The organism is Pedococcus bigeumensis, assembly GCF_006438965.1.
Classification (GTDB): domain Bacteria; phylum Actinomycetota; class Actinomycetes; order Actinomycetales; family Dermatophilaceae; genus Pedococcus; species Pedococcus bigeumensis_A.
The window spans coordinates 340753-455493 of sequence record NZ_RCZM01000005.1 but is presented as its reverse complement, the minus strand read 5'-3'; the positions used below and the strand labels follow the sequence as shown (position 1 = coordinate 455493).

Here is a 114741-nt window from a genome sequence, read left to right as displayed (position 1 = left end):
GGATGCTGCCGAGCAGGACGCCGAGCAGCGTGGTCTTGCCCGACCCGTTCGCGCCGGTGACGACGATCCGGTCGGCCCAGTCCACCTGCACGTCCACCGGGCCCAGGGTGAAGTCACCCCGCCGCACCACCGCGGCCGCCGCCGAAGCCACCACAGAACCGGAACGAGGAGCTGCGGCGATCGTCATCCGCAGGTCCCACTCCTTGCGCGGCTCCTCGACGACCTCGAGGCGTTCGATCATCCGCTCGGTCTGGCGGGCCTTGGCGGCCTGCTTCTCCGACGAGTCCACGCGGAAGGCGGTGACGAACTTGTCGTTGTCGGTCTTCTTGCGTCTGGCGTTCTTGACGCCGACGGTCGCCCAGTTGCGCTGGGTGACGGCCCGCTGCTCAAGGCGTTCCTTGGTGTCGGCGAACTCCTCGTAGTCCTCGCGCGCGTGCCGGCGGGCGACCTCGCGCTCGGCGAGGTAGCTGTCGTAGCCGCCCTCGTAGACCGAGACCTGCTGCTGGGCGAGGTCGAGCTCGACGACCCGGGTGACGGTGCGCGCCAGGAACTCGCGGTCGTGGCTGATGATCACCGCCGGGCTGCGCAGGCCCGCGACGAACTGCTCCAGGCGCTCGAGGCCGTCGAGGTCGAGGTCGTTCGTGGGTTCGTCGAGCAGGAGGACGTCGTAACGCGACAGCAGCAAGGCCGCCAGCCCCGCGCGCGCCGCCTGCCCACCGGACAGCGCGGTCATCGGCATGTCGAGGTCGACGCCCAGGCCCAGCGAGGCGACCGTCGTGGCGGCGCGCTGCTCGAGGTCCGCCCCACCCAGCGCCAGCCACGTCTCGAGCGACGCGGCATACCGGTCGTCGGCTCCGGGGGCTGGGTCGGCGAGAGCTTCGGCGGCGTCGTTCATCACCTGCTCGGCGTCGCTCACGCCGGTGCGGCGCGCGAGGAACGCGGCCACCGTCTCACCCTCGCGGCGCTCGGGTTCCTGGGGGAGGTGCCCGACCGTGGCGCTCGCCGGCGTCAGGGTCACTGAGCCCTCCTCGGGCTCGACCTCGCCCGCGAGCAGCCGCAGCAGCGTCGACTTGCCCGCGCCGTTGGCGCCGACGAGGCCGATGACGTCGCCGGATCCGATGACGAGGTCGAGCCCCGCGAAGAGGGCTCGGGCGCCGTGGCCGGCGGCGAGGTGGGTGGCCTTGAGGGTTGCAGTCATGTCGGTAGGGACGCTACCTGCAGGCGACCGTTCGCCGACAACGGGTTTGCGGTGGCCGAACCCGTTCCCGCGAGGGGTTGTCGCCGGCCGCGTTGAGGGGTGGGATGGCAACCATGACAACGCTGTCGCACACCGCGGGTGAGACCGACGTCCCGCTCCTCGAGCAGACCATCCCCGACAACCTCGACGCCACCGTGGCCCGGTTCGGGGACCGCGACGCCCTGGTCGACGTGGCGCAGGGGATCCGCTGGACGTATGCCGAGTTCGCGGCCGAGGTGGACCGGCTCGCCCGAGCGTTGCTCGCCACCGGACTGGTCAAGGGGGAGCGGGTCGGGATCTGGGCGCCGAACTGCGCCCAGTGGACGGTGGTCCAGTACGCGACGGCCAAGCTCGGCGCGATCCTGGTCAACATCAACCCGAGCTACCGGACGCACGAGCTGGAGTTCGTGCTGAACCAGGCCGGCATCTCTGCGGTCTTCCTGGCTGAGTCGTTCAAGTCCAGCGACTACGTGGCGATGCTGGCGGAGGTGCGGGCGAGCTGCCCCGACGTCCGGGACTCGTTCGTGTTCGGGCAGGACTCGTGGGAGGCGCTGCTGGCTCGCGCGGACGAGGTCACGTCGGAGCAGGTCGCGCAGGTGCAGGCGATCCTCGACCCGCACGACGCGATCAACATCCAGTACACGTCGGGCACCACCGGTTTCCCCAAGGGCGCGACCCTGAGCCACCGCAACATCCTCAACAACGGCTTCTTCGTCGGCGAGCTGTGCCGCTACACCGAGGCCGACCGGGTCTGCATCCCGGTGCCGTTCTACCACTGCTTCGGGATGGTGATGGGCAACCTCGCGTGCACCACCCACGGTGCCGCGATGGTGATCCCGGCGCCCGGGTTCGACCCGGCGGCGACGCTCAAGGCGACGGCCGACGAGAAGTGCACGTCGCTCTACGGGGTGCCCACGATGTTCATCGCGGAGTGGTCGCTCCCGGACTTCGCGGCATACGACCTGTCCTCGGTTCGGACCGGCATCATGGCTGGATCACCTTGTCCCGCAACGATGATGACCAAGCTCATCGACAGCGGGATCACTGAGGTGACGATCGCCTACGGGATGACCGAGACCTCGCCGGTGTCCACCCAGAACCGCACCGACGACACCTTCGAGCAGAAGGTCGGCACCGTGGGCCGGGTCGGTCCCCACCTCGAGATCAAGGTGGTCGACCCCGTCTCGGGGGAGACCCTGCCGCGTGGCGAGGCCGGTGAGTTCTGCACCAAGGGCTACTCGGTGATGCTCGGCTACTGGGAGCAGCCCGACAAGACCAACGAGGTGCTGGTCGACGGGTGGATGCACACCGGCGACATCGCCGTGATGGACGAGACGGGCTACGTGCAGATCACGGGTCGGATCAAGGACATGGTGATCAGGGGTGGGGAGAACGTCTACCCGCGCGAGATCGAGGAGTTCCTCTACACCCACCCGGACATCCTCGACGCCCAGGTGATCGGGGTGCCCGACCCCAAGTACGGCGAGGAGCTGTGCGCCTGGATCCGGATGCGTGAGGGCGCGCAGCCGCTGGACGCCGCCGCGGTCCGGGCCTTCGCGACGGGCAAGCTCGCGCACTACAAGATCCCGCGCTACGTCACCATCGTCGACGAGTTCCCCATGACCGTGACCGGCAAGGTCCGCAAGGTCGAGATGCGCGAGAAGACCGTCGCCGATCTCGGGCTCAGCACCTAATCGCGGAGTCGCGTACCGGGTCTGACCTGCGTAAACGTCCGCGTCGACGGTAGACGTGGGCGCCTGCCTGCCCTAGGTTGCTTGGGCCGGGATCTCGTTCCGGCCCAAACCAGGAGGGCCTATGAAACCCATCGTCTGGATCATCCTCATCGTCGTGGTGCTGGCCGTCATCGGCCTGCTCGTCATGATGAGCAGGCGCCGACAGCTCGAGACGCGCCGTGCGGAGGCCGCCGAGCTGCGGGCTGAGGCCGAGCAGCACGACCGCGACCATCGCGAGCGCGAAGCCTCGGCTGCAGAGGCTCAGGCGCAGGCCGAGAAGGCAAGGGCAGAGGCCGAGGAGCAACGCGCGCGCGCCGTGCAGCTCGAGGCTGAGGCCGAGCGACGCGCCGAGCACGCCACGGCCGCCGGTGACGAGCGGGATGAACACCTCCGCCAGGCGGACGAGCGCGACCCGGACGTCGACGTGTCCGACCGCGATGACGTTGACCGTGATGGTGACGCCACGGACGGTGACGCCACGGACGGCGACCGGCTCGGCACCGGCGGCACCGGCGGCACCGCAGGCGTCGCCGCCGTCGACGCCCGGGACGCCCGGGACGCCACGGACGCCACGGACGCTGGGGACTCCACCGGGCGCTCCGAGTGGTCAGAGCGCGACGACTCCGTCACCTCCGGCGCTCGCCACGACGCAGATCAGCTGGCCGGCCATGACCATGCCGACCTGAACGGTGCCGACGGTTCGGACGGGGCCGGCGGGCAGCGACCTGCCGAGGCCGACGTCACCGCCGAACGGCGCGACGCAGACGGCGTGCAGCCCGTGCGTTCAGACGCAGACGGCGTGGAGCCTGAGGATCGGCAGCGCCAGCTCTGAGCGCCACCTGAGCGACGCGGGAGCGACACGAGGCCCGGCCTGCAGGCACGTTCTGCGGCCGGGCTTCGTCGTCGGGAATGGGTTGACGGGCTGGCGGGTTCTAGGAGATAGTTGAATATCGAACTAGATGTGGAGTAACTCATGCCTGCTGTCTCCGTCGCCGACCTCACCGTCCTCCCGCGCGTCCTGCCGCCTGCCGCGACGGCCGAACAGCGCCGCGTCCGCTCCGTGACCAGCGCACCGAGCGGGTTCGAGGGGGAGGGGTTCCCGGTCAAGCGCGCCTTCGCGGGCGTCGACCTGCGCGACCTCGACCCGTTCATCCACATGGACGAGATGGGCGCCGTCGAGTACGCGCCGGGCGAGCCCAAGGGCACCCCGTGGCACCCGCACCGCGGCTTCGAGACGGTCACCTACATCATCGACGGCATCTTCGACCACCAGGACTCGTTCGGGGGCGGCGGCACGATCACGGACGGCGACACCCAGTGGATGACCGCCGGGTCCGGGATCCTGCACATCGAGGCCCCGCCGGAGCGCCTGGTCGTCAGCGGCGGCCTGTTTCACGGCTTCCAGCTCTGGGTCAACCTGCCGAAGGTCGACAAACTGAAGGCACCGGCATACCAGGACCTGCGCTCCAGCGAGGTCGGCCTGCTGACCTCCGCCGACGGTGGTTCGCTGCTGCGTGTCATCGCCGGAGAGGTGGGCGGCGTCGCCGGCCCCGGCTCGACGCACACCCCGATGGCGATGGTGCACGCGACCGTGGCGCCGGGCGGCGAGCTGTCCCTGCCGTGGCGGCGCGACTTCAACGCCCTCGTCTACGTCATGAGCGGCGACGGCTTCGTGGGCCCGGACCAGACCCCGGTCGGTCCCGGACAGCTCGCCGTGTTCGGACCGGGTGACGCCATCCAGCTGTCCTCGGCCCGCACCCAGCAGGAGCGGTATGCCGCGGGGCTGGACGTCGTGGTCCTCGGCGGCCTCCCGATCCGTGAGCCCGTCGCCTGGGCCGGCCCGTTCGTGATGAACACCGAGGCCGAGGTTCGCAAGGCGTTCGAGGACTACCAGGCCGGCCGGCTCGGCCAGCCGGTCCCGCACGGCGATGTGGGTGGCGGCACCGCCTGACGCGCGTCTTTGCAGGATCTGACGGACCAGAGTGCGTCAGATCCTGCAAAGCTCCCACCTCCGCGTTGCGTGGTCCCGCATAGATACGATACGGTACGTAGCGTATTGAACGGAGGCGAGTGAACATGACCCGATCAATGACTCGCAGCAGGACCCGGAGCAGTGGTGCGCACCGCGCCGAGCGTCCGACCCAGTACCCGCACGACTACCTGCACAACGACCGCCCGTACGACCAGACCCAGTCCGACATCGGCGGCAGCCTGTTCCTCGGCGCCATCACCCTCATCGCCCTGATGACCCTGATCGTGATCGGCCTCGTCTGAGCAGGCCCACCAGGCAGCAACGTCGCGCCCGTCGTCCACCCGTTGGACGGCGGGCGCGACTGTCGTCACGTTGCCGCGCCATTGCCGCGGCGCACCGAATAGGTTTGGCGACGTCACCAGACGTCACGGGACGTCCGAGGGCCTTCCAGCGACGGGAGCAGTAGTGCGGATCGGTGTTCCAGCAGAGTCCAAGCCGGGTGAGACCCGGGTCGCCGCCACGCCCAAGACCGTGGGCCAGCTGGTCGGCCTCGGGTACGACCTGGCCGTCGAGGCGGGCGCCGGCGCCCGCTCCTCCTTCTCCGATGACGCGTATGCCGCGGCCGGGGCTTCGGTCGTCCAGGGCACCGATGCCTGGACGAGTGATGTCGTGCTCAAGATCAACGGGCCCACCGACGAGGAGATCGGACTCCTCCGCGCCGGATCGCTGTTCGCCTCGCTCATCTCTCCTGCCCTCAACCCGGATCTCGTGGACAAGCTGACGGCCGCGGGGGTGACGGCGCTCGCGATGGACGCGGTGCCGCGCATCTCTCGTGCCCAGTCGCTCGACGTGCTGTCCTCGATGGCCAACATCGGCGGCTACCGAGCGGTCATCGAGGCGGCCCACGAGTTCGGCTCGCTGTTCACCGGCCAGGTCACGGCGGCCGGCAAGGTGCCACCCGCGAAGGTCCTGGTCGTGGGTGCCGGCGTCGCCGGGCTCGCCGCGATCGGCACGGCGAGCAGCCTGGGCGCGATCGTCCGCGCCTTCGACGCGAGGTCCGAGGTCGGCGAGCAGGTCGAGTCGATGGGTGCCGAGTTCCTGCGGATCGCCGTCGACGACGAAGGGCCGTCGGCCACCGGCTACGCCAAGGAGATGGGCGAGGACTTCAACCGCAAGGCCGCCGAGCTCTACGCCGAGCAGGCCAAGGACGTCGACATCGTCATCACCACCGCGCTCATCCCCGGCAGGCCGGCCCCGCGCCTCATCACCGAGGAGATGGTCGCGACGATGAAGCCCGGCTCGGTCGTGGTCGACATGGCCGCCTCCAACGGCGGCAACGTCGCCGGCACCGTGGCCGACCAGATCGTCACCAGCGCCAACGGCGTCAAGCTGATCGGCTACACCGACCTGCCCGGCCGGCTGCCCACCCAGGCCAGCCAGCTGTTCGGCACCAACCTCGTCAACCTACTCAAGCTGCTCACGCCCGGCAAGGACGGGCGCGTCGTGCTCGACCTCGACGACGTGGTCCAGCGCGGCATGACCGTATGCCGTGACGGCCAGACCCTGTGGCCCCCACCTGCCGTGCAGGTGAGCGCCGCCCCGGCCGCGGCCGCCCCGGTGGTCGCCGTCCCGAAGCCCGAACCCAAGCCGCGCGACCCGCGCCGCAAGTACGTGGCGATGGCGCTCGGCGCCGTGCTGTTCGGCCTCGTCGCTGCCAACTCGCCGTCGGTCTTCCTGGGCCACTTCACGGTGTTCGCGCTCGCGGTCATCGTCGGGTTCTACGTGATCTCCAACGTCGCCCACGCCCTGCACACCCCGCTGATGGCCGAGACCAACGCGATCAGCGGCATCATCCTCGTCGGCGGTGTGCTCCAGCTCGGCAGCTCCAACGCACTGATCCAGGTGCTCGCCTTCGCCGCCACCCTGGTGGCCAGCATCAACATCTTCGGAGGCTTCGCCGTGACCGGCCGGATGCTCCAGATGTTCAGGAAGGACTGAACCGGTATGAGCGGCAACGTCACCACCAACCTCGTCCAGGCGGCATACATCGTCGCGGCCGTGCTCTTCGTGCTCTCGCTCGCGGGACTCTCGAAGCACGAGAAGGCCAAGGAGGGCAACGCTTTCGGCGTCGCCGGCATGGCCCTCGCGCTCGTCGCCACCATCTGGCTGTCGGTCGACCGGGCCGAGCACCCCGTCCTCACGTTCGCGCTCATCGCGGCGGCCATGGCGGTCGGTGCCGCGATCGGGCTGTGGCGAGCCCGGGTCGTCGAGATGACCCAGATGCCCGAGCTCGTCGCGATGCTGCACAGCTTCGTCGGCCTGGCTGCGGTGCTCGTGGGCTACAGCTCCTTCCTCGAGTCCCGGGACGCAGGCACCGACGACAAGCTGCACCTCGTCGAGGTGTTCCTCGGGGTCTTCATCGGTGCGGTGACGTTCACCGGGTCGATCGTGGCGTTCCTGAAGCTGAGTGCCCGGATCAAGTCCTCGCCACTGATGCTGCCCGCGCGGCACTGGCTCAACCTCGCGGCCCTGGTCGTGTCGGCAGCCCTGCTCTTCTGGTTCGTCCAGTCCCACTCGGTGATCCCGTTGCTGCTCATGACCGTGGTCGCGCTGGCGTTCGGCTGGCACCTCGTCGCCTCCATCGGCGGTGGCGACATGCCCGTCGTCGTGTCGATGCTCAACAGCTACAGCGGATGGGCCGCTGCGGCGGCTGGCTTCATGCTCGGCAACGACCTTCTCATCGTCACCGGCGCGCTCGTCGGGTCCTCCGGTGCGATCCTGTCCTACATCATGTGCAAGGCCATGAACCGGTCCTTCTTCTCAGTGATTGCAGGCGGATTCGGCCAGGAGGTGTCGGTCGGCGACGACAAGGACTATGGCGAGCACCGCGAGACCATCGCGGCCGACGTCGCCGAGCTGTTGCGCGACGCCTCGACCGTCGTCATCACGCCCGGCTACGGCATGGCCGTGGCGCAGGCGCAGTACCCCGTGGCCGAGCTGACCAGCCAGCTGCGGAAGAAGGGCGTCAACGTCCGGTTCGGGATCCACCCCGTCGCCGGGCGCCTGCCCGGACACATGAACGTGCTGCTCGCCGAGGCCAAGGTCCCCTACGACATCGTGCTCGAGATGGACGAGATCAACGGCGACCTGGCCGACACCGACGTCGTCCTCGTCATCGGTGCCAACGACACGGTGAACCCGTCCGCCGCCGAGGACCCCACCAGCCCGATCGCCGGCATGCCGGTGCTCGAGGTCTGGAAGGCACGCAACGTCGTCGTCTTCAAGCGGTCGATGGCCACGGGCTACGCCGGCGTGCAGAACCCGCTCTTCTTCAAGGACAACAGCCAGATGCTGTTCGGTGACGCCAAGGAGCGCGTCGAGGACATCATCAAGGCCCTCTGACGCCCTGCCTGCTCGGCGACTCTGAAGGATCCTCCGGATCCTGACGCGGCAGATCCTTCAAAGTCGGGCCGTCGGGGGTCCGCGCCCAGTTCAGGACGTCGTCGCGGCCGGCGGTGGGTGGCCCTGGTCGGCGACCACGCAGAACTCGTTGCCCTCCGGGTCGGCCATCACCTGCCACCAGCTGTCGATCGCCTCGAGCAGGTCGGTCACCGGCTCCCCGACCCGTCGACCGCCCAGCGCCTCGAGACGCTCGACCAGGCCTGGGACGCCGAGCTCGAGCGGTGGGTGGACGTCTACGTGCATCCGGTTCTTGCCGGCCTTGTCCTCCGGCACCCGCTGGAGGATGAACACCGGTCCCGACGGTTCACCTTCGCGGGGCCGCAGCACCTCAAACTCCGGCAGGGAGAACACCGCGTCGTAGCCGAGTGCCGTCGTCCAGAACGGCACGAGCACGGACAGGTCGCGTCCGTCGAGGACCACCGAGAGCTTCATGGCGCGAGTATGCCGCGTGCGCGCCGCTCGCGGCCGGCTCCGTCCCGACCGGCTTCAGACCGCCGACCCGCGGTCGCGGTAGGCGCCGGGGGTGGTGCCGACGAGGGCAGTGAAGTCGCGGGCGAACTGGTTCTGGTCGTACCAGCCGGCGGTGGCGGCCAGGTCGGCCAGCGACCCGTCGTAGTTCTCGTCGAGCGTCGCCACGGCGTCGTGCAGCCGGCGACGCGCGACCATCCACTTCGGTCCGACCCCGACGTACTGGCGGAGCAGGCGCTGAAGGCCGCGGACCGACAGCCCGCACCGCTCGGCCAGGTCGTCCACTCGGGTGACCGTCGGGTCCTGCAGGTGCTGCACCACCACAGCCACCAGCGCGTAGCCCGGGTCCGGCTCACGGTTCCGGGCCAGGTCCTCGACCAGGGCGCACAAGGACGGACCAGCAACCCGCGCGTCCAGCGGCAGGTCGGCCAGGGTTGCCCAACCCGGGACCAGCCCGTCCGCGGGCCGGCTGCGGCCGGTGAGGTCGGCCGCCGCGATGCCGGTGAGGGCACTGAACCCGCCCGCGTGGAACTTGACGCCTACCACCCCGCCGCGCCCGCGGCATACGGCGTCGAAGCGTCGGGTGCTGACCCCGGTGACCCACACGCCGGGCCCGTGCGCCCCGTCGCGGTCGACCTCGCCGCGCTCGACGGTGAGGCTCACCGAGGGGTGCGGCACGATCGAGTTGACGTGCTCGACGCCCTCGGGCATGTCCCAGGTCACGGACCACACGCGCTCGACCCACGGAGCGGCGCCTGGCGTGGGGTCGGTCTCGTCGAAGCTGACGTGGCGGGCCATCTCCTCCGGCCGCAGCACGCCCTTCGACGACGGGATCCACCCTGTCGTGTTTGTGCTAGTCGCCACGGCCCGAGTCTAGGAAGGTCGGGGGCAGGAAGACCACCGACGACAGCAGGAGGACCCATGACCCCCAGCACCTCGAGCACTGCCCCCGCGGCCCTGGCCATGACGACGATCGACTGCGCCGACCCAGAGCGCGAGGCAAAGTTCTGGGCAGCGGCACTCGGCTGGGACATCGCCCACGCCGACGGCGACTACGGCATGGTCACCAGTGGCAGCCAGCGCCTCGGATTCGGGCGGGTCGAGGGCTGGAAGGCCCCGGGCTGGCCGAACACGTCCGGCACCAAGCAGTTCCACTTCGACCTCGCGGTGGACGACATGGCGCAGGCGGAGGCGGCCATGACCGACCTCGGCGCGACCAAGCCGGAGCCGCAGCCGTCGACCGACTGGGTCGTGCTGCGCGACCCCGACGGCCACCTGTTCTGCCTGACGAAGGCCGCCAACTGGGGCTGACCGCGCGCCGGTGGCAACCATCGGCGCCGGGTCGCTGGTCAGGTGCTGGTGAGGCTGGGCACCTCGCCCTCCTTGGGATTGCCCGACAGCCGGCTGTTGCGCACGCTGTAGGCGAAGTAGATGACGAATCCCAGCGCCATCCAGATGAGGAAGCGGATCCAGGTCTCGATGGACAGGTTGAGCATGAGGTAGACCGAGGCGGCTGCCGCGACGAGGGGCAGGAACGGCGACCACGGGACGGTGAACGCGCGCTTCAGGTCGGGCCGCTTGTGGCGCAGGATCGGCACGGCCACGGACACCAGGCTGAACGCCGCCAGGGTGCCGATGTTGACCATCTCCTCGAGGTCGATGTGGTTGCCGAGGTAGGAGCCGATGAAGGCCACGACGAGCCCGACGCCGATCGTGATCCGCACCGGGGTGCCGGTCTTCGGGTTCGTCCTGCCGAACGAAGGGGGCAGCAGCCAGTCGCGGCACATCGCGAACAGGACCCGGGTGGCACCGATGATCAACGTCATGACCACGGTTGTCAGGCCTGCCACGGCACCACAGGCGATGATCGTCGCGTAGCCCGCCTTGCCGACGTCCTTGAAGGCAGTGGCCAGCGCCGCGTCGGGATCGATCTTGTCGTACTTGACCATGCCGGTGATGACGAAGGCGACTGCGACGTAGAGGATCGTGCAGATGATGAGTGAGGCGATGATGCCGATCGGGAGGTCGCGCTGTGGGTTCTTGGCCTCTTCCGCGGTGGTGGCCACCACGTCGAACCCGATGTAGGCGAAGAAGACGATCGAGGCGCCCGCGACGATGCCGCCGATGCCGTAGGTCGTCGGCGTGAAACCGAGCAGCGCCTGGATGAGCGGTTGCTTGACACCTTCGCTCGCATCCCCGGCCTGGGCGGGCGGGATGAAGGGGCTGTAGTTGGCGCTCTTGATGTACGCGATCCCGGCGATGATCACGAACAGCACGACGAACAGCTTGATGCCGACCAGGACCAGGTTGACCCGCATCGACTCCTTGATCCCCCAAGCCACCAGCGCCGTCAGCGCGATGATCAGGATGAAGGCCAGCAGGTTGAACTGGCCGGCAGGGTTGTCGTCGGTGCGCGGTGCCAGGGCATCGGGGAGGTTGATCCCCATGTCGGTCAGCAGCAGGTTGGCGTAAGACGACCAGCCCTGCGACACCACCCCGGCGCCGAGCGCGAGCTCGAGCAGCAGGTCCCAGCCGATGATCCACGCGACCAGCTCGCCCAGTGAGGCGTACGAGAACGTGTAGGCCGATCCGGAGACCGGCACCGTCGAGGCGAACTCGGCGTAGCAGAGGGCGGCCAGACCACACACGACGGCAGCGATCCCGAACGAGATGACGATGGACGGCCCGGCGTAGGCCTGGGCCGCCTTGCCCGTGAACGTGAAGATACCGGCGCCGATGATGACGCCGATGCCGAAGACCGTGAGGTCCAGCCAGGACAGGCTCTTCTTGAGCGCGGTGTCCGGCTCGTCGGTCTCGCGGATCGACTGCTCGATCGACTTGGTCCTCATGACCGACATGCGCAACGCCTCCGGGGGACAGGTGTGCCGCTCGCGCGGCTGGGTCCGAGACACGCTAGCGGCGTCCTGACCAGCGCGCCTTTCGGAATCCGGCCCTCCACAGTCGCCCTTCTCAGGGGCGTCTGCCGTCCGTGCCTAGTCGTCGCCCCGGTCGCGGCGCGGCCTGATGGGAATGGGGCCGGTGTCAGCAGCGCGGTCCCGCGCCCGGAGGTCAGGACTGCGGTAGAGCGAGCCCGGCGGCGCGCCCGAGCCCGCGCTGGGGGTGGCCGAGGGCGCCTGCGGCGAGTGCGGCGGGTCGTCCCAGCCGGCATACGGATCGGGTATGCCGGGCGGTGGCGGCTGGTGGTCGTCCCACCCGCCGTCCCACCGGTCGTCATGGCCGTCGTCGTCGGGGAGCACCCGCCCGTGGTCGGCGACGCCGAAGATCTCGGCGCAGATGGCGCGGTAGTGGCCGTCCGGTTCGGGGACCCAGTTGACCTCACGCAGCGCCTGGTCCTGGCCGGCCGACTCCATGACGAACCGGCCGTAGCCCAGGATGCGTCCGGGCACCGACCGCTCGTAGGACATGTCGGTGACCTTCATGAGCGGCATCATCGACACCTTGCGGGTGATGAAGCCGTAGAACAGCAGCAGCCGCTTGTCGGTGGCGACGAACCAGTCGTGCCGCCACTCAGCCAGCTTCCAGGCCATCCGCGCGACGACGGCGAACCAGGCCCACCACACGATCGTGCTCACCAGGCCGAAGGCAGGGTCGATCTTGGCGTCCACCCAGAAGGCGAAGATGCAGCCCGCAACCGCCGAACCCACCGGTTCGGCGACCTTGCCCCAGTGCTGGTGGACAGCCGTGACGAGCCGCTCGCCGTCCAGCAGGTAGCGGTCGAGCTCCTCGTGGCGCCGGGCTGAGGCAGCCATCAGGCCCCGGGTCCGCTACCGGCCGAGCAGTGCGTCGAAGAAGTTGCCGATGTTCTTCGCGCCGTCACCCAGCATCGAGCCCGACGTCTTGACGATGTCGGCAGCCTGGTCGGGGGAGGTGAAGATCGCGTAGGCGGCGAACGCGACGAGGACCCACAGCAGGATCTTCTTCACGCGTTGCATGTCGTCTCCTTGATCGGTCGTCGTGGGGGTTCGGTCGTCGGTGTGCACGTCGGACGGGCACACCTCGCCCACCATGGTGCCCGAAACGGTGCGGCCACCGGGTCAGGCGCGCCGCCGATCCGCCGGCCACGCGGCATACCTCGCGGTGGGCACTGGGCACCGGCTCTGGGGTGCGGAGCGTGCCCACTCAGGCAGGCGGCTGGGTCAGACGACGCCGTAGAGGCGGTCGCCCGCGTCGCCGAGGCCGGGCACGATGTAGCCCTTCTCGTTGAGCCGCTCGTCCATCGCGCCGGTGACGATCGTGATCGGGATGGTGAGGTCGGCGAGGGCCTCCTCCACGTGCTTGACGCCCTCCGGCGCGGCCAGCAGGGTGACCGCCGTGATGTCGTCGGCGCCGCGGTCGGCGAGGTAGCGGATGGCGTCGACGAGGGTGCCACCGGTGGCGAGCATCGGGTCGATGACATAGCACTGGCGACCCTTGAGGTCGTCCGGGAGACGGTTGGCGTAGGTGATCGCCTCGAGCGTCTCCTCGTTGCGCTGCATGCCCAGGAAGCCCACCTCGGCGCTCGGCAGCAGGCGCACCATCCCCTCGAGCATCCCGAGACCGGCCCGCAGGATGGGGACGATCAGCGGCTTGGGGTTGGACAGCTTGATGCCCGTCGTCGGGGCCACCGGCGTCTCGATGTCGAACGGCTCCACCCGCACGTCCCGGGTCGCCTCGTAGGCCAGCAGCGTCACCAGCTCCTCGGCCAGCCGACGGAAGGTCGGGCTGTCCGTGCGCTTGTCGCGCAGGTAGGTCAGCTTGTGGGTGATGAGCGGGTGGTCGGCAACGTGGACGCGCATAGGCGAAACTTAGCGCGTGACTCCCAGCGGCGGACCAGCAGTCGACGAGCGGTATGCCGCGTGGATGGGCCTGGCGCTCGACCTCGCCGCCCAGGCTGCCCGGGACGGCGACGTGCCCGTGGGGGCGGTCGTCATCTCGCCGGCGGGCGAGGTGATCGGTGAAGGCCGCAACCTGCGCGAGGTCGAGGGAGACCCGACTGCACACGCCGAGGTGGTCGCGCTGCGCGCTGCGGCTCGGTCGTTGGGTCAGTGGCGGCTCGAGGACTGCACGCTGGTCGTGACCCTCGAACCGTGCCCGATGTGCGCGGGAGCGCTGATGCTGTCGCGGATCTCGCGCTTGGTGCTCGGCGCGTGGGACCCCAAGCTCGGCGCGACGGGCTCGGTCTGGGACCTGGTCCGCGACCGCCGCGCGACCCATCGCGTCGAGGTGATCGGCGGGGTGCGGGCTTCAGAGTGCTCTCAGGTGCTGCTGACATTCTTCGATGAGCAACGGGCTGCGGGTGGGTCCACGGCTCTCGGGACGGCCCTTGGGACCGCTGCTGAGACCGCGCAGGGCGACGGACGGGTGGCAGGGGCGTGAGCGGGATCATCAACGACCTGGTCAACCAGGTGCTCGGGGCGCCACCGTGGCTGGTCTACCTGATCGTCGCGCTGGTGGTGTTCGCCGAGGACGCGCTGTTCGTGGGGTTCGTGCTGCCGGGCGAGACCCTGGCCGTCATCGGCGGGGTGACGGCGAGCCTTGGGCACACGTCGCTGGCCTGGGTCCTCGTGGTGGTCATCCTCTCGGCCATCATCGGGGACTCGGTGGGCTACGAGATCGGACGGCTGTTCGGGCCCCGCGTGATGGGGCTGAAGATCCTCGAACGGCGACGGGAGCGCTTGGAGTCCGCGCAGGACTTCCTGCGGCGTCGAGGTGGCTCGGCGGTGTTCCTGGGCCGGTGGACGGCGTTCTTCCGAGCCGTCATGCCCGCGCTCGCCGGCCTGTCCGGGATGAAGTACCGGGTCTTCCTGCCGTGGAACGCGGTCGGCGGAATTGCCTGGGGCGCAACGGCGGTCACCGCGGGCTACCTCGCTGGCGAGTCCTACCACCGGGTCGAGAAGTGGCTCGGCCGCGGGGCTGCCGGGATCGTTGGTCTGATCGTGGTCGTGGCGATCGTGGTGTGGGCCGTGCGCCGCCACCGCGCCCAGCCCGCGGACTGACGCACGAGTTCACCTGCTGGTCGCCTGATCCGCGGGTTGCTGTTCACCTTGTGGCGAGAGAACTCTCCTGTCCCCTCTGACAGGAGCCCCCATGCGTCGCCCACTCACCATCGCGGCCGTCTGCGCCACCGCCCTAGTCTCGTTCGCCATGGTCGCTCCGGCGGCGCAGGCCGTCGACGGCCAGCAGAAGCCCGGGCACTACACCTTCGCCGTGATCGGCGACGTGCCCTACGGCGCGGACCAGGTGGCCAAGTTCCCCGGGTGGATCGACCAGATCAACGCCGACCCCGACGTCGCGCTGACCTTCCACGTGGGGGACATCAAGAACGGCTCCACCAGGTGCGACGACGCCTACTACCGGATGATCCGGGCCCAGTTCGACCGGTTCGCCGACCCGCTCGTCTACACGCCGGGCGACAACGAGTGGACCGACTGCCACCGGGTCAACAACGGCGGCTACCAGCCCCTCGAGCGCCTCGCCTTCGACCGTTCGGTGTTCTTCGACCAACCGGGCACGACGCTGGGCGCACCCGCGAAGGTCTCGGTGCCCGACGCGGCATACCCCGAGAACGTGATGCTGCGCCGTGCGGGCGTGGACTTCGCCATGCTGCACGTCGTCGGGTCGAACAACGACCTGCAGCCGTGGACGGGCATCGGCAACTCCACCGCCACCTCGGCGCAGGTGGCCGAGGAGCGCGCGCGGATGACCTCGTCGATCGCCTTGCTGCGCAAGACGTTCGCCGATGCCAAGCAGCGCCAGGACCGAGCCGTGGTCGTGCTCCAGCAGGCCGACATGTTCGACCCCACCTACACCCCGGCCCCCACGGACATCTCCGCGTTCCAGCCCCTGGTGCAGGCCCTGGTCGACGAGACGAACGCGTTCGACGGCGACGTCTACCTCGTCAACGGCGACTCGCACATCTACAACTCGGACCGGCCGCTCGCGCCGGGCTCGGTGTGGTTGTCCCGCTACGGGGTCACCGGGTCGGCGGCCGGTCTCGAGCGGATCACCGTGGACGGGTCGGACAACAACAAGGACTGGCTCAAGGTGACCGTGAACCGTCCCGGCGCCGGGACCAGCCTCAGCTGGACCCGGGTCTCCTACGCCGGCTAGCTGTTCGCCCGTCCGTTTGCTGACAACTCGCCGGTGATCCCCGGCGAGTTGTCAGCAAACGAGGGCTAGCGCGCGGGGTCGGGCGAGGTGTCGGCGGTGGCCTTGGGCATCAGGACTGCGGCGACGATCGTCACGACGGCCGCCACGAGGACGCCGATGAAGACCGCGGTGCCGGCATCGGCCGCTGTGGCCGGGTCGGTCTCGGGGCGTCCGGAGCGGGCGATGACGCCGTTGGCGACGGCGCCCAGCACGGCGGCACCGACCGCGCTGCCGATCGAGCGGGCGAACATGTTGGTGCCGGTCGCGACACCTCGCTCGTGCCATTCCACGCTGGCCTGGGCCGCGATGAGCGACGGGCTGGCCACCAGTCCCAGGCCGAGGCCAGTGACGAAGCACGACAGCGCGACGACCACGACCGAAGGGTGCTGCGACGTCCACGCGAGCGTGCCGGTGCCAATGACGACGAGCGCCATACCCACGAGGATCGCCGGCCGGAAGCCGAACCGGAGGTAGAGCAGCCGGCCCGACAGCGTCGCGGAGATCGGCCAGCCGATGGTCAGCGCCGCGAGGGCGAGCCCGCCGATGAGGGGGTCGATGCCGAGGGAGTTCTCGAGGTAGGTGGGGACGAACGAGGTGAGGCCGATGAGGATGACCCCGACCCCCAGGGCCAGCATCGTGGTCGTGGCGAGCAGCCGGCGACTCAGCACCCAGAGGGGGAGCACGGGCTCGGCGGCGCGGCGTTCGACGAGGAGGAAGGCGGCGAGCAGCAGCGAGCCGCCGCCGAGGACCCCGAGGCTGGTGGGCGACGACCACGACCAGGCCTGGCCACCCTCGAGGATGCCGAGGATGAGCAGCGACATGGCCGCCGTGAGGAGTGCGGCACCGGCGTAGTCGATGCGGTGCTTCTGGCGTTCCACGCTCTCGTGGAAGTTGCGGGCGATGAGGGTGCCGGCGAGCAGGCAGAGCGGCACGTTGACGAAGAAGATCCAGCGCCAGATGCCGAGCTGGGAGAAGATCCCGCCCAGCGTCGGACCGACGACCGACGAGACCGCCCAGACGCTGGCGATGTAGCCCTGGGCCTTGGCCCGCTCCGCCACGGTGTAGATGTCGCCCGCGATCGTGATGGCTATCGGTTGCACCGCGCCGGCGCCGAGGCCCTGGAGGGCGCGGAAGACGATGAGCGAGGTCATGCTCCACGCGAAACCGCACAGCACCGACCCGGCGAGGAACAGCCCGATCCCGAAGAGCATGAGCGGCTTGCGGCCCACGATGTCGGCGAGCTTGGCGTAGATGGGCACCGACACTGCTTGGGCGAGCAGGTAGACCGAGAACAACCACGGGAACTGCGAGAAGCCGCCGAGGTCGCGCACGACCGACGGGACCGCCGTGGCCAGGATGGTCGCGTCCATGGCGATCAGGCCGGTCGAGACCATCAGCGCCAGCAGGATGGGGCCGCGGTCCGAACGGAGCCCGACTCCGGCGGTGTTCGTGGTGGTGGAAGTCATCTCCGATGACAAGTGCTCGGGCTGCCCGTGCATTCCCCCGACGCCGAGGTATGCCGTGTCGGCGCCTTCGCGCGGCGGCTCGGCAGGCGGTCCCGAGGCGATTTCGTCGCCGTCGACCGCTCTAGTAACCTGCTCCGCGGTGGCGTGTCCGAGCGGCCTAAGGAGCACGCCTCGAAAGCGTGTGTGGGTGAAAGCCCACCGTGGGTTCAAATCCCACCGCCACCGCCACATCGAGAAGGACCCGACACGCTTTGTGTCGGGTCCTTCATCGTTATCGAGCGCCCCCGCAGTGGTGGCCCCTCGCTACTCGGCGGTCGCGGCCAGGGTGGCAGCGCTCGCTCGTGGCGACCGGTGCAGCTGCGAGACAACCAGCACCGTCAGGAGGACGAAACCCGCAGCCACGGTCAGGGCCGAGTGCGCGCCGACGACGAACACGTGGTGCGCCTGCTCGACGGCGGTCCGGCCGAGCGTGGGTTCTGCGGCTGCGTGGCGAGACGCGGTGCCGAAGACGGTGACCAGCAGGGCCAGGCCCAGGGACCCGCCGACCTGCTGGGTCACGTTGACCAGACCGGAGGCGGCGCCTGCGTGCTGCGGCTCGACCTCGTGCAGAGACGCACCCGTGAGCGGGACGAAGGCCGTGCCGTTGCCGAGCCCCAGCAGGACCAGCGGCAGGAGGATCGACCAGTAGCTGCTCGTCTCCGACACCCGGCTGAGCAGGGCGAGGGCGATGGTGGACAGCAGCGTTCCCGCGACCATCACGCGCCGGGGCCCGAACTGCTCGACGAACCGCCGCGCACTGAGCTGGGAGGCAAGGAAGAGCGCGGCCGTGAGGGGCAGGAACCCGAGCCCGGTCTGCAGGGGCGTGTAGCCGAGGATGTCCTGCAGGAACAGGGTCGTGAAGAAGAAGGTCCCCATGATGCCGGCCACGAGAAGCAACCGACCGGCATACGAACCCACGCGGGTGGGGTTGGCGAACAGCTCCAGCGGCGTGATCGGGTGCGGCGCACGCCGCTCGATGACGACGAAGGCGGCGAGCAGTCCGACCGCGGCGACGAACGACGCGATCGTCTCGGCGTTGCCCCATCCGGCCTCGGCCGCGTGGACGAAACCGTAGACGAGCGCGGTCATGCCGAGGGTCGAGGTGAGCGCGCCGGCCACGTCTATCTTGCCGCTCGCGCGAGCCGTTTCCGGCACGACGACCAGGGCGGCTGCGACCACGGCGAGGCCGATCGGCACGTTGACGAACATCACCCAGCGCCACGAGAACCACTCGGTGAGCAGTCCGCCCGCGATGAGGCCGATGGCGGCGCCGCCGATGGAGACACCGGTGAAGAGGCCGAGCGCACGGGTGCGTTCGCGGGGGTCGGTGAAGGTGGACATGAGCAGGGCCAGCACGGCCGGCGCTGCGAGGGCTGCGCCGACGCCCTGGGCGGCGCGCGAGGCGACGAGCCAGGTGGCGGTGGTCGCGAAACCGCCGACGAACGACGACGTGGCGAACAGCGCCATTCCGGCGACGAAGACGCGGCGGCGGCCGAACAGGTCACCAGCGCGCGCGCCGAAGAGGAGCAGCCCACCGAACGCGAGCGTGTAGGCGCTGAGCACCCACGACAGTCCGGTGGGGGTGAAGTCCAGAGCCGTCTGGATCTTGGGGAGGGCGACGTTCACGATGGTGGCGTCCAGGACGACCATCAGCTGGGCGATGAGGATGACACCGAGGACGACGCCGGGTGAGACCTGTCGACGCGGGCCCCGCACGGAGGCGGGAGCAGCAGGCGCCGCGGGAGCGGTTGAGATCTGGGCAGACACGAGGTCTTGCTCCTTCGGGTACAGTAGGTGGATAAGTGGAAGGTCCCTCCGGATGAACAATACGGAGGCAGCCTCCGTTTTGCAAGTAGTGTGTGCCAATGACCTGTGCACGTGCCGTGCCAGCGTTCAACCAAGGAGGTATGCCGGGTGGTCCCGACGAGTGCGACCGGCTCGCTCACTGACGAGCGGCCGATGCGTGCCGACGCACAGCGCAACTACGAGCGTCTCGTGCTCGCAGCCCGCGAGGTGCTGCGTGAGTCAGGCACCGAGTCCTCCCTGGAAGAGATCGCACGTCGCGCCGGCGTGGGGATCGGCACTTTGTACCGCCGCTTCCCGACCCGTCTGTCGTTGCTGGAAGCCGTCTACCGCGAGGACGTCGACGCCCTCGCCGTGAGCACCACTCGGCTCGTCGAGCAGGAGCAGCCCTGGGAAGCCCTCGAGGCCTGGGTCTGGGTGCTGCTGGACTACGCCGCGACGAAGCGGGCGCTCTTCCAGGAGCTCGTCGATGCCGCCGGGCGCGACTCCGAGCTGTTGACCCACTCCCGCGAGACCGTCATCGGCGCGGCTGGGCTGGTGCTGCGCAACGCCCAGGAAGCGGGCGTGGCCAGGGCCGAGGTCGAGCCGTCCGACCTGTTGCGCCTCGTCGGCGGGTGCACGATGATGGGCGAGCTCGAGTCGGAGCAACAGAAGCGAGTCGTCGCCATCGTGCTCGGCGGCATCCGCGCGGCTGCCTGACGCCGCAGCTGGCTCACGGGTCAGTCCGGGTGGGTGGTGGGCGAGGTCGTTGCCGGGAAGGCGCTCCGGAGAATGGCCTCACCGGCGGGTGGCTCGGCGTGGCCCGCCGCCGCGAGACCACGCGAGCGGGCAAGGTGGTCCAGGCCTTGCACGGCGGCACCCAGGACGGGTGGGGCGTGCAGGACGTGGGGCGCGCATCGGGGAGAGACCTCCAGGAGCCCTACGCGGACTGCCTCGATCAGCAGCGGTTGGTCAGCGGCGAGCACTCCTCCGCCGAGGACGACCGGGATCGTGTCGCGAGCAAAGGTGAGTCGCTCGACGCACACCCTGACCATGGTCACGATCTCGTCGGCCTGTCGGCTGATGATGTCCATCGCCACCTCGTCCCCCGCCTCTGCGACGTCGAACAGCATGGGCACCAGCTCGTGCATCTGCTCGTCGCGGAGCGCGCCGGAGTGGAAGGCAAGGGCACACTCGGTTGCCGTCCCGAACCCCAGGTTGGCAGCCGCTGCGGCGGCGAGAGCGCTGGCCGGTCCGCGACCGTCCTCAGACCGCACGGACCACCACATCACCTGTTGGGCCAACCCCTGGCCGCCGCCCCAGTCGCCGGTCAAGGGCCCCAGCGCGGGGAACCGGACCACCCCGTCGGAGTCGTCCACACCGATGGCGTTGATCCCGGCTCCGCACACGACGGCGACACCGATCCCGTCGGCTGTGCCGGCGCGCAGGACCGCGAGGGTGTCGTTGACCACGGTCGCAGAAACGGCCCACCCTCGCTCGACGATGGCGGCTTCGAAAGCCCGTTCCTCCTCGGGGCGGTCGGCATTGGCCAAGCTGGCCGCGGCGTGGGTGGCACGGGACAGACCGGCACGCTCGAGCAGCTCGTGCACCTGCGGTTCCAGGGCGGCCAGGGCTCCGGCATCTCCGGCGAGGTACGGCCGGAACGGCGCAGACCTCGCCGAACCGAGGATCTGCCCGTCGGCCCGGACCAACAGGATGTCCGTCTTGGAGTTCCCGCCGTCGAAGGCGAGAACCGTTGGCAGTTCGCGGGTTTCGACTGCCGTGGAGTCCGAGCCGGAGGCATCGGTGGCGAGCCCCGGATCCCGCGACCAGGCGGTGGTCTCGCTCATCCTCGCACCCACGACAGGTGGTCCCGGTTTGCCAGCAGCAACCGGTCAGCCAGTCGGCGGGCCTGGTCCAGCTGACCGACCAACGGGTGGGCGAGCAGCGCCCGCTCGACCCGGTCGCGCCCGCCGTGCAGCGCCGCCTCCAGAGCCAGCTGCTCGTAGGCGAACACGTGCGAGATCAGGCCGGCAGCGATGGGTGGCACGGGCTCGAGCGCACGGGGTCTCGCGCCGCCCCGGTCGACGTCCGCCGGCACCTCGATGACGGCATCGTCCGGCAGGAAGGGCAACGTGCCCTGGTTGCGGACGTTCACGACCTGGGGCTCGCTCGTTGCCGCGGTGAGCAGGGAGGCCACGAGGGCTACTGCGGCCTCGGAGTAGTACGCACCGCCCCGTTGCGAGAGCAGTTCGGGCTTGGTGGTCACGGTCGGGTCTGCATAGATGTGGAGGAGCTCTCGCTCGACGTCGGCGACCACCTCGGCCCGGGTGGGCGCTCCCTGCAGCTCGCGGACCACCTCGTCGTGCTCGTAGTAGTAGCGCAGGTAGTAGGACGGCAGCATCCCCGTGAGCTCCAGGGCGGCGACTGGCAGGTCGAGGTGACCTGCCAACGCCTCGCCGTTGGCCTTCAGCAGACGCGGCAGCTCGTCCTGCGACTGGCCGTCGAGGTGGACGCCCCGCACCCAGGTCAGGTGGTTGAGTCCGAAGTGGTCGAGGCTCACCCGCTCGGGGTCGGCACCCAGCAGCTCGGCGAGGTGACGCTGCAGGCCGATCGCGACGTTGCACAGGCCGACGGCGCGATGCCCCTCCGAGAGCAGGGCACGCGTCACGATGCCGACCGGGTTGGTGAAGTCCACGATCCACGCGTCCGGGTTTGCCTCGCGCACCTTGGCGGCGATGTCCAGCACCACCGGGACAGTCCGAAGCGCCTTGGCCAGGCCGCCCGCGCCCGTGGTCTCCTGTCCGACACAGCCGCACTCCAGCGGCCACGTCTCGTCCTGCCGCCGCGCGTCCTGGCCGCCGACACGCAGCTGGATGAGGACCGCATCGGCTCCGTCCACCGCCTCCCGGGTATGCCGGGTGGTGACCACCCTGCAGGGGTGTCCCTGCGCTGCCAGGATGCGGGCCGACATGCCCCCGACGAGGTCCAGTCGCTCCTGCGACGGGTCCATGAGGACCAGCTCGTCGAGCGGGAGCACGTCCCGCAGACGGGCCAGCCCGTCAGCCAGCTCGGGGGTGTAGGTCGACCCGCCGCCGATGACGGCAATCTTCATCCCTTGACTCCTGTCAGGGTCACGCCGCGGATGAACGCGCGCTGGGCGAGCAGGAAGATCACGATGACCGGCGCCATGACGAGCAGGGTGGCTGCCATCGTGAGGTTCCAGTTGACGTGGTGGGCTCCCTTGAAGGACTGCAGGCCGTAGGACAGCGTCCAGGCCGCGGGGTTCTCGCTGGCGTAGATCTGCGGCCCGAAGTAGTCGTTCCAGCAGTAGAAGAACTGGAACAGCGCCACCGCGACGAGGGCCGGCTTGATCATCGGCACGACGACGGACAGCAGGGTGCGCCACTCACCGCACCCGTCGACCTTGGCGGCGTCGATGTACTCGCGAGGGATGGTGAGCAGGAACTGGCGCAGCAGGAAGATCGAGTAGGCGTCGCCGAACGCCAGCGGGATGATGATCGGCCACAGGGTGCCCGTGAGGTGGAACTGCTTGGCCCACAGGAGGTACATCGGCACGATGACCACCTGCGGCGGCAGCATCATCATCGAGATGACGAGCATGAGGGCTGCGTTGCGGCCGGTGAATCGCATCTTGGCCAGGGCGTAGGCGACCGGGGTGCTCGACACGATGGTCAGGGCGGTGCCCAACCCGGCATACATCAGGGAGTTCTTCCACCAGGTGACGAAGCCCTCGGTGCGGAAGACCTGCGCGTAGTTCTCCCAGTGCCAGGTCCGCGGCCACAGGTCGGTCGTCAGCGCTTGGTCGCTGCTCATGACCGAGGTGAGCAGCAGGAACACGAAGGGCAGGACGAACACGATGGCCAGCCCGAGCCCGACCGCGTGCAGACCGACCCACTCCAGGACACCGATCCGACGGCGCCACTGGTCCGACTTGACGGCTCCGGTGGTCCTGGGACGCGCAGTCAGCGCCAGCGACTCGGTCAGGTCGGCCATCTCAGTCCTCCGCCGCGATGAACCCGGCGCCTCGGCGCAGCAGGACCGACGTGAAGGCCATCGCGATGACGAACAGCACCACCGAGATGACGCACGCCGATCCGGTCTCGAAGTGCTGGAAGCCCATCGAGTAGACCAGCTGGGGCAACGTGAGGGTGGAGCCGTTCGGATAGCCGGCGTCGAACGGCGCCCCGGGTTGGTCGGCCCGCCCGCTGGCGACCTGGGCCACCACGACGGCCTGCGTGTAGTACTGCAGGGTCGCGATCACGCCGGTGATGGCCGCGAAGGTCAGCACCGGGCGCAGGTGCGGGATGGTGATGTAGCGGAAGCGCTGCAGGGGTCCTGCGCCGTCCAGCTCCGCAGCCTCGTACTGCTCGGCGGGGACGTCGAGCAGGGAGGCCACGAAGATCACCATCAGGTCGCCGACCCCCCAGACGGCGAGCAGGGTGAGGGCCGGCTTGGCCCAGGCCGGGTCGTTGAACCAGTCGGGGCCCTGGATGCCGACCTTGGACAGCAGGGTGTTCACCGGCCCGGTCCCCGGGTTGAGCAGGAAGGCGAAGGCGATCGTGGCCGCCACCGGCGGGGCCAGGTAGGGCAGGTAGAAAACCGTCCGCAGCAGCCCGGCACCTCGCTTCACTCGGACCACCAGCAGCCCCAGCCCCAGGCCGCTGACCACCCGCAGGCTGACCATCACCACGACCAACCAGGCCGTGTTGCCCAGCGACTGCCAGAAGGCGTGCAGCCCGAAGACGTAGCGCCAGTTGCGCAGCCCGACCCAGGTGGGCGGGTTGATCTGGTCGTAGTGGGTGAACGAGAACCACACGGTGGACACGAGCGGGTAGACGAAGAAGATGCCGAAACCGATGAGCCACGGCCAGATCAGGCCGAGCGCGGCGAGGTTCTGCCGGCGACGACGACCGGGCTGGCGCGGGGTCCACGCGGCGGCCCGGGCGGTCGCAGGGGTCGCCCCCCGGCCGAAGGTCGTCGCGCTCACCGGTCAGCCCTTGGCCTGGGCGTTGGCCTTGTCGATCTGCTGGTCGACGTCCGCCAGGCCGCTCGTCAGGTCCTTGGCCTGGCCCGACTCCCACTTGTAGGTGAAGTCCTGCAGGATCGTCTGGTACTGGCCGCCGTTGGGGCTGGCGGGGGTGGTGTTGCTCTGCTCGTTCTGCGCGATCTGCAGGAACGTCGCGAACTGCGCGTCCTTGTCCAGGTCCGGCGAGGACATCGCGGCGTGGGTGGACGGCACGTTGTGGATCGCGTTCGCGAAGGTGACCAGCGCCGTGGTGTCCGTGGTCAGGTACTTCACGAACTCCCACGCGGCGGCAGCGTGCTTGCTGTTGGCCGGGATGCCCACCACGGTGCCCGAGACGTAGCCCCGGCCGTAGCTGGCGGCCTGGTCGTCGGGTACGGGCAGGGGGGCGGTCGCCCAGTCGAGCTTCACGCCGTCATCGCGGATGGACACGGTGCGCCACTCGCCGTCGATCTGCATGGCCACCTTGCCGGCCTCGAAGGCGTTCTGCGGGGAGAACTCCTCGCCGAACCCGTTGCGGTACTTCTCCAGCCGGGCAAAGCCCCCGAGCGAGTCGACGAGATCCTTCTGCATCGTGAGGAAGTCCGCGAAGGCGGGGTCCTTGTCGATGTTGGCCTTGCCGTCAGCGCTGAAATAGGTGGGCCCCGACTGGGAGACCCAGTGCGCGATGGCGTTCTCGTAGCCGTGGAAGGTCGGCATGAACCCGAGCTGCGAGTAGCTCGCACCGCTCTGCTTGGTCAGCTTGACCGCGTCGGCCTTGAACTCCGACCATGTCCTGGGCGGAGCGGAGATCCCCGCGGCAGCGAACATGGCCTTGTTGTAATACATCCCGTAGGCGTCGCCGAGGAGCGGCAGGGTGCACTGCTTCCCCTGGTACTGCGTGTACTCGACCATCGGCTTCAGGAACACCGAGTTCTTGTCGACGCCCGACTTCGCGAGCCACGGGTTGAGGTCCATCAGCGCCCCGTTGCAGAACATGCCGACGTTGTCGGTGGTGAACGACGAGACCACGTCCGGCCCGTTGCCGCCGCGGATCCCCTGCAGGATCTTGTCGTCCGCGACGTTGGGGACGGTCTTGACGGTGATGTTGGGGTGCAGCTTCTGGAAGGCCGCGATGTTGTCCGCGATCGCCTTCACCTCGCTCGGCTGGCTCCAGCCGTGCCAGAACGTGATGGTCACCTTCTCGGTGGGCGCGACCGTCGTGGCGACGGGGTCCGTGGACGGGCTGGAGCCCGTGCACCCGGAGGTGACGACGGCGACGGACGCGATGGCCAGGGCGATGAGGGTATGCCGTGAAGCGTGCACCGTGGGTGCCTCCTGTACGTGCGGCCGGAAACGCGCGGTCCCCGGGAACTGCGGTTCAACCAGTGGTGAAGATGGCCTCTCGGGCCAGCTCGAGGGCGGACCCGAGGCCACCCGCGAGGACGGGGTTGTCAGGGACGGTGCTGAGGACGACGTCGGGATGCGCCATGGCCAGGTCGCGGAGCTGCGCCTGGATGCGACCACGAAGCGCCTCGCCGCCGGCCGCCGCGGTTCCGCCGGAGAGGACGACCATGGCGGGGTCGATCACGGCGATGATGGAGGCCAGCCCACCTGCGAAGCGGGTGGCCAGCTCGTCGAGGAACTCGCCGCCCCGGGTGGGTCCGCCCTCGACGTCCGCCTTGACGGCGGCTGCCACCACGGCGGCAGCCGTCTTGCCCGCAAGCCCGAAGCGACGGGCCAGCGGGACGATCTGGGCGGGTCCGGCGTACCGCTGGAAGCCGCCGCTGTTCTCACGGCGAACGCGACGGACGAGGTCCTCGCCGCTGCCCTGCATGAAGCCGATCTCGCCGGCGCCACCGGTCGCACCGCGGTAGAGCTGGCCGCCCAGCATGAGCGCCCCACCGAGTCCCTCGTCGGCCCAGAAGAGGAAGAAGTCCTCGCAGCCGGCTGCGGCGCCCGCCCGGTGCTCGGCCGTGGCGGCAAGGTTGACGTCGTTCTCGACGCGGATGTCCGTGCCGATCGCCTCGGCCAGGCTGGTCAGGATGCCCGGCTGGTGCCATCCGGTGAGGTGCTTGGCATAGCGCAGCTGCTCGGTGGCTGGGTCGATGGAACCTGGTGCGCCGATCACGACTGCGTCGAGATCACGCACGGTGAGGCCGGTCTGACCGAGGGCTCCCTCCAGGCAGGCCAGCACGTTGGCCTGTGGGTGGTGCGTGCCGCGGGGTGTGGCCAGCACGTGCCGACCGATGATGGCCCCGGTGAGGTCGGCGATCGCCGCCTCGATCCGGGACGGCGTCACATCCAGGGCGGCTGCGTAGCCGGCCGTCGGGTTCACTTGGTAGAGGACGGACTTGCGACCCAGTCCTCCCTCCGAGGGGCCGATCGACTCGACCAGCCCGGCCCGTTCCAGACGGTCCAGCAGCTGCGACGCGGTCGGCTTCGAGAGTCCGGTGAGCCGCCCGATCTGGCTGCGGGACAAGCTGCCGTGCGCCAGCAGGAGGTCGAGGGCGGCTCGGTCGTTGAGCGCCCGCAGGAGGCTCGGAGTGGCCGGGCGTGGGCTGCGCGAGCCCACGCGACCCAGGGCCGAACCTTCGAGCGACACGTCGACCTCACATTAGTTAGGAAGGTTTACTTCTTTTCGTGATGGTAGATCTCACGGACGAGAGATGTCAACGGTCTGCCGCGACCCGAAAGCGGGCGACGCCCGGGGTGTGGGACATTGGCGCGGTGGATGAACTCGCGGCTCCTCCCACCCCCGTCTTCTTCCTGGCGGGAGGGACGGGCATCTCAGCAGAGACGCTCGGCAACATGATGTTGCAGCAGTTCCCCTCGGTGTCCTTCACCCGGCGCAAGATCCCGTTCATCACCACCGTCGAGCAGGCACAGCAGGTGGTTGAGGAGCTCGATGCCGCGGTCACCGACTCGGTGATGCCTCTGGTGTTCTCCACGGTCTCCGCCGAGGACATCCGGGAGGAGCTGCAGAAGACGGACTGCGCCTTCATCGACTTGTTCGGCTCCCACCTCGACACCGTCGAGCGGGTGCTGCACGTCAACGCCACCCACGGTGTCGGCGCACTGCACGGCGTCGGCGACAAGGGTCGCTACGACGCCCGGATGAAGGCGATCGAGTTCGCCATGGAGCACGACGACGGTGCGAGCCTGCGCAACCTCGAGCAGGCGGACCTGATCCTCGTGGCGCCGTCACGATGCGGCAAGACGCCGACCTCGATGTACCTCGCCCTCCAGCACGGCCTCAAGGTGGCGAACTACCCGCTCGTCGATGAGGACTTCGACGCGGGCGGCATACCCCGCCCCATCCGTGGGCTGGTCGCCAAGTGCTACGGCCTGCTCTCCACGCCGGCCCGGCTCAGCCAGGTCAGGACGGAGCGTCGGCCCGCGTCGAAATATGCCAGTCTCGCCCAGTGCAGCTTCGAGCTGCGCAGGGCCGAGGCCCTCTACCGGGCCAACCGGATCCCCTCCATCAACTCGGCCTCCATGTCGGTGGAGGAGATGGCGGCCGTCATCATGCAGACCAGTCGCCTCGGCAACCTGGCCTAGCGGCACAATCACCCAGCAACACACTCGCGGCACCCGCCGCCTGTCGAAAGGATCGCCGTGACCGGCAACATCTCCTGGTTCAAGGAACTCGGGTTGGGCGACGTCGACTCGGTGGGCGGCAAGAACGCCTCGCTCGGCGAGATGGTCCAGCACCTGTCCAAGGCGGGCGTGCGCGTCCCCGACGGGTTCGCGACGACCGCGGACGCCTACCGCCGCTTCCTGGCGCACGAGGGCCTGGCCGACCGCATCAGTGCGACCCTCGCCGACCTCGACGTCGAGGACACCCGGTCGCTCGCCGAGGCCGGGGCCCAGATCCGCGACCTGGTCGAGGGTCAGCCCTTCCCCGCCGACCTCGACACGGACATCCGCGCGGCATACGACCAGCTGGTGGCTGACACCCCCGGAGAGGTGAGCTGGGCGGTGCGTTCCAGCGCCACCGCGGAGGACATGCCGGACGCGTCGTTCGCCGGGCAGCAGGAGACCTTCCTCAACGTCACCGGGATCGACAACATCCTGCTCGCCATCAAGAAGGTCTTCGCCTCGCTCTACAACGACCGCGCGATCGCCTACCGGGTGCACAGCAGCTACGACCACGACGTGGTCGCGTTGTCGGCCGGTGTGCAGCGGATGGTGCGGTCCGACATCGGGTCCTCCGGTGTGATGTTCACCATCGACACCGAGTCCGGCTTCCCCGACGCGGTGTTCATCACCAGCAGCTACGGGCTCGGCGAGGCCGTCGTGCAGGGTGCGGTCAACCCGGACGAGTTCTACGTCTACAAGCCCGCGCTGCGAGCGGGGCGGCCCGCGATCCTCAAGCGCGGCGTCGGCAGCAAGGCCACCAAGATGGTCTACACGCAGGACTCCGAGGTGGGTCGCTCGATCGACTTCGTGCCGGTCGACGAGGCCGACCGGGTGCTGCTCAGCCTGACCGACGACGAGGTCACCGAGCTGGCCGTGCACGCCCTCAAGATCGAGGAGCACTACGGCCGGCCGATGGACATCGAGTGGGGCAAGGACGGCGTCGACGGCCGGCTCTACATCCTGCAGGCGCGTCCCGAGACCGTGAAGTCGCGGCAGTCGGGTTCGACGCTGCAGCGGTTCCGGATGGACGAGCGCGGACCGGTCATCGTCGAGGGTCGCGCGATCGGCCAGAAGATCGGCGCGGGTGCGGTGCGGATCCTCACCTCGGCCGAGTCGATGCACGAGTTCAAGCCCGGCGAGATCCTCGTCGCCGACATGACCGACCCCGACTGGGAGCCCGTCATGAAGCGGGCCAGTGCGATCGTCACCAACCGCGGCGGCCGTACCTGCCACGCCGCGATCATCGCCCGCGAGCTCGGCATCCCTGCGGTCGTCGGCACCGGCTCGGCCACCACGACCCTGACCGACGGCCAGGAGGTGACGGTGTCCGCCGCCGAGGGTGACACGGGTCTGGTCTACGACGGCCTGCGCGCGTTCTCGGTCACCGAGACGGCGCTGGACGACATGCCCGACGTGGCCGTCAAGATCATGATGAACGTCGGCACGCCGGACCAGGCGTTCGAGTTCTCCCGCTTGCCGCACAAGGGAATCGGGCTGGCGCGGCTGGAGTTCATCATCAACCGCCAGATCGGCATCCACCCCAAGGCGCTGCTCGAGCTCGAGGACCAGGAGCCGGACGTCAAGGCTGAGATCGAGGGGCTCATCGCCGCCTACGACGGTCCGCGTGACTACTTCGTCAAGCGCGTCGCTGAGGGCGTCTCCATGCTCGCGGCCGCGTTCGCGCCGGAGCCGGTGATCGTGCGGATGAGCGACTTCAAGTCCAACGAGTATGCCGGGATGCTGGGTGGGGCGCGCTACGAGCCGCACGAGGAGAACCCGATGATCGGGTACCGGGGGGCGGCGCGCTACCTGTCCCCCGAGTTCGCCGACTGCTTCGCCATGGAGTGCGAGGCGTTGCGGTTGGTGCGCGACGAGATGGGCCTGACCAACGTCAAGGTGATGATCCCGTTCGTCCGCACCCTTGCCGAGGCCGAAGGCGTCATCGCCCTCCTGGGTGAGAACGGGCTGCGCCGCGGCGAGAACGACCTGCAGGTCGTGATGATGTGCGAGGTGCCGTCGAACGCGGTCAACGCCGACGCCTTCCTCGAGCACTTCGACGGTTTCTCCATCGGGTCCAACGACCTCACCCAGCTGACCCTCGGCCTGGACCGGGACTCGGCCCTGGTCGCCGCCGGCTTCGACGAGCGCGACCCTGCGGTGAAGAAGATGCTCACCATGGCGATCGAGGCCTGTCGGGCCAAGGGCAAGTACGTCGGGATCTGTGGCCAGGGCCCCTCGGACCACCCCGAGCTCGCCGACTGGTTGATGGACCAGGGCATCGAGTCGATGTCGCTGAACCCCGACACCGTCGTGGAGACCTGGCTCCGGCTGGCCCGCCGCGAGGCTCCCGCCGAGGCCTGAATCGGCCTGACGAAGCACAACGAGGGACGGCCGACGCGGTTGTCCCCCGTTCGGGCGATTCGGGAATGAATGCCCGGCCCGATAGGGTTGCAACCACTACGTGCGCACCGTCGTGCACCAAAGGTCGTCTGCTCCGCGCCCCAACTACTGGTTGGCGCCGTCAGCTCACAGGTTCGTGAGTGGTTCAGCATCTTCGGCCACTCCCTACTTCTGATGAGAGTTTCCTTTGTCTACGCACCACACCCCTGTGCCCTTTGCCGACCTCGGCATCGCGCCCCGCGTCGTCGCAGCCCTGCGTGAGCGCGGTATCGACGCCCCCTTCCCGATCCAGGCAGCGACCCTGCCGGACTCCCTTGCCGGCCGTGACGTCCTCGGGCGTGGCCGCACCGGCAGCGGCAAGACGGTGGCGTTCGCGCTGCCCATGGTCTCGGCCCTCGCCAAGTCCGGCCGACGTCGTGCACCGCACACGCCGCGCGCCCTCGTCCTGGTCCCGACCCGCGAGCTGGCCATCCAGGTCGCCGAGACCGTCACGCCCCTTGCCGCCGCCCTCGAGCTGCGCACCATGACCATCTTCGGTGGCGTGGGCCAGAACCCGCAGGTGGCTGCCCTGCGCCGCGGTATCGACATCGTCATCGCGACGCCCGGCCGGCTCGAGGACCTCATCGGTCAGGGTCACGTCCGCATGGGCGAGATCGAGGTGACCGTCCTCGACGAGGCCGACCACATGGCCGACCTGGGCTTCCTGCCGGCTGTGAAGCGCCTGCTCGACGCCACCCCGCGTGACGGCCAGCGGCTGCTCTTCTCGGCCACCCTCGACAACGCGATCGACCAACTGGTCAAGCGCTACCTGCACAACCCGGTCACCCACAGCGTCGACAGTGCGGCCTCGCCCGTGCCGGCGATGACGCACCACCTGTTCAACGTGTCGCGCGACAACAAGCCGGCCGTCGTGCGCGAACTCGTTGCAGGACAAGGCCGTACGCTCGCCTTCACCCGTACCAAGCACGCTGCCAAGAAGCTGGCCAAGCAGCTCACCGCGTCGGGCATCCCCGCGGTCGACCTGCACGGCAACCTGTCGCAGGCTGCCCGGCAGCGCAACCTCGCCGCATTCAGCGAGGGCTCGAGCCGCGTGCTCGTGGCCACCGACATCGCGGCCCGTGGCATCCACGTCGACGACGTCACCCTCGTCGTGCATGTGGACCCGCCGGCCGAGCACAAGGCCTACCTCCACCGCTCGGGCCGCACCGCCCGCGCCGGCGCCGAGGGTGTCGTCGTGACCGTGTCCACCCCCGAGGAGCGCGGCGACACCCGCACCCTGATGCGTCAGGCCGGCATCAAGCCGACCGCCGTGGACGTCACCCCCGGCCACCCCGCGATCGGTGACCTGACCGGCCCCACCGCCGCCCTGGTCACCCCTGCCCCCGTGGTCGTGCAGGCCAACAACGGCAACGGTGGTCGCTCGCAGCGCGGTCGGGGCGGCTCAGGCGCACCCCGTCAGCAGGGCGGCTCGGGTCGTCCGGCCGGGGGCGGCAGCCGCGGGCGTCGCGGCGGCTCGCAGTCCTCCAGCACCGAGTCCTACCGCAGCGAGACCCCGCGGTCGGGTTCCGGGTCGCAGGGCGGCCGTCCGTCCAGCGGCTCCGGCTCCTCGCAGCGCGGGTCGTCCGGTCGGCAGGGCTCCTCATCGCAGGGCTCGTCCCGCTCGGGCGGCGGCATCGCCGCCTTCTCGTCGGGTCGCCGCGGGCGCTGACCCTGGCCTGGTGGTCCACCAGAACTGAGGTCTACGGCATACGGTTCGGCTCCGGGTCGGAGCGGAAGCTTCCGGGTTTCCGGAAGTTTCGCTTCCATCAGGACTGAAGCGGTTGCAGCGTGACCCTGGGTCGCACGGAGTCCACCGGCACGCAATGGTGGACCCATGCACGACGACATCACCCTCACGGTCGGGCGCGTCACCCGAGTCCTGACCGAACGGATCTGGCCCGCCGTCCACGCGGTGTCGGTGCCGCTCACGGTCGAGGCACGCACCCTCCCGGGTGAGCCCGTGCCACCGTCCGAGGGCCTTGCCCTCGACTACGAGCCGTATGCCGTGGGGGCACCCTGGGGCGCCGCCTGGGGTACGACGTGGTTCCGGTTGACGGGCGAGGTGCCCGCCGAGTGGGTCGGTCGCCGGGTGGAGGCTGTCGTCGACCTCGGGTTCGACGTGGCCGAGCCGGGGTTCCAGTGCGAAGGCTTCGTCTACCGGGCTGACGGAACGCCGGTGAAGGCCGCGAACCCGCGCAACCACTGGGCGCTCGTGACACCTCGCGCGACTGGCGGCGAACCGGTCGAGCTCTACGTCGAGGCGGCCTCGAACCCGGTGGTGTTCGGGCCGATTCGCTTCAAACCGACCACCCAGGGCGACCTGCTCACCGCGTCGCCCGACCTGCTGTATGCCACCCGCCGGATCGACCTTGCAGTCTTCGACGAGGAGGTCCACGCTCTCGCCCTCGACCTCGACGTGTTGCTCGGGTTGCAGGCAGAGCTGCCGGCAGGGCAGCGGCGGATGCGGATCCTCCAGGCAATCGACGACGCACTCGACCGGCTCGACCTGGCCGACGTGTCGGGCACGGCCACCGCCGCCCGCGCGGCCCTGGCGGACGTCCTGGAACGGCCGGCCACGGCGTCCCACGTGATCTCGGCCGTGGGGCACGCCCACATCGACTCGGCCTGGTTGTGGCCGGTGCGCGAGACCGTTCGCAAGGTCGCGCGGACCGCGGCGTCGATGACCGAGCTCATCGACGAGAGCCAGGACTTCGTCTTCGGCATGTCGAGTGCCCAGCAGTACGCCTGGGTCAAGGAACACCGGCCGGAGGTCTGGACGAGGGTCGTCGAGGCAGTGCGGGCCGGGCGTTTCCTGCCGCTTGGCGGCATGTGGGTCGAGAGCGACACCGTGATGCCGTCGGGCGAGTCGATGGTGCGCCAGTTCCTCTACGGACAGCGGTTCTTCGCCGAAGAGCTCGGCGTGAGCTGTCACGGGGTGTGGCTCCCCGACAGCTTCGGGTACTCACCGGCGCTGCCGCAGCTGGTGAGTCGCGCGGGGTTCGACTGGTTCTTCACCCAGAAGATCTCGTGGAACCAGGTCAACACCTTCCCGCACCACACCTTCCTCTGGGAGGGCATCGACGGGTCGCGGGTGCTGACCCACTTCCCACCGATGGACACCTACAACTCCGAGCTGTCCGGCGCCGAGCTCGCCCTCGCCGAACGCCAGTTCCGTGACCACCGCATCGCCTCCGGCTCGATCGCTCCCGTCGGCTGGGGTGATGGCGGCGGCGGCACGACCCGCGAGATGACGGGGCGAGCCCAACGGCTCGCTGACCTCGAGGGCAGCCCCAGGGTGCGCTGGGAGCACCCGGACGCGTTCTACGCCCGGACCCGGGACGAGCTGATGGGACCCGACGGGCAACCGCGTCCCGGCACACCGGTCTGGGTCGGCGAGCTCTACCTCGAGCTGCACCGGGCCACGCTCACGTCGCAGCACCGCACCAAGGCAGGCAACCGTCGCTGCGAGCACCTCCTCGTCGAGGCGGAGCTGTGGGCTGCCACGGCCGCGGTGCGCACGGGCGCGGCATACCCGCATGAGGAATTAGACGCGCTCTGGAAGCAGGTGCTGCTCCAGCAGTTCCACGACATCCTGCCGGGCACCTCAATCGCCTGGGTCCACCGCGAGGCGGTGGAGCAGTACACCCGCGTGGAACGCGAAGCAGAAGCCCTCGTGGCGCGGTCGTTGGCCGCACTGTCAGGCGACGGTAGCGCGCGCCTCGCGGTCAACGGGGCGGGCTGCGCGAGCGGTGGGGTGCCGGCCGGTGCGGGGGTGCGGACCCCCGCGGCCGTTGATGACACCGCCGATGGGGTCACGCCGGTGACGGTCGCGCGGGAGGGCGACGACGTGGTGGTCGACAACGGGGTGCTGCGTGTCGTGCTGTCGGCCGAAGGACTCGTCACGTCTGCGGTCGACCTCGCCACGGGCCGTGACGCCATCCCGGCCGGGGCTGTAGCCGGGCTGCTGCAGCTGCATCCTGACCTGCCGAACGAGTGGGATGCCTGGGACGTCGACCGGTTCTACCGCAACACGGTCCGCGACCTGCGTGAGGTGACCAGCCTTGACGCGTTCGTCGACGAGAACGGTGTGGCGCAGGTCGTGGTGGAGCGGCCAGTCTCGGTGGATTCCACTGTGCGACAGGTCTTTTCGCTGTCACCAGGATCCCGGACGCTGCACATCGCACAGGCCACTGACTGGCACGAGGTCGAGAGGTTCCTCAAGGTGGCCTTCCCGCTCGACGTCCGGGCCGAGCACACGAGTGCCGAGACGCAGTTCGGTCACCAGCGGCGCGTCACCCACGTGAACACGAGCTGGGAGGCGGCCCGTTTCGAGACGTCGATGCACCGGTTCGTGCACGTCGAGGAGCCCGGTTTCGGGGTGGGGATCGTCAACGACTCGACCTACGGCTACGACGTGGCGCGCAACTGGACCGAGGACGGGGTGACCACGACGATCCGCCTGTCCCTGCTCCGGGCGCCGCGGTTCCCCGATCCCGACACCGACCACGGCGTGCACACCCACCGCTACGGGCTGGTCGTCGGGACGGACGTCGACGGTGCCGCCCAGGAGGGCGTGGTGCTCAACACCCCAGCTCGGGTGGTCATCGGAGATCACGGGTTCGACGCGCTGGTTCGGGTGGACGGTACCGGCGTGCACCTGTCCTGCGTCAAGCTGGCCGCCGACCGCTCCGGCGACCTGGTGGTCCGCGTCCACGAGGCGCTCGGCGGGAGGGCATCGGCCACCGTCCATGTCGACCTCCCTGTGGCGTCGGTCGGCGAGGTCACCCTCCTCGAGGAACCACTCGACGACGGGCCAAGGTCACCCGACCCCGCTGCAGTCGCAATGACGCTCGGACCGTTCGAGGTGCGGACCCTGCGGTTCGCACTCGCCGCGTCGTCGCCGACCTAGGCGCAGTCGCACGCCACTCGAGTTCACCTCGCGGCATACGCCCGCGGGAGTATGCCGCGTCGCCTCCTGCGGGGGGACGCCGCCAGTGCGTCCCGTTCCCTACGCTGGCAGGCATGCGTGAGCCCGACGACCTGACCTGGGGTCCCCCGTGGATGCGTGGTCGGGACCAGTGGGCCCACCAGGATGCGCCTCCGATCGCGCGCTACGTCCTGGCCTTCGTGGTCGCGCTCATCCAGCTCGGCGGCAGCGTCGGCGCCGCGCACGGACAACCGGACCGACGCTCGCTCGACGGCCTCGCCGTGGTCCTGCTGCTCGTCGCCCCGCTGGCGATCACGGTGCTGCGCCGCTTCCCTGTGCAGACCATGGCCGCCATCGCAGCGGCCACGACGGCCTACCTCGCTCGTGGCTACCCCTACGGACCGGTCTTCCTCGGGCTCGCCATCGGGCTGGTGGCCACCGTGGTCCGCGGTCACCGCCTGGTCGCCTGGCTGGGTGCTGCCGCAGTGCTTGCAGGTGACGCGCTCGGCCGGCTCGCGTTCGACACGGCGCGGTGGTCGTGGCAGGCGCAGGGTGGCTTGCTGGCCTGGACCCTCGTGGTGCTCGCGGCCGCCGAGGTCCTCCGGAGCTGGCGTGAACGAGCGGCCACGTTCCGCCAGGCGGCGCGCGAGACCCGGTTGCGGCAGGCAGGCGAGGAGCGGCTGCGTATCGCGCAGGAGCTGCACGACGTCGTGGCGCACCACATGTCGCTGATCAACGTGCAGGCCGGGGTCGCCCTGCACCTGGCCGACCGCAAGCCAGAGCAGGTCGAACCGGCGCTGCTCGCCATCCGCGATGCCAGCAAGGAAGCGCTCACCGAGCTGCGGTCGCTCATCGAGGTGCTCCGCCTCGACGGAGCGCCGGCGCCCCGCTCGCCCGTGGCCAACCTGGCCGGCCTCGACGACATCGTCGAGCGCAGCGGCCATGCGGGCCTCCAGGTCACCAAGACGGTGACTGGGCAGCCGCGGCCGCTTCCCGCGGCAGCCGAGCTCGCGGCCTACCGGATCGTGCAGGAGGCGATCACCAACATCGTCCGTCACGCGCACGCAACACGGGCTGCGGTGACCCTCGACTACGGTGACGACAGGCTGTCGGTCACCATCGAGGACAGCGGCAACGGAGGCGCGGGGTTGGCAAAGCTGGTGCAGGGCAATGGAATCAGTGGCATGCAGGAGCGCGCCCGCGCCCTCGGCGGGGAGCTGAGGGTGCTGGCCGCACCCGGCGGCGGGATCCGGGTCGAGGCCGACCTCCCCACGGGGAGCCCGCGATGATCCGCGTCGTCCTCGCCGACGACCAGGCCCTGCTCCGGGCCGGGATCCGCGCCCTGCTGGACGCGGAGGACGACATCGACGTGGTGGGTGAGGCGTCCAACGGCGCCGAGGCGGTCGCGCTGGTGCGCGAGACCGCGCCCGACGTCGTGCTGATGGACATCCGGATGCCCGGGACCGACGGGCTCGAAGCCACCAGGCAGATCGCGGCCGACGAGCGGCTGTCAGGTACGCGGGTGGTCATGCTGACGACGTTCGACCTCGACGAGTACGTGTTCGAGGCGGTTCGGATCGGCGCCAGCGGCTTCCTCGTCAAGGACACCGAACCCGCCGAGCTGCTGCGCGGAGTCCGCGCGGTCGCTGCGGGTGACGCCCTGCTCAGCCCGGGTGTCACGCGGCGGTTGATCGGCGAGTTCGCCACCCGCAGCCGGCCCAACGCGTCGCCGGCCGCCAACCGGCTCGGCGAGCTGACCGAGCGCGAGCGTGAGGTCGTCGCCCTCGTCGGCGAGGGCCTCAACAATGACGAGATCGCGGGGCGGCTGTTCCTCAGTCCCGCGACCGCCAAGACCCACGTCAGCAGGTCGATGGTCAAGCTCCACGTCCGCGACCGCGCCCAGCTCGTCGTGCTCGCCTACGAGTCGGGCCTGGTGCGGCCGGGCTGGTCGGAGTAGCACCACCCCTCCGCCTACGCCCGGGGGAGCAGGTCAGGTGTCGCCCCCGGTGGGATTCGAAATGTGCTCTCCCACCGAAGGATTGAGGTGTCAGCTCAATCCGACCAAGGAGTCACCATGACCACCGTCATCGCCACCGCGGCAACCGCAGCCGGCTTGGCTACCCACCACGACCACTGGAACGGCCCCGGGCCGTGGTGGCCGATCTTCCCCTTCCTGTGGCTGCTGTTCATCGTCGGCCTCTTTGCCAGCTTCCGCTTCTTCGGGATGCGTCGCTGGCGTCAGGTGCAGGGCTACGCCGGCACCCGCGCCGGTGCGGCCAAGCTCGCCGAGCGCTACGCCGCCGGCGAGATCGACGAGCAGGAGTACGAGCGCCGGCTCGCCACCCTCAAGCGGATGGGCTCGTCATGACCGGCTCCGACCCTGTCGTCGAGCTCCGTGACCTGACCAAGAAGTACGGCCAGCTCGCCGCGGTGGACGGGGTCAACCTGACCGTCCACCGCGGGGAGGTCTTCGGGTTCCTCGGCCCGAACGGCGCCGGGAAGACCACGACCCTGCGGATGCTGCTCGGCCTCATCCGCCCCACGAGCGGCGACGCTGCAGTCCTGGGTGTGCGCCCGGGCGACCCGGACGCGTTGCGGCGCATCGGTTCCCTCATCGAGGGCCCCGGCTTCTACCCCTACCTCACCGGCCGCACCAACCTCCGGACCATGGCGAGGTATGCCGGTGTCCCGGCGTCCAACGTCGGCCCGGCTCTCGAGGCCGTCGGTCTCGCAGACCGTGCGGGTGACAAGTTCGGGACCTACTCGCTGGGCATGAAGCAGCGCCTCGGCGTGGCCGCGGCCCTCCTCAAGGACCCGGAGCTGGTCATCCTTGACGAGCCCACGAACGGCCTTGACCCGCAAGGCATGCGGGACATGCGCGAGCTCATCGTCGATCTCGGCCGCCAGGGACGGACCGTCATCCTGTCGAGCCACCTGATGGGCGAGGTGCAGCAGATCTGCGAGCGGGTTGCCGTCATCGACCGCGGCCGCATCGTGCGGGAGGGCACCGTCGAACAGCTGCGCGGGGACACCGAGCTCGAGCTCGTCGCCACTCCGTCGGACGTGGCCGTCGCTACCCTCCGCGCGCTCTCCTTCGTCGACGACGTGCGCACCGAGGCCGGGTGCCTGCTCGTCAAGGTGGGCACCCGGCATACCGCGGAGATCACCCGCGCCCTCGTCCACGCCGGCGTTGCCGTGACCGGCGTGCGCCGCACCGAGCGCGAGCTCGAGGACGTCTTCTTCGACCTGACCACTCATGAGGACAAGGAGCTCAGCCATGTCTGACCTCGTCAACGTCACCCGGGCCGAGCTGGCCAAGCTGGTCCGTCGGCCGGCAGCCTGGGTGCTGCTCGCCGCGGCCATCACGCTCGACCAGGTCTTCGGTTTCGTCATCCCCTACCTGTCCTACAAGAACGGCTCCGGGGGAGCCATGACCGACGGCGAGTCCCCGGCCCAGCTGCTCGCCGGGACGCTGCCCGCCCAGGTGATCACGAACACGACGGCAGCGTTCCCGGTCTTCGCGGGCGCACTGGCCCTGGTGCTCGGCGCCCTGGTCGCCGGCAACGAGTTCACCGGCGGCACCCTCAAGACCCTGCTCACCCAGGGACCGCGGCGCGCCTCGGTGTTCGGCGGCCAGCTGCTGGCCCTCGTCACAGCGGTCGGTGTCGGCGTGCTGGCGCTCTTCCTGACCTGTGCTGCAAGCGCTCTGGGCATCGCACTAGTCGAGGACCAGGCCGTCGGGTGGCCCTCGATCGGGGACCTGGCTGCCGGGCTCGGGTCGGGGTGGCTGGTGATGGCGATGTGGGCCTCGCTCGGCGCGGTCTTCGGCGTCGTGCTGCGTTCGGTCGCTCTGCCGATCGGCCTGGGAGTCGTGTGGATCCTGGGCATCGAGAACCTCATCTCGGCCGTGGCCCGCACCTCCCTCACGGCGCTGCAGCCACTGCGGGACCTGCTGCCCGGCGTGAGCTCGGGCTCGCTGATCAGCTCGGTGCTGCCCGTGCAGATCGGACCGCTGCCTCCCGGTGTGCAGTCGACCGTGAGCGGCGAGCGTGGCCTGGCGACCGTTGCCGCGTATGCCGTCGTGGCGGCCCTCACCGTCGTTGTCGTCGGTCGTCGCCGGGACGTGAGCGCGTAGGGAGACGCGAGCTGGGCGTCAGCCGGCCATGCTGGCGAGCTGGACCTCGATCTGCTCAGCCGACAGCACGTGCTGGATCACCATGGTGGCCGCGCCGAGCACGCCGGCGTGGTCGCCGGTGCGTGCGGCGACGATCTGCAGCTCGCCGGTGGCCAGGGGCAGGGAGCGTCCGTAGACGACCTCGCGCACTCCCGCGAGCAGGCTCTCGGCCGACTGCGCGAGGATGCCGCCCACAACGATGACCTCGGGGTTGAGCATGCTGACACAGGTCGCCAGGACCTCGCCGATGTCGCGGCCGGCCTGGCGCACCGCGTGCGCAGCTGTGACGTCGCCGGCGCGGACGAGGTCGACCAGTCCGCGACTGTCCGACGCCTCGATTCCCTGTGTTCGCAAGGCTTTCACGATCGCCGGCCCACTGGCGATGGCCTCGAGACACCCGAGGTTGCCGCAGGTGCACAGGGCGTCGCCGCCGTGTGGCGCCGCCACGTGGCCGAGGTCGCCGGCCGCGCCCTTGGCACCGCGATGGAGGCGTCCGCTGCTGATGATGCCGGCGCCGATACCCGTGGCCACCTTGACGAAGACGAGGTGCTCCACGTGCGGGTAGACGGCGGCGTGCTCACCGAGCGCCATGATGTTGACGTCGTTGTCCACGAGGACAGGCGCACCCAGCCCGGCTGACACGTGGGCCGGGACGTCGTAGCCGTCCCAGCCGGGCATGATCGGCGGTGCGGCAGGCTTGCCGGTCGAGTGCTCGACTGGGCCGGGGAGGCCGATGCCGACGCCGGCCAGGTCCTGTCGCGTGCGTCCGGCGGACTTCAGCAGCGCCTTGCCGGTGCGGACCAGCGAGTCCAGGACGAGACGGGGCCCCAGGGTGATGTCGAGCTGCTCGGCGCGCTCCGCGATGACGGTGCCGTTGAGGTCGGTGAGGGCGACGAGGGAGTGGGTCGCCCCGATGTCGGCGCCGAGCACGACGCGGGCCCGGGGGTTGAAGGCGAACCTGGCCGGGGGGCGGCCGCCGGTCGACGCGGCTTCACCTGAGGGCGCCAGCAGCCCAGCAGCGAGGAGAGCGTCGACCCGGGTGCCGACCGTCGAGCGCGCCAGCCCGGTGAGCTGGATGAGCTCGGCCCTCGTGCGTGGGGTCCCGTCCCGCATGAGCTGCAGCAGGTCGCCGGCGCCGGAGGTCCCGGCGACGGTGGCAAGGAGGCCTGCGCTGTTCACGGTGGTAGTGAAGCACAGCGGACTTCTCTCGGCACATCAGACAGATGATCGTGGGCGACATCAAACTTTTGCTTGACGGGTGCGCAAAAGTAGGGCTACCTTCCGGAGCATGACCCGAGGCACCGGCGCCTCGCCCTTGCTGGTGATGGCCGACATCGTGAAACGCTTCCCCGGCGTGGTCGCCCTACGTGGCGTCGACCTCGAGGTGCGCCCGGGCGAGGTCCACTGCCTGCTCGGTCAGAACGGCGCAGGGAAGTCCACGCTCATCAAGGTCCTGGCCGGTGTGCACTCGCCCGACGAGGGCCGGATCTCGTGGAACGGCAACGACATCCAGCTGTCGCACCCGCAGGCGGCGATGGACCTCGGCATCGCGACCATCTACCAGGAGCTCGACCTCGTCGAGGGCCTCACGGTCGCCGAGAACATCTACCTCGGGCACGAGAAGACGCGGTTCGGCTTCTCTCGCCGGGCCGAGGCCTCCCGCGCCACCGCAGCGCTGCTCGCCCGGCTCGGGCACCCCGAGATCTCCCCGTCCGCCGAGGTCGGCAGTCTCTCGGCAGCTGGTCAGCAGATCGTCAGCATGGCCCGGGCGCTGTCCCGCGACGCCCGTCTGATCGTAATGGACGAGCCCTCAGCGGTGCTCGACAGCGGCGAGGTGCAGCGGCTGTTCAAGGTCATCCGCGACCTCACCGCAGACGGCGTCGCCGTCATCTACATCTCGCACCGGCTCGAGGAGATCCGCACCATCGGCGACCGCGTGACGGTCCTCAAGGACGGCGCCACGGTCGCCACCGGGCTCGAGGCCCGCGAGACCCCGACCGCGGAGATCATCCGGCTGATGACCGGCCGGGCGATCGAATACGTCTTCCCCCCGCGTCCCGGCGTCCCGGACGGCGATCCGCTGCTGTCCGTGGTGGGCCTTGCTCGCGCGGGTGAGTTCTCCGACATCAGCTTCGACGTCCGACCTGGCGAGGTCCTCGGTCTGGCCGGGCTCGTGGGCGCCGGTCGCTCCGAGATCGTCGAGACCGTCTTCGGCGCCCGCAAGGCCGACCGCGGCACCGTCTCGGTCGCCGGGCGCACCCTGCGCCCGGGATCGGTCGACGCGGCCGTCCGCGCCGGCGTCGGGCTCTGCCCGGAGGAGCGCAAGAGCCAAGCCCTGCTGCTCGGTGACTCGGTGGCGAGGAACATCTCCCTCGCCAGCCTGGCCCGCTTCGGGAGGGCTGGGTTCCTGGGCTCGGACGGCGAGCGGCGCGCCGCCGAAGAACAGGTCAAGGCCCTCGACGTGCGGCCCGGCAAGGTCGACGCCGAGATGCGGACGCTCTCCGGCGGCAACCAGCAGAAGGTCGTGCTGGCCCGCTGGCTGCTCCGGGACTGCAAGGTCCTGCTGCTCGACGAGCCCACCCGTGGCGTCGACGTCGGCGCACGCTCCGAGATCTACGCGCTCGTGCGCCGGCTCGCCGACAGCGGTGTCGCCGTCGTCGTCGTGTCGAGCGAGATCGAGGAGGTCCTCGGCCTCTCCGACCGCGTCCTGGTCATCGGTGAAGGAAGTCTGCTGCACGAGGGCCCGAGCCCCGAGATCGACGAGCACGGTGTGCTCGACATCATCATGAGAGGAGACGCCGCATGAGCGTCGACGCGACCGCGCAGAACGGTGCCCCGGGACGCAGCGGGTCTCCGGTGCCCGATCCGGACCGCCAGCAGACGGTGGCACCGGAGGCCACGCACCAGAGCCGCTTCACCGCGCTGCTCGCCAGCTCGTTCGGCCGCAACCTGGGTCTGGTGATCGCCCTGGTCCTCCTCTGCGTGGTGGGCCTCGCCACGGCCGGCGACCGCTTCGGCACGTTCGACAACGCGATGACGATCCTGCGCCTCGCCTCGGTGATCGGGGTGATCAGCGTCGGCATGACCTTCGTCATCAGCGGCGGTGGCATCGACCTGTCCGTCGGCGCCATCGTCGCCCTCGGGTCGGTCTGGGCGACGACCGTCGCCACCCAGGCGATGGCCGCGGACGTCCACTGGATCGTCATGGTCTTCACCGCGGTCCTCGTCGGCGCCGCGTGCGGCCTGGTCAACGGGGTGCTCATCGCCTATGGGCGGATCGCGCCCTTCATCGTCACGCTGGCGATGCTGGCGGCCGCCCGCGGGCTCGCCGAGATCATCGCCAAGCGACGCACCCAGATCATCACCGACCGCGACTTCATCGACTTCTTCAACGGCAACGTCATGGGCGTTCCCGTGCTCGTGATCATGTTCGCACTCGCGGCCGTGGTCGGCTGGCTCCTGCTCAACCGCACGACGTTCGGCCGTCGCACGCTCGCCGTCGGTGGGAACCCGGAGGCGGCCCGCCTCGCCGGCATCAAGGTCCAGCGCCAGACCGCCTACCTCTACATCCTGCTCGGCGTCGCCTGCGGCATCGCGGCCGTCATGATCATGGCGCGCACCACGACCGGCTCGTCGACGCACGGGCAGCTCTACGAGCTCGACTCCATCGCCGCTGTCGTCATCGGCGGAACCCTGCTGAGCGGGGGCCGCGGAACGATCGTCGGCACCGTGTTCGGCGTCCTCATCTTCACGACCCTGACCAACGTCTTCACACTCAACGACCTCGACACCTCGACCCAGGCCGTTGCCAAGGGCGCCATCATCATCGCCGCCGTGCTGCTCCAGCAGCGGGTGGCCGGGCGCTCCCACAAGACCTGAGGCACCGACCCGCTCTCGAGGTCCCGCCTCGCCAGCTCTCGCAGCACCATCCAGCTCAGCCGCACGGCATACCCGCTCGTCACCCAGCCCAGCCATCTCGCTGAGCACCTCAAAGGAGAGATCATGACAGTCCTTCGCTCCACCCGATCCCGCGGAATCCGTGTCGCTGCAGGCCTCGGCGTCCTGGTGGTCGTCGCTGCCGGGTGCACCGGCAACAGCGCCGACGACGGCACCGGCTCGCAGAGCAGCGCTCCTCGCGCGGCCAGTGACAACGACGCCCCCGGCAAGAAGGTCGTCATCGGGTTCTCGGGTCCCGCGGCCGACCACGGCTGGCTCGGCGCCATCAACAGTGCCGCCAAGGCCGAGGCGGGGAAGTACTCGGACGTCGAGTTCCGGACCGCTGAGGGCACCAACGACGCCAGCCTGCAGATCAGCCAGATCGAGACCTTCATCAACGACAAGGTCGACGCCATCGTGCTGCTGCCGACCGACGGTGCCGCGCTCACCGAGGTCGCGACCAAGGCCATGAACGCCGGGATCCAGGTCGTCAACGTCGACCGCGAGTTCTCCAGCCCATTCGCCGCCCGCACCACCATCCTCGGCGACAACTACGGCATGGGCGTCAGCGCCGGCACCTACGCCTGCAAGCTGGTCAAGGACAAGAACCTCAGCAACCCCGTCATCGCCGAGATCGCCGGCATCGACGCGCTCCCGCTGACCCAGGACCGCAGCAAGGGCTTTGCCGACGCCCTGAAGGCCTGTGGCCAGACGGTCGACAACCGCGTTGCCGCCGCCTTCACCGTCGAGTCCGGCGAGAAGGAGGCGTCGAACCTCCTCCAGGCCGCGAAGAAGATCGACATCATCTGGAACCACGACGACGACCAGGGCATCGGCGTCATGCAGGCCTTCGACAACGCCAACCGCCACGAGTTCGCCTTCATCGGTGGCGCCGGCTCGTCGAACGCCATGCAGTGGATCAAGGACGGCAAGATGGAGGCCACGGTCATCTACCCGCCGACACAGGCCGCTGACGGTGTGCGGCTGGCCCGCCTGCTCGTCCAGCAGAAGGGCCTCTCCGACCTGGTCCAGGTCGAGGTCCCGCGTCGCATCGTCCTCAACGCCCCCGTGGTGACCAAGGCGAACGTCGACAAGTACCTGCCGCTCGGCTTCAAGTCCTGACGGTCGTCATCAGTTCCGGTGCCCGCGGGGAGGCGACCCCGCACCCGCGGGCACCGGCTCCACGACGGACCGACGACACACGGCGGAAGGGTGCCTCGATGTCATCACACGACCGGCCGACCATCGGGATCGGCATGATCGGTTACTCCTTCATGGGCCAGGCCCACTCCCACGGGTGGCGCAACGCCCGCAGCTTCTTCGACCCGGCGCTCATGCCCGAGCTCGTGGTGATCAGCGGCCGCGACGGCGCCGCAGCGAGCGACGTCGCGAGGAGGTTCGGCTGGCGGCACGTCGAGACCGACTGGCGTGAGCTCATCGCCCGGGACGACGTCGACCTGGTCGACATCTGCACGCCCGGCGACACCCACGCCGAGATCGCCCTGGCTGCGCTCGCGGCCGGCAAGCACGTCCTGTGCGAGAAGCCGCTGGCCAACACGGTCGAGGAGGCCATCGCCATGGCCGACGCTGCGAACCGGGCACGGGCCGACGGCATCCGGTCGATGGTCGGGTTCACCTACCGCAGGGTCCCTGCCATCACCCACGCGCGGAACCTGGTGCGGGACGGGCGGATCGGCGAGATCCGGCACGTGCGGGCACAGTACCTGCAGGACTGGCTCACCGACCCGGAGTCCCCGCTCACGTGGCGGCTGCGGAAGGACCGGGCCGGTTCCGGCGCCCTCGGCGACATCGGGGCCCACGTCATCGACCTCACCCAGTTCATCACGGGCGAGCAGCTGGCCGGCGTCAGCGCGATCACCGAGACGTTCGTCAAGGAACGCCCGCTCTCCGGCGCGGTCCACGGCCTGCGGGCCGAGGTGAGCGAAGGACGTGGGCAGGTCACCGTGGACGACGCGGCTGTCTTCGTCGGTCGGTTCACCGGTGGTGCGCTGGCCACCTTCGAGGCGACCCGGTTCGCGACGGGGCGCAAGAACGCGATTCGCCTGGAGATCAACGGGTCTGGTGGCAGCATCGCCTTCGACTTCGAGGACATGAACGTCCTCAGCTTCTTCGACGCCTCCGCGCCGGCGACCGAGGCCGGGTTCACCCGGATCCTCGTCACCGAACCCGAGCACCCCTATGTCGGGGGCTGGTGGCCGGCCGGTCACGGCCTGGGCTACGAGCACGCGTTCACCCACCAGGCCGTCGACCTCCTCGAGGCCATCGCCGAGGGGCGCGACCCGGAGCCGTCGTTCGCCGACGGTCTCGCCATCCAGCGCGCCCTGGCAGCTGTCGAGACCAGTGCAGCGAGTGGCGCGGCCTGGACTCCCATCGAGCTGGTCGCTGCGCCGTCGTGACCATCGCACCGACCGATCCGCCCGCCCACGTCCCGGAAGGAGGTCCACGGTCCGTTCCGCTACACCCCCTGTCATTGCAGTGACGAAGGAGCAGCATGAACACCCAGCACCAACCCAACCCCCTCGAGCTGGTCAAGGGGCTCGGCCTCAACCGCCGCCAGTTCCTGGCCGCCACCACCGGCATGGCCGCGGCAGCGACCGTGGCCGGGATTCCCCTTGCCACCTCTGCGAGCGCGGCCCCCGGCGCCAACGGCGTCGTCGTCCCGCCCGGCAAGCGGGGAATCATCCTCTACACGGTTCGTGACGCGATCTCGCGCGACCCGGCTACCACGCCCTACGCGTCCGGCTTCAAGGCGGTCCTCGAGGAGCTCGGCCGGATCGGCTACAAGCAGGTGGAGTTCGCCGGGTTCGGCCAGCACGCCAACGCGCCGGGCGGCAACGTCAACACCGTCGCCGGCGCCCAGCTGCTGCGAACCTGGCTGGACGACAACGGGATCGAGGCCGAGGGCAACCACGGCAGCATCCCGTCGACCGTCACCGACGCCACGCTGGCCCAGTTCGACGCGGCCTGCGAGGTGGCCAACATCCTCGGCATGGGACACATCGGCACGGGCAACGACCCGACCGGCAGCGCCTACCTCGCCGACTGGGTCGCGGCCGCCGAGCGCTGGGACGTCTTCGGGCAGCGAGCCGCCTCGCACGGGCTGAAGCTCTACACGCACAACCACGACGTCGCCTACAGCTTCCTGCTTGACAGCGGCCCGCTGGACGCCCAGGGTCGCCCGACCCGCTCCTCCGGAACCCGCCGCCTGGAGCACTTCCTCGCCAACACCGACCCGGCGTACGTCTACCTCGAGATGGACATCTACTGGGCGCACGTCGCGAAGTACAAGCACACGGCATACACGGCTGCGGACGGGAGCACGGTCACCTCGATCTTCAACCCGCTCTCGGTCGTCCAGAAGCAGCCGATCCGCTTCCCCTTGTTCCACGCCAAGGACGGCGACTCGCGACCCGACCTCGCGAACGGCTACGAGATGGTGCCGTTCGGGACCGGCGACATCGACTACAAGACGTTCCTGACCCAGACCGGGGCCAAGGGCTACCACAACCCGATGTACGAGCAGGACACTGCACCGGGCGGGGCTGCCAACCCAGGTCAGTCGCTCGAGTACTCGCGCATCAGCTACCAGAACATGGCCGCGCTGCGCGGCTGACCGACCCGCGTGCCGCCCGACTCTCGTGGGCGACACGCGGGACCGGTCCCCGGCATGCGGTAGACCGTTGCAGCGGCACCGCACGCCGGGGACCGGCTTCCGCCCCGACTCTCTGCAAGCAGGACGTGACCCGGATTCTACGGACGTGGACCGGACCAGGAGCACCCTTTGGAGGACACCGTGGCTCGACCGATCACCCTCTTCACCGGACAGTGGGCCGACCTCCCGTTCGAGGAGGTATGCCGGCTGGCCGCCTCCTGGGGGTACGACGGGCTCGAGATCGCGTGCTGGGGCGACCACTTCGAGGTGGACCGCGCCCTGGCGGAGGACGACTACGTGGCGGGCCGCCGCGAGATCCTCGAGCGGCACGGGCTCGGGGTGTGGGCGATCTCCAACCACCTCGTCGGGCAGGCGGTCTGCGACGACCCGATCGACCAGCGGCACCAGGACATCCTGCCGGCGGCCATCTGGGGCGACGGTGACCCCGAGGGCATCCGACAGCGTGCTGCCCAGCGGATGGCCGACACGGCCCGGGCCGCAGCCAAGCTCGGGGTGGACGTCGTCATCGGCTTCACCGGCTCGGCGGTCTGGAAGTACGTCGCGATGTTCCCGCCGGTCTCGGCAGCCACGGTCGAGGCGGGGTACCAGGACTTCGCCGACCGCTGGAACCCGATCCTCGACGTCTACGACGAGGTGGGCGTCCGCTTCGCCCACGAGGTGCACCCGAGCGAGATCGCCTACGACTACTGGACCACCGTCCGCACGCTGGAGGCCATCGACCACCGGCCGGCGTTCGGGCTGAACTGGGACCCGTCGCACATGGTCTGGCAGGACCTCGACCCGGCGGCCTTCATCTGGGACTTCCAGGACCGGATCTACCACGTGGACTGCAAGGACGTCCGGATGCGAGTCGGCAACGGCCGCAACGGTCGGCTGTCCTCGCACCTGCCGTGGGCCGACCCGCGCCGCGGGTGGGACTTCGTTTCCACCGGCCACGGCGACGTACCGTGGGAGGACTGCTTCCGCACCCTCGGTGCGATCGGCTACTCCGGTCCGATCTCGGTGGAGTGGGAGGACGCCGGGATGGACCGGCTGGTCGGTGCAGCGGAGGCGGTGGGGTTTGTGCGGCGGCTGGCCTTCGAACCCCCTGAGGCTGCGTTCGACGCCGCCTTCAGCTCGAGCAAGGACACGGATGCCACCGAACTAGGGAGCGACTCATGAGCGACTTCACGCCGACCCGCGACGACAAGTTCTCGTTCGGGCTGTGGACCGTCGGCTGGCAGGGCGTCGACGTCTTCGGTGGCGCCGTGCGCCCGCCGCTGGACCCGGCCGAGGCGGTGCACCGGCTGTCCGACCTCGGTGCCTGGGGCATCACCTTCCACGACGACGACGTCATCCCGTTCGGCAGCACCGCGGCGCAGCGGCTCGAGCGGATGGCGCCGTTCCGCAAGGCCCTCGCCGACACCGGACTGGTCGTGCCGATGGTCACGACGAACCTGTTCTCCCACCCGGTCTTCCGTGACGGCGGGTTCACCAACAACGACCGCGACGTGCGTCGGTTCGCGATCCGCAAGGTGGCCGACAACATCGACCTCGCGGTCGAGCTCGGCGCCACGACCTTCGTGGCGTGGGGTGGCCGCGAGGGAGCCGAGTCCGGTGCGGCCAAGGACGTCCGGGCGGCGCTGGACCGCTACAAGGAGGCCTTCGACCTCCTCGGCGACTACGTCCTCGCCCAGGGCTACGACCTGCAGTTCGCCCTCGAGCCCAAGCCGAACGAGCCGCGCGGCGACATCCTCCTCCCGACCATCGGGCACGCGCTGGCCTTCATCAACGAGCTCGAGCACCCGGAGCTGGTCGGGCTCAACCCCGAGGTCGGCCACGAGGAGATGGCCGGGCTCAACTACGCGCACGGCATCGCGCAGGCGCTGTGGCACGGCAAGCTCTTCCACCTCGACCTCAACGGTCAGCACGGCCCGCGGTTCGACCAGGACCTGCGGTTCGGTGCGGGCAACGCCCGTGGGGCGTTCTGGACGGTCGACACCGTCGAGCACGGTGGCTACCACGGCCCCCGTCACTTTGACTTCAAGCCGCCACGCACCGAGGACATGGACGGCGTCTGGGCATCGGCGTCCGGCTGCATGCGCAACTACCTGATCCTCAAGGAGAAGTCGCGTGCCTTCAGGGCCGACCCGGAGGTGCAGGAGGCCCTAGTCGCCGCGCGGCTCGACCAGCTGGCGGTCCCCACCCTCTCGGTCGGCGAGTCGCTGGCGGACCTGCGCGCCGAGGCCTTCGACCCGGAGGAGGCAGGCGTTCGCGGCATGGCGTTCGAGCACCTGGACCAGCTCGCGCTGGAGCACCTCTACGGCGTGCGCAGCTGACCTCGCCGCTCCCACGGATTGTTGCCAAACCCCTTGGGAGGTATGACAATCAAAGTGTTCGGCCCGCCTTGGATCGACGGACCGCCTTCAAGGAAAGGTGGTTGCTACCACCATGAAGCGATGGACCCATCCACAGGATCTCGTTGCTCTGATCGCTGGCGCCTACGCGGCCCTCTCGCCGTTGTGGACCACCACGACGGGTCGGGCGACCACAACCATGGTCGTGCTCGGCGTCATCACCGCAGCCCTCGCCCTGATCGAGCTGGTGAGGCCGGACATGATGTCCGTCGAAGGACTCACCGCCCTCATGGGCGCACTCATGATCGCCGCTCCCTGGGTGATGGGCTTCAGCGGCACCCGACCGGTGGCCTGGACCTCGTGGATCGCCGGCGCGGTCGTCCTCGTGGTCGGTGCCGCGGACCTGCAGGTCACCCGGTCGCACCACAGGGGCACGATGGCGACCTCGCACTAGGGGTTCAAGGCCTCGCACCAGGGGGGTCGTCAGACGACGCTCAACAGCGCCAGCGCATAGGCGCACTCGGGGTCGGGGTCACGGAAGGTGCCCCGGCCCCCTTCGTCCTCGACCTGGACGAGCCAGTCGTCGCCGTCCCGGTGCAGACCGACGAACCGCTCGCCCAGCAGCACCCTCAGCTGGTCCTCGCGCGGCATCCACAGCGCGCTGTCCAGGGTGACCGAGTCGAGTGCCCACTCGGTGGTCCCGTTGAACGCCAGCAAGGGCTGGCCCTTGAAGGTGTGCACGTCGATCGTGAGGTGGCTGATCCAGAACACCTCGCCGACGACGTTGGGCTGGTCGATCGTGAACCGGTCGCCCGGGGTGGGCTCCCAGAGCACCCCGCCCTGGCTGAGGCTGCGTGACAGCTCCACCGTGATCATGACTCGAGCCTACGTCGCCGCGGGCGACCGGTCGCGGCCGACGACGAGAGACGACGAAGAGGTATGCCGCGCAGCCCGAGCTCGCACGCGGCATACCTCCGTCCTTGGGTGGCGTTGTCCGCGCACGGCCTCAGAGGAGGTCGAACGCGCGGAGCTCGTCCTCGGACATCAGGCGCGAACGGATGAGGAAGCGCACACCTTCGGGCGCCTCGACGGAGAAGCCGCTGCCCCGCCCCTTGACCACGTCGACCGTGAGGTGGGTGTGCTTCCAGTAGGCATACTGCGAGACGGACATCCAGAACTCGATGGGATCCAGGACCCCGCCCACGGCAAGCTCGGCGAGCAGCACGTCGGCGTCACCGGTGATGAACTCGCCTGCGGGATAACACATCGGGGAGCTGCCGTCGCAGCACCCTCCGGACTGGTGGAACATCAGCGGGCCGTGCTTCGCAGTGAGGCGGCGGAGCAGGTCCGCCGCCTCACGCGAGAGGTCGACCCGGTTGTGCTGCGGGTCCGACACCGACGCGGACGTCGGGTCGGTGGCAGCCTCCGGTGAGGTCATCGGTCTAGAAGAAGCCGAGGGCGTCGGGTGAGTAGGAGACGAGGAGGTTCTTCGTCTGTTGGTAGTGGTCGAGCATCATCTTGTGGTTCTCGCGACCGATGCCGGACTGCTTGTAGCCACCGAACGCCGCGTGGGCGGGGTACTGGTGGTAGCAGTTCGTCCAGACCCGGCCGGCCTTGATGCCGCGGCCCATCCGGTAGGCCCGGGACCCGTCGCGGGTCCACACGCCGGCGCCGAGGCCGTAGAGCGTGTCGTTGGCGATCTCGAGCGCCTGCGCCTCGTCGCTGAAGCTGGTCAGCGAGACGACCGGGCCGAAGATCTCCTCCTGGAAGACCCGCATCGAGTTGTCGCCCTCGAAGACGGTCGGGGTGACGTAGTAGCCCTCGGCGAGGTCGCCGTCGAGGACGTTGCGCTCGCCGCCGGTGAGCACCTTGGCGCCCTCCTGCCGGCCGATGTCGAAGTAGGACAGGATCTTCTCGAGCTGGTCGTTGCTGGCCTGGGCGCCGACCATCGTGGTCGTGTCGAGCGGGTCGCCCTGGATGATCTTCTCCACGCGCTCGATGGCGTCGCCGACGAAGTCGCTGTAGATCGACTGCTGCACGAGGGCTCGTGACGGGCAGGTGCAGACCTCGCCCTGGTTGAGCGCGAACATCGAGAAACCCTCGAGGGCCTTGTCGTAGAACGCATCCGACTCCGCTGCGACGTCGTCGAAGAAGACGTTGGGGCTCTTGCCGCCCAGTTCCAGCGTGACCGGGATGATGTTCTGCGAGGCGTACTGCATGATCAGGCGGCCGGTCGTCGTCTCGCCGGTGAAAGCCACCTTCGCGACCCGCGGCGAGGACGCGAGCGGCTTGCCGGCCTCGACGCCGAAACCATTCACCACGTTGAGGACGCCGGCCGGGATGAGGTCGCCGATGAGCTCGAGGAGCTTGAGGATGGACCAGGGCGTCTGCTCGGCGGGCTTGAGGACCACCGCGTTGCCGGCGGCCAGGGCGGGCGCGAGCTTCCAGGTGGCCATCAGGATCGGGAAGTTCCACGGGATGATCTGCGCGACCACGCCAAGCGGCTCGTGGAAGTGGTAGGCGACGGTGTCGGAGTCGATCTCGCTGCTCGAACCCTCTTGGCCGCGCAGCACACCGGCGAAGTAGCGGAAGTGGTCGACGGTCAGCGGGAGGTCCGCGGCCAGGGTCTCGCGGACCGGCTTGCCGTTGTCCCAGGTCTCGGCGATGGCCAGCGCCTCGAGGTTCTCCTCGATGCGGTCGGCGATCCGGTTGAGGATGAGCGAGCGCTCGCCCAGGGACGTCTTGCCCCACGCCGGGGCGGCGGCGTGCGCAGCGTCCAGGGCCGCCTCGATGTCCTCGACCGTGCCACGGCCGACCTCGGTGAAGGCCCGGCCGGTGACCGGGGAGATGTTCTCGAAGTACTCGCCCTTCTTCGGCTCGACCCAGTTGCCGCCGATGAAGTGCCCGTAGCGCGGCTCGACCGTAACCTTCGAGCCTTCGGATCCGGGGGGTGCGTAGACCGTCATCGCTGTTCTCCCAACGTCTTTGGTGGTGCCCCGCTGCGGGGTTGGGGTGACGTTAGGCAGCGCAACGTTGCGAGCACGTTGCACGCCGCGAGCGCACACTGCCAGGTATGCCGCACGGCGGAGTTGCGACGTGCAGTGGCGCACCGCCGGGGGTGCGGCGAGCGTGGAAGGCGGTGCCAACGCGGCATACTGCACGTCGTTGCGCCGCCTCCGGCACGGGGTGAGCCGGGACTTCGTGGGTCAGAGGCCGTGTTCGCGGTCGAGCCGGGCGATCTGGCCGGCGACGAGGGGCCGCAGCGGAGAGGCAGTGGTGAGGCAGGCCATCTGGGCCGTCCACATCTCGTAGTCGTCCGCGCCCCATGCCGACCGGGTCCAGGTGGACATCAGGTCGGGCTCGCGGCTGGCCAGGACCGCGCGCCGCAGCTGACTCTCGACATGGCTGCGCAGCCGCGCGATGCCCGGCGCGGTCGAGTGGGGGAGAAGGGGACCTCGGTAGGCCCGCAGCGCGACATCGACCGAGCCGGCGGCGAGGTGCGCCTCCACGGCGAGCCAGTCGGCAGTCACCTCGGCCGCGAGCCGGTAGGGGCGCGAGGCCAACAGGTCCTCGCCCAGCAGGGCACGGAGCCGGTTCAGCTCGGCTCGCAGCGTGGACGTGGTCACGTCCTCCTCGTAGAGCAGCACGGCGAGCTCGTCGCCGGACAGCCCTCGCGGTGCGGACGCCAGGAGCAGCACGATCTCGCTGTGCCGCGGGCTCAGCCGCAGCGTCCTGCTGGCGCCGCGGCCGTCATCGACCGAGAGCAGGGCGTCGTTGCGACCCAGACCCTGCAGCGACAACCCGATCCCGGTGTGGCTCGAGCGCGGGGCCTCGCGGCCGCGCGTGAGCAGTGCGCGGGCCAGCTCGGACTCGGCCATCCGGGCGGCCGCCCGCACCATGGCCATGGTCTGCGGGACGACGATCTGCTCGCCACCGGTGATGTCGAGGACCCCGAGCAGGGTGCCGTTGGTGGGGTCGTGGATGGGGGTGGCCGCGCAGCTCCAGCGCTGCACCGACCGGCGGAAGTGCTCCGCGCCGATGATGTTCACCGCCTGGTCGAGGGCCAGCGCCATCCCGGGAGCGTTGGTCCCGGCGAGCCGCTCGTCCCAGTTGCTGCCCTCGACGAAGCCGATGCTCTCGGCCCGGCGCAGCACGCTCGGCGTCCCGCACACCCACAACAGCTGTCCTGCGGCGTCGGAGACCGCCATGATCGCGTCGCAGTCACGGGCGGCCCGTCCGAGCACGTCGTCGAGCAGCGGGAAGACCTGCGCGAGCGGGTGCGCCTCCCGGTGGTCGCGCAGGGCGTCGGCGGGCAGCGTGATGGGCGCATCCACCCGGTCGGCCTCGACGCCGGCCGCGGCCGAGCGGACCCAGGAGTCCGCCACCTGGGAGCGCACCGCCGACATCGGTTCCATCGCGTCAGTGTCGGCGACCCGGAGCTCGTTGTCACCGGGGCGTCCACGCCGGTGAGGCAAGTGGGCGCTCGGACCAGCCGGGCGGTCGACGAGCCGGGCCGGGCCGCCCGACCGTGCTGAGCGGTCAGCAGGCCCGGTTGGTCGGTGTGGTGGCGGTCGTCGCCTTGGGTGCCGCCGTCAGCGCCTTGAACTTGGCGCCCAGCACGAGGTCGACCGACGAGTCGGCGCGACTGTCCTTGATCGCCTTGGACCCCTTGACCAGGGCCATCACCAGCTTGGCCGAGGAGGTTCCCGTCGTGCCGTAGCGGACTTCGGCGGCGACGGTGACGTCCTTCTGGAGGGGGTCGTTGCTCACCGCCGAGACCTTGAACCCGCGCTTGCGCACGTCGGACGCGGTCTTGGCGGCCAGCCCCGAACGGTCGGTCGCGTTGTAGACGTTCACGGTGATCTGCGAGGGGGTCTTCGCGGTGCTCGTGGCCGTCGAGGTACAGGTCGGGCTCGCGGTCGCTCGGGGCGAGTTGCTGTCCTGGTAGTACGAGTAGGCGTACCAGAACGCGAAGAACAGCATCAGCGCGACGACACCGAGGGTGATCAGGGCACGACGTCGACGGGCGCGGCGTGACCGCGACGCACCGGCCTCCACGACGTAGCTCATGCACCCACCTCCGCCCGCACCGTCGCCTCCCCAGACTGCTTGGGGTCAGTCAAGCACGAGGACGCGGGCGTGCAGGGTAGGACGCTGTTGAAGAGCGGCACGAAGTGCGCGGTGCAGACCGTCCTCGAGGTAGAGCGTCCCCTCCCACTCGACCACGTGCGCGAACAGGTCGCCGTAGAAGGTGGAGTCCTCGGCCAGCAGGTGCCCGAGGTCGAGAGTGCGCTTCGTCGTGACGAGCTGTTCGAGCCGTACCAGGCGCGGTGGCACGTCGGCCCAGTCGCGGGGCGTCTGCTTGCCGTGCTCGGGATATGGCCGGCCCTCGCCCACCTTCTTGAAGATCACCCAGCCACCATAGGTGCTGTCGGATGCGCCCGAGTGGGTTGCGATGGCAGGTATGGCGTGGTGTTGCCAAGGCGTGATCATCCGGGGCAGCTGGTGCGTAGATTCACCTGCCCGACGGCGTGGGGTCCGCACTAGAGTGCCGAAGGTGACCGAGACGACGCCATCGCACCGCCCCTCGGAGCCGACAGCCGGGAGCAACGCCCAGCTCGACGAGATCCGCGCCGGGTACTCCTTCGAGGGAGGCGCCCTGCTCTTCGGCGCCACCGTCATCGAGGGCAAGGCCCATCCCGATGCGCCGGTCCGGGTCCCCCTCGCCACCCTGAACCGCCACGGCCTCGTGGCCGGCGCCACCGGCACCGGTAAGACCAAGACGCTGCAGCTGATGGCCGAGCAGCTCTCCGGCCAGGGCGTACCCGTCTTCCTCGCGGACATCAAGGGCGACCTGTCCGGCATGGCCACCCCGGGGCAGGCCAACGACAAGATCACCGCCCGCTCGACGGAAGTCGGGCAGCAGTGGGTCGGCACGGCATACCCGACCGAGTTCCTCTCGCTCGGTGGCCTCGGCAACGGCATCCCGATCCGCGCCGCGGTGTCTTCGTTCGGGCCGACGCTGCTCGCCAAGGTCCTCGGGCTCAACGAGACGCAGGAGTCCAGCCTCGGCCTGGTCTTCCACTACGCCGACTCCAAGCAGCTGTGGCTCGACGAGCTCAAGGACCTGCGGGCCGTCGTCTCGTTCCTCACCTCCGACGAGGGCAAGGCCGACCTCAAGGAGCTCGGCGGCCTCTCGTCGGCGACCGCAGGCGTCATCCTGCGCGAGCTGATCACCTTCGCCGACCAAGGGGCCGAGGCGTTCTTCGGCACGCCCGAGTTCGACACCAAGGACCTGCTGCGGACCGCCGGCGACGGCAAGGGCCTGGTGACCTGTCTCGAGCTGCCTGCCGTGCAGGACCGCCCGGCGCTGTTCTCGACGTTCCTCATGTGGATGCTGGCCGACCTCTACCACGACCTGCCCGAGGTGGGTGACCCGGAGAAGCCCAACCTGGTCTTCTTCTTCGACGAGGCCCACCTGCTGTTCAACGGTGCGTCCAAGGCCTTCCTCGACGCCATCCAGCAGACCGTGCGGCTGATCCGGTCCAAGGGCGTCGGCGTCTTCTTCGTGACCCAGAGCCCCAAGGACGTGCCGGGTGACGTCCTCGCCCAGCTCGGCAACCGGGTCCAGCACGCGCTGCGCGCCTACACGCCGGACGACGCCAAGGCGCTCAAGGCGGCGGTGTCGACCTACCCGCACAGCGAGTACGACCTCGAGGAGCTGCTCACCTCACTGGGCACCGGAGAGGCCGTCGTGACCGTGCTCTCCGAGAGGGGCGCACCGACCCCAGTCGCCTGGACGCGAATGATCGCACCCCAGTCGCTGATGGCGCCGTCCGACGAGGCCACCGTCAAGGGGATCATCGCCGCCTCGACGTTGGGTGCGAAGTACGCGACCGCCACCAACCGCGACTCGGCCTTCGAGCTGCTCCAGGCCAAGGAAGCCGCCGAGGCGAGTGCTGCTCAGGCCGCCCCCGCGCCAGCCGCGCCCGCCCCGGCTCCGTCCCCGGCCAAGGCGCCGCGCGCACCCAAGGCAGAGCCGAGCATCGTGGAGCAGGTGGTCAAGTCCAGCGCGTTCAAGTCGGCGCTGCGCTCGGCCGGCACCGTGCTCGGCCGCGAGATCACCCGCTCGATCTTCGGCACCTCCCGCCGCTGAGCCGAGCTATGCCGCCTGGTGACCACGCGGCATACCTCACCGCCCCACCAGCAGGCTGTGGTCAGCCGAGGAGTGCGGCGACCAGCAGGATGACCGGCACGGCGCCCACGGTCGTGATGAGGATGGTGTCGCGGGCCAGCACGGTGGCTCGGTGGTAGCGGGTCGCGTGCACGAAGATGTTCTGCGCCGTGGGCAGGGCGGACGTCACCACGATCGCCAGCAGCGCGTGCCCCTCGACGCCGAGCACGAGGCTGGCCACGAGGTAGGCCACCAGGGGCTGGACGAGCATCTTCAGGACCGAGGTCGAGGCGAGTTCGGCCCGCGACCCGGCCTTGCCCAGCCCCGGGCCAAGCCGCAGCGCGATCCCGTAGGCGATGAGCATGCAGGGCACCGCCATGTTGCCGAGCAGGCGGAGCGGGTCGGCGGCGTAGCTGGGCAGCGTCCAGCCGGTGATCGACAGCAGCAACCCGATGAGCGAGCCGACCGTCAGGGGGTTCTTGAACGGTCCTGACACGACCTGCCACAGCGACGACGTGCGCCCGTGGGCGTCGGCGTCGAGGAAGGCCAGTCCCAACGGCTGCAGAACGAGCATCTGCAGCAGGAGCGTCGGGGCGACGAACGCGGCGTCGCCGAGGACGTAGCTGGCCACCGGGATGCCGAGGTTGCCAGCGTTGACGTATGCCGCGGAGAGGGCTCCGATGGTCGTCTCACCGAGGCTGCGGTGCCAGAGCCAGCGGGCCAGCGCCACGTAGATCCCGGCGGCCACGACGACTCCTGCGATGGACGCCACGAGGTTGGCGGAGAGCACCTGGTGCACGTCGGCCCGGGAGAGGGTGATGACCATGAGTGCCGGGCTGGCGACGAAGAAGGCGATGCGCGAAAGGATCTGCTGCGCATCGAGATCCACGATGCGCAGGTGTGCGAGCAGGGCGCCGACGCCGATGACGACGGCGATCGTGGCGAACCCGGTGAAGACTCCCTGCACGCGGACAGGTTAGGCGGGCGCCTTCAGGACCGGCGCAAGAGTCTCAAGGACCGAGGCGTCCTCGATCGTGCCCGGCACGTTGGGTGTCTTGCCGTCGGCGATCTCGCGCATCGTCTTGCGCAGGATCTTGCCCGACCGCGTCTTGGGCAGCGCCGTGACGATGTCGACCCGCTGGAGGGACGCGATGGCGCCCACCTCGTCGCGGACGCGCTGCTTGAGCTCGGCACGGATCCGCTCGCCGTCGGCCGCACCGTCGATCCCGGCCTTGACGACGACCAGCGCGCGAGGGACCTGCCCCTTGAGCTCGTCATTGACCCCGATCACCGCGCACTCCGCGACCGCAGGGTGGCCGGCCAGCGCGGCCTCGATCGACCCGGTCGACAGGCGGTGCCCGGCGACATTGAGGACGTCGTCGGTCCGTCCCATGACGTAGAGGTAGCCGTCCTCGTCGACCAGCCCGCCGTCACCGGTGAGGTAGTAGCCGTCGAACGCCGACAGGTAGCCCGAGACGTAGCGGTCGTCGTCGCCCCACAGGGTGGGCAGGGTGCCGGGCGGCAGCGGCAGCTTGATGCAGATCGCACCCTCCTCGCCGGCGGGCAGCTCCTCCCCGCGTTCCCCGAGGATCCGCACGTCGAACCCAGGCGTCGGCACGGTGGGCGAGCCCGGCTTGATCGGCATCGGCTGCAGGCCGCGCAGGTTGGCGGCGATCGGCCACCCGGTCTCGGTCTGCCACCAGTTGTCGACCACGGGCACCCCGAGCCGCTCGGTCGCCCACGCGTAGGTGTCCGGGTCGAGCCGCTCGCCTGCGAGGAACACCGTCTCGAGCGAGGACAGGTCGTGGGCCCTCATCAGCGCGCCGTCGGGGTCGTCCCGCTTGATCGCCCGGTATGCCGTGGGGGCGGTGAACATGGCCTTCACGCCGTAGGCCGCGATCACCCGCCAGAAGGCGCTCGCGTCAGGGGTTCCGACCGGTTTCCCTTCGTACAGAACGGAAGTCGCGCCAGCCAACAGGGGGGCGTAGACGATGTAGGAGTGGCCGACGACCCAGCCGACGTCGCTGGCCGTGAACCAGGTGTCGCCGGGTTCGATCCCGTAGATGTTGCCCATCGACCACCGCAGCGCCACGGCGTGGCCACCGTTGTCGCGGACGATGCCCTTGGGCCGTCCCGTCGTGCCGGACGTGTACAGGACGTAGAGCGGGTCGGTCGCGGCGACCGCCACGCAGTCGGCGGGCTCGGCGTCCGACACGAGCTCGTCCCAGTCCATCTCCTCCCAGTCCGTGTCGCGCTCACCGACCGCCGCCCGGGCCTGGGGGCGCTGCAGGACGATGACGGACTCGGGCTTGTGGCTGCTGCGGTCGAGGGCGGCATCCAGCAGGGGCTTGTACTCGACCACCCGGGTCGGCTCCACCCCACAGCTCGCCGCGACGATGACCGTCGGCTTGGCGTCCTCGATGCGGGCTGCGAGCTCGGCCGGGGCGAACCCACCGAAGACCACCGAGTGCACCGCACCCAGCCGCGCGCACGCCAACATCGCGATGACCGCCTCGGGCACCATCGGCATGTAGATGACGACGCGGTCGCCCTTGGTGACGCCGAGCGAGGCCAACGCGCCGGCGAACGTCGCGACGCGGTCGAGCAACGCGGCATACGTGATGGTCTGCTTGGTGTCGGTCACGGGGCTGTCGTAGTGCAGCGCGGCCTGGTCGCCGCGCCCCGCCGCGACGTGGCGGTCGAGCGCGTTGTAGCAGGTGTTGAGCGTCCCGCCCGTGAACCAGCGGTAGAACGGCGGCCGATCCGCGTCGAGCACCCGCTGTGGGGGAGTGACCCAGTCGATCGCCTTCGCGGCCTCGCCCCAGAAGCCTTCCGGGTCCGTGAGGCTCTGCCCGTATGCGGCGTCGTACGCACCGTTGCCCATGTCGCCATCGTGGGCCACCACGGCGCGACCCGCCAGACCCCGCAGGCCGCCGACGGTCGGATCAGTAGCTGGCCAGGTCCACCTGGGCGAGCACCGCGGTGACTCGCGGCAGCAGGCTGACCGTCCGCCACCCGGAGGGGCCCTGCCGCCCACAGAGCTGGTCGTAGGGCGCGAGACCCGGACACACAAGGTTGCGGACGCCCGGGCCATCGACCTCGACGACCACCGGCAACGTGCTGAGGCTGTCGTCGGCCGCGATGGGCGGCAGCAGGACCAGGGCCCGCCCGGGCGTGGACGGGGCGCTCACGGTGGCGGCCCCCGTCAGCCGGTAGCGCAGCTCCACGACCAGGGGTGCGCCGGGAAGCAGCACCCTCCCGCCGGTGCTGAGCGAGCCTGCCTGCTCGGGGAGCCGGTTGCCGTCAGCAAACACCTCCAGATCGGTGATGCGAGGGATTCCCGGCAAGGCGCCCGCCACCGCACCCTTCACCTCGGGCAGGGCGATCTGGAGTCCGGTGGATGCTCCCGGGAAGCGGACCTGCTCGAGAACGTCCAGCGAGCCGTTGTCGCGAGGAGACACCTGTACGTGGACTCCCGGTCCGGTGCGCCCTGGATCCGGGTCAGCTGTCGTGGTGGTGACTGAGGTCGGGGTGCGCGGGGGGAGGGCGACACGCGGACCAGGTGCGTTGTCGTCCGCCTGGCGCACGGTCACGACGTAGGCCAACGCGAGTGCCACCACCAGGATCAGGGCGATGCCGGCACCCGGCCCCGGGGCACGCTGCCCGGTGGACGGGCGTCGTGCCGGCACCGGCACCCTCGATGCCCAGCGCAGCAGGACGTCCCTGGGCAACGGTCGGTCACCCCCCGGGCCCGGCCCCTGTGCCTGACTCATGCTCTTCGTCTCCCGCCGTCGGGCTTCGAGTATGAGCAGGCCGTTCGTGCCCTGACACCCCTACCGCGCGGATTTACGCCATTTGCATGAGCGTCCCGGGCGAGCCGCTTCGATGCCGAGGGATCGGTGTGGGGATGCACGGCGCGTCGGCGCTCCCTTGCCAAATCATGACCAACCAGGACAGCGCCACCCCTTGTGGCCGGCCGTGAGACGTAGGTAAGTTCCGTTGTGGGCGCTTCGATGGTGAATCGTTCACATACGCTCTTGGAGGCAACGAATGTCCAGGTCTGCTCTGTCCCATCGCACCTTCCTCGCCGGTGGTGTCGCCGCCGGAATGCTCCTCGCGGGCACCGGCACCGGCCTCGCGTCGGCCGCCCCACCGTCCCTCGCACCGGGCGCCACCCCCGCCGGGCAGACCGGCTGGGTCACCTCGACGTTGGCCAGGATGACGTTGGAGGAGAAGGTCGGCCAGCTGTTCATCCAGAACGTCTACGGCAAGGACGCGACGACTCCTGACGCGCGCAACATCCCGCTCTACGGGGTGGCCAGCCCGGCCGAGGTCGTGCAGAAGTACCACCTCGGCGGGGTCATCTACTTCGCCTGGACCGACAGCGTGCAGAACCCGCCGCAGATCGCCGGCCTCTCGAACGGCCTGCAGAAGGCCGCCCTGTCGCAGCCCTCCAAGGTCCGGATCCCCCTCCAGATCGCCACCGACCAGGAACAGGGCGTGGTGACCCGCATCGGTCCGCCCGCAACCCAGTTCCCGGGGTCGATGGCCCTGGGTGCCGGGCGCTCGACCGACGACGCCCGCACCGCGGCCAGGATCACCGGCGCCGAGCTCAAGGCGATGGGGGTCAATACCGACTTCGCGCCGGACGCCGACGTCAACGTCAACCCGCTCAACCCGGTCATCGGCACGCGCTCGTTCTCGTCCAAGCCCCAGCTCGCTGCCGACATGGTCGCGGCGCAGGTCGCCGGCTACCAGGCGGACGCGGGAGTCACGAGCACGGCGAAGCACTTCCCGGGGCACGGTGACACGGCGACCGACAGCCACGTCGCGTTCCCGATCATCACCCACACCCGTCAGCAGTGGGAGCAGATCGACGCGCCGCCGTTCAAGGCCGCCATCGCGCAGGGCATCGACATGATCATGACCGCGCACCTCAACTTCCCGGCACTGGACGACTCCGGTGACCCGGCCACGTTGAGCAAGCCGATCATGACCGGTCTGCTGCGCAACGAGCTCGGCTACAAAGGGATCATCGTCACGGACTCCCTTGCCATGCAGGGGGTTCGCGATTTGTACGGCGACGCCGAGGTTGCCGTTCGCGCCCTCGACGCGGGCGTCGACCAGCTGCTCATGACCCCCTCCATGGACGACGCGTATGCCGCGGTGCTGGGTGCCGTGCGCAGCGGCCGGATCAGCCAGGCGACGCTCGACGCGAAGGTGCGCCGGGTCCTGGAGCTGAAGTACAAGCGTGGCGTCGTGGCCCAGCCCTACGTCGACGCTGCAGCGCTCGACAGCACGGTCGGAACCCCAGAGAACCTTGCCGAGGCGGCGGCGGTCACCGACCGAACCACCACCCTCGTCAAGAACGACGCGGGCACTCTTCCCCTGACCACCCAGGGCAAGAAGGTCCTCGTCACCGGCTACGGCGTGGCCACCACCCAGACCCTCGCTGACGGGCTGGCCGCCAAGGGCGCCGTCACGTCGGTGAAGCAGACCGGAACCTCCCCGACCGATGCCCAGATAGCTGCCGCCGTCTCGGCGGCTACGACGCAGGACGCCGTGGTCGTGACGACGATGAAGGCGTGGGACACCGCAGTGACCGACCCCCGGGCCGGCCAGCAGAAGCTCGTGAAGCAGCTGCTCGCCACCGGGAAGCCGGTGATCGTGGTGGCCACGCGTGACCCCTATGACATCGCCTACTTCACCGACGCACCGACCTACCTGGCGACGTACTCGTACAGCCCGGTCGCGATCGAGTCGGTGGCCCGCGTGATCAGTGGAGCCGTGAGCCCCACCGGCAAGCTGCCCGTCGACATCCCCGTCGCGGGTGACCCGGCCACGGTGCTCTACCCGTTCGGCCACGGCCTGACGTTCTGAGCCACACCTCTCCTCGACCAGGGATCGGAGCACGCCCCATGACCCACCTCAACCGCCGTCAGCTCATCACCGCAGCCGGTGCAGGTGCGCTCGCCCTACCCCTCGGCGTGACCGCCGCCCGAGCAGCGGCTCCCGCGGCGGGTCCGGCGGCGGGTCCGGCGGCTGCGCCGGGAGGTGCGCCGGCGGCATACGCGAGCTATCCGTCGCGTCCCGTCACGACGGGTGCCGAGAGCGAGGCGGCCAACGGCTGGAAGTCCCTGACCGGTCAGAAGGTCGGGATCATCACCAACCCGACCGGCATCCTGACCAACCTGCGCACCATCGTCGACGAGATGCACGAGGCGGGCACCGTTGACATCGTTGGGGTCTTCGGACCGGAGCACGGCTTCCGTGGCACCGCCCAGGCGGGTGGCTCGGAAGGCACCCACACCGACCCGCGCACCGGGCTGACGGTCTACGACGCCTACGGCGCCAACGCGGCCAAGATGGAGCAGCTGTTCCGGACCGCCGGGGTCGAGACCGTCGTCTTCGACATCCAGGACGCCGGGGCCCGGTTCTACACCTACATCTGGACGATGTACATGGCGATGCGTGCGGCGGTCGCGACCGGCTCGCGGTTCGTCGTGCTCGACCGACCGAACCCGACCGGTGGAACCGCTCGGGGACCGATGATGACCACGGCCTACACCTCCGGCGTCGGCGCCAAGGAGATCGTCCAGGCGCACGGGATGACGGTGGGCGAGCTGGCCCGCTTCTTCGACGCCGAGTTCCTGCCGGCTGATGCCGGCGGTCGGGTGAGCGAGCTGTCCGTCGTGGAGGTCGAGGGCTGGCGGCGCGACATGCCGTATGACGCGACCGGCCTTCCCTGGGTGACCCCCAGTCCCAACATGCCGACCCCCGACACCGCCCTCGTCTACCCGGGAACGGGCATGTTCGAGGGGACCAACCTGTCTGAGGGACGCGGCACCACGCGCCCGTTCGAGCTGGTCGGCGCTCCCTATGTCGACTACAGGTGGGCGGAAAAGCTTGCTGCGCGGGAGATTCCGGGCGTCGGGTTCCGCGAGGCGTACTTCACCCCGACCTTCAGCAAGCACCTCAACAAGGTGTGCGGTGGGGTCCAGGTGCACATCACCGACCCGACGACCTTCGACCCCATGCGGGTCGGCGTCGAGATGCTCGTGGCGGCGAAGTCCACCTACGCCGACTTCGCCTGGCGGGTGGACAACGACCCGCGGCCCTACTGGATCGACAAGCTGAGCGGCTCGACGCGCCTGCGCGACCAGATCACGGCGGGTGCGTCCGCCGACGACGTCGTCGGCGCCTGGTCGGCCGAGCTCGCCGAGTTCGACCGTCGTCGTCAGCAGTACCTCATCTACCGCGGCCCCGCCGCCTGACCTGGGTGCGAGGACCGTCATGCGTATTGCCATGCGTACCAAAGGAGCTGCCATCGTCGCGGTGTGCGCCGCGCTCGTCAGCGGAGTGCTGGTGACGGCCCCACAGGCGGGAGCCGAGGACTTCAGCAAGCCGTTCCGGGGCTTCGCCCCGCCGAACACGGTCCTGAGCGACGCCTCGCCTGCCAGCGTGGGGCTGGACCCCGGGCCGATCGCCACAGCGGTCGACCAGATCCGGGCGCACGAGTCCGCTCCGGTGGGCGGACACCCGATGTATGCCGGTGCCGTCGGCATCATGGGCCACGACGGGAAGATCGTCGAGCGGGACGCCAGCGGGTGGGCGCTGCGCTACGCGAACGCGACGACTGAGCTGCCGCGGGACCAGTGGGTCCCGATGCGCGACGACACGCTCTTCGACCTGGCCTCGGTCTCCAAGCTGTTCACCTCGCTGGCCGTCGTCCAGCTGATGGAGGAAGGGAAGGTCGACCTCGAGAGCCCGGTCGCGACATACCTCCCGGAGTTCGCGGCGAACGGCAAGGAGTCGGTGACGGTGCGGCAGCTGTTGACCCACACGTCCGGGTTCGTGGCCTGGCTCCCGCTGTGGAGCAAGTACCCGGACAAGGCGTCGCGGATCAAGGCCGTCATGGACCAACCCCTCACCAACCCGGCCGGCAGCACCTACCTCTACAGCGACCTCAACCTGATCACCCTCGGCGTGATGGTCGAGCGGCTGCGCGGCGAGTCGCTCGACCGGGTGGTGGCGAACCGGATCACCGGGCCGCTGGGCATGGCCGACACTGGCTACAACCCCACCGACCGCACCCGGACCGCTGCCACCGAGTACCAGACCGCGCCGGCGCGCGGGATGGTCTGGGGCGAGGTCCACGACGAGAACTCGTGGTCGCTCGGCGGGGTGGCCGGCCACGCGGGGGTCTTCTCGACGGTGGACGACATGGCGGTCCTCAGCCAGGCGTTGCTCAACGGCGGCACCTACCGCGGACACCGGATCCTGAGTCGTGACAGCGTCAACTCGCTCATCACCAACTTCAACGGGGACTTCCCCGGGGACGACCACGGGCTGGGTTTCGAGCTCAACCAGCGCTGGTACATGGACTCGCTCTCCGGTCCACGGACCGCCGGTCACACCGGCTACACCGGGACCTCGATCGTCGTCGACTTCAGCTCGCGCTCGTTCGCGATCCTGCTGACCAACCGGGTCCACCCATCGCGCAGCTGGGGCAGCAACAACCTGGCCCGACGCGAGTGGGCCGGCGGGTTGGGGCAGGCGATGGCCGTTCGTCCCAAGCACGGTGACACCGTGTGGTTCTCGGGCGCGCAGGACGCCACGACCCACACCCTGGGCACACCCACGCTCGCGGTGCCGGCCACAGGAGCCAACCTCGGCTTCGACCTGTTCCTCGACACGGAGGAGACCGACCTGCTGACGCTCGAGCGCTCGAGCGACGGTGGGGCCACCTGGGCGCCGCAACCGTTCGAGACCCGCGACCGCGGCGAGACCGGCACGAGCGACGGCGTCGTCTCCGGCAGCGGTGACCGCCGTTGGGTGCAGGCCCGAGCCGACCTGGCACCGGGCAGCCAGCAGCTGAGGTGGCGCTACACCACCGACGGCAGCTACCTGGGCCGCGGCGTGTACGTCGACGACATCCTCGTGGCGGCACGGGGAGGTGCGCTGCTTGACGGGGAGAAGGCGCCCGAGGCGCTGGTCGCGGACGGGTGGACGCTCACGACGCGGTGAGGGCCATGGCCACGCGGCCGGGACGCCCGACCGCGGCGGTTCTGGTGCCGGCCATGGTCCGGGTCAGCTGCTGCCAGGATCGGGAAGGGTGAGCTGAGCCAGCACTGCTGTGCGCCCCGGCAGCTGGGGGGTCAGGTACCACCCTCGAGCCCAGGTGCGTCCGCACAGCTGGGCGGCGGTGGGGAGCCCGGGGCACAGCACGTTGGTCACCTGGGCGCCCGAGACCTCGATGACGAAGGGGATCGACCCCAGCGTCGCGGCGGTCGTGATCGGCGGCAGCACTGCCAGCGCCCGGCCAGGGGTGGACGGGACGCTCCGGACCGTGGCCCCGGTCAGCCGGTAGCGCATCACCACCGTGTCGGTCTGGGCGGGAAGATCGACCGTCCGGGCCTTGGTGAGGCTGCGCACACCGATGTCCACGATGGCGTCGTCCGCCTGGACCTGGAGGTCGGTGATCTCGACATGGCTGGGGCGGCTCTTGGCGGCCACCCCCTTGGTCAGCGGGGGCGCGAGCGAGAGCTCCGTGACCGGATCGGCGAAGCGGACGCGCTCGAGCACCTCGAGCGACCCGTCGGCCGCCGGGGTTGCCCGGACCAGGACCCCTGGTTCGGTCTGGCCAGGACCCACCGGCATCCCGGGGGCGTAGGCGCTGCTGCCGGATCGTGGCGGTGTGACGGGAGTGGTCGCGGACGTGATGGTTGGCAGGGGTGCCACGGTCTGGCCGGCCGCTGACGGCTTGTCCTGCGTGACGTCGAGGATCCACCCACTGGCGGCGAACGCCCCGACGAACAGCAGCGGGGCGCCCACGGCCACCGCGATGGCCCTGCGTCGTCTGACCCGTCGGCTCGCCGCATCGTCCTCCCCGAGGTCCTGGGCCTCGTCGCCTGCCTCGTGGTCGTCCCAGAAGTGGTGTTCCCAGTCGTACTGGTCCGCCACGGCGTTCGGCTGTGGTTCGGCGGGGTCGTCCGGTGGGTCAGGAGTTGCGGCGGGCTGGTTGAGCTCTTGCTCAGCGGGTGGTGGCGCTTCGACCTCGGCTGGCGGCGCAGTGGTCTCGGGGGCTGGCGCAGTGGCCTCGGGGGCTGGCGCGACGCGCTCGTCGACTTCGTCCGGCCTGGACAGTGGGGTGGTCGCGGTCGCGGTGGCAGAACCGTTCGGGCGGGAGATCCGTGGTGAATCGGCGCGCGACGGCGCCACGGTCGCAGTGGCGCGCCACTGGGCGACCGACTGCTGACCTGCTGCCTTCTTCCGCTTGCGTCCAGCGCTCATACCTGTCCCCTCGTGCTGTCTCGAGTATGTGCGGACAATTGAGGGCAGGACCACCCCAAGGGGCGGAAATACGCCTTTTGTACGACGCCCCTGCGCCGGTGCGGCGTCATCATCGAGCGATCCAGGGGACCACTACGCGTGTTGGGGAGGCACACATGCGCCGACGGTTTGTCCAGGTCGCCACGTTCGCGCTCCTCGGCGGTGCGACGTTGGTTCTCGCCACGACACCCGCGCAGGCTGGGGTGCCGCAACGCGCCCCCGCAGCAACAGGGTCGGCGACGGTCTACCTCATCCAGGGGGTCGATGCCACGACGATGGCATTGACCGTCGACGGTCGCACGGTCGCGGCAAGCGCTGCGGCGAAGCAGGTCGTCGGGCCCCTGAAGCTGTCCCCCGGGCAGCACACGCTCGCGGCCAAGCCAGCGTCCGGCGGAGCCTCCGTCACGGCAACTCTCCGGGTGGCCGCGGGCGCCAGCGTCGATGCCATCCTGCACCGCCAGGCAGACGTCACCAAGCCGCCAGAGTTCACGGCATACACGAACGACCTCTCGGCGGTCACGGCTGGAAGCAGCCGCCTGACCGTTGCCCACACCGCAGCCGTCGGACCGGCAGACATCAGGGTCAAGGGCAAGGTGCTGTTCGCCAACGTGGCCAACGGCGAGCAGCTGACCCTCACGGTCCCGGCGGGCACCTATCCCGTCGACATCGTGCCGACAGCGACGACCGGGCCGGTGGTGTTCGGACCCGTCGACCTGGTAGTGGGGAAGGCGTCGCTGACGAGGGTCTTCGCCATCGGGGTCGCGGCGACGGGTTCGATGGACGCCGTCGTCCAGGTGCTTCCCGTGGCGACACGCGGCAGCGGTGAGGTGCCGTCCCGGGTCGATGCCGGCGACGGGGGTCAGGCGCAGGCCCTGATCGACGCGCACCGAGCCGGTGCTCCGGGTGGCGGTTGGCCGATGGTCCCGCTGCTGGCATCGCTGGTCGCGGCAGTGGGGCTGGGAGGAGCGGTCCGCAGCCGCGCCCGTCGGTCCTGAGGATGCCGCGACGCGTGGGTCTCGGCCTCACGGCGGCCGGCCTGGGCTTGCTGCTCGGGCTGGGGGGCTGCGCCTCCGCCGCTGACGGGGACGGCCTGCCGGGTCCTGGGGGGAAGGCCTCCGCGGCAGTCGCCACCGGGCAGTCCTCAGCAGCCACCTCGGGCAGCGCAGGTGTCACCGAAGCAACCCCGCCGGCCCCTGATGGAACGGCAGCGGCCAGCCAGCGAAAGACATTCGCGCCCAAGCGAATTCGACTGCTGGCTGCGAAAGACGCTGCTGCTCCCGTCGAGGCTGTCGACACCGGCCCTGACGGCACTCTGCCGATCCCCGCGAACCCCAGCACCGTGGGCTGGTGGATGAGTGGGGCGCTCGCCGGCGAGGTGTTCGGCAGTGTCGTGCTGGCCGGACACATCGACTCCCGTCGTCACGGCCTGGGGTTCTTCGTCGCCCTCCTCGACGCGCGGCCCGGGGACCACATCGAGCTGTCCGGGGACGGTCTGCGCCAGGTCTACGTGGTTCGCTCCAACCGGGAGGTCGACAAGGACGTGCTATCGGCGCGGACCGGCGTCTTCGACCGCCAGGTGGCCGGTCGGCTGGTGCTCATCACCTGCACGGGGACGTTCGACCGGCGGACCCGGCACTACGACCACAACCTCGTCGTGACCGCCGACCCGCTCGGTGTGCCGGTGGCTCTCTGACCCGAGGCCGTACGGTAGCCCCATGCCATCGCGCGAAGAGTCCGGCACACCGACGCAGACCGTCCCGCTGCTGGTGCGGCTGCGGGGGATCCGCCCGTCCCTGTCGCCCGCCGAGGACCGGGTCGCCGAGAAGGTCCTCGCCAACCCGCGTGCCGCGGCGGCACTGACGATCAGCGAACTCGCCACGGCCGCAACGACTTCGGAGACGACTGTGCTGCGGTTCTGTCGCCGGCTGGGCCTGCCCGGCTACCCCCAGCTGCGTCTGGCGCTGGCCGAGGAGAGTGCCCAGCCGCGCTCGACCGGCGCGCAGGACACCGACATCAGCGCCAAGGACACCATCGACGACATCATCACCAAGGTGGCGTTCGCGGACGCCAGCGCGGTCGAGGACACCGCCCAGCAACTGGACCGGGACGCCCTGGCGGCGACCTCCGCGGCCATCGCGGCCGCCAGCCGCGTGGACATCTACGGGATCGCGGCGAGCGCGGTCGTCGGGACGGACCTCCAGCAGAAACTGCACCGCATCGGCGTCGTCGCCTTCGCGTGGAACGACCCGCACCTCGCGCTCACCAGCGCCACCCTGCTGGGCAAGGGCGACGTCGCGATCGGCATCTCCCACTCGGGCACCACCTCCGAGACGATCGAGTCGCTGGAGGTGGCCCGTGGCCGGGGTGCCACGACGGTCGCCATCACCAACTTCCCGCTCTCGCTGCTGGCTGCGCGGGCCGACTACCTGCTGACGACTGCGGCGCGCGAGACCAGCCTGCGGTCAGGCGCGACGGCCAGCCGCATCGCCGCCCTCACGGTCGTCGACTGCCTCTACATCGCGGTCGCGCAGCGACACCTGAGCCGGGCCCGCAAGGCCGTCCAGGAGACCCGGGCAGCCGTTGCCAGCCACCACCTGCGGCACTGATCCGACCTTTGGTTACTCATTCACATCATTGACGGCAAAACTGTAAGAAACTAACCTCGCCAGTGTGAGTAGCGACGTGAGCGTGAGCGCCCCGACCGAGGAGCGCCACCCGGGGACGACCTCGATCGACACCGAGGCGACCCTCGGCATCCTCCGACTGCTCAACGACGACGACGCGCTGGTGGCGCCGGCCGTGGCTGAGGTGCTGCCCGAGCTGGCCCGCCTCGTCGACCGCGCGGTGGACGCCATCCGGGCCGGCGGCACCGTGCACTACTTCGGTGCCGGCACTTCCGGCCGGCTGGCCGTCCTCGACGCCGCCGAGCTGCTGCCCACCTTCAACGCACCCGATGGGCTGTTCGTCGCCCACCACGCCGGTGGCCTCGGCGCCCTCCTCAAGGCAGTCGAGAACGTCGAGGACGACGAGGACGGTGGCCGCGCCGAAGCAGCCTCGCTCCGACCCGGAGACATCGCCATCGGGCTCACCGCCTCCGGTCGCACTCCCTACGTCGGCGGGGCGCTCCAGCGGGCCCGTGAAGCAGGCGCGGTCACCGCCCTGGTGACCTCGAACCCGCAGGCCGAGCTCGCGGCATACGCGGACCACGTGCTGGCTCCGCGGACCGGCCCCGAGGTGCTCACGGGTTCCACCCGGCTCAAGGCCGGAACGGCCCAGAAGCTGATCCTCAACTCCTTCTCCACCGCCGTGATGATCCGGCTCGGCCGGACCTGGTCCAACCTCATGGTCGACGTCGTTGCCACGAACGCCAAGCTCCGCGGCCGCGTCGTGCGCATCCTCCAGGAGGCGAGCGGTGCCGGCGACGCCGAGGTGCGCGCGGCCCTCGAGCAGGCCGGTGGCGAGCTCAAGCCGGCGTTGCTTGCCCTGCTCGCTAGCGTCGATGCGGCCTCTGCCCGCAGCGCGATCGCCGAGCACCACGGCTCGGTCACGCAGGCGCTCGCCGCGCTCACGGCAGCACCGGCCGACCCGTCCCAGAGGCACGCAGTCCAGAACGGCACGTCCCCGAACCACGCCTGAGAGGTGGCCCGGCCCCGCAGCCGGCGCTCTCACGCCCGGGTCGCTACTCCTGAGGGGTGTTCTGGTACTTGATGTAGGCGCTCGAGTCCCGGTGCCACAGGCGGACCAGGGTCCAGGCCCCCACCAGGAGCAGGGCGAGGGCAAAGGTGCGCGCGAACAGGCCGGCGGTGGGAAGGAGTCCACCGAAGAAGGTCCCCACCGACACCGCGAACAGCACGCTGGCGATGATGCGCGCCCACTTCGACCCACGAGCGGTGGCACGGGCCAGGGCCAGCCACACGACGCAGCTGATCGCGGCCGTCACCGTGGTCACGGTGAGGGCGAACCGCAGCACCCGCTCGACGTCGGCGTCCGTGGCGACGAGGGAACCGGAAGTGGCTTCGTGCCGAATGGCGGCCCGGAGCTGGCCCATCGTGAGGAAGCCGCGGAGCAGCTCGGCGACCTCGAGGACGGCGCCGAACTGCATGAGCCGGACGCTGTCGACGATCGACCGCGGTGCGACCACGGGGCTGCTCGGCCGCCACAGCCGCTGTGCCTCGGGCTGCCCGTCGCCGGGTCCGTCGGGGCTCAGCACTCCGCGCCACGAGATCTGTCGAGCCATCTGGGTGGTGCTCCCTCCGAGCGACGTGCAGACATCCTGTCCCGTAAGTGTGGACAAGGCCAGCCTCACGGCAGGGAGTCGAGCACGCCATGTCCGACTTCGGGCCAACGATGTCGGATGTGGCGCCGGAACCAGCGGTCAGACCGGCCATGGCTGGCCAGAAGTCCGGAAGGTGGAACGAGAAGAGCCCCCGCGCAAGCTCGGGGGCCATTTCGTGTGTCGTACCTGGCGGAGGATAGGGGATTCGAACCCCTGAGAGCTTTCACTCAACACGCTTTCCAAGCGTGCGCACTAGGCCACTATGCGAATCCTCCGCCGAGGAGGCTACCTGAGCGGCAGCCCACCTCTGAAATCGCTTCCCCTTCAGGCTCCTGAAACCCCCCACCGCGGCTCTCCAAGCTGCCACCGGGGGCGCCAGTGCAGTCAGCTCTGGGCGCCGACCGGGGGGCCGACGAGGAGAGCGATCATCGTCAGCGCCGCGACTGCGACCGCAGCGGCACCGAGTGCTGCCAGCGGTCGCGCCAGCATCCAGGCCTGGATCCGCTCGGCCGGGCTGCTCGCCGACTCGCGTCCCGGGGCCAGGCGCCAGTGGCCGGCCAGCTGCCCTCGGCGCTCTGCCCTGCGGTCGAACCACACCGTCATGAAGGGCGGCACTGCCGACACCAGGGCGACGGCAACGGTCCGGAAAGACCACTGCTGGTTGACACTGACGAACACCGCTGTGAGGCAGTAGGCGATGAAGACCACGCCATGCGTCATACCGAAGATGCGGACGCCGAGCTCGGTCGTCTGGGTGACGTACTTGAGGAACATGCCGATGAGCAACAGGGCCCAGGTGACGGCTTCTGCGAAGGCGAGGCGGCGGAACAGGGTGAGCGGCGACATGGGCCCATTGTCCAAGGCCGGGTCGCGCCGCCCGCGACGGGGTCGCCACCCACGGGGCGCTGTCCAACCCGCTGCGTGGGTCCGCCGGAGGGGTTGGACCGGATTCGCAGACGTGCTCGTGGCCTGTCTACACTGGGACCAGGCACCCCGTGTGGTGGTACCTCTCCGAACTCCCCCAGGGCAGGAATGCAGCAAGGGTAGGAGAGCTCTTCCAGGTACGCGGGGTGTCCCTCTTTGGCCCCTTTGCGCCCGGCGGCGGACAACCCGCCTCGCGGTCAGGTCCGGTGCCCCTCGTCGAGCAGCCGGACACGCCGCCGGCCGAACATGACGGCCGCGTAGGACGCGAGGGTGAGCACCAGGACGGCGTTCGACGCGCCGGACCGAGTGAGCAGGGCGGTGGCCGCGACGCCCCCGATGATCGTGAGCAGCAGCGGTCGCGAGTACCAGAACGCTACCGACATCACTGCTGACCCGGGCGAGAACAGCGAGACCGGAGGCAGGCCGCGGAAGGCGGCCATGAGGTGCGCGCCACCGACCAGCGCCACCATGGCCAGCGGCCAGACCAGCGCCGCGACCCCGGCGTCCGAGGTCAGCGTGACCACCCCGCCGGCCACCAGCGCCACGACGGTGTAGACGAGGGACGGCGCGACCAGGTGGGCCACCGCCTCCTGCCCGTAGGCCAGTCCGATCAGCGGCGGTGTCCCGGCGTTGTCGCCCTGGAGCCGCATCCCCTCTGCCCACGCGCCGAAGCCGAGGTAGCAGGCGATGACCCCGACGAAGGCGACGATGCTCGGGACCCCGGGAGTGGTCGCGTGTGCCAGCGCCCAGCACCCCGCCCCCGACAGAACGGCGCCGACGATCAGCGCCCCGGGGGAGCGCCGCAGTCCCAGCAGGTCGCGTTCGGCGATCACGACCAGCGGACCACGGGCTCGCAACCGGCGCCGACGGAGCCGGGTCGTGGGGGATGCCACGTCGAGCCGGGCGGCCCGGAGGTCGCCCGCGAGCACCGCACCGCCGATGGTCACCGCCCGCGCCGCCTGGGTGCGCATCCCGACGTGGTGCAGGGCGCGGAGCGAACGCGCCTCACGCAGCACCGTTCCCGGACCCCTCTCGCCGGTGGGCCAGGACCGCACCTGGCCCCACAGCCAGGCACCGGCAAAGAGGAGGCCGACCAGCAGACCGCCCATGCTGGTCGGCAACAGGGCCAACGGCGAAGCCACGTCGGCGACGACCATGCCGGTGCCGACCACCGCACCGGTGAGCAGTCCGCCCACGAGACAGCCGATGAGGCTGAGCCGCCACGGGCGTCGGAGCACGACGGCGCGGTCGAGCGCGCTGACCGCGACGTGGTCGAGGTAGGGCAGCTCGGGCACCACAGGTCCCCGGACCGAGCCCAGCCGGTGCCCGAGCAGGAGGAGGCCCATGATGATCGCTCCGACGACGAGGACTCCCTGGACCCCGGTCAGGTGGCGTGACAGCCAGGCCGGGTCGACGAACTCGAAGAAGGCGCGGGACGCCGGGACGCCGTAGACGAGCGAGGCGATGACGGCGACGTAGGCGGCATACACGGCGTTGCCGTTGCCCTCCTCGGGCAGGCCGCCCCGGATGATGCGGCGTGCCTCGACGAGGCGCTCGCGGTCGGTCGTCGGGACTACGGCCGCGCCGGATGCGTCGGGTGCGTCGCTCATACGGCGGCGACGTCGACCACCAGGTCGCCGATGGCGGCCGTCATGGTGGGGTCGTGGCAGGCGACGACGAGGGCTGCGCCGGCAGCCTTGCGGGCCAGCAGGATGTCGGTGAGCAGGCCGCGCTTGTGGGTGTCGAGGCGCTGTTCGGGCTCGTCGAGGAGCAGCACCCGCGCCGGGCGGAACAGCACCATCGCCAGGTGGAAGAGGTGCTGCTGCCCCGACGACAGCTCGTGGGGGAAGCGTTCGGAGAGGTGGTCGACCTCGAGCTCGGCCAGCATCGCGTCGGCCCGATCGTCCGCGGTGCCGATGTCCCCGCCCCAGGTGGAGTCGATGAGGACGAGGTGGTCGATGAGGGTGAGGTCGCGGTATGCCGTGGGCGAGCCGATCAGGGCAGCCACCCGGGAGCGCGTGGTCTGGTTGCGTTCGTCCAGCGCCTGCCCGTCGAGGCTGGCGCTGCCCGACGACGGCTCGAGGGTGCCGGCGAGGATCCGCAGCAGGGTGGTCTTGCCGCTGCCGTTCTCACCGCGTAGCACGACGCACTGGCCCGAGGTGACGGCGACGTCGACCGGTCGCAGCAGGACGTTGCCGTCGATCTCCTTGCCGACCCCGGTGGCGGTGAGCGTGACCAGGGGGGTGGCCTGTCCAGCACCCGGACCCGGTTCCGTGGTGGCCTGTCTGCGCCGTGCGAACATCTGCCTCCTTCGTCGCCGTCAGTGTGCCACCAGCGTCTGGACGTACCGCCCGTCGGTGACGATTTCCCGGGGATCCGGGTGGCGCCGCACCCGTCCCCAGGGGTGGGCACTCGGCATACCTGATGTCGTCGGGGGCGACTAGGGTTCCCGAGGTGAGCACCGCCCTGTACCGCCGCTACCGGCCGGAGACCTTTGCCGACGTCATCGGCCAGGAGCACGTCACCGAGCCGCTGATGCAGGCGCTGCGCACCGGCCGGGTCAACCACGCCTACCTGTTCTCGGGTCCGCGCGGCTGCGGCAAGACGACCAGCGCCCGCATCCTGGCCCGCTGCCTCAACTGCGAGCAGGGCCCGACGCCGACGCCCTGCGGCACCTGCGACTCGTGCGTGGCGCTGGCCCGCGGCGGTGCCGGCTCGGTCGACGTCATCGAGATCGACGCGGCCAGCCACGGTGGTGTCGACGACGCCCGTGACCTGCGCGAACGCGCGTCCTACGGGCCGGCGCAGAGCCGCTACAAGATCTACATCATCGACGAGGCCCACATGGTCACGCCGCAGGGCTTCAACGCCCTGCTCAAGATCGTCGAGGAGCCGCCGGAGCACGTGAAGTTCATCTTCGCGACGACCGAGCCCGAGAAGGTCATCGGCACGATCCGCAGCCGGACCCACCACTACCCCTTCCGGCTGGTGCCGCCCGGCCAGCTGTCCGACTACATGGCCATGTTGTGCGAGAAGGAAAAGGTCGGCGTCGCGCCCGGCGTGCTGTCCTTCGTCACGCGTGCCGGTGGCGGGTCGGTGCGTGACTCCCTGTCGGTGCTCGACCAGCTGATCGCCGGCTCCAGCGACGAGGGCCTGACCTACGAAGGGGCGGCCGCCCTGCTCGGGTTCACCGACGCCGAGCTGCTCGACGCCATCATCGACGCGTTCGCCGCGGCAGATGCTGCTGGCGTGTTCCACCAGGTCGACCGCGTCATCGAGACCGGGCTTGACCCGCGCCGGTTCGTCGAGGACCTGCTCGAGCGGCTGCGCGACCTCATCGTCGTCGCCGCGGTGCCGGACGGCGCGTCCTCCGTGCTGCGCGGTGTCCCCGAGGACCAGCTCGAACGCATGCGCCAGCAGTCGGCCGCCTTCGGCGGTGGCGCGCTGTCCCGCGCAGCCGACATCGTCAACGCCGGGCTCACCGAGATGACCGGCGCCACCGCGCCGCGGCTCCAGCTCGAGCTGATCTGCGCGCGCGTGCTGCTCCCAGCGGCCTCCGGCGAGTCCGGGTATGCCGCCCGCCTGGACCGCCTCGAACGTCGCCTCGACGTCGAAGGAGTGCCTTCGGCGGCGCGACCTGCCGGGGCGACCGCGTCGTCACCACCTGCGGCGGTCGCCGCGCCGCCACAGGCACACGCACCCGCTCCGGCACCCGCTCTGGCACCTGCACCGGCCGCGTCCGCCGCGACTGCGGAGCCCCCGTCGACCGAGCCCTCGCGGGCGCGGGCAGAGGTTCGCGCGTCGGAGCCGGTTTCGGCAACCGCGCCGCAGGCCGAGCCAACGGTGCCGGACACGGCGTCGACCCCAGCTGCGGACACGGTGACCGAGCCGGCTGCGGAGCCCGCGGTCGGGCCCACTGCCGAGCCGATTGCCGAGCCGGTCGCAGAACCCGTTGAGGTGCCGCAGGCCCCGGCCCCGCAGGTGGCGACTGGTGGTATCGACGTCGCCGCCATCCGCAGGGCCTGGCCGGACATCCTCGGGTGGATCTTCAAGCACAAGCGCACCACGTGGACGCTGTTGTCCGAGCACGCGACGGTGCACGACTATGACGGCTCCAAGGTCGTGCTCGGCATCTCGACGGTCGGCATCGCCAACACCTTCCGGCACGGCCCGCACGCCGACCTGGTCCGTCAGGCCCTCATCGACGTGCTCGGAGTCGATGCCAGGGTCGAGGGGATCCCCACGCCCGGCGCCGCCCTGGCCGCCCCGAGCGGCGAAGCCCACCCCACGGTCGCGCCCGGCAACCGGTTCCCGTCCGACGACCCGGCGGTCAAGGGCGACTCCCCGCCGCCCGGCCAGCGCCGAGCCGCGGGCGACGGGAGCTCGGGCTCAGCAAAGGGCGCAAACGCCGGCGGCGGCAGCGCGGCATACGGCGGCATCGCGGCGTCCAGCCCACCCCCGGAGACCGGCGGCGGCTGGGCCACTGCATCGTCCGGCCCCAGCGGCGGTCCCAGCTGGGCCAGTGACGACGCCACGACCGTGCCCACGGGCGCGTCGGAAGGCACCCCACCGAGCGCGTCGGCCGGCGCGACCGAGCAAGGCGCGGGCGCCGCACCCGCCGCTGCGCAGGCTGCCCAGATGTCGCGCCTCGCGGCGGCGCGAGCCGCGGTCGCGGCCGAGGAGCCGGCCCGGACCCCGGACACCTACATCGCCGACGACAGCGTGGCGAGCGCCGACGACGAGGACATCGCCGAGCTCGGTGAGGTCGGACGCCCGGTGATCGAGCGCCTGCTGGGCGGCAAGGTCATCGACGAAGGGTCCTGACCTGGCCATGGTGCTCGGCGAGATCCTGACCCAGCCAACGCCCACCGAACGCGCGGCGCAGCTGCCGGGTGACGAGGTCGTGTCGCCTGCGGACGTCGTGATGGACCGGGCGTTCACGCTTGCGGTCGCGCCTGAGGTGGTCTGGCCCTGGATCGTCCAGCTCGGGAAGGGCCGGGCGGGGTGGTACTTCCCTGCGCTCGTCGAGCGGCTGGTCCCACTCAGCCGACGCGGCCTGCGCGAGATCGACGCGAGGCATCAAGGCCTGGCCACCGGTGACGTCGTCCCTGACTGGGGTGGACGGGACGCCACCTTCACGGTCATCGGGCTGGAGCCGGGCAGGCATCTGCTCTACGCCTCGACCCGCGGTCGGACCCGCCTCACCTGGATCCTTCAGCTGAGTCCAGCGGGAGTGACAGCCACCCGGATGCACCTGCGACTGCGGTTGGCGCCGGTGCAGCACCAGCTGGTCGCTGAGCGACTGGGTGGTTTGTTCGACCAGCTGACGGTGATGGGTCTGGCCGCCGGACTGCGCGAGCGAGTCCGCGCAGCCGGTGACACCGCGAGGGCATAGGCTCACGACCGTGTACGAAGGTGTGGTCCAGGACCTGATCGACGAGCTCGGGCGACTGCCCGGGGTCGGTCCCAAGAGTGCCCAGCGGATCGCCTTCCACCTGCTGCAGGCCGACTCGATCGACGTCAAGCGACTCGTCGAGGTGCTGACCGAGGTCAAGGCCAAGGTGCGGTTCTGCGAGACCTGCGGCAACGTCGCCGAGTCCGAGCAGTGCCGGATCTGCGCCGACCCGCGGCGTGACAACACCGCCATCTGCGTCGTCGAGGAGCCGAAGGACGTGGTCGCCATCGAGCGCACCCGTGAGTTCCGTGGCCGCTACCACGTGCTGGGTGGCGCGATCAGCCCGATCGACGGGGTCGGGCCCGACGACCTGCGCATCAAGGAGTTGATGACCCGGCTGGCATCGGCCGAGGTCACCGAGATCATCATCGCCACCGACCCCAACCTCGAGGGCGAGGCGACGGCCAGCTACCTGGCCCGCTTCCTGCGGCCCATGGGCCTGCGGGTGACCCGGCTCGCGTCGGGCCTGCCGGTGGGTGGCGACCTGGAGTACGCCGACGAGGTCACCCTCGGCCGCGCGTTCGAAGGCAGGAGGCTTCTCGATGTCTGACGACCTGCAGGTGCTGGCCGACGAGTCGGCCGCCGATGCCCGGGCTTATCTCTCGACGGTCACCGAGGTGGCTTCGGGGACGGCCCCGGACGCGGCCATCCCGATGACGCTCCTGGCGTTGTCGCAGGTACTCGTCATGGGCGCCCGGCTCGGCGCCATCGAGGACATCGTGCCGGTGGAGCGGTTCGAGGCCGACACCGTCGAGGCCGAGCTCGACCCCCTGCGCACGGGCGTCGCCAACCTCTTCGAGGGGCTCGACGAGTACGCCGACCTGGTCGACCCGGTCACCTCGACCGAGCTCGCGACCGGGTCCCTGTCCAACGACGTGACGGTGGTCGCCGGCGCGCTGTCGCACGGGCTGCGGCACTACGACGCCGGTCGGGTGTCCGAGGCGTTGTGGTGGTGGCAGTTCAGCTACCTGTCCGACTGGGGCGAGCGGGCGGCGTCCGCGCTGCGGGTCCTCCAGTCACTACTCGGCCACATCCGGCTCGACGCCGACGAGGAGCGCGTCTCCGAGGCCGAGTTCGACGCGCTCCACCCCTGACCCGGCGAGGTTCATTTCTGGCGCTTGGGTCACGTATTGCCGCGGTTCTCGGCTCGCAGCGACCATTCGTGCCAGTGACGCCACGTATTGCTGCGGTCGGGGGACCCGGCAGGCCAGCCGGACACGCCGTCCAGGCGGCCTCCGAACTGGCGTGCGCCCTCAGGCGATGCGGGTGCCGTTGGGCAGGCGACGGATCGGCGTGCGCAACCGCTGGCCCGCCACCACTGCCGCGCCGACACCGGCGAGCAGCAGGAAGCCGAGGCCGACCGGCCACACGGGTGCGGTCCGCTGGGCCGCGTCGAACGGGTCGACGTAGTCCGACTCGTTGCCCGAGCCCCCATCGCCCACATAGTTGTCGCACTCCTGCTTGACGCCGTCGTCCGGACCGTTGCGGGCCATCCGTGAGCCACCGCTGATCCACCGCATGGGCGTGAAGCCACTCGCGTAGTAGCCGTTGACCTTGCGCGGCTGGGACGGCGCGGCGTCGGCCACCACGACGAACGGGTTGAGTGGCAGCATCCACCAGATCCGTTCGGTGTGGGCGACCGAGGCGCGGCGCGTGAAGGTGGTGCAGTCGGCCCTGGTCGGACCGGTTTGCGCCTTCTTGATTTCCTCGAGCTGCTCAGGGGTGAGGTTTGGGTCGGCCGGGTCGACATCGGGCGGTTGGTGCTGCTCGTACCAGGACTCCGGGATGCCGTAGACCTGTTGGGTCTCCTCCTGGGTGACGAGGAAGGCGCTCAGCCCGAACCCGATGGTGGTGCCGAAGACGAGCGCACCCATCGTGAGGTAGGTCAGCACTGCGGAGGCGACCGGTCGCGCGGTGAGTGTGGAGAACATCAGCCCGATCGCGCACACCACCGCCAGCACCAGGACGAGCACCAGCAACGACAGGACGATGTGTCCCGCAGAGATCCCTCCTTCGACCCACGCCCAGGCCAGGAACGGCAGGGAGCTCGCGAGGAAGGCCACCGAGATCGTCCACGCGGCGAGCAGCTTGCCGAGGGCGATGTCCCAGGGCGACAGGAGGGTGGTCTGCAGGGTGGCCAGGACGCCATGCTCACGGTCGCCGTTGACCGAGGTCGCCGTGAGGGAGGGGACGATGAGCATCGACAGGCCGAGCACGAAGAAGATGACGATGTCGTACATCGCCTCGCCGGACCGAAGGTCGGGGTCGTTGGTCGCCCAGTAGGCCAGGAAGGTGACCAGGCCGATGAGCACCACCCACACCACCAGCACGATCGGCCAGCGCGAGGTGCGGATCCGTTGGCGCAGCTCGAGCGCCGCGATGGTCCTGACGCCGTGCCAGCTCATCGCCGGTCCTCCGTCGCTGCGAGGTAGGCGGATTCGAGGGCACCCTGGCTGGGGGTGAAGGCGATGACCCGGATGCCGACGCGGACCAGGTCCGCCAGCAGTCGAGCGGCGTTCTCCTCGCCGGCCACCTCGACCTCGGTGAGCCCGCCTCCGACCCGGTTTGCGGGCACGTGGTGCTCCTCGAGCCAGCTGGCCAGCGGTTGTGGGTCGAGCGAGTCGATCCGCCACGACGCCACCCCCGTCGCGACGAAGTCGGAGTCCAGGCTCTGGGTCTCCAGGCTCCGCCCACGCGCCACGATGATCGCCCGGTCGGCGACCTCCTGCAGCTCGGTGAGGATGTGGCTGGAGACCAGCACCGTCTTGCCCTGTGCCGCAAGGGATCTCAGCACGTCACGCAGCTCGATGCGGCTGCGCGGGTCCAGGCCCGATGCCGGTTCGTCGAGCAGGAGCACGCTCGGGTCGTTGATGAGCGCGCGGGCCAGGCCCAGGCGCTGCTTCTGCCCGCGAGACAGGACGCGTGCGCGGCGGTCGCCGAGGTCCTCGAGGTGGACCGTCGCCAGCAGCTCGTCGGTGCGGGCCCGCGCCCGGTCCGGTGGGATCCGGTATGCCGCGGCGATGGTGTGCAGGACCTCGCGCACCGTGAGCGCGTCCCAGGTGCCGAAGCCGTCGGGCATCCACCCGATCCTGGCCCGGACCTCGGTCGGCTGGCTGACGGGATCGAGCCCGTCGATGCGGATCTGGCCCTGGTCCGGCACCAGCAACGTCGCCAGCATCAGCAGCAGCGTCGTCTTGCCCGAACCGTTGGGACCGATCAGTGCGGTGACCTCGCCGGGCTCCGCCGTGAGGCTGATGCTGTCGACGGCGAGCACGTCCCCGAACGCTCGCCGCACCCCCTGTACCTCGATGCTCATGGCTGAGGCTATCCCCCTCGAAGTAGACGTCGTCGGACCTTGGACGCACCCCGCTGGCCTGCCGCTCCTTGCCCGGCCGTCCGGCATACGGCACCCGCATCCCACGATGAGGACGCCAGTTATGCTGACGACTCCGCACCGCTGCACCGCCGTCTCGGGTCCACAGGAGTTCCACCGTGCCGATCGTCGTCCAGAAATATGGCGGCTCATCGCTGGCCGATGCAGCCAGCATCAAGCGTGTCGCCCGCCGGATCACCGAGGCCAAGAAGGCCGGCAACGACGTGTGCGTGGCCGTGTCCGCGATGGGTGACAGCACCGACGAGCTGCTCGACCTGGCCAACCAGGTCACCCCGCAGCCGCCGCCTCGCGAGCTCGACATGCTCCTGACCGCGGGTGAGCGCATCTCGATGGCGCTGGTGGCCATGGCGATCGCCGACCTGGGCTACACCGTGCGCTCGTTCACGGGCAGTCAGGCCGGCGTCATCACCGACTCCTCGCACGGCCGGGCGCGGATCATCGACGTGACCCCCGGTCGCGTCACCGACGCCCTCGAGAAGGGCCACATCGTCATCGTCGCCGGGTTCCAGGGCGTCAGCCAGGACACCAAGGAGATCACCACGCTGGGGCGCGGTGGCACCGACACCACTGCGGTCGCCCTGGCCGCCGCCCTCAATGCCGAGGTCTGCGAGATCTACACCGACGTCGACGGCGTCTTCACCGCCGACCCGCGAATCGTCCCGGCTGCCAAGAAGATCCACCGCATCTCCAACGAGGAGATGCTCGAGCTGGCGGCCTCCGGCTCCAAGGTCCTGCACCTGCGCAGCGTCGAGTACGCCCGCCGGTTCAACATCCCGATCCACGTCCGCAGCTCCTTCTCAGCGAAGGAGGGCACCATCGTCACGGACAAACCAGCTGAAGGAGACACCGTGGAAGCCCCCATCATCGCCGGTGTCGCCCACGACCGCAGCGAAGCCAAGATCACCGTCGTCGGCGTCCCGGACCACCCGGGCAAGGCGGCCGAGATCTTCCAGACCTGCGCCGACGCCGAGATCAACATCGACATGATCGTGCAGAACGTGTCGGCGACCGAGACCGGCCTGACGGACATCTCGTTCACCTGCCCCAAGACGGACGGCCAGACCGGCGTGCAGGCGCTGAGGAAGGTGCAGGCGTCCGTCGGGTTCGCCTCGATCCAGTACGACGACCAGATCGGCAAGCTCTCCCTGGTCGGCGCCGGGATGCGTTCGCACCCGGGCGTCTCCGCGACCTTCTTCAGGGCCCTCGCCAACACCGGCGTCAACATCGAGATGATCTCGACCTCCGAGATCCGCATCTCGGTCGTCACGCGGGCCGACGTCCTGGACGACGCCGTGCGCGCCGTGCACACCGCCTTCGGGCTGGACTCCACGGAGGGCGAAGCCGTGGTCTACGGAGGCTCCGGCCGGTGACCTCACTGGCCTCGAAGGCCCCGCGCCCGACCCTCGCGCTGGTCGGTGCCACGGGTGCCGTGGGGGCGGTGACCCAGCAGGTGCTGGCGATGCGGGCCGACATCTGGGGTGAGATCCGGGCGGCCGCCTCTGCCGACGACGCCGGCACCGTGCTGGTCGTGTGCGGCCGGGAGGTCGTCGTCCAGGAGCTGTCGCCGGAGTTCTTCGACGGCGTCGACATCGCGCTGGTCGACGTGCCGGCGCCGGTGGCCGCCCTGTGGGCGCCCATCGCCGCGGCTCGCGGGGCGGTCGTCATCGACAACAGCTCGGCCCTCCGCGGCGACCCGGAGGTCCCGCTGGTCGTCCCGGAGGTCAACCCCCTGCAGATCCGCAACCGCCCCAAGGGCATCATCGCCAACCCCGGTGCCACGACGCTGACCATGATCGACGCGCTCGGTGTCCTGCACGCCGGCTGGGAGCTCACCGAGCTGGTGGTGGCCTCCTACCAGGCCGCGTCCGGCGCGGGCCGGGTCGGGATGGCCCGGCTCTACGACGAGCTCGAGGTGGTCTCCGGCCACCGCGAGCTCGGCCACCAGCCCGGTGACGTGCGGCGCCTGATCGAGCACGAGCTCGGCGCCGAGTCGCCCTTCCCGGCCCCGCTCGCCCTCAACGTGATCCCGTGGATCGGGGTGGCGGCCGAGGACGGCTGGACGTCCGAGGAGCTGAAGATCCGCAACGAGACCCGCAAGGTGCTGGGCCTGCCCGACCTGCGCGTCTCGGCGACCTGCGTCCGGGTGCCCGTCGTCACGACGCACTCGGTCGCCGTGCACGCCACCTTCGCCCGCAAGATCGACGTCGGCGAAGCCAGGCAGGCCCTGGTCGAGGCGCCGGCCGTGGTGGTGCTGGACGACCCCGAGAGCCTCGAGTTCCCGACCCCCTCCGACATCGTCGGCTCGGATCCGCGCTTTGCCGGCCGGCTGCGCCAGGCACTCGACTTCCCCAACACGCTCGACTTCTTCATCTGCGGCGACAACCTCCGCAAGGGGGCTGCCCTCAACATGGTGCAGGTCGCCGAGCTCGTGGCGCGCGACCTCGCCGTCGTCTGACCCAGCCGTCGTCCGACCCAGCCGTCGGCTGACCCAGCCGCCTCCGGCGGTGCGGGTATGCCGCGTGGTCACCACGCGGCATACCGCGGACTGGCGTGGCCGGCCCCGAGGTGGCGGGTCAGCGGAGCTTCGCCACCACGCCGTCGTCGCCGATGGTGATGGCGAGGTCGCCGTCGGCAGGCAGGTCGACGGACGCGCAGCCACGCAGGACGTCGACCTGGGGCAGCTCGCGCAGCACACACAGCTGGCGGGGACCGGTGACCGTGGTCGTGAACTTCCCCTTGTCGTCGACGGGCAGGAGGGTGCCGCCGGCTTCGCCGATCGCCTCGTGCCGGACCCGTCCCTCGACGAAGGCGGAATCTTGAGCGCTGGGCTGGCTGATGCCTGACTCCCTCAGGAAGTCGGCCAGCTGGTCGGTGGTCAGCACCGCGATCCAGCCACCGGACATCGGGCCGCCGTGCTTGGTCTTCGTGTCGGCGGTCCGGAGGGTGCCCTTGAGCCCGTCCGGCCCACCGCAGCCGGTGAGGCCTCCCAGTGCCAGGCCGAGCGCCGTGACGACGGCAACGACGGCGACGCGGGGGACCCTCCGACGCGAGATACCGACGAACCCGGCGAGAGGTGCGCCGGGCGCGGGACGGGGTGACGCGTGGGTGGGGGAGGACATCGCGAGCCATCCTGCCCGAGGGGGCCGCGTTGTCACGGCTCGGTGACGAATGACGGCGTGCGCGTGTCGCTTGACATGTGACGGGTGTTACTGGTGTGACGATTGTGACTCGAGCACGTGGGAGCCAGGGGGCACGCGATGAAGGATGAGAACCTCACACCGACTCAGCTGTGGCGCAAGCACCGGTTGCGCCAGGTCATGCTCTTCGTCACCGTCCCCGGGGTGCTCCTCGGCACCGCCAGCATCACCGCCGCGTACTCCGCAGGCTGGATGAGCCCGCCCCCGCCGAAGCCGAGCTGCACGCCCGTCGTCGTCCCGGCGCCGGCGCGCGCGTCCTTCACGGTCAACGTCATGAACGCCACCGGTCGCAAGGGGGTGGCGGCCGACGTCGCATCGGGGCTGGTCAAGCGCACGTTCGCCGTCGGCGGCATCAGCAACGCCCCCAGGTCCTGGTACGTCACGCAGACCGCGGTCGTGCACCACGGCTCCAAGGGCCTGGACGAGGCACTCCTCGTCGCCTCCCAGATCCCCGGCGCCAAGCTGTTCGGCGACACGCGCTCTGGCACCTCGGTCGACGTGGTCGTGGGGCTGGGCTACCAGGGCATGGTCCCGATCCCCGCCCGGCTCAAGCCGATCCCGTCCGAGGTCAAGGTCAACGTCTACAACACGACCTACAAGACCGGGTTGGCCAAGACCGTCGCCGATGCCGTGGCTGCCCGCGGCTTCAAGGTCAAAGAGGTGTCCAACGACCCGCTGCGCACCATGCAGCGGGGCACCGCCGTGATCCGCTACGGCGAGGACGGTGACCTGGCTGCCGCCCTGCTCCAGGGGCACGTCCCGGGCGCCCAGCTGGTCAAGGACACCCGCCTCGGGGCGACCCTCGACCTCGTCATCGGCAACGCGTTCACGGACCTGACGCCCACGGCCGACGTCCCCCCGCTGCCCGTCCGATCCCCGCAGGCCGTCCCCACGGTGGCACGCCCCTGCACGTGACCACCACCTGGGCGAGGGCGCCTCGGGCTGGCATCGGACGGCGGGAAAAGGCACAGTAGGTGCCCAATGACGCCTAGCCCCCTGTATGCCGTACCCCTCCTCTGCGCCCTGCTCGCCTCGGCGTGTGGCGGCGGCGAACCCGACTCCTCGGCCGCCACCTCGTCCAGGCCCGCGTCGTCGACCACCGCGACGACCTCGTCGGCACCGATGACCAGCGCTGCGCCGACCACGACGAAACCTCCCGCGACACCCACGAAGGCGACGAAGGCTCCGGCACCAGCCACGCGGCCTACCACTGCTGCGCCGAAACCCGGGCCGGCGACCAGCCTGGCCCCCGTCCCGCGGGCCGGCGCGGAGCCGACGGTGCGTTTCCCGAAGAACGAGGCAGCCATCGGCTCGGGAGCCAACGCCTCGATCGCGCAGGTCCCTGACAGCGTGTGGACGCGCATGGTGGGCTACTCGTGGACCGCCGGCTGCCCGGTGGGGCGCTCGCAGCTGAGGTACGTCCGGGTCAACTTCTGGGGCTTCGACGGCAAGCGCTCGCGGGGTTCGATCGTGGTCAATGCGTCGATCGCCGACGAGGCCGCCGCGGCCTTCACCCGGCTCTACGCCCTGCAGTTCCGGATCCGGCAGATGAAGCCGATGGACTCGTCGTGGGGCAAGAACCCCAAGGGCCCCGGTGCCAACGACTACGCAGCGATGGAGGCCGACAACACCTCGGCGTTCAACTGCCGCTACGTCGGGGGCGAGGAGGCCAGCAAGGTCTACAGCAAGCACGCCTACGGCACCGCGATCGACGTCAACGACTTCGAGAACCCCTACGTCGCCGACGACGGGACGGTCTATCCCGACCGCTACTTCCTGAGCCGACGCCGCCCGGCGCCGGGTGTGTTCTCGTCCAGCGGGAGCGCGGCGGTGCGCGCGTTCACCAGCCAGGGCCTGCGCTGGGGCGGCCTCTGGTCGCACCCCGACTACCAGCACTTCGACCGATGACTCGGCTGTGTTCGTCCGGCCGGCCGGTGGGCCGCTCCGGTCGTCCGCCGCGCCGCGGGTATGCCGCGTGGTCCACCGCTGTGGGGCTGGCCGCCGTCGCCCTGCTCGCGGCCTGCTCGGGAGGAGCCGAGACCGTGTCCCCGACCTCCAGCCAGGCCACGACATCGTCGACCACCACGGCTTCGACGACCACGACGTCGAGCACCACGACCACGACGACGGCCACGACAGCCACGCCCAAGCCGGCCGCGACGACGCGTGCGGCCACGCCCCGCCCCAGTCCGAAACCCAGCCCCAAGCCGAGCCCGAAACCGAAGACCGCACCGACCTGCGCCGTGCCCTCCGGCATCCGCGCCGCCCAGGTCGTGCTCGTCCGGTCGTCGGGCTCGAGCGCGACGGTGCGCGCCTGCCGCAGGACCTCCGCGGGCTACGTCGTGGACCTCGGCCCCTACTACGGGCACGTCGGCCTCAACGGGGTCAGCTGGTCCAAGCGCGAGGGCGACCTCAAGACCCCGGCTGGTACCTTCCCGCTGCGGGGAGGCTTCGGTGCGCGGGCAAATCCCGGTCTGCCGCAAGGCTGGTTCCGCGTCGACAGCAACGACGTGTGGGTCGACGACAGCCAGTCGAGCCTCTACAACACCCACCAGCGCAAGCCGGTCGGCGGTCGGTGGACCTCGGCGGAGAACCTGCTGAACACGCCGGCGTACAACTACGCCCAGGTGATCGGCTACAACGAGTCGCGGGTCGCGGGCAAGGGCTCGGCGATCTTCTTCCACGTCGACACGGGCCGCGGCACCGCCGGGTGCGTCTCCCTCCCGACGTCGGCGCTGCTCGCCGTGATGCGGTGGGAGCGATCCGGCGCGGTCATGTCGATCAGCTGACGGTTCGAGCTCTGGGTGTCGGTCCGCTGAGACCGCTATGGCCGTGCCCACCCCGACACGGCAGAGTAGGCGCATGACTGTAAAGACCGTCGCCATGCTCACCGCTGGTGGCCTCGCCCCCTGCCTCTCTTCAGCCGTGGGTGGGCTCATCGAGCGCTACTCCGAGGTGGCGCCCGACGTGCGGATCATGGCCTACCGCAACGGGTATGCCGGCCTGCTCACCGGCGACTCGGTGGAGGTCACCGACGAGGTGCGCGCCAGCGCGCACCTGCTGCACGGCTTCGGCGGTAGCCCGATCGGCAACAGCCGGGTCAAGCTCACCAACGTCAAGGACTGCGTCAAGCGCGGTCTGGTCCAGGAGGGCCAGGACCCGTTGCACGTCGCGGCCGAACAGCTCACACGCGACGGCGTCGACGTCCTGCACACCATCGGCGGCGACGACACCAACGGCACCGCAGCCGACCTCGCGGCATACCTGCACTCCAACGGCTATGAGCTGACCGTCGTCGGCCTCCCCAAGACGATCGACAACGACGTCATCCCGATCCGTCAGTCCCTCGGCGCCTGGACGGCGGCCGAGCAGGGCGCGACCTTTGCCCGCAACGTCATCGCCGAGCACTCCGCCAACCCACGCATGCTCATCGTGCACGAGGTGATGGGTCGCAACTGCGGATGGCTCACGGCCGCCACGGCTCTCGCACACCACCTGTGGGTGCAGGGCGCGGAGTTCAGTGGTTGGCTCGAGAACTCTCCCGAGCGCTGGGACGTCCACGGGGTGTTCGTCCCGGAACGCCCGCTCGACATCGCCAGTGAGGCGAAGCGGCTGCGCACCGTGATGGACGAGCTCGACGGCGTCAACCTCTTCGTCTCCGAGGGTGCGGGCGTCGCCGAGATCGTCGCCGCGATGGAGGACGCCGGGCAGGACGTGCCGCGCGACCCGTTCGGGCACGTCCAGCTCGACAAGGTCAACCCGGGCGCATGGTTCGCCAAGCAGTTCGCCGACCAGCTGGGTGCCGACAAGGTGCTGGTCCAGAAGAGCGGCTACTTCGCGAGGTCCGCGGCGGCCAACGACGCCGACCTCGCCCTCATCAGGGACTGCACGACGTATGCCGTGGACGCGGCGCTGCGGGGTGAGTCCGGTGTGGTGGGGCACGACGAGGAGCGCGACGACGCGCTGCGGGCCGTCGAGTTCGACCGGATCAAGGGTGGCAAGGCTTTCGACCCGTCGGTCGACTGGTTCACCACATTGCTTGCCGACCTGGGGCAGGCGTAGCAAAGTCGAGGGCATGGCACCCACCTCCCCGGCCGAGACCAGACCCAGCACGGCGGCATACCGGGAGGCGCGGGACACTCTCGTCGCGCTCACCGGGCAGCACGACCGCGCGGTCAGTGAGTTCCGTTGGCCGGACGTGGGGGAGCGGTTCAACTGGGCGGTCGACTGGTTCGACGCGATCGCGCGTGACAACGCCGCGACCGCGCTCTGGATCGTCGAGGAGGACGGGTCCGAGCTCAAGCTGAGCTTCGACGAGCTGGCCCTGCGCTCCGACCAGGTGGCGACCTGGCTCTCCGGGCTCGGCGTGGGCAGGGGGGATCACGTGCTGCTCATGCTCGGCAACCAGGTCGAGCTGTGGGAGACGATGCTGGCGGTCTTCAAGCTCGGCGCGGTCGTCATGCCCACCACGGCCGCCCTCGGACCAGCCGACCTGCGCGACCGCGTCGACCGGGGCGGCGCGAAGGTGGTGGTGGCCAACGCCGCCGACGCGGCCAAGTTCGACGAGGTGGCGGGCGACTACCTGCGCGTGTGCGTGGGCGAGGCGGACGGCTGGCACACCTATACGGACGCGTACGCGGTCGATGGTCACCCGTTCGAGACCACTACAGCCGCAACGGATCCGCTCCTGCTCTACTTCACCTCCGGCACCACGAGCAAGCCGAAGCTCGTCGAGCACACCCAGGTTTCGTACCCTGTCGGGCACCTGTCCACGATGTACTGGATCGGCGCCCGGCCCGGAGACGTGCACCTCGCGATCAGCTCGCCGGGGTGGGCCAAGCACGCGTGGTCGTGCTTCTTCGCGCCCTGGATCGCCGAGTCCACGATCTTCGTCTACAACTACACGCGGTTCGACGCGGCATCTCTGCTGGACCAGATCAGGCGGGCCGGCGTGACCACCTTCTGCGCTCCTCCCACGGTCTGGCGGATGCTGATCCAGGCCGACCTCAGCGGAGGGAGGGGCGAGCTGCGCGAGCTCCTCGCCGCCGGCGAACCACTCAACCCCGAGGTGATCACCCAGGTCCAGCGCGCGTGGGACCTGACCATCCGCGACGGCTACGGCCAGACCGAGACCACCCTCCAGATCGGCAACATCGCCGGAGAGCCGCTCAAGCCCGGGTCGATGGGACGCCCCATGCCCGGCGTGCCGGTAGCGCTCGTCGACCCCCTCAGCGGCGAGCTCGCCGAGGAGGGCGAGATCGTCCTCGACCTGTCCCAGCACCCGGTCAACCTGATGACCGGCTACCTCGGTGACGACGAACGCCAGGCCGAGGCGATGGCTGGTGGCTACTACCACACCGGCGACGTGGCCCAGCGGGACTCGGACGGCTACATCACCTACATCGGGCGCACCGACGACGTCTTCAAGGCGAGCGACTACAAGGTGTCGCCGTTCGAGCTCGAGAGCGTGCTCATCGAGCACCCTGCGGTGGCCGAGGCGGCCGTGGTGCCGGCGCCGGATGCGACCCGGCTGGCCGTGCCCAAGGCCTACATCGCGCTGGCTCCCGGCTGGTCCCCGGACGCGGAGACCGCCCAGGCGATCCTCGCCCACGCCCGCGAGAACCTGGCTCCCTACCTGCGGGTGCGACGGGTCGAGTTCTTCGAGCTGCCGAAAACCATCTCGGGCAAGATCCGCCGGGTCGAGCTGCGCGATCGCGAGCAGCACGCCTTCGAGGGCGGGACCTCGCTGTCGGAGGAGTTCCGCGACGACCAGTTCCCCGACCTCAAGGCGTGACTGCGGCGGCTGGTGCGCCTGGTGCCCCTCGTGGTCACGCTCAGACAGCTCGTCTACGCTGGGGCGGTCGACCGGGAGCCGGGGGCGGCACCGACCGACGATCGTGGGGCGTTACCGACCGTTTGTCCGAGTGGGAGCTGGCATGTCTCGACTGGCCACAGTTGTGCCGTTGACGACGCGTATCGCCGTGCACGTGCTCGGGATCGACCCGGAGCGTCGGGTGCTGCTCGACCGAGCCCAGCCCCCGCACGAGCCCCTGTGGGGGCTGCCGAGCGCCCTGGTGGCGGTCGGCGAGGACCCGGTCGTCCGGGCCCGGCGGCTGGTCTCCGAAGCGGGTGCGCTGACGGCGACCAGGGTGGAGGTCATCGACCTCGAGAGCGTCGTGGGGCGCGGCCTGCACGTGGTGCACATGGTCTTCGAGTGCGGCGCCGAACCCTCGCTGCTGCGCCCGGGCGGGGCCTCATCCGCTCTCTGGTGGACGCTGCCGGAGATCGTCGGGCTCAACCTCTCGGCCCGGACCCGCAAGGCGCTGGCCTCGCGCTGGTCGATGATCTGGCCCGACACCTGACCGGTCCGCCCGGCCGTGGTCGGGCATTCCGGCCATTCGGGGCATTCTGTTGCGGGTGAACGCGGTTGGTCCCACTGGGTGGTCGTTGGGGCCTTTCGAGGCCGTTCGACCCCGAGTACCGTGAAAGCAGCGGTCCGCCAGGTCCGCTGGGGCACACGACCAGGCCGGGGCTGCCAGTGCGGACCTACTCATACGCGTTCCACGTCGCCCTCGACGGCAACGGACTCAACGGTCTCGAGGGACGGGCCGGCGTGTGCCTGTTCCACTACGACCCGGTGACCGGCGACCACGCCTACAAGGTCAGCTACTTCTCCGGCGCCTCCGGCGGTCACGCACCGAGCGTCGACCCGAGCCGTCGGATCGGCTTCCTGGGCAACACCGGCCAGCACCTGCTCTTCTACGACCTCGCCACTTTGGAGGAGGCCGACCGGGTCTCGACGCTGCGCTTCGAGGTGCCTGACACGACGATCAAGGGCAGCACCCACCTGGTCTGGCTCGATGACACGCAGTTCGTCACCTCGATCGGCGAGCACCTGTGGAAGTTTGACGTGAACCGGCTGACCAAGGCCGAGAAGGTCGCCCCGCACGGCCTCAAGATCCCCCACGCGATGAAGCGCACCGCGTCGGGCCGCTACATCGTCTACGGCGGCATGGACCATCCGACCAGAGGTGAGGCCAAGGAGGTCGGCATCCTCGACACGGTCACCGGAGAGGTGCGCCGCATCGTGTTGCCGACGACCTGCTGGCACGTGGTCTGTCACCCGGTCCTCGACGTCTTCTACGCGATCTCGTTCCGGGTCAACGCCGCTGACCGCTCCGACTGGGAGCACTGGGGCATGGCCTGGCTGCGGCAGTACGCCTTCGAGATCGATGCCGAGGACGGTCGCATCGTGCGGCACTGGGCCGCCGACCGCGACCTCCCGGCGCACATCAACTCGGACGTGACCATCTCCGACTCCGAGCTCATCTTCTGCACCGGGGGCAGTCACACCGTGGTCTTCGTCGACCTGCTCACGCTCAGCCAGCACCGGCTGATCGATGAGCACCCCGGCGCGCTGGAGAGCCTGGCCCTCACCCGTCAGTCGGCGAACACGCTGGCCGAGTCCGTGATGCGCGGCAACTTCTTCAGCAACTCCCAGCTGTATGCCGAGTCGCTGCGCGTCAGTCGCGGCGCCCTCGTCGACGGCATCTACGCCTGCCAGCTCTCGGGCGACCAGACCCTGCTCTTCACCGCGAACCGCGGCCAGAACCACATCACGGTCTACGACTACCCGTCTCTCGAGGTCCGCGACCGGATCGTCATGCCAGAGCTCCAGGAGTTCGACTCCCGGCTGGGGGCCTGGGGCGACCCCCGCCTCGGGTTCCACCACTCCTACCTCGTCAGTCCCGATGCACCACGCCCCGCAGGAGAGCTCTGATGGCCGACTACACGATCGACACCACCGTGTTCGGTGGCAACACCTTCAGCTCCGACGTCTCCGCGGACGTGACGTCGACCCTCACCGGGCTCGACGACATGAAGCTGACCCTCGCAGGAGGCACGACGAACACCAACAACGGCGTGAACACGGTGCACAGCGATGCCACGATCACCCTCGAGCCGGTCACGACGACGTCCACCGTCAACGCCACGTCCAGCATCGACTCGACCTCCACTGTCACGTCGGACTCGAGCGTCGACACGAACTCGACCTTCGACCTCAAGCCGGTGGCCGTGGACACCTGCGTCCGGCTCGAGCTCGGCCCGCCACCGGCCACCGAGGTGTGCACGCCGTACGAACAGACCTGGGGGTGGTCGCTGCTGGGTCTCGAGCTCTTCGCGATCACGGTTCGGGGCAGCACGACCACCCACATCCGGCCCGAGCACCACGGGCCCGTCGTGATCGACCTGTGAGCGCGCCATGACGACGGCCCGTCGCAAACCCACCAAGTCCAGCGCGGCCAAGACGACCACGGCCAAGACGATCGCGGCCAAGAAGGCCGGCGCGGCGACGAAGCCTGTCACAGCGACCAAGAAGGCTGGCACGGCGACGAAGCCGGCCACCGCGGCCAAGAAGGCCGGCGCCACGAAGGCATCGGCCGCCAGGAAGCCCGCGGCGCAGACGCCGCCCCAGGGTTCCGATGGGGCGGACGTGATTGTGCTGACCGGTCCACCCAGCCTGCTGCGTGCCACGGTCTCGGTGGAGAACGCCGTGGACCAGCGGGTCTCCGTGCGCGGCCTCATCCTCCACCGCAGCGGTCAGCAGGCCCTGACTGGGTCCGGAGCGGCCGTCATCGCGCCAGGTGCAACGGCCGACGTGCCTGTCGCCTTCCGGCTTGAGCAGGACACCCCGCCGGGGGAGTACGCCGCCGAGGTGGAGGTCGGCGGCGTCCGCCGCGAGGCGCTGCTGCGGGTCGAGCCCGACCTGTCCATGCATGTCTCACCGCGGCGCATCCTGGCCGAGGTCGGCCGGCAGGCAGTCACCCTCACCGTCACCAACGACGGCAACCTCACCATCCCGCTGGCAGCCGTGGTGCGCGCCCGCACCAATGACGGTGGGGCGGTCGTGCGCGCCCACATCGATGACGGATCGGCCGTCGTGCGCGCCGGCACCGATGACGGGGGCCCCGGTCCGGGCCCCGATGTCACCCTGACGCTGACGGCCACCACCACGCTGGCACCCGGCAGCACAACCGTCCTCCAGAGCCACCTCACGGTGCCCGCGGAGCTCGACCCGGCCCGCCGGCATACCGCACGGATCCCTGTCGGCACAGCCGATCTCGACGTCATCATCCTGCCCCGCGACCCATCGGAGTGATCAGCATGAGCAGCACCGCGCCCGAGTACCTCACCACCCTCCGCGACGGGTTCGCCGAGGCCGTACAGCAGTGGGTGGACCAGTCGACCACGGCTTGGGACCAGTGGTCGCAAGCCTGGTCACCGGCTGCCGCCGCCGTCGGACTGAGTATGCCGGGCGCACCCGCCGCCGCTCCGGGTCACCATCACAAGGGTGGTCACCACCACGGCGAAAAGGGCTGTGGCTGTGGGGATTCCGGCAGCGGGTGTCGTGAGCACGGTGGACAACACCGCCACCACGGCGAGAAAGACGAGCGGGGGCACCACGGCTGTGGCTGTGGCGAGGGGCGCGCCCACAGCCAGGCCGACGGGTGCCACGACAGCTGCTGTCGCGATGCGTGCGACTGTTGCGTGCCCGAGGCGGACGTGGTCGTGCGGGCCAGGGCAGGTGAGGTGCGGGTGGTCCCGTTCCGGCTGCACAACACCTGGCGCCGGGAGCGCGAGGTGTCCCTCGAGGTCGGGCCGTGGCACATCTGCTCGGGCGACGACGACCTCGAGATCCGCGCCATCCTGGAGGAGGACAAGGTCGTCCTCAAGCCGTGCGAGGACCGCGTCGTCCGGCTGCTCATCTCGACCCGGGGTGCCAACGACGACGGTTCGTCGAGCACGCGGGACAAGGACCCCAACGACCCGGCCGTGCCGGCGGAGCCGGTCGACGAGGCCGGCAAGACCGCCAAGCCAACCCGCACCACGGGGCGCAAGCCGGTCGACGTCGTGGTCGACACACGACGACGCACGACGGACGTGGGGTCCTGCGTCAGCGCCTACGCGGACGTGCGGTTCGAGGGTTGTGCCCGTCCGCAGAGGGTGGCTGTCGTGGTGCTGCCCGCCGAGTGCGACCCCGTCGACGTCGGGTGTGACTGCGGATGCTGCTGCTAGGAGTGCTGCGATGACCGACACGAACAAGACCACTGCCGCGGACGAGACGCTCGCGCGGATCACCGAGCTCGCGAGGCAGGCCCTGCAGTCCCAGGCGAGCCTCGCCAAGCAGTCCCTCGAGCTGGGGAGGGCCACGCTCTCAGGAGACGTGGACCGGTCCTCGTCGAGTCGTGCCTACCTCGACGCCGTCAGCCGCGAGGGAGCGCGGTACTGGCGTGAGGCTGGGGCGCTCGGCCTCGACTACGCGAGCGAGCTGATGGCGCTCGGCACGCGCAGCGCGGCCCGCATCATCAGCGATGCGACCACTGCCGGCGCGGGCACGAGAACCCGCCAGGCTACGGCCCAGAGTCGCAACGGGACGGCACCGCCTGCTCCCGCCGCCGAGGAGGACGACGGGATACGTCGCTCGCGGGTCCTGCTGCGGGCTGCTGTCGGGCAGACGGCACAGGCCTCGGTCACGGTCGTGAACCGCCATCCACGGGCACGGAGGGTCGAGCTGGAGCCGAGCGAGCTGCGTGACGCGACCGGCACGGTGGTCGCGGTGACGCTGACCGTCGACCCCGACCGGGTCACCATCCCCGCCGGTGGCGAGTACCAGGTGCGGATCGAGGCGGACCTCGACGAGGCCGTGGTCCAGCCGGGCCAGCAGTACGTCGGGAGCGTGGCGGTCAGCGGCGGCGACGAGGCCACGCTGGAGGTGACCGTCGAGGTCGCGGACTGAGGTCGTCCGCCGCAGCCAGGGGTGCCCCCACGAGGTCGCGCGCGGCACGCACCTCGGGGTGCAGCCGCAGGCCCTCGCGCGCCCACCTCGGCAGGTCCGGGCTGACCGCGAGCCAGGCCAGCGAGGCGGCGACGGCGGCCCGAGCCGGCCGCGCGGCATACCCGAGGTCGTGTGCCCTGGCGGAGGTGTACCAGTAGAACCGCCCGACGGTCGAGGCTTCCTCGCGCGTGGTCAGGGGGGTGGAGTCGCTCAGCCCGGCCCACCACTCGGCGGCGGCGGAGAGGGCCCAGGCGCTTGCGGCGGGCATCTCGGCGAACGGTCCCGGGAGACCCGCGAGGTCGGCGACCAGGCTGTGCAGCATCCGCCAGCTGAGGTCCTCGCCGCCGAGCAGGTAGCGCTCGCCGGGACTGCCGTGCTCGAGGAGGGCGATGTGCCCGGCCCCCACGTCACGAGCGTCAACGACGTTGCAGCCCCCGGCGAAGGTGCTGCGGGTGGGGTCGAGCAGGTAGCGCAGCACGATGGCGTTGCTCGGCGCGAGGCGGATGAACGGACCCCCGAGGACCACGGTCGGCAGGGCCAACACCACCGGTATGCCGTGTCGTTGACCGGTCTCCAGGGCCACCTCCTCCTGGGCGACCTTGCTCGCGTAGTAGGCGGGGGCGGGTTCGACACCGAGGTGGTCGTCCTCGGATCGCGCGCGAGGGAGCAGGCTCGAACCGCAGGTGACCGACGATGTCGTCACGACCACCCGGGACACCTCTGCGGCAGCCGCCGCCTCGATGACGGCACGGGTGCCGTCCGTGTTGACCTGGTCGACCTCTGCGGCTCGGGCCGCCCCGAAGGCATAGACCGCTGCGCAGTGGATGAGGCCGTCGCACCCGCGCAGGGCCCGGGTGAGGGAGGCGGTGTCGGTGAGGGCCGCCGCAGCCCGGGGGACGTCGTGTCCGCCGACACGCAGGGTGTTGCCGCGGCGCTCGGGATCTGGGCGGGCGATGGCGACGACCTCGTGACCGGCCGCCAGGGCGGCGCTGACGACCTGGCCACCGACCATGCCGGTGGCCCCGGTGACGGCGATCTTCACCTGGCGCCCCTGACGTGACGGAACCCATGGGCGTCGACGGCGCTGTCGACGGCGCTGTCGCCGGACCTTCTCGCCGCGGACTCCGGAGGGTCGCCGAGTCCCTGGGTGACCGCGCCGAGCAGGAGGTCCAGCGACTGGGTGAGCAGCGGTTCGGTGGGATCCATCGGTGGCCGGCCGATGCGGAACTCGCGCCCCTCGAAGCAGGCCTCGAGGTTGTCGAAGGTGGTGGTGAAGAACCGGCGGTAGGCCTCCTCGAGGAGCGGGTTGCGCAGCTCCGGGAGGGCCGCGAGGTCGATGCCCGCCCAGGCCGTCGGCAGCGCGAAGAGCTGTCGGCCGCGCACGACGGCACGCGTCCAAGAGTCGGTGCGGGTGAAGGTGAGGCTGCCGTCATCGAATTCCGCAGAACCGTTGGGGCTGCTGACAGTTCGCCAGGTGAGCCGGTGCCAGTCGGCGCCTCGCTCGACGAGCTCGATCTTGCAGACGTCGATCGGCTCGCCACCCCACGCGGCCAGGTAGTTGGGCTGGGGGAGGTAGAGGTTGCGTTCGGCCTGCCGGGTGCGGGTGACGGCGTCCTTGCCCGACTCGCCCGGGCCGTCCGTCGTGGTGGAGCCCCCGGACTGGTCAGCCAGGATGACCCGCCGGCCCCCGAGGTAGTCGGCCATCAGGCTGATCCCGGCTCCCACGTCCACCCTGGCGACGAACGCGTCGAAGTCGGCCCGGATGTGGCGGCTCACCTCGAACACCGTCGCCCCGTCGACCAGCCGCCACCGCATCCCGTCGCCTGTGTCGGACAACCCGTCGGGCAGCCCGTCGGGCAGCCCGACTGGCAACCCGGCGAGCAGCTCGTCGAACGGGGCAAAGAACTCCGGCAGTCCGTCGAATTCAGCATCGGGGTAGGCCGCGGGGTCGAACCCCAGCGGCACCTCCCGTCGGTCGACGGTCGCCTTGTCCGCACCGGTCGCCCACGCGACCGTCCCTTGCCGCAGGCTCGCGACGCCACCCAGGACGGTGGTCAGCGGGAGGTGGCCGGCAGGGTCGTCGGCCGCCACGACGAGCGGGGTCAGGAGCGCCCGGACCGTCGAGAGCACCGGGTCGGCTGGCTGCGCCCCGTCGTCCGGACCGCCGGTGGCCGCGCTGAGCACGCGCGCCAGCCGTGGCTCGGCCGCGAGCGACCGCGCTGCGGAGCGGGCGAGGGGATGAGCCGAGTGCGCACCCTCCAGCGTCGAGAGCCGCCCCTCGGTCCGGCCGCTCGGTGCGCCGAGAGCGCGGAGCGACCGCTCCACGAGGAGGGACGCGGACCGGTCGACACCCAGCAGGGCGGCGCAGGCGCTGTCCGCCGCCAGCGCGTCCGTGGCGACGACGAGCGCGCGGCTGTCGATGGGCTGGGGGAGCCGGCCACCGTCCGGGCCGACGCTCGCCGACAGGGCATCCACCACGGCGAGCGCAGGCGGGAGGTGGGCGAGGAGGTCGGCCGCGACGTCGGCAGGGTTCGCACCGGCCACCTCGGGTGCCGCGCCGAGCAACGTGGCAAGGCACGCGGCATACCCGTGGACGAGGTCGGTGACGGCGCGGCCGACGACCACGCGCACTCCCGCCGCGGCCCAGAGTCGCGAGACCTGTTGTCCTGACAGGACGCTCGCCTCGGGGACTGGTGCGTCCAATAGCTCGACGCCGAGGTCGACGACGTCGTAGGAGCGGCCTCGGGGAGTGCGACCCAGCAGTCCGGCCCGCCGGGCGAGGTCGGTCACCGAGAGGTGTCCGCGGTCGCGGTCGTAGGAGTGCAGGGTGGAGCCCACGGACACCGGCGCACAGCCCGCGTCGTGCAACAGGTCGACCAGCGCATGGACCACTGGCGCGCTCACGGGAGTCGGCTGCGAGAGCCGGGCGAGGACGACGGCCTGGCTGTCCCAGGAGGCGCCGAGCCTGGCGATCGCCGGGCCCAGGGCGGCGACGTCCCCACCTCTGACCACGACGCAGGCCAGCGGGTCCCGGCTCGGCACACCTCGGGGTGCCACGCGTCCATGAAACCAGCGCACCCTCGCCAGCGACAGGGGGCGGTGCCATAGTGAGCGGGTGGCCGACGACATCGACATCCAGCAGCACATCAAGGGACTCATCGACGAGGAGCACGGGCTGCGCGGCCGGCTCGGCGCGGGCGAGATCAGCGTCGAGGAGGAGAACCAGCGGCTGCGGACCATCGAGGTCGAGCTGGACCAGTGCTGGGACCTGCTCCGGCAGCGGCGGGCCAAGCGGGAGTTCGGGGAGAACCCCGCCGACGCCCAGGTGCGCGACGCCGGCACGGTGGAGAACTACCGGGGCTGAGGCTCAGGGCGGACGTCCGGCGTGGCGGACTGGACAGGACGGGTGAGCGTCCTACTCTCGAAAGAGGCCGGTTCCCAACCCAAGGGGGTGCGCCATGCGCACAGCACTCGCCCACCTGCATGTCCCCCACCACGAGCCGACGTGGTGGCTCAGCCACAGCGCCGCCGCGATCGCCGCGGCCCTCCTGCTCGTCTACGCGGCCGCGGTCCTGCTGGTCCTCGCCGGCGTGCTGCTCGTCACCTGACGCTCCTGCAGCCGACGGCCGTCACCACCGCCGGTCGATCCACTCCTGCAGGTGCGGCCGCTCCGCGCCGATGACGGTCGCCTCTCCGTGCCCGGGCAGGACCACGGTGTCCTCGGGCAGGGTGAACAGCCGGCTGCGCACCGACTCGATGATGGTGTCGAAGTCGCTGTAGTCGTGGCGAGTCGCACCCGGGCCGCCCGGGAACAAGGTGTCGCCGGTGAACACGACGCCCAGTGACGGCGCGTGGAAACAGGTCGATCCCGGGGTGTGGCCCGGTGTGTGGATGACGTGCAGCTCGACGTCGCCGACCAACAGGGTCTGGCCGTCGGCCAGCTCGCCGTCGGGGGTGACGGGATAGAGCTCGTCCCACAGGAACCGGTCCGCCGGGTGCAGGTATGCCGGGGCGCGAGTGCCGTCGCAGACCTCGCCGACCGCGTCGAGGTGGTCGAAGTGCCCGTGCGTGATGAGGACGCCCTGCACGCGCTGCGCGCGGGGGATCGACTTCACGATGGCCCTGCCGTCGTGTCCGGCGTCGATGACCAGGCAGTCCGCGTCGTCGCCGATCACCCAGGTGTTGTTCTCGAGGGTCAGCGCGCCCTCGGGTCGGTCGAAGGTGCCTGCGGTGACGACGCGCTGAACGCGCACGCCGCCCGGCGAAGGTGCGATGTCCGGCATACCTCCATCCTCGCCCATCTACGCCGGGTCGCGATCGGAGGCCTGGCCGTGGTCGGAGGCATCTGCGCGATCGGGAGCCCGCTCGCGGCGGATGACGCCCAGTGGCAGGAGCAGCCAGTTCACGAGGAAGAGGAGAAGGCTGCCACTGGTGGCCACCACGGCCCCGAGGGTGCCGGTGACGACGTCGAAGATGACGAAGGCCACGCTGCTGACGGCCAGGCCGAGAGCGACCAGACCGATGCGCGCACAGGCGTGGGCGATGGCCACGAGGGTGGCCTTCTCGTGCCTGCGGAACAACAGGCGGTGCGACCCTACGGGGGCGACGAGGAAGGCGGTGGCCGCCACGGTGAGGCAGAACGCGACGAGGTAGACCTGCCGGTCGACCTCGTCGACCTCGGTGAACCGCTGCTGGAACGGCAGGGTCAGCAGGAAGCCCGCCAGGATCTGCACGCCCGTCTGCACGACGCGCAGCTCCTGGAGCAGCTCGTCCCAGTTGCGGTCGAGCCGCTCGGTGGGGGTCTCGTGACGATCCTGGTTGAGGGGTTCCTCAGGCATGGCTCCACATGTACCCAGTGTGCGCTGCCCCGACCAGCCCCCGCGGAGGTTTGCGCCCGCCGAGCTCTGGCGGCTAGCGGGGCGACAGGACGCAGAACTCGTTGCCGTCGGGGTCGGCCATGACCACCCAGCTGACCTCGCCCTGGCCGATGTCGATGCTGGTCGCCCCGAGGGTGACGAGCCGATCGACCTCCGCCTGCTGGTCACCACCGGCGGAGGGCGCGATGTCTAGGTGCAGCCGGTTCTTCCCCGTCTTCGTCCGCACGGGCGGACCGCCCCACGACATCTTCGATCCGCCGAGCGGCGACTGGATCGCGGTCTCCTCGTCCTGGTCCCAGACCAGCCGCCAGCCCAGCGCCTCGGCCCAGAAGTAGCCGACCTCCTGCGAGCCGTCGCAGTTGATCGCGCCGATGCGCCCGGTGTCGGCGAGGAAGTTGTTCTCCGCCTCGATGACGCAGAACTCGTTGCCTTCGGGGTCTGCCAGCACGACGTGGCCGTCGTTCGGGTCCTGGCCGATGTCGAGGTGCCGGCCGCCGAGCTCGAGTGCCCGGGCGACCGTCCGCCGCTGGTCCTCGAGGGAGGTGCTGGTCACGTCGAAGTGGATCTGGTTGGGGCCGACCTTTGGCTCCCGGGTGAGGGGGAACTCGATCCGGTACCCCGGCCGGTCGCTCGGCAGGAGCGCAACACCGTCGGCGCTGTCGTCGAGCTCACGGCGCAGGACACCGGCCCAGAAGGTCCCTAGGCGCAGAGGGTCGTTCGCGTCGAGGCTGACTGCGTGGAGGTGACAGGTCACCCCACGACGCTAGGTGATCGGCGGGGGTGCGCCAACCGAATATGTCGGAGCTACGGCGGCCCTCGGGACGTTCGCGGTTGGTCTACCCAGAGTGCGCGGACGGCCGTAGCCTGATGGGTACGGCACGATGCCGCAGGCTCCTTGGGAGGTCGCGATGGCTGCTCCGACACCGGCTGGTCCGCCGCGGCTGCGGATGATGTGTTCCCTCGACCTCGACGAGCACCCCACCCACGACCTGCGCGACCACCTCCTCGCCCTGGGCTCAATGGTCCTCTTCTGCGTGGTGGCGATCCTGCTGCGCCGCTGACGTCGGGTGGTCATCCGCCGCCAGGCTGCCCGATGACGCGAACTCATCAGGGGGAGCGCCAGGGCCGGACCTCCCCGGGATTAAGACCCTGTTGAGCACCTTGTCGCGGTGGCGGTGCGGGTCCATCCTTGGAGGGGGCCGCAGGGCCTCACCGGGAGCGGCGGACACGGCCCGGCCGGCCGATCGGGAGGAGCGGGCAATGCGCGGACGCGTGGTGCGGCGACGGTTCTGGGCGGAGCTGGTCCTGGCGGGGATCGGTCTGGTCCTGGCCGTCGTGACGGCTCTGGTGCCGGACTGGATCGAGCGTCTCGGCGGTGAGGGCGGGGACGCCGGCAGCGGCGGGACGGAGCGCGCCGTCGCCCTCGCGTTCCTCCTGGCTGCCGCCGTGCTGGCGTTGCTTGCCCGGGTGGAGTGGCGCCGTCCGATGCAGCCTGCGCTGGCCCGCGACGGCTCAGGTGGCGACCCGGGCCGATGACCACCAGGCGGCGGGCTGACTCCACCGAGACCACGCACGAGGGCGTGGATCCCTTGGCGGGCACCCACGTCCGACCGCGCTCGCGGCGCGACCGGGCGCGCGAAGACGCACTGGCCGGGGCCGAGTCGGCGGAACGCCTTCCCGCCGCAGCCGAGCCGGACCTCGGCACACCGATGAGTGACCGGCAGCTCGACCAGCGGGACCGGCAGCAGTCGGCTGACCGCAAGAAGCCGGGACCCAAACCGCCCGAGACGCCGCCGGCTGCACCGGTCGAGCCGGCGCCCTCGGCCCCACCGCCGTCCGACCCCGAGTGAGCTGGGTCGACCAGTGCTGACGATCACCGCGAACCTCGCGCTCGACGATGCGGCCACCGGCACCCAGACCGGCACGGTCGGAGAGCCGTCCGTCGGGGTGTCCTCCTCGACCCTGTTCGTGACGGGCAACTGGTACGCCACGCGCTCGGCGGACCGCGGTGCGACCTGGACGCTGCTCGACCCGTTCACCGAGTTCCCCACCGACCGCGGCATCTTCTGCTGCGACCAGCTCGTGACTTACCTGCCGACCCAGCGGCTCTGGGTGTGGCTGCTGCAGTACTCGAAATCGGGGCGCAGCAATATCTTTCGCCTCGCCGTGAGTCGGACGGCCGCCGCAGGGACGTGGCGTTGGTGGGACGTCGCGCCAGCCGACCTCGACCCGGCGTGGACCGACGTGTGGTTCGACTTCCCGGACCTCGCGGTCAGCACGAAGAACCTGTGGCTGACCTTCAACCACTACGACGGCTCCGACCGGTGGGTGCGGGCCGGGGTCATCCGGTATGCACGCGCTGACCTGACCCGGACCGCACCCCTGACCAGGCGGCACTGGTCGACGACGGCCGTCGGCTCGTTACGCCTCGTCTCCGGAGCCGGTTCCTCGATGTGGTTCGCCGGCAACGACCAGGCGCACCGGTCCGTGCGGCTGTTCCAGTGGCCGGACGATGCGGCCGGCGTCACCGCCTGGACCATCCCGGTCACGGCGTGGAACGACAGCGACTACCGCTCGATCGGACCGGACGGCAACCCGTGGCTCAGCCGCTGTGACGATCGGATCACCGGCGCCTGGCGGGCGGGTGGCCGGCTCGGCTTCCTGTGGAGTGCCGGCCGGGGGCCCGGGCGGCCGCAGCCCTACATCCGCGCAGTGACCCTCGACGAGCAGTCGCTGACGGTCGTGGCCGAGCCGGACCTCTGGAGCCAGAACGGCGCCTGGGCCTACCCGGCGGCAGCGCCGAACAAGCGAGGGAGCATCGGTCTCGCCGCCTTCTTCGGCGGCCCCACCCAGCCGGCGCATGCGGTCGGCATCCTCGACCAGCAGGCCAACACCTGGACCACGAAGACGACCTCGACGTCGACCCACGCGCCGCAGGCGGGCAAGTGGGGAGACTACGTCGTCTGCCGGGCGCACCCCAGTCGGACGACCTCGTGGGTCGCCAGCGGCTACACCCTGCAGGGGGGTCAGGACCGCCGCAACATCGAGCCTCGCGTGGTCGTCTTCCGCTCGTGACCTGCCCCGTTCGGCGCCTGACCGTTTCCACCCGACGGGGGTGGCGAACGACGGGTCGGGGACGTCAGGTGGGGCGTTCCTCGAGGTGGACGATGCGCGCGGCGGCATACGGGCAGAAGCGCACGAGCTCCGCGACGGTGGTCGGGGGGACGACCGCGCCCGGCGCCATGGTGGGTGGCACGAACACCTCGCCCGCGCCGATCGACCCGACGAACGCGAGGAACAGCACCTGCTGCTTGTTCGGCGCGGTGGTGAGGTCGACGTCGATGGACACGGCTCGCGGCATCCGAGCGTCGACCGCCGTCGGCACCGTGCGCCAGGTGACCCCGCCCCCGCCCGTCGCGAGGTTCCACCCGGCCGGCACCGCCTGCGCCGTCCCCGCGGCAGCCGCCGTGAGGAACGGCAGGAGCGTGGTCACCGAGAGAGCCATCAGGTCCGACGGGTTCGCCCCCACTCGCCACAGCAGCACGACGAAACCCTGGTTGGCCCGCAGCCCGATCGCATCGCGGTGGTGCACGAGGACGTCGACGGTCGACGGCTCGTGGAAGACGGTCCACAGGTCGTTGACGACGTTGCGGGGCACCAGGTCGAGCAGGTCCGCCTCGGTCGCCGTCACGGCCGCGGCGCGCGGCGTCTGCCACGGGGCGCGGTAGACCGCCCGCGAGTCCGCGGTGTCGGTGGTGACCGTGCCGTCGACCTTGACGCGCACGCCGCCGACCACATCGGCCCACACGGCTGCGTCGATCTCCGGGATGGCGGACTTGGGCGGCACCATCTGGGTCCGGTGCAACGCCACGAGCCGCCCGAGCGCATCGGAGAACTGGCCGTTGGCGACGACGCTGGGATGCAGCCACCGGAACGCCGTCTGGAAGGTCCACACGTCGTATGCCGGCGCGTTGATTGCGGTGATCGCGGGGACCGGCAGGAAGGCAGGGGTGGCCGCGACCGGCCACTTCGGCCTGACGGTGATGTCCGGGCTCGCGGAGAGCGACGCAGGGAGGGCGGGGGGCGCAGCAAGTGGGTCTGTGTGGATGGTCAGCGGGTTGCGCCGGTCGTCGAACCGGTTCGAACGGATCCACGTCTGCGGCAACGCATCTCGCGCCAGATCGACCTCCCACACCCCTCGCGACTGGACGGCGGCGCGGAGCAGACGGGGTGCCGTCAGCGCGCCACCTGGGTCGCGCCAGATGTCGAGGTCTTGGACGGTCGCCTGGGGCAGTCCGTTGACGTAGGGGACCCAGGTGTGGGCACCGGTGGTGTTGTTGGTGCGGGTGCCCTGCCAGACACCGGTGACGGTGCCGGCATACACCGTGTTGCCGGTGGCGTCGCCGGGGTCGACGATCACCGAGAAGACGGGATCGCGGGGACCGCTGTTCACCGCCCCACCGGCGTCCAGCTGGCGGCGCAGGGTGGTGCGCTTGAAGCGCCCGTCGGCATTGTTGAAGAACCAGAGGGTCTCGTCGGGCCCGCCGACCACGCCGGTCGTCGCGACGTAGAAGTTCTGGGTGCCCGGCACCGCCGCGACGTCGGTCAACGTCGTCGTGCGCGGGATCGCCACGGCGAGGTTGGTCAGTGACCAGGTCGTCGACGCCCAGGTCCCCGGCGGGTTCTCGGTGTAGCGGACGATGCCACCCCGGTAGATGACGAGCAGCTGGGTCGGCGACGCCCAGGTGAGCGTGACGATCGGCCCCAGGAACGGTGCCGTGAAGCCGATCGCCATCTGGGCGGGGTTGGCCGCACCATTGACTCCCGGGCGGCCGTCGGCCGCGACACCGTTCGGGTAGGGAATGGCCCGCCAGGTGTTGGGGCCGACTCCGATGCCGAGGTCGTCGGTGAGCCAGACGCGGTAGGTGCCGAGGGCGAGCCGACCGGTGGCCGGGTTGGGTCCGACGGGCGGGACGCGCACCGTGCTCGCGCCCGAGTAGAAGGAGCTGAACTGCGCGGTCCCCTCGCCACCGGGACCGACCAGCCGGCTCGGCTCGCCGGGGTTGCGGGTCATCGGGTCGACGAAGGCCGTGGTCGACGTGCAGTACCACCCGGAGAGGTTGAACTGGCGGACAAGGAGGTGCGACGCAGTGGGGTGCCACGCGACCCCGCCGCCATCGCCGGTGAACGGTTCGTCCCAGACCGAGTCGCCGATGCGGACCTGGCTGCCGTTGTCCTGGCAGCCGGTGGCGACGAGGTGTCCGTTGACCGGGTGGCTGCGGACGAAGACCGGTTGGAGCGAGGCGAGCCCGGTGTTGCAGGCGGCGAACGTGCCGACCCGACCGGAGCGGTCCGAGACGAAGATGCCACCGTCGGTGGCTGCCCAGACCTGACGGCGCGGCGGGGCGTTGCCGGTGAGAACGAGCCGGTGCACGTCGCCGTGGACGTTGTTGCCGATGGCCCCGGCCGCGGTCGCGCCGTCACCGCCGGGCAGGGCGGCCGCAGAGGAGATTCCCACGGTGGCCTGGAGGACGAAGGGCGGGTTGGCCACGCCCGACGCAGCGACGTCGAAGCAGTACAGGCTCGCGCCCCAGTCGCCGTCGGCCTGGCCGTAGGAGAACGAGCTCCCGCCCAGGTAGACGCGGTGCACTGCGCCGACGGTGTCCACGGCGATGCACTGGTCGTAGTCGCGCTGGTTGCCGCCGGCGACGTTCCACAGCGTCGCCGGCACCCCGGTGGCTGCGCCGGGTGTGCCGACGTCGTCGGCCGTGGGGGCGGCCACGGTCGCGTCGGCGACGCGCCACAAGGCGGGGTTGCCGCCCGTCTCGCCGATGGCGTAGACCGTGTTGCCGGCCGCCGCGAGGCTGACGTGCCCGGTGACGGCGACCGGGTTGGTCAGCGCGATCGGGGTCACCGCCGCGCCGAGGTTGTCGCTGAAGGCCAGGCCCTGCCCCGCCACCGCGAGGATGAGGCGCCCACCGGGCAGCCAGAGCCCGTCGGAGATCGCCGCTCCGGGGAAGGCCGCGGTCACTGCGGCGAGCTGTTGCCAGACGTAGCCGTCGCGCACCGGGTTGCCGCCACCGGCCGGGAGCGACTGTCGACGGCCGAGGAAGGCGCCGTTGGTGGTGCAGGCGACGACCACGTCCTGGGTGGCGCCGGCCGTGGCCGTGCCCGGCGAGCTGGCGGGGCTGCGCAGGAGCTTGAAGATCCCCAGTCCCTCCAGCTGGGCGATCCCGGTGTCGACCTCCCAGGGCTCGGCCTGGCCCGCCGGGAACGTGGGTCCGATCGCGGACAGCACACCGACCCCGTCGATCGTCGTCTCGCCCGTGGCGGCGACGAATCCGGCCGGGACGAAGGTCGGCTCACCGGTCCCGACGAGAACCACGTCGAGCAGGGGCATCGCGTCGAAGGAGACGAGCAGGGCCCCACAGGCCTGGGCGTTGACCGCGCCCCCACGGATCCGGCGCCGCTCGGACCACCCCCCGACCGGTGACCAGGTCGCTGCGCCGTCGTCGGTGTACCAGACGCCGCCCTGGGCAGTCGCGGCATAAGCCCGCCGGCCCGTCGCGTCCACCGCGATGTCACGGATGCGGCCGGCCACCCGCGGGCGGTCGACCGCCTGGCCGCGCCGCACGACCGAGGGTCCGATGGGCACCCAGCGCCCGGCCGGATCGACGGCAGACGGGAAGGCCCGTGCAGCATCTGCCGCGTCGGCGTGCGGCGCGTCGGCGGGCGCCTCCTCGCGTGCGGCGAGGACCGAACGCATGGCCTCCTCGAGTGCGACCCGGTCGACGCCCTCGAGGAGCTGGGCGTCGCGCGCCGCCCGGTCGGCGGCCTGGCCACGCTTGGCCGCGCGGGCTGCCTCCCGGCGCGTTGACGCGGCCAGCGCCTCCCGCTGCGCCTTGGACCCCAGGGGTGCCCGCCGCTTGGCCGTCATGGGCTGCCCTCCTCGTCGGGCGCCACGCGGATCCAGCCCTCCTGGACCTCGTGCGGCATCTTGGGCAGGTAGGCGTTGGTGGTCGAGGCCAGGATCGGGTCGTCGCGCCAGCTGATCGGGCCGGTGCGCCGGGTGAACTGCTGCTTGCCGCCGAGCGAGGCGACGTTGGGCAGCCGGATCTCGGCCGGGTCGACGAGCAACGGCCCCACGCGCATCGACGGCACCATCGCGGCCAGGCCGGGACCGACCCAGGTGTCGGCCAGCTCAAGTGCCTTGCGCGGCAGGATGCCCGACGTGACGTGCACCTTGCCGGCCGGCAGCATCAGGATCGTCAGGCGCCGGGTCTGCCCGATGCGGATGGTGAGGGTGTCCTCCAGGATGAGGTAGCCATGCTCGATCGGGTCCTGGCCGGGGGTGTCGCCGAGCCGGCCGAGGAAGCCGGTCCGGGGCCCTGAGGCCATCGCCGAGTCGGCCACCACCTTGTCGACGACGTGGAAGCGGGTGTAGTCGTCGTCGACGAAGAACCCGAGGACGCTGTCGTCACTGCGACCCAGTTCGCCTATCCGGAAAGGGAACTCGTGAGCCGCGAGGGCTTCGTATGCCGCCGCGCGCGCCGCCGGGCCGCCAGCCTCGTCGATCTGCACCTCGTCAACGTCATCGGGCGCGTCCAGACGCAACGTGGCCCTGACGATCGCGACCGGGCGCCCGACCAGCCCCGCGATCGTCGGGGTCCCGATGGCGGCGAACGTGTCGACCGTCCACAAGGTCGAGTCGATCGCGCGCAGCAGGGCGGACAACGAGCTGCAGGACGGTGGCGAGGTCGCCTGCCGGGCCTCGATGTCGGCCTGGACGAGCCCGGCGGCGAACAGCGCCGCATGCTGCGCATGCGGTGGGACGTCGGTCAGCGGGCCCGCATCCGGGGGGACCGGCCGTCCCGGCGCGGGGTCCCAGCGCACCGAGCCGGGGCCGTCGTCGACGCTGAACGAGTCGTGCTCGAGCTGCCCCAGTGGGTGGCCGTCGCGGTCGAACACCTCCAGCGCCTCGTCGATGTGGTCGGGCAGCAGGAAGCCGGACACCGGCGTGACGGCCAGCGCGGCCCGCAGCTGGTCGACGTAGGCCTCGGGGGCGTCGGCCGGGTCCTGGTCGAGCCCGTAGGCCGGGTCGACCAGCCGCAGCAACCAGCGGGCGCTGTTCTGGATGCGAGGGGGAAGCAGGACACCCGCAGGTTCGTCCGGCAGCTCCTGGGTGCTCGTCCGGGCCAGCCCGGTCAGGGGGATGACGACCACCCGCCCGAACCCGTCGACCAGCCGCAGGTCCAGCACCGTCAGCGAACCACCGAAGAGCGGCACGGGCAGACCGGTCGCGCGCGGCCGGTTGACCCCGTCGGTGCCCCGGACCCGTTGGACGAAACCCTCGTAGGCAATCCCGAGCAGCTGCTCCCGGATCCCGTCGAAGGAGGCCGAGCACAGGTCCAGCGGCCGGACCAGGTTGGCCACCGCGGCCAGGACGTCCTCGTCGGGGTCGGGGATCACGGACTGGCTCGGCGAGGCCAGGTCACGCGCCTGCTCCTGCTCCAGCCACTTGGCCATCGCCGTCGTCAGCGACTGGCCCACTCCCGTCGTCAGCGGGCTGCGCCCGGTCAGCGTCCGCGTCGAACCCACGACGGGGTCACTGCGGCGCAGGTCGCCGTCCGCCAGCGACCAGCCGGCCAGGTCCTCGGTGCCGGTGAGCTCGACCCGCCACTCCAGCCAGATGGGCACCCAGGGCTGCCGCCAGGTCGTGATCGCGATCGGGCTGGGCGGGCTCCAGGCCACGAGGGAGAACCGGGACAGCTCGGCCGCGACCTGAAGGGTCTCGACCTCCTCGAGCTGTGAGTAGCCCGACCAGGAGTCCTGGGCCGCCGCCCTCGGCATCCGGGCCTTGGCGGCCTCGGCGACCAGACCGGTGCCGGACCCGTCATAGCGTGCCGTCGTGCCGTAGAGCCGCAGCATCTCGGCGGTCAGCCTCGCTTCGAGGGCCTGCACGTCGGCACCCTTGCGGCCGGAGGAGGCCGCGAGCCAGCCGACTGAGTAGCCGTCGAAGATGATCGCCTCGCGGACCACCCGGGTGACCTCGCTGGGCACCGCCCCGCTACCCAGGGTGGGCAGCACCGAGCGCCCGTCGACGGTGCCGTCGATCGACGGCGACACCTCGCCGGGGAAGCGGCAGCGCAGCAGCCCCTGGTCGTCGAACATCCCGTCCCCGTGGTGCCGGGCCGAGGGGTGGACGCCACGCAGACCCACCATGACCGGCGCGGGGCGGAACACGCGCGGTGCGGCCCGCACGACGTCGCGACTGGCCGGAGGTGCCGTGCTCGTCCCGCCCTTGCGCGTCCCCGGTCCGGGGTCGTCGCGTTCCACCAGGGTCTCGTCGTGCGCCGTCACCTTCTTGCCGCTGGTCATCGGGGCCACGCCCCGCCAGCCGACCTTGGTGCCCTTGGGCAGCCCGGATCCCTTGGTGGGCTGGGCGGCCCGACCCTTGCGGCCGACTGCCAGCGGGCCGAACGGCGTCGAGTCCTCGGTCCGCAGGCGGTCCGCCTTGGCTCCCGCGACGGGACGCCCGGGAAGCGCCCAAAAGCCGTTGGCGTGCTCCTGGTCGGCGAGGTCGGAGAGCCCGTCAGGGGTGCCGATCCGCCCGAGCAGGTCGCCGGTGAACGCCGCGCACAGCCGCTCCGCAGTGAGCCGCTTGGCCGGGTCGATCCCCAGCGCGGGGGCCGCGAACGCGGACACGATGTCGTCGATGTCCGTGCCCAGGCTCGCCGCCAAGGTCGAGGGATCCGGCCGGTCGTCGGCACCGCCGGCCGTGCCGTCGACGGGCACGCCGATCACCGAGCCGTGCAGCATCGTGTGGTACCTCGTGGCCCCGATCCCGACGGTCATCCCGGCCACGTCGGCGAGGGCCATCGGAGCCTCCGGGGCGACCGCGCTGTAGGTCGTCGTCGACTTCGCGTACGGGGTCTGGACGGTCGTCGGCGCATAAGTCCGTGGCGACTTCAGCCCGGCATACTGCTCCAGCTTGGCGGTCCGCGGGTCCTCGGCGTACTCCACGGCGTCCTCGCCGTCGGGGCTGACCCACCACCGCAGCTCGGCGAGGCGTGCTCGCACGCTGGTCTCCCCGCGGCTCCCGGCGAGCGGGTCGGTGGCCGAGTCGGTCCACCAGCCGGCGACGGTGTAGCTGGCCTTGCCACGGTGGAAGCCGTGCGGCGCCACCTCGACGCCCGGCAGGTCGACGAGCGGGTCGTGCAGGGCGAACCGGTTGAGCGCCCCCATGTAGGTCGCCGTCCACATCAGGCTGCCCCGAGCAGCACCGTCGAGCACCTCGAGCGGCACGCCGCCGTCGAGGGGTGGCGTGCCGGGCGGGACGGTCCCGGCATACGTGGACAGCGGCGTGATGCCGCCGGTGACCGCGTCCAGCACCCACCCCGAGGCGTATGCCGTGCGCCCACCCTCGGGGAGCAGGGTGCGGACCACGACCCACCGGTCGGGAAGCCGCGGCAGCTTGACCTTCTTGGTGACCGGGTCGTTCTCGCCGCGCAGCAACGCGTCGGGGAGCGCCCAGTGGAGGTGCACCCCTGCCGGTCGCACCGCACCGGCGTCGAAGGGGGCTGGGTCGCCGTCGACACCGGCGACGTCGACGCACGGCTCCTGGCCGCCGACGGGCACGACGTAGGCCTGGACGTCGACCGGCACGAGGATCCGCTTCTCGCGGACGAGGAACTTGTCCCACGTCTTCCACGTGGCGAGGTCCACGTCGGCGCGGGCGAGCGCGGCGAAGCGGTCGGTGTAGACGCTCTTGGTGAGCCGCTCGGGGGTCAGGTCGAAGTCGGCCATCACACTCCTCCGAGCTTGAACGTGTCGTTGACCTGCTTGGCGTAGGCGACGGAGGCCTTGAAGACCGTGCCGATGCTCACGCCGCGGGGGTCGCCGAAGACCTGCCGGTAGGGGAACCGGAGCAGCTGCAGGGCGTACTCCGCGGCGTCGAGGCTGGCCCCGACGTGGGTCGCGGGGAGGGCGACCAGGTCCTTCTGCACCTGCTGGATGTCGATGACCCCCGTGGCCCCGTCGGTGGCCCGGAACGGCACGTCGAGGCGCACCGGGGCACCGCCGGGCTTCTCGAGGTCAGCGAAGGTGTTGACATCGCGCGGGATGTAGCTGAACGACCCGTCGACCTGGCCGGGGTCGAAGCCGAACTGGACGCCCTGCCGCGGCTCCTCGACGTGGACGACCGAGGGGATGCCGTCGAAGAGGCAGAACAGCACCGCCGGAGCCAGCCGCTCCAGCCGCAGCAGCCGCATCCGGTTGGGGTCGTCCTCGGGGACGAACCGGTTGTCGGCCTCGTCGACGGGGTCGATGGTCATCGCCCGCACGTGCAGGCCCGGCCAGCCAGAGACGGCCTGGGAGCGCAGGATGAAACCGCTGACCGCGTCGACGGTCCCCCCGAACCGCGGCTGACCCGGGTGGCGCCGGGCGTTGCGCTCCTCCTGGTCGAGCTCGGTGCGGATCGCGTCGTAGGCGGCGGTGAGCTGGGTCCGGTCGTCGCTGTTGACCGTGCCGACCGAGAGCGCGCCCATGACCAGCGCGTCGGTCCAGCGGCGGTCGAGGTAGAACCATCGGATCGACTCCGGCGGCAGCAGCTCGCTGTCGGCGACGAGGTTGGCGAACGGCACACCCTCGAGCAGCCGGAGCCGGACCAGCCAGGCGCGCAGGGCGGCGGGGATGGCCGAGTCGGTGTCGTCGTCCTCGACCGTCGTGGGGATGGCGATCGCCTCGCTCAGCTTCAGCGGCAGGTCCAGGACCATCGTGGGCACGTCGAGCTTCACGACTCCTCCGTCCGGTCGTGCAGGGCCCGGTCGAGCGGGTCCGCACCCTCGTCCTGCGGGGCGTCGTGCGGCAGGACCGGCACGCCGCCGATGATGCCGCCGGGCAGACCCGGCGTACCTGGGAGCCCGACCGGCAGGCCGGGTCGGGTCATGATCTGGCTGGACAGGGCGCCGGCCACGAACTGGGAGACGATGCGCTCGTGGGACTCGCGCAGGGCCGAGGTGAGCGCCGCGTTGGCGGCCGGACGGGTGAGGTCGACGAGCGGCACACGAGGCACCTCGGTCTCCCGCAAGGTGCGGAGCAGAACCGGGAGGTCCACGTCGGCCGCGACGTCGAGGCCGAAGTGCTGGAGCACCGTGGCCAGCCCCTCACCCTTGAGCTCCATCGGTGCGCCCGGGGTGACAAGCTCGCGCGGTGGCCCGATGACGGCGCCCGGGGCGGACGCGGCGGCCCCGGCGAAGGCGCGGGTCAGCATGACCCCCAGGCTCGGCGCGGCGTTCATGGCGACGCCCTTGATGCCCAGGTCGGCGATGATCCCGTCCCAGATCGCGTGCCCGCGGGCCACCTGGTAGTCCCGCTGCCGCCACTCCAGCAGCGCGGCGACCATCGACGGCTGGCTCAGCGCGAGCAGCCGGCCGATCTCGAACGCGGCGGCGAGCGACAGGTCCTCGCGGCCGTCGGGGATGACAGCGCGCAACTGGTCACCGGTGTGCGCGAGCGGCAGTCGCGGTCCGGCGAGGTCCGCCGGGTGCGGCAGCAGCGGTCCGCGGTACCAGGCCCGGACCAGGTCGCCCCGGCGGGTGCGCTGGTCGAGGCCGACGTGCCCGGTCTCGGTCACCTCGAGGGCGGCCCGACCGACCGGCTCGACGGGGGTGACTCCGCGGGTGCCGAGCAGCCCGGAGTCGACGTTCTTCATGAGCTGTTCGAAGGTCGCGTCGCCGACCGAGGTGAAGCTCCAGCGCAGCAGCACGGGGAAGCGCAGCACCGGGTCGAGCGCCAGGATGATGCTGTCCCCCACGGCGGAGATGGCCACGTCCTTCGAGATCGCCGAGGACGCCTTGCCGGCCACCCAGGAGGTGGACCCGGTGTAGGCCTTGGTCGTCGTCTCGGGGGTCACCGTCGCGGCATAGTGGGTGGCGACCTGGGCCGCTCGCGGTGCCGGGCCTGTCCCCGGTCCGGCAGGTCCCTCGGCCGGGTCCGCGGCTGGTCCATCCGCAGGTTCCGCTGCCGGGCCGTCGATGGACTCGTCGTGGGCGAACAGCCCGACCTTGGTCGCCGACGTCGACATCCCCATGACCTTCTGGTCGTATGCGGCCTGGGTGTACTGGTAGTAGCCGGTCTCGAGGACGAGGTGGTCGGTGAAGCGACGGTGTGGTGGCGCCTGCGGCAGCAGCTGGTCGAACTGGCCCTCGAGGTTGACCAGGCAGGCGTTGTACTTGACCGGCACCTCCTTGCCGTCCGAGTCCTTCACGGCCAACGGCAGCCGGTTGGCGATGACGACCGCCAGGAAGCCGTCGTCGTCGCCCATCATCAGCTCGGTGTCGTCGAGGTCGACCTGGCGGCCGTGGACGAGCAGCGGCACGTCCTTCTGGGTCGGCATGATCGTGTCCACCATCGACTTGCGGATCGACAGGCACGAGCCCTTGGCGACGTCCGGCGCCCCGGGCAGCGTGACCCCGGACGTGACGCACTGGGCGACGTCCACGTTCGTGAGGACGTCGGCCTCGCCCTCGGCGAAGACCACGAGGGCCAGCCACGGGGTGTCGGCCGGCGCTCCCGCGACCGCGCGCTCCCAGGGCAGCGTGCGGCGCTTGATGACGACCTGCGGCAGCCGGGAGCCGTAGGCGCCCTCGGTGCCGGCCGGGGGGTAGGTCGACAGGGCCTGGTCCGGAGGGAGGAGGTAGCGCGGTGAGGTGACGGTGACGTGGGTGTCGAGCCGGGCGACCGGCAGGTCGCTGGCGCCCAGCGCCCCGTCCTTGCCGACGGCCGCGAGGTTCTGGTTCGTCGTGAACTTGTAGCTGCCCGCGGTGAGGGCCGGCGAGAACTTCGTGTAGAGCTGGAAGTGGCCCGGTTGCATCGTCATGGCGTGGCCTTCCTCTTCGGGCGACCCGTGGCGCCCTTCCGTGACCGCCGCGGTCCACCGGTCGGCGCCTGGGCCGGCCCGGTCCAGCTGACCTGGCACCCCGGCCCGGCGACCGCGAGCACCTTGGCCGTCGCGGCCGCGAACCCACGCGCGGCCAGGACGGTCGCGAGCTCCTCCGGGGCCAGGTCCGAACCGACGACGCCGGAGACCACCCACGCCGAACCCGCCGTGACAACCACGGACATCGCCGTGGCGTCCTTGTCGGGCACGACGGCATACACCAGGACGCTGGTCGAGCCGAGCGAGACCGCCTGGGGCGGCCGCTCCACACCGGCGCGGTCGGTCGCCACGTGACCACCCACGAGGCGCAGCTCGGTCGGGTCGAGGGTCGAGGGGATCGTGCCGGTCAGGGCGACGGCGACGGTGTGCACAGGACGGCTGAACCGCGTCGTCACCTCGGGTGCCTCGTGCGCCACGGATCCTGCGCTGTCCCACTGGAGAACGCCGGTGCCGCCGGTCATGGCGGACGACACGACACACCCGGCCGCAAGGGCGGTCTGGCTGCCCAGCCGCGCCACCCGAGTGCCCTCGTGCCAGCCCGACAGTCCGTCCGCTGCGTCGGCGTCGCCGTCCGAGTGGACGCCGATGTGGGTGGCGCCGGCGGGGACCGCGACGGTGCTGTCGATGACGTCGTCGTCGAACAGCACGTTGCGTCCGTGCAGGAAGGTGACCCGGGCCTTGCCGGCGACCGTGAGGCGCGGGCGGCGGGCGTCGTCGACGTCGAAGGCGGCGTCGGGGCACTGGAGCGCGACGACGTCGCCGCTGCGCAGGATGGTCGCCGCGGCGTCCGCGCGGGCTGCCGCCGACCGGCGGCCGCGGGCCGAGGTGCGCGGGGCGTTGGGACCGAGGCCACC

Annotated in this window: 103 protein-coding genes, 2 tRNA genes and 1 other RNA gene (2 of these 106 cut by a window edge); 61 read left to right on the top strand and 45 right to left on the bottom strand. The window is 70.5% G+C overall.

Going from position 1 to position 114741, the window contains the following annotated elements; all coding sequences use genetic code 11:
* Positions 1–1198: the 5' portion of an ABC-F family ATP-binding cassette domain-containing protein gene (locus EAH86_RS16235; protein WP_140742597.1), read on the bottom strand. It extends 440 nt beyond the left edge of the window; only the first 1198 of its 1638 coding nucleotides appear in the window; it begins with the start codon at positions 1196–1198; its stop codon lies off the left edge, out of view.
* Between the two features lie 104 nt (positions 1199–1302).
* Here EAH86_RS16235 and EAH86_RS16230 point away from each other — a divergent pair, with 104 nt between their 5' ends.
* The 6 genes from EAH86_RS16230 to pntB all read left to right on the top strand — a co-directional run bounded on the left by EAH86_RS16230 (position 1303) and on the right by pntB (position 8344).
* On the top strand, positions 1303–2931 hold the full coding sequence (locus tag EAH86_RS16230) for an AMP-binding protein (RefSeq protein ID WP_425325231.1): 1629 nt from the start codon (positions 1303–1305) through the stop codon (positions 2929–2931).
* A 121-nt stretch (positions 2932–3052) separates the two neighbouring features.
* Entirely contained in the window at positions 3053–3802 is a 750-nt protein-coding gene (locus EAH86_RS16225; RefSeq protein WP_140742593.1) for a hypothetical protein, read from the top strand.
* A 141-nt stretch (positions 3803–3943) separates the two neighbouring features.
* Positions 3944–4921, top strand: coding sequence for a pirin family protein (locus tag EAH86_RS16220; RefSeq protein ID WP_140742591.1), 978 nt, complete (start codon positions 3944–3946; stop codon positions 4919–4921).
* Between the two features lie 137 nt (positions 4922–5058).
* Positions 5059–5244 (top strand): hypothetical protein, encoded by a 186-nt coding sequence (locus tag EAH86_RS16215; RefSeq protein WP_140742589.1) that lies wholly within the window; start codon positions 5059–5061, stop codon positions 5242–5244.
* 163 nt (positions 5245–5407) lie between these two features.
* Entirely contained in the window at positions 5408–6940 is a 1533-nt protein-coding gene (locus EAH86_RS16210; protein ID WP_140742587.1) for a Re/Si-specific NAD(P)(+) transhydrogenase subunit alpha, read from the top strand.
* Positions 6941–6946: 6 nt separating this feature from the next.
* Entirely contained in the window at positions 6947–8344 is a 1398-nt protein-coding gene (pntB, locus tag EAH86_RS16205; protein WP_140742585.1) for a Re/Si-specific NAD(P)(+) transhydrogenase subunit beta, read from the top strand.
* Between the two features lie 90 nt (positions 8345–8434).
* On the opposite strand, the gene EAH86_RS16200 is transcribed toward pntB, so the two are convergent.
* Both EAH86_RS16200 and EAH86_RS16195 read right to left on the bottom strand, forming a co-directional pair.
* Positions 8435–8836, bottom strand: coding sequence for a VOC family protein (locus EAH86_RS16200; protein ID WP_140742583.1), 402 nt, complete (start codon positions 8834–8836; stop codon positions 8435–8437).
* Positions 8837–8890: 54 nt separating this feature from the next.
* Positions 8891–9736 carry a helix-turn-helix domain-containing protein gene (locus tag EAH86_RS16195; protein WP_140742581.1) on the bottom strand — a complete coding sequence of 282 codons (846 nt, stop codon included), beginning with the start codon at positions 9734–9736 and terminating at the stop codon, positions 8891–8893.
* Between the two features lie 57 nt (positions 9737–9793).
* On the opposite strand from EAH86_RS16195, the gene EAH86_RS16190 reads away from it, so the two are divergent.
* Positions 9794–10183, top strand: a complete 390-nt coding sequence (locus EAH86_RS16190) for a VOC family protein (RefSeq protein WP_140742579.1) — start codon at positions 9794–9796, stop codon at positions 10181–10183.
* 38 nt (positions 10184–10221) lie between these two features.
* On the opposite strand, the gene EAH86_RS16185 is transcribed toward EAH86_RS16190, so the two are convergent.
* The 4 genes from EAH86_RS16185 to upp form a co-directional block, all read right to left on the bottom strand.
* Positions 10222–11730 carry an amino acid permease gene (locus tag EAH86_RS16185; protein WP_140742577.1) on the bottom strand — a complete coding sequence of 503 codons (1509 nt, stop codon included), beginning with the start codon at positions 11728–11730 and terminating at the stop codon, positions 10222–10224.
* A 135-nt stretch (positions 11731–11865) separates the two neighbouring features.
* Entirely contained in the window at positions 11866–12642 is a 777-nt protein-coding gene (locus EAH86_RS16180; RefSeq protein ID WP_140742575.1) for a PH domain-containing protein, read from the bottom strand.
* Positions 12643–12657: 15 nt separating this feature from the next.
* Entirely contained in the window at positions 12658–12825 is a 168-nt protein-coding gene (locus EAH86_RS20485; RefSeq protein ID WP_170212816.1) for a hypothetical protein, read from the bottom strand.
* A 204-nt stretch (positions 12826–13029) separates the two neighbouring features.
* Positions 13030–13668 (bottom strand): uracil phosphoribosyltransferase, encoded by a 639-nt coding sequence (upp, locus tag EAH86_RS16175; protein WP_140742573.1) that lies wholly within the window; start codon positions 13666–13668, stop codon positions 13030–13032.
* Positions 13669–13732: 64 nt separating this feature from the next.
* On the opposite strand from upp, the gene tadA reads away from it, so the two are divergent.
* The 3 genes from tadA (at position 13733) to EAH86_RS16160 (ending at position 15982) form a co-directional block, all read left to right on the top strand.
* Positions 13733–14248 carry a tRNA adenosine(34) deaminase TadA gene (tadA, locus tag EAH86_RS16170; protein ID WP_140742750.1) on the top strand — a complete coding sequence of 172 codons (516 nt, stop codon included), beginning with the start codon at positions 13733–13735 and terminating at the stop codon, positions 14246–14248.
* Positions 14245–14868 carry a DedA family protein gene (locus tag EAH86_RS16165; RefSeq protein ID WP_140742571.1) on the top strand — a complete coding sequence of 208 codons (624 nt, stop codon included), beginning with the start codon at positions 14245–14247 and terminating at the stop codon, positions 14866–14868. Before tadA ends, EAH86_RS16165 begins: the two co-directional genes overlap by 4 nt.
* 91 nt (positions 14869–14959) lie before the next feature.
* On the top strand, positions 14960–15982 hold the full coding sequence (locus EAH86_RS16160; protein WP_140742569.1) for a metallophosphoesterase: 1023 nt from the start codon (positions 14960–14962) through the stop codon (positions 15980–15982).
* Positions 15983–16047: 65 nt separating this feature from the next.
* Here the strand turns inward: EAH86_RS16160 and EAH86_RS16155 are convergent, their stop codons facing one another.
* Positions 16048–17487 (bottom strand): MDR family MFS transporter, encoded by a 1440-nt coding sequence (locus EAH86_RS16155; RefSeq protein ID WP_161988679.1) that lies wholly within the window; start codon positions 17485–17487, stop codon positions 16048–16050.
* 138 nt (positions 17488–17625) lie between these two features.
* On the opposite strand from EAH86_RS16155, the gene EAH86_RS16150 reads away from it, so the two are divergent.
* Positions 17626–17715: transfer RNA gene (locus EAH86_RS16150), tRNA-Ser, on the top strand.
* Positions 17716–17790: 75 nt separating this feature from the next.
* On the opposite strand, the gene EAH86_RS16145 is transcribed toward EAH86_RS16150, so the two are convergent.
* The gene (locus EAH86_RS16145; protein ID WP_140742565.1) at positions 17791–19293 is read right to left on the bottom strand and encodes an MFS transporter; all 1503 of its coding nucleotides are present in this window, start codon (positions 19291–19293) and stop codon (positions 17791–17793) included.
* 147 nt (positions 19294–19440) lie between these two features.
* On the opposite strand from EAH86_RS16145, the gene EAH86_RS16140 reads away from it, so the two are divergent.
* On the top strand, positions 19441–20028 hold the full coding sequence (locus tag EAH86_RS16140) for a TetR/AcrR family transcriptional regulator (RefSeq protein WP_206665852.1): 588 nt from the start codon (positions 19441–19443) through the stop codon (positions 20026–20028).
* A gap of 20 nt (positions 20029–20048) precedes the next feature.
* On the opposite strand, the gene EAH86_RS16135 is transcribed toward EAH86_RS16140, so the two are convergent.
* Genes EAH86_RS16135 through EAH86_RS16110 form a run of 6 tightly spaced genes read right to left on the bottom strand, consistent with a single transcriptional unit; the run spans position 20049 to position 26939 of the window.
* The gene (locus EAH86_RS16135) at positions 20049–21158 is read right to left on the bottom strand and encodes an N-acetylglucosamine kinase (RefSeq protein WP_140742561.1); all 1110 of its coding nucleotides are present in this window, start codon (positions 21156–21158) and stop codon (positions 20049–20051) included.
* The gene (locus EAH86_RS16130; RefSeq protein WP_140742559.1) at positions 21155–22423 is read right to left on the bottom strand and encodes a 6-phospho-beta-glucosidase; all 1269 of its coding nucleotides are present in this window, start codon (positions 22421–22423) and stop codon (positions 21155–21157) included. Before EAH86_RS16130 ends, EAH86_RS16135 begins: the two co-directional genes overlap by 4 nt.
* Positions 22420–23325: a carbohydrate ABC transporter permease gene (locus EAH86_RS16125; RefSeq protein ID WP_140742558.1), complete on the bottom strand. Its 906-nt coding sequence runs from the start codon at positions 23323–23325 to the stop codon at positions 22420–22422. Before EAH86_RS16125 ends, EAH86_RS16130 begins: the two co-directional genes overlap by 4 nt.
* Position 23326: 1 nt before the next feature.
* On the bottom strand, positions 23327–24319 hold the full coding sequence (locus tag EAH86_RS16120) for a carbohydrate ABC transporter permease (protein WP_140742556.1): 993 nt from the start codon (positions 24317–24319) through the stop codon (positions 23327–23329).
* A gap of 3 nt (positions 24320–24322) precedes the next feature.
* Positions 24323–25660 (bottom strand): ABC transporter substrate-binding protein, encoded by a 1338-nt coding sequence (locus EAH86_RS16115; RefSeq protein ID WP_140742554.1) that lies wholly within the window; start codon positions 25658–25660, stop codon positions 24323–24325.
* A 55-nt stretch (positions 25661–25715) separates the two neighbouring features.
* Positions 25716–26939: an ROK family transcriptional regulator gene (locus EAH86_RS16110; protein WP_206665851.1), complete on the bottom strand. Its 1224-nt coding sequence runs from the start codon at positions 26937–26939 to the stop codon at positions 25716–25718.
* A gap of 125 nt (positions 26940–27064) precedes the next feature.
* Between EAH86_RS16110 and EAH86_RS16105 the strand changes: the two genes are divergently transcribed.
* From EAH86_RS16105 to EAH86_RS16065, 9 genes are all read left to right on the top strand, one after another.
* Complete coding sequence (locus EAH86_RS16105) at positions 27065–27895, top strand: pyruvate, water dikinase regulatory protein (RefSeq protein WP_277752346.1); 831 nt, start codon at positions 27065–27067, stop codon at positions 27893–27895.
* A 57-nt stretch (positions 27896–27952) separates the two neighbouring features.
* Positions 27953–30337: a phosphoenolpyruvate synthase gene (gene ppsA / locus EAH86_RS16100; protein WP_140742552.1), complete on the top strand. Its 2385-nt coding sequence runs from the start codon at positions 27953–27955 to the stop codon at positions 30335–30337.
* Between the two features lie 247 nt (positions 30338–30584).
* A complete protein-coding gene (locus EAH86_RS16095) occupies positions 30585–32084 on the top strand; it encodes a DEAD/DEAH box helicase (RefSeq protein WP_241668405.1) in 1500 nt (499 codons plus the stop codon).
* A 165-nt stretch (positions 32085–32249) separates the two neighbouring features.
* Positions 32250–35324, top strand: a complete 3075-nt coding sequence (locus EAH86_RS16090; protein ID WP_140742548.1) for an alpha-mannosidase — start codon at positions 32250–32252, stop codon at positions 35322–35324.
* A gap of 113 nt (positions 35325–35437) precedes the next feature.
* On the top strand, positions 35438–36631 hold the full coding sequence (locus EAH86_RS16085) for a sensor histidine kinase (protein ID WP_206665850.1): 1194 nt from the start codon (positions 35438–35440) through the stop codon (positions 36629–36631).
* A complete protein-coding gene (locus EAH86_RS16080) occupies positions 36628–37299 on the top strand; it encodes a response regulator (protein ID WP_140742546.1) in 672 nt (223 codons plus the stop codon). Before EAH86_RS16085 ends, EAH86_RS16080 begins: the two co-directional genes overlap by 4 nt.
* Positions 37300–37416: 117 nt before the next feature.
* A complete protein-coding gene (locus EAH86_RS16075; RefSeq protein WP_140742544.1) occupies positions 37417–37710 on the top strand; it encodes an SHOCT domain-containing protein in 294 nt (97 codons plus the stop codon).
* On the top strand, positions 37707–38627 hold the full coding sequence (locus EAH86_RS16070; protein WP_140742542.1) for an ABC transporter ATP-binding protein: 921 nt from the start codon (positions 37707–37709) through the stop codon (positions 38625–38627). The genes EAH86_RS16075 and EAH86_RS16070 overlap by 4 nt, the downstream gene beginning before the upstream one ends.
* Entirely contained in the window at positions 38620–39477 is an 858-nt protein-coding gene (locus EAH86_RS16065; RefSeq protein ID WP_161988678.1) for an ABC transporter permease subunit, read from the top strand. The genes EAH86_RS16070 and EAH86_RS16065 overlap by 8 nt, the downstream gene beginning before the upstream one ends.
* 18 nt (positions 39478–39495) lie before the next feature.
* On the opposite strand, the gene EAH86_RS16060 is transcribed toward EAH86_RS16065, so the two are convergent.
* Positions 39496–40629 carry an ROK family protein gene (locus EAH86_RS16060; RefSeq protein WP_140742742.1) on the bottom strand — a complete coding sequence of 378 codons (1134 nt, stop codon included), beginning with the start codon at positions 40627–40629 and terminating at the stop codon, positions 39496–39498.
* A gap of 175 nt (positions 40630–40804) precedes the next feature.
* Here EAH86_RS16060 and EAH86_RS16055 point away from each other — a divergent pair, with 175 nt between their 5' ends.
* From EAH86_RS16055 to EAH86_RS16020, 8 genes are all read left to right on the top strand, one after another.
* Complete coding sequence (locus EAH86_RS16055) at positions 40805–42322, top strand: sugar ABC transporter ATP-binding protein (RefSeq protein ID WP_241668404.1); 1518 nt, start codon at positions 40805–40807, stop codon at positions 42320–42322.
* Complete coding sequence (locus EAH86_RS16050; RefSeq protein WP_140742538.1) at positions 42319–43395, top strand: ABC transporter permease; 1077 nt, start codon at positions 42319–42321, stop codon at positions 43393–43395. The genes EAH86_RS16055 and EAH86_RS16050 overlap by 4 nt, the downstream gene beginning before the upstream one ends.
* A 123-nt stretch (positions 43396–43518) precedes the next feature.
* Positions 43519–44574, top strand: coding sequence for a substrate-binding domain-containing protein (locus tag EAH86_RS16045; RefSeq protein ID WP_140742536.1), 1056 nt, complete (start codon positions 43519–43521; stop codon positions 44572–44574).
* A 98-nt stretch (positions 44575–44672) separates the two neighbouring features.
* Positions 44673–45869, top strand: coding sequence for a Gfo/Idh/MocA family protein (locus EAH86_RS16040; protein ID WP_140742534.1), 1197 nt, complete (start codon positions 44673–44675; stop codon positions 45867–45869).
* 95 nt (positions 45870–45964) lie between these two features.
* Positions 45965–47086, top strand: a complete 1122-nt coding sequence (locus EAH86_RS16035; protein ID WP_140742532.1) for a sugar phosphate isomerase/epimerase family protein — start codon at positions 45965–45967, stop codon at positions 47084–47086.
* A gap of 180 nt (positions 47087–47266) precedes the next feature.
* Complete coding sequence (locus tag EAH86_RS16030; RefSeq protein ID WP_140742530.1) at positions 47267–48307, top strand: sugar phosphate isomerase/epimerase family protein; 1041 nt, start codon at positions 47267–47269, stop codon at positions 48305–48307.
* Positions 48304–49464, top strand: a complete 1161-nt coding sequence (gene xylA, locus EAH86_RS16025; RefSeq protein WP_140742528.1) for a xylose isomerase — start codon at positions 48304–48306, stop codon at positions 49462–49464. Before EAH86_RS16030 ends, xylA begins: the two co-directional genes overlap by 4 nt.
* Positions 49465–49576: 112 nt before the next feature.
* Complete coding sequence (locus tag EAH86_RS16020) at positions 49577–49936, top strand: SPW repeat protein (RefSeq protein ID WP_140742526.1); 360 nt, start codon at positions 49577–49579, stop codon at positions 49934–49936.
* Positions 49937–49965: 29 nt separating this feature from the next.
* Here the strand turns inward: EAH86_RS16020 and EAH86_RS16015 are convergent, their stop codons facing one another.
* The 6 genes from EAH86_RS16015 to EAH86_RS15990 form a co-directional block, all read right to left on the bottom strand.
* Complete coding sequence (locus tag EAH86_RS16015; RefSeq protein WP_140742524.1) at positions 49966–50358, bottom strand: hypothetical protein; 393 nt, start codon at positions 50356–50358, stop codon at positions 49966–49968.
* Between the two features lie 130 nt (positions 50359–50488).
* Entirely contained in the window at positions 50489–50920 is a 432-nt protein-coding gene (locus EAH86_RS16010) for a DUF779 domain-containing protein (protein WP_140742522.1), read from the bottom strand.
* A 4-nt stretch (positions 50921–50924) separates the two neighbouring features.
* Positions 50925–52448 (bottom strand): acetaldehyde dehydrogenase ExaC, encoded by a 1524-nt coding sequence (exaC, locus tag EAH86_RS16005; RefSeq protein WP_140742520.1) that lies wholly within the window; start codon positions 52446–52448, stop codon positions 50925–50927.
* Between the two features lie 240 nt (positions 52449–52688).
* Positions 52689–53897, bottom strand: a complete 1209-nt coding sequence (locus EAH86_RS16000; protein WP_140742518.1) for a GAF domain-containing protein — start codon at positions 53895–53897, stop codon at positions 52689–52691.
* Between the two features lie 124 nt (positions 53898–54021).
* Positions 54022–54552 carry a LytR C-terminal domain-containing protein gene (locus EAH86_RS15995; RefSeq protein WP_140742516.1) on the bottom strand — a complete coding sequence of 177 codons (531 nt, stop codon included), beginning with the start codon at positions 54550–54552 and terminating at the stop codon, positions 54022–54024.
* A gap of 45 nt (positions 54553–54597) precedes the next feature.
* A complete protein-coding gene (locus EAH86_RS15990; RefSeq protein ID WP_140742514.1) occupies positions 54598–54894 on the bottom strand; it encodes a type II toxin-antitoxin system VapB family antitoxin in 297 nt (98 codons plus the stop codon).
* A 145-nt stretch (positions 54895–55039) separates the two neighbouring features.
* Here EAH86_RS15990 and EAH86_RS15985 point away from each other — a divergent pair, with 145 nt between their 5' ends.
* Positions 55040–56638, top strand: coding sequence for a helicase HerA-like domain-containing protein (locus tag EAH86_RS15985; RefSeq protein WP_241668403.1), 1599 nt, complete (start codon positions 55040–55042; stop codon positions 56636–56638).
* 61 nt (positions 56639–56699) lie between these two features.
* Here the strand turns inward: EAH86_RS15985 and EAH86_RS15980 are convergent, their stop codons facing one another.
* From EAH86_RS15980 to EAH86_RS15970, 3 genes are all read right to left on the bottom strand, one after another.
* Positions 56700–57623, bottom strand: a complete 924-nt coding sequence (locus EAH86_RS15980; protein WP_140742510.1) for an AEC family transporter — start codon at positions 57621–57623, stop codon at positions 56700–56702.
* Between the two features lie 9 nt (positions 57624–57632).
* The gene (locus EAH86_RS15975) at positions 57633–59540 is read right to left on the bottom strand and encodes a propionyl-CoA synthetase (protein WP_140742508.1); all 1908 of its coding nucleotides are present in this window, start codon (positions 59538–59540) and stop codon (positions 57633–57635) included.
* 61 nt (positions 59541–59601) lie between these two features.
* On the bottom strand, positions 59602–60429 hold the full coding sequence (locus EAH86_RS15970) for a hypothetical protein (protein WP_140742506.1): 828 nt from the start codon (positions 60427–60429) through the stop codon (positions 59602–59604).
* Positions 60430–60706: 277 nt separating this feature from the next.
* Here EAH86_RS15970 and EAH86_RS15965 point away from each other — a divergent pair, with 277 nt between their 5' ends.
* Genes EAH86_RS15965 through EAH86_RS15955 form a run of 3 tightly spaced genes read left to right on the top strand, consistent with a single transcriptional unit; the run spans position 60707 to position 65683 of the window.
* A complete protein-coding gene (locus EAH86_RS15965; protein ID WP_140742504.1) occupies positions 60707–62536 on the top strand; it encodes a glycoside hydrolase family 3 protein in 1830 nt (609 codons plus the stop codon).
* A 38-nt stretch (positions 62537–62574) separates the two neighbouring features.
* Positions 62575–63930, top strand: a complete 1356-nt coding sequence (locus tag EAH86_RS15960; protein ID WP_140742502.1) for an exo-beta-N-acetylmuramidase NamZ family protein — start codon at positions 62575–62577, stop codon at positions 63928–63930.
* 31 nt (positions 63931–63961) lie between these two features.
* A complete protein-coding gene (locus tag EAH86_RS15955) occupies positions 63962–65683 on the top strand; it encodes a serine hydrolase domain-containing protein (protein WP_140742499.1) in 1722 nt (573 codons plus the stop codon).
* Between the two features lie 63 nt (positions 65684–65746).
* Here EAH86_RS15955 and EAH86_RS15950 read toward each other — a convergent pair whose 3' ends face one another.
* Complete coding sequence (locus EAH86_RS15950) at positions 65747–66949, bottom strand: hypothetical protein (RefSeq protein ID WP_140742497.1); 1203 nt, start codon at positions 66947–66949, stop codon at positions 65747–65749.
* A gap of 155 nt (positions 66950–67104) precedes the next feature.
* On the opposite strand from EAH86_RS15950, the gene EAH86_RS15945 reads away from it, so the two are divergent.
* From EAH86_RS15945 to EAH86_RS15930, 4 genes are all read left to right on the top strand, one after another.
* Entirely contained in the window at positions 67105–67983 is an 879-nt protein-coding gene (locus EAH86_RS15945) for a DUF4397 domain-containing protein (RefSeq protein ID WP_161988677.1), read from the top strand.
* Positions 67984–67997: 14 nt separating this feature from the next.
* On the top strand, positions 67998–68681 hold the full coding sequence (locus EAH86_RS15940) for a class F sortase (RefSeq protein WP_140742493.1): 684 nt from the start codon (positions 67998–68000) through the stop codon (positions 68679–68681).
* 22 nt (positions 68682–68703) lie between these two features.
* A complete protein-coding gene (locus tag EAH86_RS15935; RefSeq protein ID WP_140742491.1) occupies positions 68704–69594 on the top strand; it encodes a MurR/RpiR family transcriptional regulator in 891 nt (296 codons plus the stop codon).
* Between the two features lie 82 nt (positions 69595–69676).
* Positions 69677–70624 (top strand): N-acetylmuramic acid 6-phosphate etherase, encoded by a 948-nt coding sequence (locus tag EAH86_RS15930; protein WP_241668402.1) that lies wholly within the window; start codon positions 69677–69679, stop codon positions 70622–70624.
* A 43-nt stretch (positions 70625–70667) separates the two neighbouring features.
* Here the strand turns inward: EAH86_RS15930 and EAH86_RS15925 are convergent, their stop codons facing one another.
* The 3 genes from EAH86_RS15925 to EAH86_RS15915 form a co-directional block, all read right to left on the bottom strand.
* Positions 70668–71225, bottom strand: coding sequence for a hypothetical protein (locus tag EAH86_RS15925; protein ID WP_140742487.1), 558 nt, complete (start codon positions 71223–71225; stop codon positions 70668–70670).
* A 226-nt stretch (positions 71226–71451) separates the two neighbouring features.
* A tRNA-Ser gene (locus EAH86_RS15920) sits at positions 71452–71539 on the bottom strand.
* A gap of 109 nt (positions 71540–71648) precedes the next feature.
* Positions 71649–72110 (bottom strand): DUF3817 domain-containing protein, encoded by a 462-nt coding sequence (locus tag EAH86_RS15915; protein ID WP_140742485.1) that lies wholly within the window; start codon positions 72108–72110, stop codon positions 71649–71651.
* Positions 72111–72248: 138 nt separating this feature from the next.
* On the opposite strand from EAH86_RS15915, the gene ffs reads away from it, so the two are divergent.
* An RNA gene (gene ffs, locus EAH86_RS15910) (signal recognition particle sRNA small type) lies at positions 72249–72347 on the top strand.
* A gap of 38 nt (positions 72348–72385) precedes the next feature.
* On the opposite strand, the gene EAH86_RS15905 is transcribed toward ffs, so the two are convergent.
* Entirely contained in the window at positions 72386–73798 is a 1413-nt protein-coding gene (locus EAH86_RS15905) for a hypothetical protein (protein ID WP_140742483.1), read from the bottom strand.
* On the bottom strand, positions 73795–74490 hold the full coding sequence (locus EAH86_RS15900; RefSeq protein WP_140742481.1) for an ABC transporter ATP-binding protein: 696 nt from the start codon (positions 74488–74490) through the stop codon (positions 73795–73797). Before EAH86_RS15900 ends, EAH86_RS15905 begins: the two co-directional genes overlap by 4 nt.
* A 152-nt stretch (positions 74491–74642) precedes the next feature.
* Here EAH86_RS15900 and EAH86_RS15895 point away from each other — a divergent pair, with 152 nt between their 5' ends.
* From EAH86_RS15895 to EAH86_RS15880, 4 genes are read left to right on the top strand one after another with little or no spacing between them, the layout of a single operon-like run.
* Positions 74643–77012 carry a DNA polymerase III subunit gamma and tau gene (locus tag EAH86_RS15895; protein WP_194150787.1) on the top strand — a complete coding sequence of 790 codons (2370 nt, stop codon included), beginning with the start codon at positions 74643–74645 and terminating at the stop codon, positions 77010–77012.
* Between the two features lie 7 nt (positions 77013–77019).
* Positions 77020–77583 carry a hypothetical protein gene (locus EAH86_RS15890; protein WP_140742479.1) on the top strand — a complete coding sequence of 188 codons (564 nt, stop codon included), beginning with the start codon at positions 77020–77022 and terminating at the stop codon, positions 77581–77583.
* A gap of 10 nt (positions 77584–77593) precedes the next feature.
* Positions 77594–78193: a recombination mediator RecR gene (gene recR / locus EAH86_RS15885; protein WP_140742477.1), complete on the top strand. Its 600-nt coding sequence runs from the start codon at positions 77594–77596 to the stop codon at positions 78191–78193.
* Positions 78186–78737 carry a DUF5063 domain-containing protein gene (locus EAH86_RS15880; protein ID WP_140742475.1) on the top strand — a complete coding sequence of 184 codons (552 nt, stop codon included), beginning with the start codon at positions 78186–78188 and terminating at the stop codon, positions 78735–78737. The genes recR and EAH86_RS15880 overlap by 8 nt, the downstream gene beginning before the upstream one ends.
* Positions 78738–78896: 159 nt before the next feature.
* Here the strand turns inward: EAH86_RS15880 and EAH86_RS15875 are convergent, their stop codons facing one another.
* Together EAH86_RS15875 and EAH86_RS15870 are read right to left on the bottom strand one after the other, a co-directional pair.
* Positions 78897–80048, bottom strand: a complete 1152-nt coding sequence (locus EAH86_RS15875) for an ABC transporter permease (RefSeq protein ID WP_140742473.1) — start codon at positions 80046–80048, stop codon at positions 78897–78899.
* A complete protein-coding gene (locus EAH86_RS15870; protein WP_140742471.1) occupies positions 80045–80959 on the bottom strand; it encodes an ABC transporter ATP-binding protein in 915 nt (304 codons plus the stop codon). Before EAH86_RS15870 ends, EAH86_RS15875 begins: the two co-directional genes overlap by 4 nt.
* A gap of 176 nt (positions 80960–81135) precedes the next feature.
* Here EAH86_RS15870 and EAH86_RS15865 point away from each other — a divergent pair, with 176 nt between their 5' ends.
* A complete protein-coding gene (locus EAH86_RS15865; RefSeq protein WP_140742469.1) occupies positions 81136–82407 on the top strand; it encodes an aspartate kinase in 1272 nt (423 codons plus the stop codon).
* Entirely contained in the window at positions 82404–83492 is a 1089-nt protein-coding gene (locus tag EAH86_RS15860; RefSeq protein WP_241668401.1) for an aspartate-semialdehyde dehydrogenase, read from the top strand. The genes EAH86_RS15865 and EAH86_RS15860 overlap by 4 nt, the downstream gene beginning before the upstream one ends.
* A gap of 118 nt (positions 83493–83610) precedes the next feature.
* Here the strand turns inward: EAH86_RS15860 and EAH86_RS15855 are convergent, their stop codons facing one another.
* A complete protein-coding gene (locus EAH86_RS15855) occupies positions 83611–84156 on the bottom strand; it encodes a hypothetical protein (protein WP_140742467.1) in 546 nt (181 codons plus the stop codon).
* A 138-nt stretch (positions 84157–84294) separates the two neighbouring features.
* Here EAH86_RS15855 and EAH86_RS15850 point away from each other — a divergent pair, with 138 nt between their 5' ends.
* The 9 genes from EAH86_RS15850 to EAH86_RS15810 all read left to right on the top strand — a co-directional run bounded on the left by EAH86_RS15850 (position 84295) and on the right by EAH86_RS15810 (position 93394).
* Positions 84295–85149, top strand: coding sequence for a LytR C-terminal domain-containing protein (locus EAH86_RS15850; protein ID WP_140742465.1), 855 nt, complete (start codon positions 84295–84297; stop codon positions 85147–85149).
* A 66-nt stretch (positions 85150–85215) separates the two neighbouring features.
* Positions 85216–86142, top strand: coding sequence for a M15 family metallopeptidase (locus tag EAH86_RS15845; RefSeq protein WP_140742463.1), 927 nt, complete (start codon positions 85216–85218; stop codon positions 86140–86142).
* Positions 86139–87023, top strand: coding sequence for a L,D-transpeptidase family protein (locus EAH86_RS15840; protein ID WP_140742461.1), 885 nt, complete (start codon positions 86139–86141; stop codon positions 87021–87023). The genes EAH86_RS15845 and EAH86_RS15840 overlap by 4 nt, the downstream gene beginning before the upstream one ends.
* A gap of 73 nt (positions 87024–87096) precedes the next feature.
* Positions 87097–88296 carry a pyrophosphate--fructose-6-phosphate 1-phosphotransferase gene (locus EAH86_RS15835; protein ID WP_140742459.1) on the top strand — a complete coding sequence of 400 codons (1200 nt, stop codon included), beginning with the start codon at positions 87097–87099 and terminating at the stop codon, positions 88294–88296.
* Positions 88297–88309: 13 nt separating this feature from the next.
* Complete coding sequence (locus EAH86_RS15830; RefSeq protein WP_140742457.1) at positions 88310–90028, top strand: AMP-binding protein; 1719 nt, start codon at positions 88310–88312, stop codon at positions 90026–90028.
* Positions 90029–90197: 169 nt separating this feature from the next.
* Positions 90198–90596: an NUDIX domain-containing protein gene (locus tag EAH86_RS20315; protein ID WP_161988676.1), complete on the top strand. Its 399-nt coding sequence runs from the start codon at positions 90198–90200 to the stop codon at positions 90594–90596.
* A gap of 176 nt (positions 90597–90772) precedes the next feature.
* Complete coding sequence (locus EAH86_RS15820) at positions 90773–92014, top strand: hypothetical protein (protein WP_140742455.1); 1242 nt, start codon at positions 90773–90775, stop codon at positions 92012–92014.
* Positions 92014–92490 carry a hypothetical protein gene (locus EAH86_RS15815; RefSeq protein WP_140742453.1) on the top strand — a complete coding sequence of 159 codons (477 nt, stop codon included), beginning with the start codon at positions 92014–92016 and terminating at the stop codon, positions 92488–92490. The genes EAH86_RS15820 and EAH86_RS15815 overlap by 1 nt, the downstream gene beginning before the upstream one ends.
* A gap of 7 nt (positions 92491–92497) precedes the next feature.
* Complete coding sequence (locus tag EAH86_RS15810; RefSeq protein WP_140742451.1) at positions 92498–93394, top strand: hypothetical protein; 897 nt, start codon at positions 92498–92500, stop codon at positions 93392–93394.
* A gap of 119 nt (positions 93395–93513) precedes the next feature.
* Here the strand turns inward: EAH86_RS15810 and EAH86_RS15805 are convergent, their stop codons facing one another.
* The gene (locus EAH86_RS15805; protein WP_140742449.1) at positions 93514–93750 is read right to left on the bottom strand and encodes a hypothetical protein; all 237 of its coding nucleotides are present in this window, start codon (positions 93748–93750) and stop codon (positions 93514–93516) included.
* Between the two features lie 33 nt (positions 93751–93783).
* Between EAH86_RS15805 and EAH86_RS15800 the strand changes: the two genes are divergently transcribed.
* Together EAH86_RS15800 and EAH86_RS15795 are read left to right on the top strand one after the other, a co-directional pair.
* Positions 93784–94311: a hypothetical protein gene (locus EAH86_RS15800; RefSeq protein WP_140742447.1), complete on the top strand. Its 528-nt coding sequence runs from the start codon at positions 93784–93786 to the stop codon at positions 94309–94311.
* Positions 94312–94321: 10 nt separating this feature from the next.
* Entirely contained in the window at positions 94322–95032 is a 711-nt protein-coding gene (locus tag EAH86_RS15795; RefSeq protein WP_140742445.1) for a hypothetical protein, read from the top strand.
* Here the strand turns inward: EAH86_RS15795 and EAH86_RS15790 are convergent.
* Both EAH86_RS15790 and EAH86_RS15785 read right to left on the bottom strand, forming a co-directional pair.
* Positions 94980–96113, bottom strand: a complete 1134-nt coding sequence (locus EAH86_RS15790; RefSeq protein ID WP_140742443.1) for an NAD-dependent epimerase/dehydratase family protein — start codon at positions 96111–96113, stop codon at positions 94980–94982. The two genes, EAH86_RS15795 and EAH86_RS15790, sit on opposite strands and share 53 nt — an antisense overlap.
* Positions 96110–98128, bottom strand: a complete 2019-nt coding sequence (locus EAH86_RS15785) for a DUF362 domain-containing protein (protein WP_140742441.1) — start codon at positions 98126–98128, stop codon at positions 96110–96112. Before EAH86_RS15785 ends, EAH86_RS15790 begins: the two co-directional genes overlap by 4 nt.
* A gap of 58 nt (positions 98129–98186) precedes the next feature.
* Here EAH86_RS15785 and EAH86_RS15780 point away from each other — a divergent pair, with 58 nt between their 5' ends.
* Positions 98187–98435 carry a DUF2630 family protein gene (locus EAH86_RS15780; RefSeq protein WP_140742439.1) on the top strand — a complete coding sequence of 83 codons (249 nt, stop codon included), beginning with the start codon at positions 98187–98189 and terminating at the stop codon, positions 98433–98435.
* A gap of 94 nt (positions 98436–98529) precedes the next feature.
* Positions 98530–98679: a hypothetical protein gene (locus EAH86_RS20310; protein WP_161988675.1), complete on the top strand. Its 150-nt coding sequence runs from the start codon at positions 98530–98532 to the stop codon at positions 98677–98679.
* 21 nt (positions 98680–98700) lie between these two features.
* Here the strand turns inward: EAH86_RS20310 and EAH86_RS15775 are convergent, their stop codons facing one another.
* The 3 genes from EAH86_RS15775 to EAH86_RS15765 form a co-directional block, all read right to left on the bottom strand.
* A complete protein-coding gene (locus EAH86_RS15775) occupies positions 98701–99354 on the bottom strand; it encodes an MBL fold metallo-hydrolase (protein WP_140742437.1) in 654 nt (217 codons plus the stop codon).
* A gap of 18 nt (positions 99355–99372) precedes the next feature.
* The gene (locus EAH86_RS15770) at positions 99373–99909 is read right to left on the bottom strand and encodes a DUF6328 family protein (RefSeq protein ID WP_140742435.1); all 537 of its coding nucleotides are present in this window, start codon (positions 99907–99909) and stop codon (positions 99373–99375) included.
* Positions 99910–99982: 73 nt separating this feature from the next.
* Positions 99983–100702: a VOC family protein gene (locus EAH86_RS15765; protein WP_140742433.1), complete on the bottom strand. Its 720-nt coding sequence runs from the start codon at positions 100700–100702 to the stop codon at positions 99983–99985.
* Positions 100703–100856: 154 nt separating this feature from the next.
* On the opposite strand from EAH86_RS15765, the gene EAH86_RS20305 reads away from it, so the two are divergent.
* The 4 genes from EAH86_RS20305 to EAH86_RS15750 all read left to right on the top strand — a co-directional run bounded on the left by EAH86_RS20305 (position 100857) and on the right by EAH86_RS15750 (position 103023).
* Entirely contained in the window at positions 100857–101009 is a 153-nt protein-coding gene (locus tag EAH86_RS20305; RefSeq protein WP_161988674.1) for a hypothetical protein, read from the top strand.
* 199 nt (positions 101010–101208) lie between these two features.
* Complete coding sequence (locus EAH86_RS15760) at positions 101209–101484, top strand: ABC transporter permease (protein ID WP_140742431.1); 276 nt, start codon at positions 101209–101211, stop codon at positions 101482–101484.
* Positions 101481–101798 carry a hypothetical protein gene (locus EAH86_RS15755; RefSeq protein WP_140742429.1) on the top strand — a complete coding sequence of 106 codons (318 nt, stop codon included), beginning with the start codon at positions 101481–101483 and terminating at the stop codon, positions 101796–101798. The genes EAH86_RS15760 and EAH86_RS15755 overlap by 4 nt, the downstream gene beginning before the upstream one ends.
* Positions 101799–101811: 13 nt before the next feature.
* The gene (locus EAH86_RS15750) at positions 101812–103023 is read left to right on the top strand and encodes a hypothetical protein (protein ID WP_140742427.1); all 1212 of its coding nucleotides are present in this window, start codon (positions 101812–101814) and stop codon (positions 103021–103023) included.
* A gap of 64 nt (positions 103024–103087) precedes the next feature.
* On the opposite strand, the gene EAH86_RS15745 is transcribed toward EAH86_RS15750, so the two are convergent.
* The 5 genes in view from EAH86_RS15745 to EAH86_RS15725 are tightly spaced (each overlapping or abutting the next) and all read right to left on the bottom strand, a layout consistent with a single transcriptional unit that may run on beyond the window.
* Complete coding sequence (locus EAH86_RS15745; protein ID WP_140742425.1) at positions 103088–106885, bottom strand: hypothetical protein; 3798 nt, start codon at positions 106883–106885, stop codon at positions 103088–103090.
* Positions 106882–110754, bottom strand: a complete 3873-nt coding sequence (locus EAH86_RS15740; RefSeq protein WP_140742423.1) for a hypothetical protein — start codon at positions 110752–110754, stop codon at positions 106882–106884. The genes EAH86_RS15745 and EAH86_RS15740 overlap by 4 nt, the downstream gene beginning before the upstream one ends.
* Complete coding sequence (locus EAH86_RS15735; protein WP_140742421.1) at positions 110754–111743, bottom strand: hypothetical protein; 990 nt, start codon at positions 111741–111743, stop codon at positions 110754–110756. Before EAH86_RS15735 ends, EAH86_RS15740 begins: the two co-directional genes overlap by 1 nt.
* Positions 111740–113827: a hypothetical protein gene (locus tag EAH86_RS15730; protein WP_140742419.1), complete on the bottom strand. Its 2088-nt coding sequence runs from the start codon at positions 113825–113827 to the stop codon at positions 111740–111742. The genes EAH86_RS15735 and EAH86_RS15730 overlap by 4 nt, the downstream gene beginning before the upstream one ends.
* Positions 113824–114741: the final stretch of a DUF6603 domain-containing protein gene (locus tag EAH86_RS15725; protein ID WP_140742417.1), read on the bottom strand. 9063 nt of this gene lie beyond the right edge of the window; only the last 918 of its 9981 coding nucleotides appear in the window; the start codon falls outside the window, past its right edge; its stop codon occupies positions 113824–113826. The genes EAH86_RS15730 and EAH86_RS15725 overlap by 4 nt, the downstream gene beginning before the upstream one ends.

Bases quoted from the DNA above. Each gene is read 5' to 3' on its own strand.
- EAH86_RS15880 (WP_140742475.1), top strand. From the start codon at position 78,186: ATGTCTGACGACCTGCAGGTGCTGGCCGACGAGTCGGCCGCCGATGCC.
- EAH86_RS16220 (WP_140742591.1), top strand. From the start codon at position 3,944: ATGCCTGCTGTCTCCGTCGCCGACCTCACCGTCCTCCCGCGCGTCCTG.
- EAH86_RS16225 (WP_140742593.1), top strand. From the start codon at position 3,053: ATGAAACCCATCGTCTGGATCATCCTCATCGTCGTGGTGCTGGCCGTC.
- EAH86_RS16010 (WP_140742522.1), bottom strand. From the start codon at position 50,920: ATGACCTCACCGGAGGCTGCCACCGACCCGACGTCCGCGTCGGTGTCG.
- EAH86_RS15835 (WP_140742459.1), top strand. From the start codon at position 87,097: ATGACTGTAAAGACCGTCGCCATGCTCACCGCTGGTGGCCTCGCCCCC.
- EAH86_RS16200 (WP_140742583.1), bottom strand. From the start codon at position 8,836: ATGAAGCTCTCGGTGGTCCTCGACGGACGCGACCTGTCCGTGCTCGTG.
- EAH86_RS16230 (WP_425325231.1), top strand. From the start codon at position 1,303: ATGGCAACCATGACAACGCTGTCGCACACCGCGGGTGAGACCGACGTC.
- tadA (WP_140742750.1), top strand. From the start codon at position 13,733: ATGGGCCTGGCGCTCGACCTCGCCGCCCAGGCTGCCCGGGACGGCGAC.
- pntB (WP_140742585.1), top strand. From the start codon at position 6,947: ATGAGCGGCAACGTCACCACCAACCTCGTCCAGGCGGCATACATCGTC.
- EAH86_RS15770 (WP_140742435.1), bottom strand. From the start codon at position 99,909: ATGCCTGAGGAACCCCTCAACCAGGATCGTCACGAGACCCCCACCGAG.
- EAH86_RS16020 (WP_140742526.1), top strand. From the start codon at position 49,577: ATGAAGCGATGGACCCATCCACAGGATCTCGTTGCTCTGATCGCTGGC.
- upp (WP_140742573.1), bottom strand. From the start codon at position 13,668: ATGCGCGTCCACGTTGCCGACCACCCGCTCATCACCCACAAGCTGACC.
- EAH86_RS15830 (WP_140742457.1), top strand. From the start codon at position 88,310: ATGGCACCCACCTCCCCGGCCGAGACCAGACCCAGCACGGCGGCATAC.
- EAH86_RS15995 (WP_140742516.1), bottom strand. From the start codon at position 54,552: ATGAGCTACGTCGTGGAGGCCGGTGCGTCGCGGTCACGCCGCGCCCGT.
- EAH86_RS16155 (WP_161988679.1), bottom strand. From the start codon at position 17,487: ATGACTTCCACCACCACGAACACCGCCGGAGTCGGGCTCCGTTCGGAC.
- EAH86_RS16215 (WP_140742589.1), top strand. From the start codon at position 5,059: ATGACTCGCAGCAGGACCCGGAGCAGTGGTGCGCACCGCGCCGAGCGT.
- EAH86_RS15855 (WP_140742467.1), bottom strand. From the start codon at position 84,156: ATGTCCTCCCCCACCCACGCGTCACCCCGTCCCGCGCCCGGCGCACCT.
- EAH86_RS16015 (WP_140742524.1), bottom strand. From the start codon at position 50,358: ATGATCACGGTGGAGCTGTCACGCAGCCTCAGCCAGGGCGGGGTGCTC.
- EAH86_RS16070 (WP_140742542.1), top strand. From the start codon at position 37,707: ATGACCGGCTCCGACCCTGTCGTCGAGCTCCGTGACCTGACCAAGAAG.
- EAH86_RS15870 (WP_140742471.1), bottom strand. From the start codon at position 80,959: ATGAGCATCGAGGTACAGGGGGTGCGGCGAGCGTTCGGGGACGTGCTC.
- EAH86_RS16130 (WP_140742559.1), bottom strand. From the start codon at position 22,423: ATGAAGATTGCCGTCATCGGCGGCGGGTCGACCTACACCCCCGAGCTG.
- EAH86_RS15900 (WP_140742481.1), bottom strand. From the start codon at position 74,490: ATGTTCGCACGGCGCAGACAGGCCACCACGGAACCGGGTCCGGGTGCT.
- EAH86_RS15850 (WP_140742465.1), top strand. From the start codon at position 84,295: ATGAAGGATGAGAACCTCACACCGACTCAGCTGTGGCGCAAGCACCGG.
- EAH86_RS16065 (WP_161988678.1), top strand. From the start codon at position 38,620: ATGTCTGACCTCGTCAACGTCACCCGGGCCGAGCTGGCCAAGCTGGTC.
- EAH86_RS16185 (WP_140742577.1), bottom strand. From the start codon at position 11,730: ATGTCGGTCATGAGGACCAAGTCGATCGAGCAGTCGATCCGCGAGACC.
- EAH86_RS15845 (WP_140742463.1), top strand. From the start codon at position 85,216: ATGACGCCTAGCCCCCTGTATGCCGTACCCCTCCTCTGCGCCCTGCTC.
- EAH86_RS15730 (WP_140742419.1), bottom strand. From the start codon at position 113,827: ATGACGATGCAACCGGGCCACTTCCAGCTCTACACGAAGTTCTCGCCG.
- exaC (WP_140742520.1), bottom strand. From the start codon at position 52,448: ATGACGGTCTACGCACCCCCCGGATCCGAAGGCTCGAAGGTTACGGTC.
- EAH86_RS15915 (WP_140742485.1), bottom strand. From the start codon at position 72,110: ATGTCGCCGCTCACCCTGTTCCGCCGCCTCGCCTTCGCAGAAGCCGTC.
- EAH86_RS16160 (WP_140742569.1), top strand. From the start codon at position 14,960: ATGCGTCGCCCACTCACCATCGCGGCCGTCTGCGCCACCGCCCTAGTC.
- EAH86_RS15970 (WP_140742506.1), bottom strand. From the start codon at position 60,429: ATGAGTCAGGCACAGGGGCCGGGCCCGGGGGGTGACCGACCGTTGCCC.
- EAH86_RS20305 (WP_161988674.1), top strand. From the start codon at position 100,857: ATGGCTGCTCCGACACCGGCTGGTCCGCCGCGGCTGCGGATGATGTGT.
- EAH86_RS16050 (WP_140742538.1), top strand. From the start codon at position 42,319: ATGAGCGTCGACGCGACCGCGCAGAACGGTGCCCCGGGACGCAGCGGG.
- EAH86_RS15955 (WP_140742499.1), top strand. From the start codon at position 63,962: ATGCGTACCAAAGGAGCTGCCATCGTCGCGGTGTGCGCCGCGCTCGTC.
- EAH86_RS15775 (WP_140742437.1), bottom strand. From the start codon at position 99,354: ATGCCGGACATCGCACCTTCGCCGGGCGGCGTGCGCGTTCAGCGCGTC.
- EAH86_RS15960 (WP_140742502.1), top strand. From the start codon at position 62,575: ATGACCCACCTCAACCGCCGTCAGCTCATCACCGCAGCCGGTGCAGGT.
- EAH86_RS16125 (WP_140742558.1), bottom strand. From the start codon at position 23,325: ATGGCCGACCTGACCGAGTCGCTGGCGCTGACTGCGCGTCCCAGGACC.
- EAH86_RS15905 (WP_140742483.1), bottom strand. From the start codon at position 73,798: ATGAGCGACGCACCCGACGCATCCGGCGCGGCCGTAGTCCCGACGACC.
- EAH86_RS15945 (WP_161988677.1), top strand. From the start codon at position 67,105: ATGCGCCGACGGTTTGTCCAGGTCGCCACGTTCGCGCTCCTCGGCGGT.
- EAH86_RS16090 (WP_140742548.1), top strand. From the start codon at position 32,250: ATGCACGACGACATCACCCTCACGGTCGGGCGCGTCACCCGAGTCCTG.
- EAH86_RS16135 (WP_140742561.1), bottom strand. From the start codon at position 21,158: ATGAGCGAGACCACCGCCTGGTCGCGGGATCCGGGGCTCGCCACCGAT.
- EAH86_RS16180 (WP_140742575.1), bottom strand. From the start codon at position 12,642: ATGGCTGCCTCAGCCCGGCGCCACGAGGAGCTCGACCGCTACCTGCTG.
- EAH86_RS15745 (WP_140742425.1), bottom strand. From the start codon at position 106,885: ATGACGGCCAAGCGGCGGGCACCCCTGGGGTCCAAGGCGCAGCGGGAG.
- EAH86_RS16035 (WP_140742532.1), top strand. From the start codon at position 45,965: ATGAACACCCAGCACCAACCCAACCCCCTCGAGCTGGTCAAGGGGCTC.
- EAH86_RS15875 (WP_140742473.1), bottom strand. From the start codon at position 80,048: ATGAGCTGGCACGGCGTCAGGACCATCGCGGCGCTCGAGCTGCGCCAA.
- EAH86_RS20310 (WP_161988675.1), top strand. From the start codon at position 98,530: ATGCGCACAGCACTCGCCCACCTGCATGTCCCCCACCACGAGCCGACG.
- EAH86_RS16040 (WP_140742534.1), top strand. From the start codon at position 44,673: ATGTCATCACACGACCGGCCGACCATCGGGATCGGCATGATCGGTTAC.
- EAH86_RS15965 (WP_140742504.1), top strand. From the start codon at position 60,707: ATGTCCAGGTCTGCTCTGTCCCATCGCACCTTCCTCGCCGGTGGTGTC.
- EAH86_RS15740 (WP_140742423.1), bottom strand. From the start codon at position 110,754: ATGGCCGACTTCGACCTGACCCCCGAGCGGCTCACCAAGAGCGTCTAC.
- EAH86_RS15935 (WP_140742491.1), top strand. From the start codon at position 68,704: ATGCCATCGCGCGAAGAGTCCGGCACACCGACGCAGACCGTCCCGCTG.
- EAH86_RS15950 (WP_140742497.1), bottom strand. From the start codon at position 66,949: ATGAGCGCTGGACGCAAGCGGAAGAAGGCAGCAGGTCAGCAGTCGGTC.
- EAH86_RS15840 (WP_140742461.1), top strand. From the start codon at position 86,139: ATGACTCGGCTGTGTTCGTCCGGCCGGCCGGTGGGCCGCTCCGGTCGT.
- EAH86_RS16190 (WP_140742579.1), top strand. From the start codon at position 9,794: ATGACCCCCAGCACCTCGAGCACTGCCCCCGCGGCCCTGGCCATGACG.
- EAH86_RS15815 (WP_140742453.1), top strand. From the start codon at position 92,014: ATGGCCGACTACACGATCGACACCACCGTGTTCGGTGGCAACACCTTC.
- EAH86_RS15795 (WP_140742445.1), top strand. From the start codon at position 94,322: ATGACCGACACGAACAAGACCACTGCCGCGGACGAGACGCTCGCGCGG.
- EAH86_RS16085 (WP_206665850.1), top strand. From the start codon at position 35,438: ATGCGTGAGCCCGACGACCTGACCTGGGGTCCCCCGTGGATGCGTGGT.
- EAH86_RS15975 (WP_140742508.1), bottom strand. From the start codon at position 59,540: ATGGGCAACGGTGCGTACGACGCCGCATACGGGCAGAGCCTCACGGAC.
- EAH86_RS16060 (WP_140742742.1), bottom strand. From the start codon at position 40,629: ATGCGGGACGGGACCCCACGCACGAGGGCCGAGCTCATCCAGCTCACC.
- EAH86_RS16045 (WP_140742536.1), top strand. From the start codon at position 43,519: ATGACAGTCCTTCGCTCCACCCGATCCCGCGGAATCCGTGTCGCTGCA.
- EAH86_RS20485 (WP_170212816.1), bottom strand. From the start codon at position 12,825: ATGCAACGCGTGAAGAAGATCCTGCTGTGGGTCCTCGTCGCGTTCGCC.
- EAH86_RS15810 (WP_140742451.1), top strand. From the start codon at position 92,498: ATGACGACGGCCCGTCGCAAACCCACCAAGTCCAGCGCGGCCAAGACG.
- EAH86_RS15755 (WP_140742429.1), top strand. From the start codon at position 101,481: ATGACCACCAGGCGGCGGGCTGACTCCACCGAGACCACGCACGAGGGC.
- EAH86_RS15925 (WP_140742487.1), bottom strand. From the start codon at position 71,225: ATGGCTCGACAGATCTCGTGGCGCGGAGTGCTGAGCCCCGACGGACCC.
- xylA (WP_140742528.1), top strand. From the start codon at position 48,304: ATGAGCGACTTCACGCCGACCCGCGACGACAAGTTCTCGTTCGGGCTG.
- EAH86_RS15890 (WP_140742479.1), top strand. From the start codon at position 77,020: ATGGTGCTCGGCGAGATCCTGACCCAGCCAACGCCCACCGAACGCGCG.
- EAH86_RS16055 (WP_241668404.1), top strand. From the start codon at position 40,805: ATGACCCGAGGCACCGGCGCCTCGCCCTTGCTGGTGATGGCCGACATC.
- EAH86_RS16000 (WP_140742518.1), bottom strand. From the start codon at position 53,897: ATGGAACCGATGTCGGCGGTGCGCTCCCAGGTGGCGGACTCCTGGGTC.
- EAH86_RS15760 (WP_140742431.1), top strand. From the start codon at position 101,209: ATGCGCGGACGCGTGGTGCGGCGACGGTTCTGGGCGGAGCTGGTCCTG.
- EAH86_RS16080 (WP_140742546.1), top strand. From the start codon at position 36,628: ATGATCCGCGTCGTCCTCGCCGACGACCAGGCCCTGCTCCGGGCCGGG.
- EAH86_RS16075 (WP_140742544.1), top strand. From the start codon at position 37,417: ATGACCACCGTCATCGCCACCGCGGCAACCGCAGCCGGCTTGGCTACC.